Source organism: Pseudomonas lactis (genome assembly GCF_001439845.1).
In the GTDB taxonomy this organism is placed as follows: Bacteria; Pseudomonadota; Gammaproteobacteria; order Pseudomonadales; family Pseudomonadaceae; genus Aquipseudomonas; species Aquipseudomonas lactis.
Map to the genome: position 1 here is coordinate 1 of NZ_JYLO01000013.1, position 115343 is coordinate 115343.

95 protein-coding genes and 1 pseudogene (1 of these 96 running past the window's edge) are annotated in these 115343 nt (G+C 60.4%); 58 read left to right on the forward strand and 38 right to left on the reverse strand.

Annotation, left to right across the window (positions count from 1 at the left end; translation table 11 throughout):
• Both TX24_RS22345 and TX24_RS22350 read left to right on the forward strand, forming a co-directional pair.
• Nucleotides 1-872: DUF3987 domain-containing protein (locus tag TX24_RS22345; RefSeq protein ID WP_169878808.1), on the forward strand; the 872-nt coding region annotated here is incomplete at its 5' end.
• A 319-nt stretch (nucleotides 873-1191) separates the two neighbouring features.
• A complete protein-coding gene (locus tag TX24_RS22350; RefSeq protein ID WP_127882336.1) occupies nucleotides 1192-2292 on the forward strand; it encodes a YagK/YfjJ domain-containing protein in 1101 nt (366 codons plus the stop codon).
• A 13-nt stretch (nucleotides 2293-2305) separates the two neighbouring features.
• Here TX24_RS22350 and TX24_RS22355 read toward each other — a convergent pair whose 3' ends face one another.
• Nucleotides 2306-3322 (reverse strand): hypothetical protein, encoded by a 1017-nt coding sequence (locus TX24_RS22355; protein ID WP_057711142.1) that lies wholly within the window; start codon nucleotides 3320-3322, stop codon nucleotides 2306-2308.
• A gap of 60 nt (nucleotides 3323-3382) precedes the next feature.
• The gene (locus tag TX24_RS22360; RefSeq protein WP_057711143.1) at nucleotides 3383-4714 is read right to left on the reverse strand and encodes a site-specific integrase; all 1332 of its coding nucleotides are present in this window, start codon (nucleotides 4712-4714) and stop codon (nucleotides 3383-3385) included.
• 553 nt (nucleotides 4715-5267) lie between these two features.
• On the opposite strand from TX24_RS22360, the gene TX24_RS22365 reads away from it, so the two are divergent.
• From TX24_RS22365 to TX24_RS31215, 7 genes are all read left to right on the forward strand, one after another.
• A complete protein-coding gene (locus tag TX24_RS22365) occupies nucleotides 5268-11897 on the forward strand; it encodes a DUF3320 domain-containing protein (protein ID WP_057711144.1) in 6630 nt (2209 codons plus the stop codon).
• A 192-nt stretch (nucleotides 11898-12089) separates the two neighbouring features.
• The gene (locus TX24_RS22370) at nucleotides 12090-13094 is read left to right on the forward strand and encodes a hypothetical protein (RefSeq protein WP_057711145.1); all 1005 of its coding nucleotides are present in this window, start codon (nucleotides 12090-12092) and stop codon (nucleotides 13092-13094) included.
• 85 nt (nucleotides 13095-13179) lie between these two features.
• Nucleotides 13180-13458: a hypothetical protein gene (locus TX24_RS22375; protein ID WP_157255561.1), complete on the forward strand. Its 279-nt coding sequence runs from the start codon at nucleotides 13180-13182 to the stop codon at nucleotides 13456-13458.
• Between the two features lie 5 nt (nucleotides 13459-13463).
• A complete protein-coding gene (locus tag TX24_RS32610) occupies nucleotides 13464-13706 on the forward strand; it encodes a phage antirepressor KilAC domain-containing protein (protein WP_240520813.1) in 243 nt (80 codons plus the stop codon).
• 207 nt (nucleotides 13707-13913) lie between these two features.
• Nucleotides 13914-14792 carry a zeta toxin family protein gene (locus tag TX24_RS22385; RefSeq protein ID WP_240520814.1) on the forward strand — a complete coding sequence of 293 codons (879 nt, stop codon included), beginning with the start codon at nucleotides 13914-13916 and terminating at the stop codon, nucleotides 14790-14792.
• 282 nt (nucleotides 14793-15074) lie between these two features.
• Entirely contained in the window at nucleotides 15075-15269 is a 195-nt protein-coding gene (locus tag TX24_RS22390; protein ID WP_057711147.1) for a hypothetical protein, read from the forward strand.
• Nucleotides 15270-15589: 320 nt separating this feature from the next.
• Complete coding sequence (locus TX24_RS31215) at nucleotides 15590-15988, forward strand: VOC family protein (protein WP_082628849.1); 399 nt, start codon at nucleotides 15590-15592, stop codon at nucleotides 15986-15988.
• 70 nt (nucleotides 15989-16058) lie between these two features.
• Here the strand turns inward: TX24_RS31215 and TX24_RS22395 are convergent, their stop codons facing one another.
• Together TX24_RS22395 and TX24_RS22400 are read right to left on the reverse strand one after the other, a co-directional pair.
• A complete protein-coding gene (locus TX24_RS22395) occupies nucleotides 16059-17390 on the reverse strand; it encodes an LLM class flavin-dependent oxidoreductase (protein ID WP_057711148.1) in 1332 nt (443 codons plus the stop codon).
• 1 nt (nucleotide 17391) lies between these two features.
• Nucleotides 17392-19584 carry a TonB-dependent receptor gene (locus TX24_RS22400; RefSeq protein ID WP_057711149.1) on the reverse strand — a complete coding sequence of 731 codons (2193 nt, stop codon included), beginning with the start codon at nucleotides 19582-19584 and terminating at the stop codon, nucleotides 17392-17394.
• Between the two features lie 197 nt (nucleotides 19585-19781).
• On the opposite strand from TX24_RS22400, the gene TX24_RS22405 reads away from it, so the two are divergent.
• The 18 genes from TX24_RS22405 (at nucleotide 19782) to TX24_RS22490 (ending at nucleotide 38928) form a co-directional block, all read left to right on the forward strand.
• Nucleotides 19782-20822, forward strand: a complete 1041-nt coding sequence (locus TX24_RS22405) for a LacI family DNA-binding transcriptional regulator (RefSeq protein ID WP_057711150.1) — start codon at nucleotides 19782-19784, stop codon at nucleotides 20820-20822.
• Nucleotides 20823-21078: 256 nt separating this feature from the next.
• A complete protein-coding gene (gspE, locus tag TX24_RS22410; RefSeq protein ID WP_244175898.1) occupies nucleotides 21079-22746 on the forward strand; it encodes a type II secretion system ATPase GspE in 1668 nt (555 codons plus the stop codon).
• Nucleotides 22743-23939 carry a type II secretion system inner membrane protein GspF gene (gspF, locus tag TX24_RS22415; RefSeq protein ID WP_003192476.1) on the forward strand — a complete coding sequence of 399 codons (1197 nt, stop codon included), beginning with the start codon at nucleotides 22743-22745 and terminating at the stop codon, nucleotides 23937-23939. Before gspE ends, gspF begins: the two co-directional genes overlap by 4 nt.
• A gap of 20 nt (nucleotides 23940-23959) precedes the next feature.
• On the forward strand, nucleotides 23960-24370 hold the full coding sequence (gene gspG / locus TX24_RS22420) for a type II secretion system major pseudopilin GspG (RefSeq protein WP_019821138.1): 411 nt from the start codon (nucleotides 23960-23962) through the stop codon (nucleotides 24368-24370).
• Between the two features lie 7 nt (nucleotides 24371-24377).
• On the forward strand, nucleotides 24378-24803 hold the full coding sequence (locus tag TX24_RS22425; protein ID WP_034134229.1) for a type II secretion system protein: 426 nt from the start codon (nucleotides 24378-24380) through the stop codon (nucleotides 24801-24803).
• Nucleotides 24800-25132: a type II secretion system protein gene (locus TX24_RS22430; RefSeq protein WP_034134230.1), complete on the forward strand. Its 333-nt coding sequence runs from the start codon at nucleotides 24800-24802 to the stop codon at nucleotides 25130-25132. Before TX24_RS22425 ends, TX24_RS22430 begins: the two co-directional genes overlap by 4 nt.
• The gene (locus TX24_RS22435; protein WP_057711151.1) at nucleotides 25129-25737 is read left to right on the forward strand and encodes a prepilin-type N-terminal cleavage/methylation domain-containing protein; all 609 of its coding nucleotides are present in this window, start codon (nucleotides 25129-25131) and stop codon (nucleotides 25735-25737) included. Before TX24_RS22430 ends, TX24_RS22435 begins: the two co-directional genes overlap by 4 nt.
• The gene (locus tag TX24_RS22440; RefSeq protein WP_057711152.1) at nucleotides 25734-26435 is read left to right on the forward strand and encodes a hypothetical protein; all 702 of its coding nucleotides are present in this window, start codon (nucleotides 25734-25736) and stop codon (nucleotides 26433-26435) included. The genes TX24_RS22435 and TX24_RS22440 overlap by 4 nt, the downstream gene beginning before the upstream one ends.
• A complete protein-coding gene (locus TX24_RS22445) occupies nucleotides 26432-27424 on the forward strand; it encodes a PilN domain-containing protein (protein WP_034134233.1) in 993 nt (330 codons plus the stop codon). Before TX24_RS22440 ends, TX24_RS22445 begins: the two co-directional genes overlap by 4 nt.
• Nucleotides 27399-28001, forward strand: coding sequence for a type II secretion system protein GspM (gene gspM, locus TX24_RS22450; RefSeq protein WP_032896326.1), 603 nt, complete (start codon nucleotides 27399-27401; stop codon nucleotides 27999-28001). Before TX24_RS22445 ends, gspM begins: the two co-directional genes overlap by 26 nt.
• Nucleotides 27998-28498, forward strand: a complete 501-nt coding sequence (locus tag TX24_RS22455) for a general secretion pathway protein GspN (protein ID WP_034134234.1) — start codon at nucleotides 27998-28000, stop codon at nucleotides 28496-28498. Before gspM ends, TX24_RS22455 begins: the two co-directional genes overlap by 4 nt.
• A gap of 5 nt (nucleotides 28499-28503) precedes the next feature.
• Nucleotides 28504-30630 carry a type II secretion system secretin GspD gene (gene gspD / locus TX24_RS22460; protein WP_057711153.1) on the forward strand — a complete coding sequence of 709 codons (2127 nt, stop codon included), beginning with the start codon at nucleotides 28504-28506 and terminating at the stop codon, nucleotides 30628-30630.
• 1175 nt (nucleotides 30631-31805) lie between these two features.
• Nucleotides 31806-34199: a TonB-dependent receptor plug domain-containing protein gene (locus TX24_RS22465; protein WP_034134465.1), complete on the forward strand. Its 2394-nt coding sequence runs from the start codon at nucleotides 31806-31808 to the stop codon at nucleotides 34197-34199.
• A 19-nt stretch (nucleotides 34200-34218) separates the two neighbouring features.
• Nucleotides 34219-35190 (forward strand): amino acid ABC transporter permease, encoded by a 972-nt coding sequence (locus TX24_RS22470; protein ID WP_003192460.1) that lies wholly within the window; start codon nucleotides 34219-34221, stop codon nucleotides 35188-35190.
• A complete protein-coding gene (locus tag TX24_RS22475) occupies nucleotides 35183-35956 on the forward strand; it encodes an amino acid ABC transporter ATP-binding protein (protein WP_003192459.1) in 774 nt (257 codons plus the stop codon). Before TX24_RS22470 ends, TX24_RS22475 begins: the two co-directional genes overlap by 8 nt.
• A gap of 18 nt (nucleotides 35957-35974) precedes the next feature.
• Nucleotides 35975-36898, forward strand: coding sequence for an ABC transporter substrate-binding protein (locus tag TX24_RS22480; protein WP_003192458.1), 924 nt, complete (start codon nucleotides 35975-35977; stop codon nucleotides 36896-36898).
• 12 nt (nucleotides 36899-36910) lie between these two features.
• Nucleotides 36911-38494, forward strand: a complete 1584-nt coding sequence (locus tag TX24_RS22485; protein ID WP_057711154.1) for a flavin monoamine oxidase family protein — start codon at nucleotides 36911-36913, stop codon at nucleotides 38492-38494.
• Between the two features lie 11 nt (nucleotides 38495-38505).
• Nucleotides 38506-38928, forward strand: coding sequence for a RidA family protein (locus TX24_RS22490; protein ID WP_034134238.1), 423 nt, complete (start codon nucleotides 38506-38508; stop codon nucleotides 38926-38928).
• Nucleotides 38929-38970: 42 nt separating this feature from the next.
• On the opposite strand, the gene TX24_RS22495 is transcribed toward TX24_RS22490, so the two are convergent.
• From TX24_RS22495 to TX24_RS22540, 10 genes are all read right to left on the reverse strand, one after another.
• Nucleotides 38971-39807, reverse strand: coding sequence for a 5'-nucleotidase, lipoprotein e(P4) family (locus TX24_RS22495; RefSeq protein WP_003192452.1), 837 nt, complete (start codon nucleotides 39805-39807; stop codon nucleotides 38971-38973).
• A gap of 59 nt (nucleotides 39808-39866) precedes the next feature.
• On the reverse strand, nucleotides 39867-42377 hold the full coding sequence (locus tag TX24_RS22500; RefSeq protein ID WP_003192449.1) for a fimbria/pilus outer membrane usher protein: 2511 nt from the start codon (nucleotides 42375-42377) through the stop codon (nucleotides 39867-39869).
• 85 nt (nucleotides 42378-42462) lie between these two features.
• Nucleotides 42463-43203: a fimbrial biogenesis chaperone gene (locus TX24_RS22505; RefSeq protein WP_003192448.1), complete on the reverse strand. Its 741-nt coding sequence runs from the start codon at nucleotides 43201-43203 to the stop codon at nucleotides 42463-42465.
• 75 nt (nucleotides 43204-43278) lie between these two features.
• A complete protein-coding gene (locus tag TX24_RS22510) occupies nucleotides 43279-43881 on the reverse strand; it encodes a fimbrial protein (RefSeq protein WP_057711155.1) in 603 nt (200 codons plus the stop codon).
• A gap of 197 nt (nucleotides 43882-44078) precedes the next feature.
• Nucleotides 44079-44726, reverse strand: coding sequence for a response regulator (locus tag TX24_RS22515; protein ID WP_032880328.1), 648 nt, complete (start codon nucleotides 44724-44726; stop codon nucleotides 44079-44081).
• Nucleotides 44727-44749: 23 nt separating this feature from the next.
• The gene (locus TX24_RS22520) at nucleotides 44750-47923 is read right to left on the reverse strand and encodes a hybrid sensor histidine kinase/response regulator (protein ID WP_057711156.1); all 3174 of its coding nucleotides are present in this window, start codon (nucleotides 47921-47923) and stop codon (nucleotides 44750-44752) included.
• Nucleotides 47924-47993: 70 nt separating this feature from the next.
• Nucleotides 47994-49187 carry a response regulator cyclic di-GMP phosphodiesterase PvrR gene (gene pvrR, locus TX24_RS22525; RefSeq protein WP_003192443.1) on the reverse strand — a complete coding sequence of 398 codons (1194 nt, stop codon included), beginning with the start codon at nucleotides 49185-49187 and terminating at the stop codon, nucleotides 47994-47996.
• A complete protein-coding gene (locus TX24_RS22530; RefSeq protein ID WP_003192441.1) occupies nucleotides 49174-51972 on the reverse strand; it encodes an ATP-binding protein in 2799 nt (932 codons plus the stop codon). The genes pvrR and TX24_RS22530 overlap by 14 nt, the downstream gene beginning before the upstream one ends.
• Before the next feature lie 57 nt (nucleotides 51973-52029).
• A complete protein-coding gene (locus TX24_RS22535) occupies nucleotides 52030-53013 on the reverse strand; it encodes a fimbrial protein (protein ID WP_003192439.1) in 984 nt (327 codons plus the stop codon).
• Between the two features lie 23 nt (nucleotides 53014-53036).
• Complete coding sequence (locus TX24_RS22540) at nucleotides 53037-53723, reverse strand: fimbrial biogenesis chaperone (protein ID WP_244175905.1); 687 nt, start codon at nucleotides 53721-53723, stop codon at nucleotides 53037-53039.
• 204 nt (nucleotides 53724-53927) lie between these two features.
• Here TX24_RS22540 and TX24_RS22545 point away from each other — a divergent pair, with 204 nt between their 5' ends.
• Nucleotides 53928-54449, forward strand: coding sequence for an ANTAR domain-containing protein (locus tag TX24_RS22545; RefSeq protein WP_003192436.1), 522 nt, complete (start codon nucleotides 53928-53930; stop codon nucleotides 54447-54449).
• Between the two features lie 15 nt (nucleotides 54450-54464).
• Here TX24_RS22545 and TX24_RS22550 read toward each other — a convergent pair whose 3' ends face one another.
• Together TX24_RS22550 and TX24_RS22555 are read right to left on the reverse strand one after the other, a co-directional pair.
• Entirely contained in the window at nucleotides 54465-55670 is a 1206-nt protein-coding gene (locus TX24_RS22550; protein WP_057711163.1) for a DUF1835 domain-containing protein, read from the reverse strand.
• Nucleotides 55671-55955: 285 nt separating this feature from the next.
• Nucleotides 55956-57032 carry an aldo/keto reductase gene (locus TX24_RS22555; protein WP_003192433.1) on the reverse strand — a complete coding sequence of 359 codons (1077 nt, stop codon included), beginning with the start codon at nucleotides 57030-57032 and terminating at the stop codon, nucleotides 55956-55958.
• A 216-nt stretch (nucleotides 57033-57248) separates the two neighbouring features.
• Between TX24_RS22555 and TX24_RS22560 the strand changes: the two genes are divergently transcribed.
• The 9 genes from TX24_RS22560 (at nucleotide 57249) to TX24_RS22600 (ending at nucleotide 63885) form a co-directional block, all read left to right on the forward strand.
• Entirely contained in the window at nucleotides 57249-57881 is a 633-nt protein-coding gene (locus TX24_RS22560) for a glutathione S-transferase family protein (RefSeq protein WP_057711165.1), read from the forward strand.
• 16 nt (nucleotides 57882-57897) lie between these two features.
• Nucleotides 57898-58818 carry a LysR family transcriptional regulator gene (locus TX24_RS22565; protein ID WP_057711167.1) on the forward strand — a complete coding sequence of 307 codons (921 nt, stop codon included), beginning with the start codon at nucleotides 57898-57900 and terminating at the stop codon, nucleotides 58816-58818.
• A complete protein-coding gene (locus tag TX24_RS22570) occupies nucleotides 58818-59702 on the forward strand; it encodes a LysR family transcriptional regulator (RefSeq protein WP_057711168.1) in 885 nt (294 codons plus the stop codon). The genes TX24_RS22565 and TX24_RS22570 overlap by 1 nt, the downstream gene beginning before the upstream one ends.
• Nucleotides 59703-59782: 80 nt before the next feature.
• Entirely contained in the window at nucleotides 59783-60715 is a 933-nt protein-coding gene (locus tag TX24_RS22575; protein WP_057711170.1) for a pyridoxamine 5'-phosphate oxidase family protein, read from the forward strand.
• A gap of 279 nt (nucleotides 60716-60994) precedes the next feature.
• Nucleotides 60995-61390 carry a RidA family protein gene (locus tag TX24_RS22580; RefSeq protein WP_003192423.1) on the forward strand — a complete coding sequence of 132 codons (396 nt, stop codon included), beginning with the start codon at nucleotides 60995-60997 and terminating at the stop codon, nucleotides 61388-61390.
• Nucleotides 61391-61563: 173 nt separating this feature from the next.
• Nucleotides 61564-62226 (forward strand): hypothetical protein, encoded by a 663-nt coding sequence (locus TX24_RS22585; RefSeq protein WP_034134248.1) that lies wholly within the window; start codon nucleotides 61564-61566, stop codon nucleotides 62224-62226.
• Nucleotides 62223-62741: a hypothetical protein gene (locus TX24_RS22590; protein WP_003192421.1), complete on the forward strand. Its 519-nt coding sequence runs from the start codon at nucleotides 62223-62225 to the stop codon at nucleotides 62739-62741. The genes TX24_RS22585 and TX24_RS22590 overlap by 4 nt, the downstream gene beginning before the upstream one ends.
• Complete coding sequence (locus TX24_RS22595; RefSeq protein ID WP_003192419.1) at nucleotides 62738-63244, forward strand: hypothetical protein; 507 nt, start codon at nucleotides 62738-62740, stop codon at nucleotides 63242-63244. The genes TX24_RS22590 and TX24_RS22595 overlap by 4 nt, the downstream gene beginning before the upstream one ends.
• Before the next feature lie 41 nt (nucleotides 63245-63285).
• Nucleotides 63286-63885, forward strand: coding sequence for a hypothetical protein (locus TX24_RS22600; RefSeq protein WP_003192417.1), 600 nt, complete (start codon nucleotides 63286-63288; stop codon nucleotides 63883-63885).
• 23 nt (nucleotides 63886-63908) lie between these two features.
• Here TX24_RS22600 and TX24_RS22605 read toward each other — a convergent pair whose 3' ends face one another.
• Nucleotides 63909-65396 (reverse strand): aldehyde dehydrogenase family protein, encoded by a 1488-nt coding sequence (locus TX24_RS22605; protein ID WP_003192416.1) that lies wholly within the window; start codon nucleotides 65394-65396, stop codon nucleotides 63909-63911.
• A 236-nt stretch (nucleotides 65397-65632) separates the two neighbouring features.
• On the opposite strand from TX24_RS22605, the gene TX24_RS22610 reads away from it, so the two are divergent.
• Together TX24_RS22610 and TX24_RS22615 are read left to right on the forward strand one after the other, a co-directional pair.
• Nucleotides 65633-66802: a p-hydroxyphenylacetate 3-hydroxylase oxygenase component gene (locus tag TX24_RS22610; RefSeq protein WP_034134250.1), complete on the forward strand. Its 1170-nt coding sequence runs from the start codon at nucleotides 65633-65635 to the stop codon at nucleotides 66800-66802.
• Nucleotides 66803-66858: 56 nt separating this feature from the next.
• Nucleotides 66859-67332, forward strand: a pseudogene (locus tag TX24_RS22615) (flavin reductase family protein); the annotation flags it as partial.
• 32 nt (nucleotides 67333-67364) lie between these two features.
• Here TX24_RS22615 and TX24_RS22620 read toward each other — a convergent pair.
• The gene (locus TX24_RS22620) at nucleotides 67365-68687 is read right to left on the reverse strand and encodes an alginate export family protein (RefSeq protein WP_057711172.1); all 1323 of its coding nucleotides are present in this window, start codon (nucleotides 68685-68687) and stop codon (nucleotides 67365-67367) included.
• Nucleotides 68688-68902: 215 nt separating this feature from the next.
• Here TX24_RS22620 and TX24_RS22625 point away from each other — a divergent pair, with 215 nt between their 5' ends.
• The 3 genes from TX24_RS22625 to feaR all read left to right on the forward strand — a co-directional run bounded on the left by TX24_RS22625 (nucleotide 68903) and on the right by feaR (nucleotide 71982).
• A complete protein-coding gene (locus TX24_RS22625) occupies nucleotides 68903-70402 on the forward strand; it encodes an APC family permease (RefSeq protein WP_057711173.1) in 1500 nt (499 codons plus the stop codon).
• Nucleotides 70365-70931, forward strand: a complete 567-nt coding sequence (locus tag TX24_RS22630; RefSeq protein WP_032900766.1) for a DUF3156 family protein — start codon at nucleotides 70365-70367, stop codon at nucleotides 70929-70931. Before TX24_RS22625 ends, TX24_RS22630 begins: the two co-directional genes overlap by 38 nt.
• A 115-nt stretch (nucleotides 70932-71046) precedes the next feature.
• Complete coding sequence (gene feaR, locus TX24_RS22635; RefSeq protein WP_003192409.1) at nucleotides 71047-71982, forward strand: transcriptional regulator FeaR; 936 nt, start codon at nucleotides 71047-71049, stop codon at nucleotides 71980-71982.
• 123 nt (nucleotides 71983-72105) lie between these two features.
• Here the strand turns inward: feaR and TX24_RS22640 are convergent, their stop codons facing one another.
• From TX24_RS22640 to TX24_RS22660, 5 genes are all read right to left on the reverse strand, one after another.
• Entirely contained in the window at nucleotides 72106-72861 is a 756-nt protein-coding gene (locus TX24_RS22640; RefSeq protein ID WP_057711175.1) for an SDR family oxidoreductase, read from the reverse strand.
• A complete protein-coding gene (locus TX24_RS22645; protein WP_057711177.1) occupies nucleotides 72851-73654 on the reverse strand; it encodes an SDR family NAD(P)-dependent oxidoreductase in 804 nt (267 codons plus the stop codon). The genes TX24_RS22640 and TX24_RS22645 overlap by 11 nt, the downstream gene beginning before the upstream one ends.
• Nucleotides 73647-74468 carry a molybdenum cofactor biosynthesis F family protein gene (locus TX24_RS22650; protein WP_003192405.1) on the reverse strand — a complete coding sequence of 274 codons (822 nt, stop codon included), beginning with the start codon at nucleotides 74466-74468 and terminating at the stop codon, nucleotides 73647-73649. The genes TX24_RS22645 and TX24_RS22650 overlap by 8 nt, the downstream gene beginning before the upstream one ends.
• 13 nt (nucleotides 74469-74481) lie before the next feature.
• The gene (locus TX24_RS22655; protein WP_003192404.1) at nucleotides 74482-74847 is read right to left on the reverse strand and encodes a cupin domain-containing protein; all 366 of its coding nucleotides are present in this window, start codon (nucleotides 74845-74847) and stop codon (nucleotides 74482-74484) included.
• A 133-nt stretch (nucleotides 74848-74980) separates the two neighbouring features.
• Entirely contained in the window at nucleotides 74981-76279 is a 1299-nt protein-coding gene (locus TX24_RS22660; RefSeq protein WP_003192402.1) for an NAD(P)/FAD-dependent oxidoreductase, read from the reverse strand.
• Nucleotides 76280-76486: 207 nt separating this feature from the next.
• Between TX24_RS22660 and hpaR the strand changes: the two genes are divergently transcribed.
• Nucleotides 76487-76909 carry a homoprotocatechuate degradation operon regulator HpaR gene (gene hpaR, locus TX24_RS22665; protein ID WP_044269224.1) on the forward strand — a complete coding sequence of 141 codons (423 nt, stop codon included), beginning with the start codon at nucleotides 76487-76489 and terminating at the stop codon, nucleotides 76907-76909.
• A 124-nt stretch (nucleotides 76910-77033) separates the two neighbouring features.
• On the opposite strand, the gene hpaI is transcribed toward hpaR, so the two are convergent.
• From hpaI to TX24_RS22705, 8 genes are all read right to left on the reverse strand, one after another.
• On the reverse strand, nucleotides 77034-77834 hold the full coding sequence (gene hpaI / locus TX24_RS22670) for a 4-hydroxy-2-oxoheptanedioate aldolase (protein WP_057711179.1): 801 nt from the start codon (nucleotides 77832-77834) through the stop codon (nucleotides 77034-77036).
• Nucleotides 77835-77850: 16 nt separating this feature from the next.
• Nucleotides 77851-78654 carry a 2-oxo-hept-4-ene-1,7-dioate hydratase gene (gene hpaH, locus TX24_RS22675; RefSeq protein WP_003192397.1) on the reverse strand — a complete coding sequence of 268 codons (804 nt, stop codon included), beginning with the start codon at nucleotides 78652-78654 and terminating at the stop codon, nucleotides 77851-77853.
• 11 nt (nucleotides 78655-78665) lie between these two features.
• Nucleotides 78666-79970, reverse strand: coding sequence for an MFS transporter (locus tag TX24_RS22680; RefSeq protein ID WP_003192395.1), 1305 nt, complete (start codon nucleotides 79968-79970; stop codon nucleotides 78666-78668).
• Between the two features lie 136 nt (nucleotides 79971-80106).
• Nucleotides 80107-80499, reverse strand: a complete 393-nt coding sequence (locus TX24_RS22685; RefSeq protein WP_034134259.1) for a tautomerase family protein — start codon at nucleotides 80497-80499, stop codon at nucleotides 80107-80109.
• Between the two features lie 15 nt (nucleotides 80500-80514).
• Nucleotides 80515-81372, reverse strand: a complete 858-nt coding sequence (gene hpaD / locus TX24_RS22690; RefSeq protein WP_057711181.1) for a 3,4-dihydroxyphenylacetate 2,3-dioxygenase — start codon at nucleotides 81370-81372, stop codon at nucleotides 80515-80517.
• A 154-nt stretch (nucleotides 81373-81526) separates the two neighbouring features.
• On the reverse strand, nucleotides 81527-82987 hold the full coding sequence (hpaE, locus tag TX24_RS22695) for a 5-carboxymethyl-2-hydroxymuconate semialdehyde dehydrogenase (protein WP_034134260.1): 1461 nt from the start codon (nucleotides 82985-82987) through the stop codon (nucleotides 81527-81529).
• 5 nt (nucleotides 82988-82992) lie between these two features.
• Entirely contained in the window at nucleotides 82993-83763 is a 771-nt protein-coding gene (locus tag TX24_RS22700; protein WP_057711183.1) for a fumarylacetoacetate hydrolase family protein, read from the reverse strand.
• Nucleotides 83760-84425 carry a fumarylacetoacetate hydrolase family protein gene (locus TX24_RS22705; protein WP_057711185.1) on the reverse strand — a complete coding sequence of 222 codons (666 nt, stop codon included), beginning with the start codon at nucleotides 84423-84425 and terminating at the stop codon, nucleotides 83760-83762. The genes TX24_RS22700 and TX24_RS22705 overlap by 4 nt, the downstream gene beginning before the upstream one ends.
• A 128-nt stretch (nucleotides 84426-84553) precedes the next feature.
• On the opposite strand from TX24_RS22705, the gene hpaA reads away from it, so the two are divergent.
• The 3 genes from hpaA (at nucleotide 84554) to TX24_RS22720 (ending at nucleotide 87646) form a co-directional block, all read left to right on the forward strand.
• Nucleotides 84554-85414: a 4-hydroxyphenylacetate catabolism regulatory protein HpaA gene (gene hpaA, locus TX24_RS22710; protein WP_034134261.1), complete on the forward strand. Its 861-nt coding sequence runs from the start codon at nucleotides 84554-84556 to the stop codon at nucleotides 85412-85414.
• Nucleotides 85415-85624: 210 nt separating this feature from the next.
• Nucleotides 85625-86755 carry a type III secretion protein gene (locus tag TX24_RS22715; protein ID WP_169878806.1) on the forward strand — a complete coding sequence of 377 codons (1131 nt, stop codon included), beginning with the start codon at nucleotides 85625-85627 and terminating at the stop codon, nucleotides 86753-86755.
• Between the two features lie 36 nt (nucleotides 86756-86791).
• On the forward strand, nucleotides 86792-87646 hold the full coding sequence (locus TX24_RS22720; protein ID WP_244175907.1) for a hypothetical protein: 855 nt from the start codon (nucleotides 86792-86794) through the stop codon (nucleotides 87644-87646).
• Here the strand turns inward: TX24_RS22720 and TX24_RS22725 are convergent.
• Nucleotides 87643-89067 carry an efflux transporter outer membrane subunit gene (locus TX24_RS22725; RefSeq protein WP_003192382.1) on the reverse strand — a complete coding sequence of 475 codons (1425 nt, stop codon included), beginning with the start codon at nucleotides 89065-89067 and terminating at the stop codon, nucleotides 87643-87645. The genes TX24_RS22720 and TX24_RS22725 overlap by 4 nt on opposite strands.
• Nucleotides 89067-89861 (reverse strand): helix-turn-helix transcriptional regulator, encoded by a 795-nt coding sequence (locus TX24_RS22730; RefSeq protein ID WP_047711242.1) that lies wholly within the window; start codon nucleotides 89859-89861, stop codon nucleotides 89067-89069. The genes TX24_RS22725 and TX24_RS22730 overlap by 1 nt, the downstream gene beginning before the upstream one ends.
• A gap of 490 nt (nucleotides 89862-90351) precedes the next feature.
• Between TX24_RS22730 and TX24_RS22735 the strand changes: the two genes are divergently transcribed.
• Entirely contained in the window at nucleotides 90352-96621 is a 6270-nt protein-coding gene (locus TX24_RS22735; RefSeq protein ID WP_057711189.1) for a non-ribosomal peptide synthetase, read from the forward strand.
• A 648-nt stretch (nucleotides 96622-97269) separates the two neighbouring features.
• On the opposite strand, the gene TX24_RS22740 is transcribed toward TX24_RS22735, so the two are convergent.
• From TX24_RS22740 to pmrG, 4 genes are all read right to left on the reverse strand, one after another.
• A complete protein-coding gene (locus tag TX24_RS22740; protein WP_003192377.1) occupies nucleotides 97270-97578 on the reverse strand; it encodes a DUF6124 family protein in 309 nt (102 codons plus the stop codon).
• Nucleotides 97579-97914: 336 nt separating this feature from the next.
• Nucleotides 97915-99432, reverse strand: coding sequence for an ArnT family glycosyltransferase (locus TX24_RS22745; protein ID WP_057711191.1), 1518 nt, complete (start codon nucleotides 99430-99432; stop codon nucleotides 97915-97917).
• 28 nt (nucleotides 99433-99460) lie between these two features.
• Entirely contained in the window at nucleotides 99461-101116 is a 1656-nt protein-coding gene (gene arnT / locus TX24_RS22750; protein WP_057711193.1) for a lipid IV(A) 4-amino-4-deoxy-L-arabinosyltransferase, read from the reverse strand.
• A 181-nt stretch (nucleotides 101117-101297) separates the two neighbouring features.
• A complete protein-coding gene (pmrG, locus tag TX24_RS22755; protein ID WP_003192371.1) occupies nucleotides 101298-101978 on the reverse strand; it encodes a lipopolysaccharide core heptose(II)-phosphate phosphatase PmrG in 681 nt (226 codons plus the stop codon).
• Nucleotides 101979-102253: 275 nt separating this feature from the next.
• Here pmrG and TX24_RS22760 point away from each other — a divergent pair, with 275 nt between their 5' ends.
• From TX24_RS22760 to TX24_RS22790, 7 genes are all read left to right on the forward strand, one after another.
• Nucleotides 102254-102922: an ABC transporter ATP-binding protein gene (locus TX24_RS22760; protein ID WP_003192369.1), complete on the forward strand. Its 669-nt coding sequence runs from the start codon at nucleotides 102254-102256 to the stop codon at nucleotides 102920-102922.
• A 1-nt stretch (nucleotide 102923) separates the two neighbouring features.
• Complete coding sequence (locus TX24_RS22765; protein ID WP_003192367.1) at nucleotides 102924-105386, forward strand: ABC transporter permease; 2463 nt, start codon at nucleotides 102924-102926, stop codon at nucleotides 105384-105386.
• Nucleotides 105376-106440 carry a lipocalin-like domain-containing protein gene (locus TX24_RS22770; protein ID WP_003192365.1) on the forward strand — a complete coding sequence of 355 codons (1065 nt, stop codon included), beginning with the start codon at nucleotides 105376-105378 and terminating at the stop codon, nucleotides 106438-106440. The genes TX24_RS22765 and TX24_RS22770 overlap by 11 nt, the downstream gene beginning before the upstream one ends.
• 140 nt (nucleotides 106441-106580) lie before the next feature.
• Nucleotides 106581-107573 carry a hypothetical protein gene (locus TX24_RS22775; protein WP_057711202.1) on the forward strand — a complete coding sequence of 331 codons (993 nt, stop codon included), beginning with the start codon at nucleotides 106581-106583 and terminating at the stop codon, nucleotides 107571-107573.
• A gap of 2 nt (nucleotides 107574-107575) precedes the next feature.
• Entirely contained in the window at nucleotides 107576-107956 is a 381-nt protein-coding gene (locus tag TX24_RS22780) for a hypothetical protein (protein ID WP_003192362.1), read from the forward strand.
• A 129-nt stretch (nucleotides 107957-108085) separates the two neighbouring features.
• Complete coding sequence (locus TX24_RS22785) at nucleotides 108086-108442, forward strand: hypothetical protein (RefSeq protein ID WP_032901102.1); 357 nt, start codon at nucleotides 108086-108088, stop codon at nucleotides 108440-108442.
• Nucleotides 108443-108591: 149 nt separating this feature from the next.
• Nucleotides 108592-110040 carry a hypothetical protein gene (locus TX24_RS22790; RefSeq protein WP_057711204.1) on the forward strand — a complete coding sequence of 483 codons (1449 nt, stop codon included), beginning with the start codon at nucleotides 108592-108594 and terminating at the stop codon, nucleotides 110038-110040.
• A 5-nt stretch (nucleotides 110041-110045) separates the two neighbouring features.
• Here TX24_RS22790 and TX24_RS22795 read toward each other — a convergent pair whose 3' ends face one another.
• Nucleotides 110046-110747 carry a sterol desaturase family protein gene (locus TX24_RS22795; protein ID WP_034134270.1) on the reverse strand — a complete coding sequence of 234 codons (702 nt, stop codon included), beginning with the start codon at nucleotides 110745-110747 and terminating at the stop codon, nucleotides 110046-110048.
• Nucleotides 110748-111075: 328 nt separating this feature from the next.
• On the opposite strand from TX24_RS22795, the gene TX24_RS22800 reads away from it, so the two are divergent.
• From TX24_RS22800 to TX24_RS22815, 4 genes are all read left to right on the forward strand, one after another.
• On the forward strand, nucleotides 111076-111999 hold the full coding sequence (locus TX24_RS22800; RefSeq protein ID WP_014719049.1) for a substrate-binding domain-containing protein: 924 nt from the start codon (nucleotides 111076-111078) through the stop codon (nucleotides 111997-111999).
• Nucleotides 112000-112062: 63 nt separating this feature from the next.
• Complete coding sequence (locus TX24_RS22805; protein ID WP_057711206.1) at nucleotides 112063-113571, forward strand: sugar ABC transporter ATP-binding protein; 1509 nt, start codon at nucleotides 112063-112065, stop codon at nucleotides 113569-113571.
• A complete protein-coding gene (locus TX24_RS22810; RefSeq protein WP_003192356.1) occupies nucleotides 113537-114529 on the forward strand; it encodes an ABC transporter permease in 993 nt (330 codons plus the stop codon). The genes TX24_RS22805 and TX24_RS22810 overlap by 35 nt, the downstream gene beginning before the upstream one ends.
• 25 nt (nucleotides 114530-114554) lie before the next feature.
• Nucleotides 114555-115343, forward strand: the 5' portion of a protein-coding gene (locus TX24_RS22815; RefSeq protein WP_003192355.1) for an erythritol/L-threitol dehydrogenase. It continues 291 nt past the right edge of the window; 789 of the gene's 1080 nt are visible here — the first part of the coding sequence; its start codon is at nucleotides 114555-114557; its stop codon lies off the right edge, out of view.

Sequence of the window (115343 nt, forward strand, 5' to 3'; positions counted from 1 at the left end):
GTTGTAAGGCGGCAACAACTTGCTCAGCACGGCTTCTTTTCGCTCATGGGAATAACGGGCCACATCGGTGTCCTTTACCGCCTATCTGGGGAAAACTGGAGGGTGACAACTATCCTGCCAGAGGGGGGCTGACAGTCTCTCTTATGGTCCAGGAGAGCGTATTTTCGAAGTACATGGCTCATAAAGGCGGGGTGTCTAGGGGATCTGGTTTGTGGGCGCGCTTTCTAATCTGTCGCCCGGCTTCAACACAGGGGACTAGATATGTAAGCACTCACGTACCGTCCTGGTATCATCAAACACAATTTGCCTCGCGGTTGGAGCACTTTCTTGAGATGGATCTTATTTGTTTCAGAGGAAATAAAAAAGAAAAAGAAGTGATCGGATTCGACTCCGAAGCGGCTCGGCTTTGGGTAGAGATTGCGAATGATATTGAGTCAAGGATGTGTGCAGGTGGAATACTGTATGGGCTAGGTGATCATGGTTCAAAGTTAGTTGAGGTTATTTCTAGGTTGGCTGCATTGCTTCATTGTTTTGAAGGGTTTGAGGGTGATATTTCGATGTCAACCTTGCAGGCGGCAACGGATCTTGCTAAATGGTACTCCAATGATTTTATAAAGTTGTTTGGGGAGAACTCTAAAGAGAACGATGAAGAGCAGGAATTAAATTGCTGGCTTGATAGTTTTCGTAAGGTGGGTAAGCGTTTTGTTAAAAAAAATTATATTTTGCAATGCGGGCCTGGGAAGTTTAGAAAGAAAGCTGCTCTTGAGCATGTTCTTTTGCGACTGGTAAATAACAGTGCTATCCGGATTTTGAATTATCCTGGGGACAAAACTATTTATGTTGATCTCTGTCCTTGGCAGGGTGGTTTGTAGATGATGCTAGTCTCTTTTCGGGGTACTAACTCTTTGGGTTGTTTTTGATATTTGGCGTTAGTTGTTTACGAGTTGTGTTGGTTTGTTTGTCTAGGTTTTATAGGAAGCATGTTCAAGGTGGTTGTTGCTTGATTATGTATTACTATTTAATTAGATTGTTGGGTTTGTAGTTTGGTTTAATTAAATCAGTTGTTTGATGTCTAGCTAATTAGTTAGGTAAGTTGATGGTGCAATAGTTGACGGTTGTGATGTCAACTGATCATTTGTCAGCAGCATGGCCCCCCAAAGCCATGTTGCTGGCTTCTTGAGGAATCAGTGAGTGATAGATGAAGTTGATTGGATCGATAATGGAGGGTCGTTAGATCTAATGGTTGAGGAGGTCGGAGGGCTTCCTGTTTTAAGGGTAGAGGAAAGCTTGGTGTTGGAGTTGCGTTCTATTGAGAAATTAATGTGTGAGCTTGCTGATAGTAAGGGCTTTTTGTTCTCTTCTTATACTCATCAACTTTACGGGGTAAAGGTTAAGGCTGAGAGGCTTGGTCGCTATTTTGTTGACAAACTGAAGAGGGGAAAGGGAATGCTTGAACAGTACTTCCCCTGTCATGTAGTTAATCCTTATGTGGAGGTTTTTTTCAGATGTGTTGATCGAGTCGATGAGCTTCATTCGCTCAGAGTCTGGCGGGATTTACGCAATGGAGCCGCTGAGGCTTTTTTAGTTAGAATGAATGATCTCGTAGAGTTTGTGCGGCTGGAGCTGGCCAGTGATGCTTTTAAAGCCGTTTTGAAACGATTCCGTAAAGCGTCCGTTAAGCGAGTTAACAGCTTGGAAGGTTATATAGACGCTCTTTTCGCCAAGCACTCTAGGATGCTTGTTGTGCGTGTTGATTTGTCTTATCAGTCAGGCTTTGTAAGTGGTCGTGAGGATTTTTATGGCGATGTTATTAAGGTAAAGGTACATTGGGCAAAAATGCAGAAAGATCTACACAAGGGCATTCCAGTTGATGGGTTGTTAGGGTTTGCTTGTAAGCTGGAATATGGACAGCTAAAGGGGTTTCATTTTCATTTGTTGCTTTTTTATAATGGATCAAATCATCGCCAGGACGGGGTTTTGGCTAGAATGGTTGGTGAGTATTGGCGGGACTCAATTACGGCAGGATCAGGGCGCTATTTCAATTGTAATGCAGTAAAGGATAAATATAAATATCTTGGGATAGGTATGATTAGTTTTAATCAGCTGGACAGGGTAAGCGCTTTGAAGAATAGGGTGGCGTCATATCTTACGAAAGTGGACTATTGGGTACGGCTCTCTGCTGATAGTGGCAGGTCATTTTTCAGGGGAAATATGCCAAAGCTGAAAACTATGAAGAGAGGGCGCCCTAGACGTTCATGTCCTGCTCAGGCGGCGCCTAATGGTTCTGTGTAGAAAGCCTTTTTGATTACTTTCTAGGCTTTAAGCTGATAATACTGGCAGCTGCTACGGCAAGCTTTACTGTTAGCCCACACTCATCGCACAAATGGTTTTTAATTGTTTCCTTTTTGGGGTGATATTTTTTGGTGCTTTCTTGGCTTTGTTTCCAGAAAAGCTTTGCCGCCTCGTTTATCATAATCAACGAGATTGAGGCATGGGAAGGATAGTCTTTGATGGTTTCATTGCCTGGCTTTTCAATTGGTGTATACTCATAGAGCCTGTCTGGAAGTATTGCATAAGCCGCCTGATCTAGAAGATCACCGCCTCTGAGGCTGAATCTAGATTTTAGCCAGTCTTTTATTTTTTCGATAAGTTCTTTTTTTTGATCGATTGAGGTGATTTTTTCTTTTTTGATGAATCTATCTGATGCTTCGTTCAGGATTGCAAGATCCTCTGACATCCATTCCATTTTTTGACTGTAGCGGCTCTCCTCCATTCCTTCATTAAGGATTTTTTGAGTGTCTTCTTTTTTAATTAGTATTTCCGCGGCGGTAATTTTTTCTTCTTGTGGCTGGTTGCTTTTTCGGTTAGTCACAAAAAATCCTGCGTCAACCACAAGGGATGGATAGGGTTTTAATTGTGCTTTTAGTTGTTCAATCGCCGAAATTACTGAAAGTCCTTCTTTGATACTGCTGATAAAGGCACAGCTAAAATTATCCTTTAGGATTTCTCCGTAATCTATAATTTCAGCCCACTCAGAGGGGGGTATGGAGAAGAATTTAATGTTGGATTCTACAATTGCGTGGTAATCGTGCTCTTCGCTGAAAGGTGTGCCCCTATGCCGCTTAAATAGGCTTTGTGCTGTTTGTAGCTCATCTGAACCTGCGACGATAGCCGAGCCTGATACGTGAACTGCAACATTTCTAGGGCGGCGGCATAAAAGGGAAATCTGCAGCTTTTCGATTCTGTCTTTGAATTCACTTTCGGAGATGCTGTGCTCCTCAAGAAATTCAGTTACTGATATAACAAACTCTTTGTTTTTCATTTGTAATAGTGTCCTTGTGTAACTTTGCTAGTCTTTTCTCTGGGCGGTTGGAGTGGTTGTCTATATCAGGCCGGATAAATGTTTGCCGAGAACTTCCCAAGCCTCCGCCATTTCTTTAGCATAGCTATGACGCTGATAAATGCGTTTTACCTTATTTTCCTCAGTGTGGTTGAGGCAACGTTCAGCCACTTCAGGAAGCACGCCAATAGCAGTCATAATCGTCGCGCCTGTACGCCGCAGGTCGTGAGGCGTCCACTTTCCGCCTGGTAGCAACAGTGCTTGGGCTTTGGCGCTACGTCGGCTCATGGAGCCTTGTTCCGGAAGGCGCTGGCGATCTCCCAGCTGCTTGGTTACCGTTTTAGGGCATACATGGTCAGTTATGTAGGTGTTCGGGTAGCACCAAGGTGACAGGCTATTAATCTGCTTTACGCGCTTGAAGTGGCTAATGGCAAAGTCTGAAAGGATGATGCTGTGCGGTTTGCCGTTTTTACTATTCTCGGACGGAATCAGCCAAGTGCTTTGCTCTAGATCGATATGCTCCCATCGGGCGCTCAGGAGCTCACCAATTCGACAGCAGGTCGATAGGGCAATCCAGATTGCAGCTTCGGTGGTGACTAGCAGTCCTGCATCAGGGGCTTTCTTAGCAAGCAGCTTGATTTCGTCATCACTCAGTACTCGGTCGCGTTCAGTATCTTTGCCGCCTATCTTAGCTTTGCGGATACTGGCACTGGGATCGTGCTCAATAAGGTCGCGGTCTACGGCAAAGCGGAACATTTGACGCATAAGCGAAAAAACCATCTTGGCCATACGGTTTACACCGCGAGCGAGGAGGGCATCTGTCACCTCGGTGATATGACCCTTTTTCACATCAGCGACAGCCAAGTCGCCCAAGAAGGGCAGAACGTCCTTTTCAAACATCCGACGAGCCTCTGCACCCTTGTCCTTGCGGTTGATGAGATCAACCTTAGCCCAGTGCTCGAATAGGTCGGTAACAGTCTTGCGTGCCGCCTGGCGAGCTTGCTCGGCTTCGGCTTCTGCTTTCTCGGCGGTGAGTCGTGCCAATTCACCATCTCGGGCTGCGATACGGGCAGCTTCCTCGGCATCCAGATGTTCACGTAAGTTGCGAGTTCCACTTTGGTAGAGGCGTGACCACTCTCCAGCTTTAGTTCTTGCTTCCTTGAGGGTAAGTCCATCAGTGCCAGTGGCGTCATATGCACCTATGGGCAGAAACACTCTTCCACCGCTGGTGTCGGTATACCTGAAGTAAAACAGGCGTTCGCCATCTGGGCGAAGACGTGCCATGAATCGGCCGCAGCCGCGAGGAGCATCCTCGATCAGCCAGGTAGGTTTGGCTGGTTTTGCGTTCATCTGTTTGTCGGTGATCGTCGCCACTTTCGCTTCCCCAGAAAGGCCAGGCTCCAGATGGTCACCGTTGGGTCACCGTTTCTCGCTGGCTTTGGTAGAATACTATCGGAAGCGGTTGGACTGTGTAAACTGTATTAGCCTTGTAAATACAGTGCTTTAGGCCTTGTTCCTGGAATTGTTTAGACTGGATTGGATTGTGATTCACCTTTATGGGGTGCTAGGGGTAGAGTGTTCGAATCACTCCGTCCCGACCATATAATTCAAAGGGTTGCGAGATTTTATCTCGCGACCCTTTTTTATTTTCAGGTGTTTTTACCCCCACAAAACGCCCGGCTCTTGATGGACATTTCGATGTGATACCACTATCGGAGTTTGCCCAGTGGACTTCGATCCTTTTTCGATATTGAGCTGCGTCGGTCGTAATATGTGACGTTCGATGATGGGCAGAGAAACCAGTGACGACCAAAGGCACATTACGGCTGTCGCTATAAGAGATATCATCCCGCCATCAGCTCAATAGGGGCTCCCTGGCCGTTCAGTTTCGGCACTCCCTTGAGCATAACGACAAGGATTGTTGCGCATGGACGATATCGTTCAGCCCCTCACACCCCAAGAAGAAGCCCCGCCTAAGGAAGTAAAGGTCCTTGCCACCTTGGTAGCAAAGCTAAATCTTGCAGATTTCCAGAACGCTATCCCTGTGATTCGCGAGCTTCGTATCTCGAACGAAACGAGTAATCGTTTCGTCAATGCCACTCTTACGCTTAGCTCGGCCCCCGAGGTATTTAAGTCTAAGATCTGGCGGATCGACGAGATCGCTGCAGATAGCTTCCGGGTCATACCTGGGCTTGATCTTGTCTTGGACGGCCCGTTGTTGAGTCGCCTGACAGAGTCAGAAATGTCGACCTTTACGTTTGTCCTCGAAGCCGATGACAAGGAGTCGGAGAGCGGTCGCAAGGAAGTTGCTCGGCTTGAACAGGTCGTAGACCTTTTGCCCAGAAACCAGTGGGGCGGATTGCGGCATTTACCAGATATGACTGCGGCTTTTGTTCAGCCGAATGATGCAGCGGTTGAGCGGTTGCTCAAACAGGCAGCCGAGTTGCTTCGTCTTAGCGATAAGCCGTCCGCACTTGACGGATATGAGGGTGGCCCCAAAAGAGCTTGGCAGTTGGCGTCGGCAGTGTGGGGCGCGGTGGCGCGCATGAAGCTCGACTATGCGTTGCCGCCGGCCAGCTTTGAACAATCAGGACAGAAGATTCGTAGCCCCAGTCAGCTTGCTGACTCCGGGTTGGCTACTTGTCTCGACCTGACTCTGCTTTTCTGCGCAGCATTGGAGCAGATTGGTCTTAACCCAGTGATCGTATTCACCCATGGTCATGCTTTTGCTGGTTTGTGGCTTAAGCCAGAAGAGTTTACGACTGCCGTGGTGGATGATGTCACTGCAGTACGTAAGCGGGTGAAGCTTCAGGAGCTCGTGCTGTTTGAGACCACTCTTATTACCCACGCCTCGATACCGCCATTCTCTTATGCGGTAGAGATGGGCACGAAACAGGTAGCCGAAGACGCTGAAAGTGTTTTCGAGATGCTGCTAGATATCCGTCGCGCCCGTTTGCAACGTATAAAACCGCTCGCCAGCTCAGAGGCTCAGATTACACGCGTCGCCGTTGCTGAGTCTGATGAAGCCCCATCGATTCTTGTGGAGGACGGGATCGGCATCTCCGATGACAATATTAAGGCACAGGTTGAGGATCTGTCTAAGCTCGACCCAGCAGATCGCCTCGGCCGATGGCAGCGAAAGCTTCTGGATCTGTCGCTTCGAAATAACTTGCTCAATTTCAAAATGGGTAAGCGAGCGCTGAAGCTTGAATCTCCTGATCCTGGTGCTCTCGAGGACATACTTGCAAGTGGACAGTCTCTAAAGCTGCTTACCAGGCCTGACCTAATGGATGGCGCAGATCCGCGTGAGCGCGCACTCTATGAGCAGCGTGAGCGAGAAGATGTTCGCCGCCGTCATGCTGAAGATGCTCTCAAACGTAGGGACGTATTCGTTGCGCTGACGTCCGCCGAAATGGATGTCCGGTTAACCGAGTTATTTCGAAGCGCTCGTACTGCTTTGCAGGAAGGTGGCTCCAACACGCTTTTCCTGGCCATCGGTTTTCTAAGCTGGACGCGTGAGGATAGGGCCGGGCAGAAGTACAAAGCGCCACTGGTCTTGGTTCCTGTCACTTTGGAGCGTAAGAGTGCGCGTTCTGGATTCACCATGGTGCTGCACGATGATGAGCCTCGTTTTAACCCGACTCTGATCGAGATGCTGCGTCAAGACTTTGAACTGGGCTTGGGTTCACTGGAGCAGGAGCTGCCTCGGGACGACTCCGGTCTGGATATCGCGGCCATTTGGAACAAAGTTGGCCATGCTATCAAGGATATCCCTGGCTGGGAGCTGAACGAGGACGTTGTGCTCTCGATGTTCTCGTTTGCCAAGTATCTTATGTGGAAGGATCTTGCCGAGAATGCAGAGCACCTTAGACAGAGCCCTGTAGTCCAGCACCTTCTGGATACGCCACGTGATTCGTTCATCTCCGATACCCCGTTTCCGGAGGCGGAGTCACTGGACCGTGATTATGGTCCGACTGATGTGTTCTGCCCATTGCCATCTGATTCATCTCAGCTTGCTGCTGTGATGGCAGCAGCAAAGGGAAAAGATTTCGTTCTCATAGGTCCACCGGGTACGGGTAAAAGCCAAACGATTTCCAACATGATCGCCCAGTCCATCGCTCAAGGGCGCCGGGTACTGTTCGTATCTGAGAAAATTGCTGCCCTGGATGTCGTGTACCGCCGCTTGCGTGAAATCGGTCTGGGTGAGTTTTGCCTTGAACTTCACTCCAGTAAGGCTCGAAAAACGGATGTCCTTGCTCAGTTGCAGTCGGCTTGGGAAGCGAAAGGGGAGGTAGATGCTTCCGCTTGGGAGGTGGAAGCGCAGCGGCTGGCTTCCCTGCGTGACAGCCTTAATATTTATGTCGAGCGTCTGCATCGTCGGCACCGAAATGGCTATACGATTTACGATGCTATCGGGGCTGTGACATCGGGTGTTGATGAGGCAGTTGCTGCGCTTTCTTGGTCATCCCCGGACACTCATGATCAGAAGGCCATGCTTGCGCTTCGAGAGCTGGGCGACCGCCTTGAAGTGAACGCCCAGGCTGTGGGTTACAGTCAGCTGGCAGGCAACGCTTTGTCCGGGGTCGGCCAAGCAGAGTGGTCGCCTCATTGGCAGCAACAATTCGTGCAGGCGGCTCGTGACGTGCTTCCTGCTGTGCTTGAAGTCCAGCGAGCTGCCGATCGCTTCGTTGAGCTGTCAGGTCTTCCTGTTACGGAGTACACCCCAACAGCGCTTGAGGGGTTGTCGATTCTTTCTCGAGTACTTCCCGCTGCCGCTGGGCATGATTGGCGGTTCGCACTGCGCCCCGATGCTCGCTCGGTTTCTAAACGCCTGAGTGACGGCTGCACTTGGGTCGACGAACACCGGAACATTAACTCCAGACTCTCATCCTTCTGGTCCTCTCGTATTACTGCTGAAGCTAAACAAGGCATTGATCTGCTGCAGCAACGCCGCGCTACATTCGTTGATCTAGGCTCGGCCTGGCCAGTAAATGTCACTGACGTTCTCGGGCAAGCTGTCACATTGCTGCGTCAGATAGACGACCTCAAGCACCAGCTAACGGCGTCCTACGGGGATGCGATTGAAGTACTTGATACCGAACTCCTACTGCGCGAATGGAAAGAAGCGGAGGAGTCTTTCTGGCCTAAGTCTTGGTTCGGAAAACGCCGCATCGCTGGGCTATTGGCGCCGACGCAGACATCAACAGGTGAAATCGACAATGGCAAGGATCTCGCTACTTGGGAAGAGATTCGGTCGGTGCGTCGAGCAATCGATGAGCTGGAGCCAGGTCATGAGTGTGTTGCTGTTTGGCAAGGTGCCAAATCCGAAGCAACGCATCTCGCGACAGCGATCAAGCTGCAGGAGGCTATGCGGCTTCAGAAAAGTAATTCTGCTTGGATCGATGACGGCTTGCAGTTGGTTGAGCAGGGCCAGCTAGGTGATGAGCTGAAGGAGGAACTCCGCCGGCTGCGTACGCTGACTCGTCTCGATGCTGGGTTAGATGAGCTGGTTGATCTCAGCTTGGCAACTAGCTTTCTCTGGAGCGGTTTAACCACTGATATTGACGTGCTGACTGCAGCGCTACGTTTCCAGGCTGAACGACGTGACATTGAAGAGCGTGGTCGGCTTGTCGACGATCATCCTCATGTAGAGGAAGGGCGTTGTGGCTCGTCGTTTAAAGCTGATTTTGAGCTGCTCAAGAAAAGAGCAGCAATTGAACGAGAGTTGGTGGATCTGGCTGATCTTCGAGAAATCGTTCCTGTCTGGAATGACTTAAAAACGAAGGTTGACGTCGCACTTACGGCGGTAGCCTTCCAAGAGGAGATGGCTACCGCGGTAGCGAAGCTAGCACTCAATCCTGAGCAGGTCGCGGCCTACAAAGCACCGCTTCAAACTTTGCTGGGTGATGGTAACGCATTACTTGAGCCGGAGGCTGCTATAGCCTTTGCCGGCGCTACCCTTCGTGAAAAGCTCGAGCTGCTCCAGGAGCGAGCAACGCACCTGACTGCCGTCGGTCATTTCACCGAAATGGGCGTCATCGAAACTGCCAACCTGGCACTAAGTGATATCAAGAAAAACTGCGAAACTGTCGTTTCGTCTGAATCGCGCCTGAAGGCATGGTGCGCTTGGCGGAAGGTTCGCGATGAGGCCTACGCTGTCGGCCTGGCTCCGATTGTTCAATCTATGGAAACAGGAGCCATCAGCTCTGGAAAAGTCCGTCGTGTATTGGAAGTAAATTATGCCCGCTGGTGGCTGAACACGACGGTCGACAACGAAGAGGTGATCCGGACTTTCGTCAGCGCGGAGCATGAACAGCGCATTCGTGATTTCCGGGCTTTGGATGACAAGTTCACCGAGTTGACCAAGGACTGGCTCCGGGCTCGGCTATGTTCCGACCTACCAAGCCAAGACAGTGTGAGTCGCTCTTCAGAGTGGGGAGTCCTGCGACATGAGATGGGCAAGAAGACCAAGCATATTCCATTGCGGGAGCTGATGAGTCGTGCGCCAGAAGCGCTAACCAAGCTGACTCCATGTTTGCTCATGAGCCCTCTATCCATTGCTCAGTATCTGCCTCCTGCCTCGACGCCATTCGATCTCGTTATCTTCGATGAGGCATCTCAAATACCTGTCTGGGATGCCATCGGCGCAATGGCCCGAGGGAAGCAAGTGGTGATGGTGGGCGACCCCAAACAACTCCCTCCGACTTCGTTCTTTAACCGAGCTGAGTCGACCGCTGAAGACGAGGATGTAGAGGCTGATCTCGAGAGTATTCTGGACGAGTGCATCAGTGCCAATCTGCCAATGCGTAATCTGAACTGGCACTACCGTAGCCGCCACGAAAGTCTGATCGCTTTCTCGAACCAGCGATACTACCAGTCGAAGCTGGTGACTTTCCCATCACCGTTTACGGCCGACAAAGCAGTACGGTTATGCCCAGTCCCGGGTGTATATGACAAGGGGGGGGCGCGAACAAACTTAATTGAAGCCAGATATTTAGTTGCTGATTTGGTTGCCCGCCTACAGTCTCCGGCCTTCCGCGAAAGCGGGCGGACCGTGGGGGTCGTAACCTTTAACGGCGAGCAACAGAAGCTCATCATGGACATGCTGGATGAGGCTTGCCGGAAAGACCCATCACTCGATTCGTATTTCGCTGAGTCCGAGCTGGAGCCTGTGTTCGTCAAGAACCTTGAGAGCGTTCAAGGCGATGAGCGAGACATCATCTATTTCTCGACCACCTACGGAAAAGACGCCGCCGGTGTGCTGTCCATGAACTTCGGTCCGATGAACCGCCCTGGCGGTGAGCGTCGACTGAACGTGGCAATAACCCGTGCTCGCCAGGAGCTTGTGGTGTTTTCGACCTTGCGCCCAGAGCATATTGATCTAGCTCGTACGCAAGCGATCGGGGTTCGAGATCTTAAGCACTTCTTGGAGTTTGCAGAGCGTGGCCCACGGGCTCTCGCAGAGGCTGACTTTGGTAGTGTGGGTAGTTTTGACAGCCCATTCGAAGAGGCAGTTGCAGCGGCCTTGGCTAAAAAGGGATGGCAGATATTTACCCAGATTGGCGTTTCCTCTTTTCGAATAGACCTTGGGGTTGTTCACCCTGACACACCTGGACGGTACCTTGCCGGGATTGAATGCGACGGTGCTACCTATCACCGCAGTGCGACAGCTCGTGATCGTGACAAGCTCCGTGAGTTTGTACTGCGTGGACTTGGCTGGGAGATCGTTAGGATATGGTCGACGGACTGGTGGGTTGATGCAATTGGAACTGCCGAAAAGGTACATCTACGTCTGAACGAACTCCTTGCTGAGTCCCGAGCCAAGCAGGCTGTCATCGATGCCGCTCAAGAGGCAGAGCGGCTGAAAATCGACGCAGCTATGGCGGAGGTCATTGAGGTAGTAAGTCAGGTTGCTGTGGTCGCCACACTGGATAGTGCGGGCGAATCCGATGATCCCTCAGGTGCATTCCCTGATTTCAAGTACGCCAAGGCTGCATCTATCAAGCCAGATGAGGATGTCCTGGCTTTTGCTCGTCCCCTTGAATATTTGATTTATAAAGAATCCGACCCTCGTCAGGCGGTAGGGTTGGTCGATCCAGATCAGTTCTTTGAGGCGAGTTACACGGAAACGTTGGAGCAGATGATTGCTCATGTCGTGGCGAAAGAGGGGCCGGTTCTGGACACGGCGCTTGCAAAGCGCATTGCCCGTGCTCATGGCTGGGTACGAACCGGCTCACGGATACGTGATCGGGTTGACCAAATTGCCCGGGCGCGATTCCGCTCACATGAAGAGGAGCAGACAGGAGTCTTTTTCTGGCCGACTCATATCGAGTCGGATGCCAGTGTAGTCTTTCGTAAGCCCGGCGATGAAGACACCACGAGAGGGCTATCTGAAATCTGCCTGCCAGAACTATGTGCTTTGGTTGACGAGATGGTGCAGCGGGGGCACGAAGGGGAGGCCCTAATATATGCGGTCGCGAAGGAAGCTGGTGTAAGCAAGCTTGCTCATGCGGGACGCCAGCGGATTGAGAGGGCCGTACGTCAAATGGTGGAGTAAACAAGAAACAAGGGGGCCGTGAAGGTCCTCTTACTTCTGGGAAACTGAACGTGCCCTTGCTCTGAGAAGCGTGGAGTACAAATGCATTCTTTATGGGCTAACTGATGTTTCGGTTACGAAATGCGCAGGTGATTCAGGCAACGCCAAGAGTTATGTTAATGTGCCATCATATGGGCGTTATGGAGAGTCGTGATGGGTTGGAAAGGGACTGTACGTTCGCTGCAGGCGTCTGCGCGGCGATCAGAGCGTAACGCTCATCGCCGTCAGCGTGAACTTGAAAAGCGACAGAAAGAGTATGCAAAGATGGAAGCGCTGGAACAAGCAGCGTATGAAGTTGAGGTGTACGAAAATCACGTAGATATCATCCTTTCGATGCACAAGGAGTGTGCCGAGGCTGTGAAATGGAAGCGACTTCTCTCCAATCCTGAACCTAGACAGCCACTCAAGAGCGGTACTCTTGAACAAGAAGCTACGCACGCGGCCGCTACATATCACCCCAATTTCTGGGCTCGGCTCTTCAAGCTAGAGGCTCGTCAGCGTGCAGCCCTGAAAAGCAAGATTGGCGCCGCGCAGGCGGAAGACGAAAGGCGATATCAGGCTCAGCTTGATGAATGGAAAACTGCCCATACCGAGTGGGCAGAGGAGAGGGACATTGCGATCCGTATCCTTGATGGTGACCGTCAGGCCAAGCTAGATGCCATCGAAGCTTTCGAGTCGTTTGCAGAAATATCACACCTCGGCTCAGCTATTCAGATGATTGTTCATGAAGGTGGTGTCCTAGAAGCCAAAGTCGCTATCCATGGCTCCGACGTGATTCCTACCGAAATCAAATCTCTACTCAAAAGCGGCAAGTTGTCGACCAAAGCTATGCCAATTGGTCGGTTCAACGAACTCCATCAGGACTACGTGTGCAGCTGCGCGCTGCGAGTAGGTCGAGAGTTGTTGGCAATCCTGCCGGATGACCTAGTCATCGTCACCGCTCTTGACAATGTGCTCAACAGCTCAACAGGTCATATGGAGGAACAGCCAATTCTGAGTGTTGCATTCTCTAGGCTAACTGTTGACGGACTTAACCTCGAAACCATCGACCCGTCTGATGCGATGAAGAATTTTGTCCATAACATGAGCTTCAAGAAGGGCGCTGGATTCTCGGCTGTTGCCGCCCTTGACGCTCGGCGCTTCGCCGTGACCGTATAACTGAATCATCTGAGAACCCAGAGAATGGCATGGCAAACATGAAACAAATTGGCTTGTACGCTGGCATATGGGAGCGTTGGCATCAGTGGCGGCGCTCGTCCTACCGACCCCGGCGGTTTCGCACAGCTCCAGCGGTAACAACGGTCCGGTCATTTCTGGCAATGGCAATAACGTCAGCTACCAATCCGGTTTTCCCGATCTTGAAACGATAAGGGCCCAGCGTCCCAATATTAGTGATCAACAATACGCTGCAATTAAGCCCGGCATGACATATGAGCAGGTGCTGGATATCGTCAAGATTCCTGGTAAGGAGGCTGCCAGTGGCGGCAACGTGCAGATCTATACGTGGGGGACGGAGGTGTAGAAGCGTTGCGCCTAGCTGCCGATTTGGAAGAGCAGAATGCTGCCCTCTCTATCGAAAACCACAAGCTGGAAGTGAAGGTAGAGCAGGACGCGCCCAAGGTAGTCTTTCACGACATATTTGTGGTGTCGCATAAGAAGTACAACGCCGCCCAGGCTGCGAAGATCATCGGCACTGGCCGTACCAGTCTGTTGCAGTTCACGAGGCTGAAAGGCTGGGTAACCCGTTCGAACGAGCCGTATCAGGAGTAGATCGAGGCCGGCCTGTTGGATGTGAAGCTGGGCATCTTCGAGCATCCAATCGAAGGCACGATATCAACGTGCTCCACGTGATCACTGGGAAGAGACTGACGAAGCTGGAAGCTCTATGGCGGGAGCGAGCCCTGCTGGCTGGTAGCCCGGCCCCGCGCCGTAATGCCGTTCAGTTAAGCGTATAGCCCTCTGTAGGAGCGAGCTTGCTTGCTCCTACAAAAAGCCTTAACTGACCGGCATCACGGCCCAGCTCCGGGCTATTTGTTTTGTCTCAAGGTGGCGTGGTTTAAGGCCGAGCAAAGTGTTAGTTTTTGGAAAACGAGTTTCGAGCCACCAATGACCCCTGAAGAAATAGAGCTGGAAGAGGCTGCTTTTCAGTTTGCCATCGCGCACCGCCGGTCTCTGGCAAAGCAGATTGTCGACACCAAGATTTTTATTCCAGAGCGCGCTCCGCTTACCGTCTTTATGGCGGGCTCCCCTGGTGCTGGAAAAACAGAGATTTCCAAAGCAATGGTGGAGGCTTTGGAGAAAGGGCATCCGGAAGGCGAGGGGCGTCGAGTTCTCCGAATTGATCCGGATGAGTTTCGAGAGCTTATCCCTGGTTATTCTGGTGGGAACTCTTACCTTTTCCAGCGGGCTGTGACCAAGATCCTCGAAAAGGTCTTGGATCGAGCCTTTGAGATGCGCGTTTCGTTCATCCTTGACGGAACGATGTCGAATCTCGATGTCGCAAAGCGTAATATCGATAGGGTTCTGAAAGGTAGTAGGGCTGCCCAGATAATGTACGTCTATCAGCGGGCAGAGCTCGCCTGGGAATTCGTGAAAGCACGGGAAATAACTGAGGGAAGAAATATTCCCATGGAGAAATTTGCTCAGCAATACTTGGCAGTGCGTCGGAATATTGTTGAGTTAAGGAAGTCCTATGGGCGGGGTCTGCACATAGATTTGCTCGTAAAGAACACAGATTGCTCCGAAGAGTTCTATGAGGATGGGGTAACGGTGGAGCAGATTGACGCCCTAATTCCAGAGACCTATGATTACCAGCAGCTCATCGAGCTACTGACTGAGGCAGATCGTCATGCGTAAAACTAACACCGAAGACTCCAGCCTATTGGCCGATTTCTTCAGTAAGGCCTCCTACGAGACCAAACGTGAGGTTTTCCGGGAGGTACTTCACAAGGCAAGTGCTTCCCAGCGTGAGGTGGTTGCGCATGCGGCAAAAATCAAATGCTCACTCTCCGCTGGTGATTCTGTCAGAAATAAAACGTCTGACGCCTAGTATTGAGTAACCAGTAAAAGCCCGGCTTGTCTGCTGGGCTTTTTCGTTTTGCGCATCCGTTGGCGCAAAGTTGAAAAATGAGGTGGGAATTGAAACGCAGCCTGTTTGCCGAGCTGGTGCAAGGTGTGGAGGATATGAGTGAGCACCGCAAGGGAAATATTACTCTTCGTCAGTACGAAATGAGCAAAAGTGCTTGTCAGGCGGGTCAGGATGACGCTGGGTACGCTGAAGAGCTTGTAGTAGTCGAAGTCCAACCCAAATTGCCAGGCTGCGCTGCTGATTAAGTGGTCAGCGGGTCCCTGAAAACCTTGAGCCCGGCCATGTGCCGGGCTTTCTGCATCTGGCTCAAGGCTTTTCAGCGTTGGCCTTTTCAAGCTGGGTAGCTATGCCCTCAAGAAGCACCAAGTCTGACTCCCTAAGTCTTCCTGACGGGTGTACTCACCCTCGATCAATGCCGGCCCGTGCCCGTACGGGTTGACCAGCACGCCAAGCGTGAGCCCTATTTTCTTCTTAAGGTTGAGCGCCGCCTTCTCACCCAATGAGCGGTGCCCACTTGGAAAGGCACGATAGAATCCCCCACATCAAAAACAAAGGAGGGTCGCGGATGTTCAGTCACATCACTGTTGGTACAAACGATCTTGATCAGGCTGCCGCTTTTTACGACGCCGTACTGATCCCTCTGGGACTGTGTCGCCGCACCGTAACTCCTGATGGTGGACCGAAGTCGGCATGCTGGGTCAAGCCAGATAGCGCTCTTCCTCGCTTTTATGTGTACAGCCCTTATGATCGCAACGAAGCCAGTGCAGGCAATGGCAGCATGGTCGCTTTCTCGGCTCCCTCTCCAGATGCGGTAGACGTTGCCTATACCGCCGGGCTTCATGCGGGCGGATCGGATGAGGGAATGCCCGGCTTACGTCCGCAGTATGGTGAAGGTTACTACGGCGCATACTTGCGTGATCCAGATGGCAATAAGGTACATGTTGTTCATCGTGGAGATTTGTAAGTTCGGCACATTCTGGCTTGTACGGGGTGTTTGCGGCAGTGCCTTTCTGGCTGCCGCTTTACCTGGGGCTTCATGATCGCGTCTTCTTGAAACGGCTGACCGGGCTCGCCAAACCAAGGTTTTCGCGCAGTGTGGTGCCGGTGTACTCGCGCCGAAACAAGCCACGCCGCTGTAACTCGGGAACGACCAGGCGGGCAAAATCCTCCAGCCCGCCCGGCAGGTGCGGTACCAGAATATTGAAGCCATCCGCCGCATCTTCTTCGAACCAGCGCTGCAGTTCATCGGCGATCTGAATCGGCGTGCCGATCACGCTGTAATGACCGCGGCCACCGGCAATGCGTCGGCCCAGTTGCGCCAATGTCAGCTGTTCGCGCTGGGCCAGTTCACTCAGCAGTTGCTGGCGGCTGCGTTGACCGCTGTCGGTCAAGGGTAACTCGGGCAGCGGCCCATCGAGGGGGTAGCCGGACAGGTCGAAATTACCCAGCATGCGCCCCAGCAGCGCCACCCCCACCTCGGGTTCGACCAGCGCCTGGAACGCTTCGAATTTGGCCTGGGCCAAGGCTTCGGTTTGCCCCACCACCACAAACACGCCCGGCATGATTTTCAACGAGTCGGCCTCGCGCCCGTACTGGCCCAGGCGACCTTTGAGGTCGCTATAGAAAGCCTGCGCGTCGGCCAATGAGGTCTGCGCGGTAAACACCACTTCGGCGGTCTGGGCGGCCAGTTCACGGCCGGTTTCCGAGGAGCCGGCCTGCACGATCACCGGTTGGCCCTGGGGCGAGCGCGCCACGTTCAGGGGGCCTTTGACTTGGAAGTGTTCGCCCACATGGTCCAGCACATGGCGTTTACTTGGCTCGTAATAGCGCCCGCTGGCCTTGTCGCGCACGAAAGCATCGTCGTCCCAGCTGTCCCACAGCCCCGTCACCACCTGATGAAATTCCCGTGCGCGGCTGTAGCGTTCGGCGTGACCCAGGTGTTCGTCGCGGCCGAAATTCAGCGCCTCGGCGGCGTTATCCGAGGTCACCAGGTTCCAGCCTGCGCGACCACCGGAGAGGTGATCCAGCGAGGCGAATTTGCGCGCCACGTGGTAAGGCTCGTTGTAGCTGGTGGTGGCGGTGGCGATCAGGCCGATATGCTCGGTCACCGCACTGAGGGCCGAGAGCAGGGTGAGCGGTTCGAAATGATCCGAACGCGCCATTTGGCTGGCGACCTCACCGGTGGCGGCGGCGATGCTGTCGGCCACGAACAGTGCGTCGAATTTCGCCGCTTCCGCCACCCGTGCCAAATGCTTGTAGTGGGCGAAATCCAGGCCAGCGTTCGCCGGTACGTCGGGGTGGCGCCAGGCGGCCACGTGGTGCCCGGTAGCCATCAGGAAGGCGCCGAGTTTGAGTTGACGGCCCATGCTAGAAATCCTTGCGCAGTTGCACGCCGAAGTAACGCTCATCGTCACGAGGCACGGCGCGGTAGATGTAGTTGCCGCCGCTGGCCAGCAGCGGTGAGTAGGATTTGTCAGCGAGGTTCTTCGCCAACAGCGCCACGCGCCAGCCATTGGTATAGTCGGCCAGGGCCACGCTGGCGTTCCAGAGGCCGTAGGCGCCTTGTTTGGTGTCGAGGTTCTGGCTGATGTCGTACTGCACTTCGCTCTGCCAGCTGTAGTCAGTGCCCAGTTCGATATCCAGGCCGTTCTCCAGGGGGATGCTGTAGTCGGCGCGCACGTAGCTTTTCCAGTCCGGGCTGAACGGCAGTGGTTTGCCATTGACGTTGCAGGTTGCCGCTGCGCCTGGCGGGCACGCGAACTGATCGATGCGCGCTCGGGTATAGGCCAGGGCGCCGGAGAGCTTGAGTTGCTGAGTGGCTTGCAGGGCGTAATCGAGCTCGACGCCTTCGGTGCTGACGCTGCCGGCGTTGATCAGGCGCGTCACGACTTGGCCGGCGACGGTGTCGAAAAAGTTGGCCTGGTAGTTGTCGTAGTCACTGTGGAACACCGCCAGGTTGGTGGTCAGGCGGTTGTTCCAGGCCGTGGCCTTGATTCCGGCTTCCCAGGTATTGGAGGTTTCTGGCTTGAGCGCGTCGGTGTCGCGCGGCTGCATGTTGAAAAACACGTTGTAGGCCGGGCCTTTGTAGCCACGCGAGTAAGTGAGGTAGCTGGTCACGGTGTCGCTGATGTCGTACTGCACGCCCAGCCGACCGGACCAACCATCCTCGTCTACCGAACCGGAACTCGACGTCGCCGGTTGAATGCCGCTGACGGTAGTGGCAGAGGTGGACACGCGGCGATGGTCGTACTGCAAGTCGTCATGGGTGTAACGCAACCCGGCGATGCCGCGAAAGCGCGAGGTGAAGTTGAGCGTGGTCTCGCCGAACACCGCGTAGCTGTCGCTGGTGGTGCTGTAGCCGGCAATGCCTCTATCGACCCGCGTCGTGGTGGTGAGGGTGCGCTGATAGGTCTCCTCATCCTTGCCATGCATGTAGAACAGGCCGCCGACGTACTCCAGGAACTCGCCTTTGGGCGAGGCCAGGCGCAGCTCCTGGGAGTATTGGTCGAACGCCAGGTCGCCCTTGTCAGCGGTGCCGGGGAACGCGGCGGTGACCGTGCCCAGACGGTCGCCATCCTGATATTGAGTGTTGTCCCAGCCGCGCCAGGCGGTGATTGAGGTGAGGGTGTAGTCACCCAGATTCCAGTCCAACTGCGCCGACAAGCCCTTGTTGGTGTCTTCCACATGGCTGCGGGTATCGGTGTTGATATCGCGGTTGTCACTTGAGGCGCGCACCGGTCTCAAGGCATTGCTGAACGCCGGGCTGAGGGACTTGCTGACCACGCCATTGGGCGCGTCGTCGTGGGATTGCATGTAGTCGGCGATCAGGGTCAGTGTCACGTCATCGTTGGGCGTGAATTCCAGCTTGCCGCGAATGCCCTTGTGGTTGTAACCGTTGACCTCCTGGCCGTTGTGGCGGTTGTCGACGTTACCGTCGTAGCTGCCGAACAAAGTACTGATCGAGCCCTTGAGCACCTCCGGCACCAGGCTGCCACCGATGCCAAAGCGCGTGCGGCTTTCATGGCCGCTGTAGAACGACTGGTCGATAAAACCGTGGGTCTGGGCAGTCGGCGCCTTACTGGTGATATTCAGCACACCGGCCGACGCGTTCTTGCCGAACAGCGTGCCTTGCGGGCCACGCAGCACTTCGATGCGCTCCAAATCCAACAGGTCGAGTGTGGCCTGGCCGGGGCGTGCATAGACCACGCCATCGATCACCGTAGCCACCGTTGGCTCAACGCCCGGCGAGGTTGAAATGGTGCCCACGCCGCGCACGAACAATGAGGTGTCCTTGTTCGAAGCGCCGGTGCGAAAGTTCAGCGACGGTACTTGCTGCGCGATGCTCGCCACCCCGTTGCGATTGTCACGCTCCAGTTGCTCGCCATCGAGCACCGAGACGGCCACCGGCACTTTTTGCAGCGATTCTTCGCGGCGGGTAGCGGTGACTGTCACGGATTGGAGCGTGGGTTCCTGTTCGTCAGCCGCTACAGCGCCGCAGACGGGCAAGGCGCTGAGGCCAGCCAGAAACAACAAATGGGTGTGCCGTGGAAAGTTATGCATGCTGTGCCCGCTCGAAAAAATACCCTGGTCCGCTGCGGTTCTGCGACCTTCAGCGCCTGAAAATGTCTTGGGCATTCGCTCGAGCGAGTAGCAGACAGTGCGCTTTGTTAGCGCTAACATCGGCATTATTGAAGGCGTCGGTTTAGAGCGTCAAATACTAAAAAATTAGTTTTATATTCCTTTTTGAGGTTTTTGCCGTGAACGAACAAAAACCGCGCAAGCGCCGGGGCGCCGGCCGCGTCACCCTCAACACCGTGGCGCGCCAGGCCGGGGTGTCGGCCATTACGGTGTCGCGTTACTTCAACCAACCTGAACAGGTGTCACCCGAGCGCCGTGAACGTATCGCCCAGGTAGTTGCGCAGTTGGGGTATGTGCCGAACCTGGTGGCCGGCGGGTTGGCCTCCGCGCGCGGCAAAATCGTTGCGATGGTGACTCCGAATATCTCGGGGCCGATTTTTGCCAATACGCTGCAGGGCTTCAGCGACACCCTCAGTCGTCACGGCTACCAGCTGTTGCTGGCCTCCAGCTATTTCAGCATCGAGCAGGAGGAAAGTGCGGTGCGCGCTTTTCTCGGTTGGTCGCCGGCAGCGCTGGTGCTGACCAGCCGCTTTCACAGCCCTGGCACCGAGAAGATGATCGCCGAGGCAGATATACCGATCGTCGAAACCTGGGACTACGTGCCGGAACGCGCGCCGTTGCAAGTGGGGTTTTCTCATTATGAAGTGGGCGTCACCGCCGCGCGCTACTTGCATGGCAAAGGCTATCGACGCATCGCCTTCGTACAAAACAGTGCAGTGGGCGACCTCAGCGCATTGGAGCGGCGCGATGGATTTACCGCGACCCTCTCCGAGTTGGGTGTGCACCCGTGGGTCTTTGTGCCGGACGCCGACCGTGCGCCCTTCGAAGCCGGCAAGCAAGCCATGGAAGCGCTGATGGGGCAGGCGATCACGCCCGATGCGATTTTCTTCGCCAATGACAACCTCGCCGCGGGCGGTTTGCTGGCCGGTCAACGCGCCGGGCTGAGCATCCCCCAGGACTGCGCCGTATTGGGTTTTGGCGATTACCCGTTTGCCCACATGTTGTTGCCCAGCCTCAGCACCCTCCAGCCACCCGCGTTGGAGATCGGTGTGCTCGCCGCCACACGCGTCCTGCAAAGTCTGGGTGTATTAGCAACCGATGAGGAAGTTGAGCGCTTGAATCTTTTGCACTGTCAGTTAATTGAACGAGAGAGCACCTGAACAACTTAATTATGGCTAAGTGCAACTAGTGGCTATTGGCGTGTCAACGCTCTAAATCACTGCATTTGGCAATGTTTTGTATTTAATTACCCCCTCGTCCGGAACTAGGGCTATAACTTCCAGTCGATACACCCGGCTAACGCCTGCCTGGGCTATGGCGAACTAATGGCATTGTTCGGTAGTTCTAAATAGCCATACTTTTCGCAACGTTAGATATTCCTCAATGATGTCGTCAGCGCCCATCGATGCTTGCAAAATGCAGATCCCGCATACCGACCAGGTGTGCGCGTGGCTGATGCAGCACGCCGGGCTCAAAACCGCTGATCTGGAACGCGCACAGCGTTTATCCGCCGAGCCTGGCGACCTGCTCGGTTTACTCACGCGCTTGGGCTTGGTGTCTGAAATCGAACTGGCTCGCGCCTGGGCTGATTTGCTGGATGCGCCACTGCTGTTGGCCGACGCCGCGCCGCCGTTGCTCGACCCGCTTCCCGTGCTCACCGAGCGCTTCATGCGTCATTACCAAGTAGTGCCGATGAGTTGGCATCAGGGCGGGTTGTGCGTAATGGCGGCCAACCCCGCGCAGTTATATCCGTTCCAGGCCCTGGCGTATGCCTGTGAGGTGCCGGTCTGGCTGGCCATCGGTTCGCGTACTGAAGTCGACACGCTGATCGAGCGCTATTACGGCCAGGGCCGTTCCGCCATGGGCAGCCTGATCGAAAACCTCGATGAGCAGGGCGGCGCCCTTGAAGACATCGAACACCTCAAGGACATGGCCTCCGAAGCGCCAGTGATTCGCCTGGTCAACCTGATCCTGCAGCGCGCGGTGGAACAGCGCGCCTCGGATATCCATATCGAACCCTTCGAAAACCAACTCAAGGTGCGCTACCGCATCGACGGTGTGTTACACGACGCCGAAGCGCCGCCGGCCAGTTCGTCGGCGGCGGTGATCTCGCGGGTGAAGATCATGGCGCGCCTGGACATTGCCGAACGGCGCCTGCCTCAGGACGGGCGCATCATGCTGCGCATTCAGGGCAAGGCGTTGGACCTGCGGGTGTCCACGGTGCCCACCAGCTTTGGCGAGTCGGTGGTGATGCGCCTGTTGGACCGGCAAACCGTGCAGTTCGACTTCCCCAGCCTGGGCTTTGATGGCCCACGCCTGGCGGCCTTTTTGGACCTGTTGGCGCGGCCCCACGGCATCCTGTTGGTCACCGGGCCTACGGGCTCGGGCAAAACCACCACGCTCTATACCGCGTTGTCGCAGCTCAACACGGCTGAACGCAAGATCATCACCGTGGAAGACCCGGTGGAATACCAGCTTGAAGGCATCAACCAGATCCAGGTCAAGCCGGCCATCGGCCTGGACTTTGCCGGAGCGCTGCGCGCCATCGTGCGCCAGGACCCGGACGTGATCATGATCGGTGAAATCCGCGACCTGGAAACCTGCCGTATCGCCGTGCAGTCCTCCCTCACGGGTCACTTGGTGCTCTCAACCCTGCACACCAACAGCGCCGCGGCGAGCATCACGCGCTTGCTGGACATGGGCGTGGAAAGCTACCTGATTGCCTCCACGGTCAGCGGTATCCTCGCCCAGCGCCTGGTGCGGCGCCTGGACCCGGCCACGCGAGTAGCCTTCCAGGCCCCAGCGGAATTGATCAAGGAGCATGGCCTGGATCGCCTGACCGAGCAGCGTCCGATCCTGCTTTACCGCGGTGACTATCACGGCCGCAGCGCCCTCACTGAATTGTTGGTGATGAACGATGAGTTGCGTGGCTTGCTGATGGGCCACGCCGACGCCGCCAGCCTCGAGCACGCCGCCCGCCGCGCCGGTTTGCGCACCTTGTATGAAGACGGTTTGCGCCAGGCCCTGGCCGGTGTCACGTCCCTGGAAGAAGTGCTGCGCGTCACCCGTGGTGACGACGCGTGAGCCTGTTCAAGTTCCGTGCGTTGGACAGCCAGGGCGTGGCCCAAAGCGGCACGCTGCAAGCTATTGACCAGGCCGCTGCCGTCGCCGTCTTGCATCAGCGAGGCTGGTTGCTGCTGCACATCGAAACGGCCAGCGGCCCCTTGTTGCGCCAGGCACGCGGGCAGTTGAAGGGCGCAGCGCTGGTGAGTTTTACCCAGCAATTGGCCACGCTACTGGGTGCCGGCCAGCCCCTCGAACGCGCTTTAAACCTGTTGCTCAAGCAAGCCCGCCATCCCCAGGTGCGGGCCTTGATCGAGCGCATTCGCGATCAGGTCAAGGCCGGCAAACCGCTGTCGGCGGCGCTGGAGGAGGAGGGCGGTACGTTTTCCCCGCTGTACCTGAGCATGGTGCGCGCCGGTGAAGCCGGCGGGGCGCTGGAAGGCACCCTGCGCCAGCTCAGCGACTACCTGGAGCGCAGCCAGTTGCTGCGCGGCGAGGTGATCAATGCGCTGATCTACCCGGCCTTCCTGGTGGTGGGCGTACTGGGTTCCCTGGCGCTGTTGCTGGCCTATGTGGTGCCGCAATTCGTGCCGATTTTCCAGGACCTGGGTGTACCGATTCCACTGATCACCCAGGTGATCCTGGCGCTTGGCGAGTTCCTCGGCGCCTATGGCCTAGTGGTGCTGGCCGGGTTGTCGATCAGTGGATGGGTCCTGGCAGCGCGCCTGCGCGACCCCCTGCGCCGTGAGCGTTACGACCGTCACCTGCTGGGCATCCGCGTGATCGGCCCGCTGTTGCAACGGGTGCAAGCCGCCCGCCTGGCCCGCACCCTCGGCACGTTGCTCAGCAATGGCGTGGCGCTGCTGCCCGCGCTGGTGATCGCCCGGCAGGTTTGCAGCAACCGTGCGCTCCAGGCGCAAGTGGCGCTGGCGGCGCAACGGGTCAAGGGCGGCGGCACCCTGGCCGATGCGTTCGGTCGCCAGCCGCTGTTACCGGAACTGGCGCTGCACATGATCGAAGTCGGCGAACAGGCCGGCGAACTGGACAGCATGCTGCTCAAGGTTGCCGACATTTTCGACGTCGAGGCCAAGCGCGCCATCGAACGCTTGCTCGCGGCAATGGTGCCGACCCTGACCGTGGTCATGGCGGTGCTGGTGGCGGTGATCATGCTCGCGATCATGCTGCCGCTGATGAGCCTCACCAGCCATATATGAACTTTCAAGGAGCAGAACCGATGAAAACCCGACACCGCCAAGGCGGCTTCACCCTTTTGGAAATGCTGGCGGTGATTGTGCTGCTGGGCATTGTCGCGACCATTGTGGTGCGCCAGGTCGGTGGCAATGTGGACAAGGGCAAGTACGGCGCGGGCAAGGCGCAACTGGCCAGTTTGAGCATGAAGATCGACAGCTACGCCCTGGACGTGGGTGCGCCGCCCAACAACCTGCAACAGCTGCTCGACAAGCCCGCCAGTGCGTCCAACTGGGCCGGCCCCTACGCCAAACCGTCGGAGTTGAAAGACCCGTTCGGCCATGGGTTTGGCTATCGCTTCCCCGGTGAGCACGGCGCCTTCGACCTGATCTTCTACGGCCAGGACGGCCAACCCGGCGGCGAGGGCTACAGTGCCGACCTGGGCAATTGGGAATAACCCGCCCGTGGCCCAGCGAGGCTTTACCCTGCTGGAGATGCTGGTGGTCATTCTATTGATCGGCATTGCGGCGGGGTTGTTGGGGCTAGGTGTACGGCAAGGGTTGCAGGTGGCCAAGGAGCGGCGGGTGGTCGCGCAGATGGTCGAGGCCCTGCGCGCCACGCGGGCGAGCGCGATCGTCAGCGGCCAGACGGCGCACACTCAATTCGACCTCCAGGGCCGCACGTTCCAGGCGCCAGGGCGTGCGTCACAGCAGTGGCCGGCGCAGGTGCAGGTGACCTTGCACAGTGCCGAGCAGGCCGGGGCCGCCGTGGTGTTCTATCCCGACGGCAGTTCCACCGGCGGTAACCTGCTGCTGGCCAACGGCAGCCGGCGTTGGCGCATCGACATCGGCTGGCTCACCGGCAGTGTGCAGTCCAAGGCGCTGCCATGAAGCACCAGGCCGGTTTCACCTTGCTGGAAATGCTCGCCGCCCTGACGTTGATGGCGGTGTGCAGCAGCGTGCTGCTGGTTGCCTTCGGCCAGAGCGCGCGTTCGTTGTCCCAAGTGGCCCACAGCGACCGCCTCACCCATGCCGCGCTCACGCTGCTGGACCAGGAAGCCGCCGGCCCGCTGATTGAAGGAACCCGCCAAGGCCAACTCGATGGCATCCATTGGCAACTGACCAGCACCCGCCAACAGCCGCACCTGTTTCGTCTTGATCTGAACGTGCGTGAAGGCGCCCATCAGGCGCACTTCAGCACCTTGAAGGCGCGCCTGTGAAGCGCCGTGAGCAGGGCTTCACATTGCTGGAAGTGCTCGTGGTGCTCAGCTTGCTGTCGGTGTTGTTACTGCTGGTGAGCGCAGCGTTGCTGGGGGCCAATCGGGCGGTGGCCAAGGCTCAGGCCTACACCGCCAGCCTGGATGAAATGCGCGCCGCCCAACAGTTTTTGCGCACCTCGATCAGCGAGGCGCTGCCGTTAAAACTCACTGACGACGACAGCCAGGCCGAGGGTTTCTTGATCGGCACGCCGGAGCGGCTGCAGTTTGTGGCGACCTTGCCCGCTGTATTGGGCGGGGGTATCCAGCGCTTTACCCTGCAACGGGTCGGGCAGGACCTACAGGTGGCTTTTTCACAGAGGGCATCGCAGGCCAACACGCAACGCGATGAGCCGCAGGTGCTTTTGCATAACGTCCAGGCCCTGCAGTTCAGTTATCGCGGTATATCGCCACTGGGCCAGCCCACCGACTGGTTGAGCCCGTGGCCCTGGCCCCGACGCCTGCCCACAGCGGTGCGCATCGACGCCGCCGTCAACGGGCCGGTGCCGTGGGTCACCCAGGTGGTTGCGCTGCGCCTGAACCTGTCCAGCGCGAGCAGCGAAGAATGAAGCGCCAACGCGGTGCGGCCCTGCTGCTGGTGCTGTGGGTGCTGGCCCTGCTCAGCGTATTGCTGGGGGGCCTGGCCGGGTGGGTGCAACTGCAAAGTCGCCAGGCGCTATGGCTGCGCCAGCACACCCAGACACTGTTGGCCGCCCAGGCCGGTATCGTTCAGGTCATGGCGCAAGGGCAGTGGGTGGCGGACGGGCGTTCTATTGCGCTGACCTTCGACGACGCCCGCTTGCAGGTCAGTGTGCGCAGTGAGCGCGGCAAGCTGTACCTGGTCAACGCCGCTCTCCAAGACGTCACGCACCTGGCCCTGGCCTGCGGCGCTACAGCGGCCCAGGCCCAGCAGTTGGCCAAAGCCCTTGAGACTCGCCGCCGTCAGGGCCTGGCGCCGTTTCGGGTGCTGGAGGAGGTGCGTCAACTCCCCGGTATGACCCAGGCGCTCTACAGCCAATTGCTGCCGCAAATCACTTTGTGGAGCGACCTCGACCGGCCCGCTCCTGCATTCGCCAGCCCCCTGATGCGCAAGGCGTTGAACCTGCCACGCCAGGACGCCGAGGGCGTCGACCCCGGCCAGGTCGTGGAAATCGACAGCCGCGCCGAGCGCCCCGGCGGCTATCAGGCACGCCTGCGACTCACCCTTTTATTGAGCCCTGCGGAGGACAGCGCACAGCCCTACCGGGTGGTGCGGTGGCAAGAATGATTCAACTCGAACCGATTGCCCGCTATTGGCGCGCCAGCCTGCTGCAACAAGGCTGGCGCTTGTGGCTCACGGAGTTACGCGGCTGTGTGCCGAAGTGGCTGGCGTTCCAGGAGCCGCCTGAGCAGGTTCACCACTGGCCGCTGACGGCGCCGGTGGTGCCAGGCAATGCGCGCCAGGTGCTGATGCTTGCCCCCGACGCCGTGTTGCAGCAAAGCGTGCAACTGCCTCTGGCCGCTGCACGCAACCTCATGGAAGTGGTTGGCTATGAACTGGACCGCTACACCCCGTTTGACGCCGAGCAGCTCTACTTCGTCGCCCGTCAGGAGCGGCGCACACCCAGCCACCTGGAGGTGAGGGTGGTGGCGATCCTGCGCGAGCGCCTGGACCAGATTCTCACCGACTGCGCCGCCCTCGGCCTGTACCCGCACCGCGTGGATGTGGCGGGCTTAGGCATTGATCTGCTGCCGGCGCCGTTGCGCCCGCGTTCGCGTCCTGCCGGCAAGCAATTGCAGCGCAGCCTGCCGTGGTTGTGCGGCGCGTTGCTGATCGCGGCGATGCTGTTGTGGCTCAACGACCGCCAGCGGGTACTCGACACCATGCGCGCCACTGTCCAACAGCAAAAAGCTGAGGTCGCCCAGGTGCACGCCCTGCGCCAGCAACTGCTCAATACCCGTGGTGCGGCACAGTACCTGTCCCAGCGCAAACGGGCGCAACCACCCCTGGCTGCGCTGCTAAATGACTTGACCAGTTGCCTGCCCGCCGATACCTGGCTCGACCAATTGGACGTCAAGGACGGCGAAGTGAGTTTTTCCGGCCAGAGCGCCAAGGCCAGTGGCCTGATCAGCCGCATCAAAGGCTGCCAGCGCTTGGACAACGCACAATTCGAAGGGGTGATCCAACCCGACGCACGCACCGGCAAAGACCAGTTTGCCTTGCGTGCCCACTTACGCCAGGAGGCCGCCGATGCGCCGACCCCTCACACCCCGTGAACGCCGCGGCGCCGCCTTGTTGACCCTGGCGTTGGTGCTCGGCGCGGCCTATTGGCTGTTGATCGACAGCTGGTTCGCCGGGCCGCTGCGGGCCATGGGTGAGCAGGCCGAACAGTTGCGTGAACAGCAGCAGCGCTATGCCAGCGTCATACGCCAGGGCGATGCCTTGCGCGAACAGCTGGCGCAGGCACAGCAAGACCCGGCCAGCAGCGCCAGCCTGTTGCCGGGCGACGACCCGGACGTGGTCGCCGCCGACCTGATGCAGCGTCTGGCCGACCTGATCAACAGCCACGCCAACCTCGGCGGCGGCTGCAACCTGACCCAGCGCAAGCCGATCACGCCTGAACAGGACGACAGCGAGCCCTATCGTCAGGTCAAGGTCAGCCTCACGCTCAATTGCGCCATCGAACCGCTGACCGCGATCCTGCATGGGCTGGAATATCAGCCGCCTTTTCTGTTCGTCGATGAGCTGCATATTCGTCGCGACAAACAGGCGCCGGCCAATGGCGGGGCAGGCAAGCTGGCGGTGCAACTGCTGGTGCGCGGCTACCTGCAACCGGCGCGGGTGGCACCATGATCGGCCCATTGCGTCCTCTGGAATGGGGCTGGCTCGGCGTGGCCGCGCTTTTGGGGCTGTTGATGGCGATGATCCTCAGCAGCATCGGCGATGCCCCCCGGTGGTTACCCGATGCACCGGTGCATGCGCCGCCCTCGTTCCAGGTGCAGGCCGCTCCCACGCCGGCGTTGCAAGACCTTGCCAGCACCTGGCAAGCGCCACTGTTCAGCCCGGATCGCCGCCCGGACCGGGAGGTGGGTAAAACCCAGGTGGCGAGCCTGGCCAACCTGACCCTCAGCGGCATCATGATCACCGGCAACCTGCAAATGGCCATGCTCAAGCAAGCCGGTGGCCCAACGCTCACGGTGCGCTTGGGCCAAGCGTTGCCCAACGGTTGGCGCCTGGAACACCTGACCCCGCAATACGCCCGTTTTGCCCTGGGCGGGCGCACCCAAACCCTGAGCCTCTACGGTAAGCGGCTACCCCTGATCTCACATCCCCGCGAGTCTCTCCCTTGATCGATATGCGCACTTCGCTGTTTTGCCTGGCTACCGCCGTCTCCCTGGGCGGCTGTGGCTCTTTGCCCGACACCCCCGACCCGGACGACGACCTGCTGCACGAGGCCCTGCAGGGCACCGGCGCACAACGCCCGCCGCTTCAGACGCCTGTGGCTCAAAGCCCTCCACCTGCCACCCAGGCCCCGCCACAGCGCCAGTTGATTCGCGGCAATCAAGCGTTTGTGCGCCAGCCCAAGGCGCCTGTAAACGTGCCGGAGCAGGGCGGCGACATCGTGTTCAACTTCGCCGGCCAGCCCATCGAGGCCGTGATCAACAGCGTGATGGGCGACTTGCTGCACGAGAACTACAGCATCGCCGAGGGCGTGAAGGGCACTGTCAGCTTCTCCACCTCCAAACCCGTGGACAAACAGCAAGCGCTGTCGATTCTCGAAACCCTGCTGTCCTGGACCGACAACGCCATGATCAAACAGGGCAACCGCTATGTGATCCTGCCGGCCAACCAAGCAGTGGCGGGCAAGCTGGTGCCGCAGATGCGCGTGGCGCAACCGGCCAGCGGCCTCTCGGCACGTCTGTTTTCACTGCGCTATATCTCGGCCACCGAGATGCAGAAACTGCTCAAGCCCTTCGCCCGTGAAAACGCTTTTTTGTTGGTGGACCCGGCGCGCAATGTGCTGAGCCTGGCCGGCACGCCTGAAGAACTGGCCAACTACCAGGACACGATCGACACCTTCGATGTGGACTGGCTCAAGGGTATGTCGGTGGCGGTGTTTGGCCTGCAACGCGCCTCGGTAGCCGAGCTGATGCCCGAGCTGCAAGCCATGTTCGGCACGGACAGTGGCACACCCCTGGCCGGCATGCTGCGGTTCTTGCCGGTGGAGCGCACCAACTCGGTGGTGGCGATTTCTTCCCAGCCCCAGTACCTCAGCGAAGTGGGCGACTGGATCCGCACCATCGACGAGGGCGGCGGCAACGAGCCGCAGATGTATGTGTACGACGTGCGCAATATGAAGGCCGCCGACCTCGCAAAGTACCTGCGGCAAATCTACGGCAATGGCGCGATCAAGGATGACGCCCCGGCGAAGGTAGCGCCGGGGTTGCGTACCACCACCTTGTCCTCGTCCACCAGCGCCGGTTTGCAGGCCAACGCCCCGGTGCCAGCAGCCGAAGAACCTGAATCCGAGCCTGCCGAAAGCACCCAGGCGCCGCCCACCAGCGACCTCGAAGCGGGCACGCGCATCACCGCGCAAAAGAGCAGCAACCAACTGCTGGTACGCACCCGCCCGGCGCAGTGGAAAGAGATCGAAGCGGCGATCAAACGCCTCGACAACCCACCGCTGCAAGTGCAGATCGAGACCCGCATCCTGGAGGTCAAGCTCACCGGCGAACTGGACCTGGGCGTTCAGTGGTACCTGGGCCGCCTGGCCGGCAATTCCACCAGCACCACGGTGGCCAACGCCTCCGGCAGCCAAGGCGCCTTGGGCGGTGGCGGGGCAGGACTGGGGGCGGCGGACTCGTTGTTCTACTCCTTCGTCAGCTCTAACCTGCAAGTGGCCTTGCACGCCCTGGAAACCAAAGGCCGCACCCAGGTGCTGTCGGCGCCATCGCTGGTGGTGATGAACAACCAGCCGGCGCAGATCCAGGTGGGGGACAACATTCCCATCAGCCAGACCACCGTTAATACCGGAGACGCCGACACCACCTTGAGCAGTGTCGAATATGTGCAGACGGGGGTGATTCTGGATGTGGTACCGCGCATCAATCCGGGTGGGCTGGTGTACATGGATATCCAGCAACAGGTCAGTGATGCCCAGAACCCGACAGGTAACAGTGAGACGCCGGTGAACCCGCGCATCTCCACACGCTCGGTGTCCACCCAGGTAGCGGTGCAGAGTGGCCAGACGGTGTTGCTGGGCGGGTTGATCAAGCAGGACAACGCTGAGAGTGTCAGCGCCGTGCCTTACCTGGGGAAGATTCCGGGGTTGCGCTGGTTGTTTGGCAATACCGGCAGGTCCAAGGACCGCACGGAGCTGATTGTGCTGATTACGCCGAGGGTGATTACCAGCAGCAGTCAGGCGCGGCAGGTGACGGATGATTATCGCCAGCAGATGCAGCTGTTGCGACCGGCTCAATGAGCCTGGCTGCACCGAGTACCGATGTGGGAGGGGGGCTCGCTCTCGATGGTGGCCTGACACCCCGCGATCAAAAATGTGGGAGCTGGCTTGCCTGCGATGACGGCCTGCCAGCCGACGCCTATCTACCTGACACTCCGCAATCAAACTGTGGGAGCTGGCTTGCCTGCGATGACGGCCTGCCAGCCGACGCCTATCTACCTGACACTCCGCAATCAAACTGTGGGAGCTGGCTTGCCTGCGATGACGGCCTGCCAGCCGGCACCTATCAACCTGACACCCCGGAATCAAAAATGTGGGAGCTGGCTTGCCTGCGATGACGGCCTGCCAGCCGACGCCTATCTACCTGACACTCCGCAATCAAACTGTGGGCTTGCTCGCGAAGGCGGCCTAACAGGCGACGCAGTTATACCGGGTACATATCCATTCCTGCGGTAACGGCTACTTAGGGTTCCGCCCTGACGGCGGCTCACTTTGCAAAAGCGGCAAAGTAAGCAAAACGCTCTTGCCCCACCACTCGGCACCTCGCCTAGGCTCGGTGTGCCCGAACACAGTCTTGAATCCGTGTGCCGCCGCCACGCGCCATCCATGGCGCGGGGCGGCAAACCCGGCGTCCTGCCGGGTTACCCACGAATTCAAGCCTGCGTTCGGCCAGCGTGGTTTAACGGGGCGCCTGAGATCAAGATCACAAGCAGATCAAGATCAAGAGCGGCTCGCTTCGCATCGTAGTTACCGTTGCGATGGGGGCGTGTCGGTAAATGCATTTTGGCTGGCTCACTATCATCGGGAGCACGCCCCTCCCACATTTTGAGCGTTCTGCACGCTTAGATTAAAAATCATTTTTATGAATAATTATTTTTACAAATAATGAAAGTAGAGAATATTAGCTTATGCCCAAATAGCATTATATTTTTAAAATCCATTCCGTTATGTTTGATCCCAACAGCCTACCCCTGACCTCGGATGGTACCCAGCGTGATTCAGATTCTGCGCGCCTGACCGGGTAATCCTCCCGCCGCCGCAGAGTCGTTGGACGGGAGCTCAACGTATGTTGCCACTTCAACCCCCTCGCTTGTCCCACACCTAGCCCAAGCCGCATCGCCCCTTTGATTACCGGCCACACCGCGCCAGGCGCGTGTCTGCCCGACTTTGCGATTTGGAAAAAGCTGGGAATGGATATGAAGCACATTCTGCAACCTACTGCTGCCCTGACCCTGTCGCTGTTCGCCGCAGCTTCGCAGGCCCAGGATGACAGCACTTTGTCTACGGTCGTTGTGACCGGCAACCGTGGCGCCGAGCAGCGCACGGTTACTAGCAGCCCGGTGCCGATTGACGTGGTCAGCGCCCAGCAATTGCAAAACACCGGCAAGCCCGGGTTGATGGAGGCGTTGAGCGCGGTGATTCCGTCGCTGACCCTGCCGGAAAAAACCGGTTGGGACGCCAGCGGCATTGCCCGGGCACCGAACCTGCGGGGCTTGAGCGCCGCCGAAGTGTTGGTGCTGGTCAACGGCAAGCGCCGCCACACCAGCGCTACCCTGAATATCAACGGCATCAACACCGGCGCGGCGCCGGCTGATCTGGACCTGATCCCCATCAGCGCCATCGACCATGTCGAAGTGCTGCGCGATGGGGCGGCTGCCCAATACGGGTCTGACGCCATCGCAGGGGTGATCAACGTGATCCTCAAGGCCGACACCCGCGGTACCTCGGTGACCAACGCCGGCCTTGGCTACGACGGCAAGAAACAGACCGTGCAGCAAAGCCTCAACAAGGGCTTCGAAATCGGCAATGGCGGCATCGTGCAACTGGCCCTGGATGCGCGCAGCCAGAACGATGACAACAAGGCCAGCGCCAACGGCTACACCTATGAGCAAGCCTATGGCCTGGCGGGCAAGTCCACCTATGGCGGCTACGGCACGCCCAAGACCAACCTGCTGACCCTGGGCTATAACGCCGAGTTGCCGATCGACGACAGCCTCAGCCTCTACTCCTTTACCACCTACTCGCGACGCAAGGCCGAGCAGGGGCAGAACTTCCGCTTGCCGACCATCACCAACACCATCACCACCGGGCCCAATGGTTACCCGGCCGGGTACACTCCGACCTGGTACATCGACGAGGACGACTTCCAGGCGGCGTTCGGTGGCAAGGGCACTGTGGGCGAGTGGGACTGGGACTTGTCTACCACCTACGGGCGCAACGAAGCGGAGCAGGGCACCACCCACAACCAGAACCCTTCCCTGGGCCAAGCCACGCCGAACAGCTTCACCTCCGGCACCTGGATTTCCACCGAGCTGACCACCAACTTGGACTTCAAGCGTGGCTTCGACATCGGTCTGCAAAAGCCCTTGGACCTGTCCTACGGCTTCGAGCATCGGCGCGACACCTACGAGGTGCAAGCCGGCGATTACGCGTCCTATGCCAATGGCGGTTACTGCGTGGCGCCGGGTAACTGCGCATCGTCCGGGGCGCAGGTCACCAATGGTATTTCACCGGACGAAGAAAGCAGCGCCTCGCGCAACAGCCTGGCCGGTTATGTGGACGTGGGTTTCAACCCCTTGCCTAACTGGTACGTCGGCACGGCGGTGCGTTATGAGCATTACAACGAGGGCGTGGGCGCTACCCGCAGCGGCAAGCTGACCACCCGCTACGACTTCACCCCGCAGTTCGCGGTGCGCGCCACGGTGAGCAATGGCTTTCGTGCGCCGTCCCTGGCCAACAGCCTGTTCAGTGCGCGCTCCACCACCTATGGCGTCGTCGATGGGGTGTATCAGTCGATCAACTATGGCGTGCTCCCCGTGGGTTCGGCGGCGGCCCAGGCACTAGGCGCGCAGGAGCTCAAGCCCGAGCGTTCTACCAACTTCAGCCTCGGTTTCACGCTCACACCCACCGACCGCCTGAGCTTCACCGCCGATGCCTACGTGATCAACCTGCGTGACCGCATCACCCTAACCGGCACCTTACTGGGCCCTGAGGTCACCCAGGTATTGCAGAACAACGGTATCAACTCCACCTCTGGCGGCCAGTACTTTATCAACGGAGCCGACACTCGCACCAAAGGCCTGGACCTGGTCAGCAGCTATAACCAGGACCTGGGCGCGTTCGGCGCGCTGAAGTGGACCGCCGCGTTCAACTGGAACCAGACCAAAATCCTCAACTACAAGGAATCTACCGACATCCTCGGTACCTCCTACGACCTGATGGACCGCCAGGCGCGCAACCTGATCACCGGCGTGCAACCCAACACCAAGCTGATCCTGGGCGGTGACTGGCGCATCGAGCGCTTCAATCTCAACCTGGCCCTGACCCGCTACGGCTCGTACAAGGAAGTGAACTCATCGGCCAATCGTGATCTGGACCGGGTCTACAACGCCCGCTGGATCACCGACCTCGACCTTGGCTACAGCCTCACCAAAGACCTGAACATCGCCATCGGCGCCAAGAACCTGTTCGACCTCTATCCCAAGAAACAAGGGGTGCCGAGCAGCACCATGGTTGCCAGCTACGGCACCTATTCGCCCTACGGTTTTACCGGCGGGTATTACTACACCCGGCTGACTTACGCCTTCTGAGGCCTGCGAGGAAAAGAACATGCCCATTGTTGCCAAACCCTACGACCTGCTGGATGAAGTCAGCGCCCAACCGCTGCGCCAGCGCCGTGCGGCCACGCCCATCAAGGCGTTGCGCGTGGTGCCGGCCCGACACCCCTGGCGCTGGGCCGGGTCGATTTTCGCCGCGCTGGTGTTGCTCGCCATCGTGCACTCCCTGGCCAGCAACCCGCGTTGGGAATGGGGGGTGTTCGGCCAGTGGTTCTTCTCGCCCTCGGTGCTGCGCGGCTTGGGCCAGACGTTGCTGCTGACGCTGCTGAGCACAGTGTTCAGCATCCTGCTGGGCACCGCGCTGGCCCTGGCGCGGCTGTCGGGTTCGCCGTTGCTGGCGGCGTTGGCCTGGGGCTATATCTGGTTCTTCCGCTCGATGCCGGCCCTGCTGGTGCTGATCATCCTCTACAACTTTGCCTACCTGTACGACCACATCGTGCTAGGCGTGCCGTTCACCGACCTGGTGTTCGCCGAGTGGTCGACCGTGGATGTGCTCAGCCAATTTACCGTGGCCGTCCTGGGCTTGAGCCTGATGCAGGCGGCCTACGCGGCGGAGATCATTCGCGGTGGGCTGATCGGTGTAGATGCCGGCCAGCATGAAGCGGCGGCGGCCTTGGGGTTGCCGGCCTCTCGACGCATCTTCCGGATCATTTTGCCCCAGGCGCTGCGCTCGATCTTGCCGTCGGGGTTCAACGAAATCATCGGCCTGGTCAAGGGCACCTCGATTGTCTACGTGCTGGCCTTGCCCGAGCTGTTCTACACCGTGCAGGTCATCTACAACCGCACCCAGGCGGTGATCCCGTTGCTCATCGTCGCCACGGTCTGGTACCTGATCATCACCACCGCGCTCACCAGCGCCCAGTACTACGTCGAGCGCCACTTCGCCCGGGGCACCGCGCGGGTGCTGCCACCCACGCCGCTGCAGCGCGTGCGCCGCTGGTTCAAGGAGAAGGCCCATGCCTGAAGCACGCGCCGGGCGCATTCAAATCCAGGGCGTGGGCAAGCGCTTTGGCAACCAGCAGGTACTCGATCACATCGACCTGAGCATTGACCCTGGCAAGGTCACGGTGATCCTCGGGCCGTCCGGCTCGGGCAAGTCCACCTTGCTGCGCACCATCAACCACTTGGAGAAGATCGACAGCGGGCATATCACCATCGACGGTGAATACGTCGGTTATCGGCGCAAAGGCGACCTGCTGTTTGAACTCACCGAACGCGAGATCCTCAAGCGCCGCATCGACGTGGGCTTCGTGTTCCAGAACTTCAACCTGTTTCCCCACCTCACCGCCTGGGAAAACATCGCCGAAGCGCCCCTGGCGCACAAGCGCTGGAGCCGGGTGCAGGCCCGTGACAAGGCCGATGAATTACTCGCCAAGGTCGGCCTGGCGGATAAGGCCGACGCCTACCCGCGCCAGCTCTCCGGCGGCCAACAGCAACGCGTCGCCATCGCCCGGGCCTTGGCGCTCGACCCCAAAGTGCTGCTGTTCGACGAGCCCACCTCAGCCCTCGACCCGGAACTGGTGGGCGAGGTGCTGGACGTGATCAAGGGCTTGACTCAACTGGGCGTGACCCTGGTGATCGTCACCCATGAGATCGGCTTTGCCCGCGAAGTGGCCGACCACGTGGTGTTCCTCTGCGACGGTCAACTGATCGAAGAAGGCCCGCCTGAACAGATTTTTCGCCAACCCCGACATCCCCGCACCCAGGCCTTTCTCGGCAAAGTGCTTTAGTTCAAGGAGTGACTGCCCATGTTTATCACTACTGCCCGTGTCGCCCTGTTGGCAATTGCCGGGGCCACGGCCCACAGCGCATTCGCCGTGCAACCGGTGGACCTCAGCCCCGACCGCCCGCGCATCCATGCGCCACGCAATGACGCGGCCATCGCGCAGATCCCGCCAGGCTTCAAGTTCGCCCAGCCGGGCAAGTTCACCGTGGCCGTCTCCGGCGTAGCCGGGCCACCGCTGGCACTGCTGGCCAGTGACGACAAGACCACCATCGGCAGCGAGGCCGACACCGCCCAATTGGTGGCCGACAGCCTTGGCCTGCAACTCAACGTGGTGCAAACCAGTTGGGAAGACTGGCCCCTGGGCGTCAGCTCGGGCAAATACGACGCGGTGATCAGCAACGTCACCGTGACCGAGGCGCGCAAAAAGCGCTTCGACTTCGCCACTTACCGCCAGGATGTGCTCGGGTTTTACGTCAAGAGCACCAGCAAGATCAACGAGATCAAGCAGGCGGCGGACATTGCCGGGCTGAAGATCATTGTCGGCTCCGGCACCAACCAGGAAAAAGTCCTGCTGGCCTGGAACGAGGCCAATGAGAAAGCCGGCCTCAAACCTGCGTTGTTGCAGTACTTCGACGACCAGGCCGCCGCACAACTGGCGGTGCAGTCGGGGCGCAGTGACGCACTGTTCGGGCCGAACTCGGTGTACGCCTATTCGGCGGCGATCACCGGCGGCATCAAGCGCGTCGGCACCGTCAACGGTGGCTGGCCGTTGCAGGCGGATATCGCGGTGACCACGCGCAAGGACAACGGCCTGGTCAAACCGATTCACACTGCCCTGCAAGGTGCGATTGCCGGGGGGCAATATGCGCAGGTGCTGCAACGTTGGGGCCTGGATGTGGAACGGGTCGACCAGTCGCTGATCAACCCGCCTGGGCTGGCGGATTAAGGAGGCACAGACATGGGACTGACACGACGTGAAGCGCTGTCGAGTATCGCAGCGGTGGGCGGTGAGAAAGCGGTCAAGGATGCACTGGCAGTGTTGGGCCTGGGCCCATCGTCACACCGTCGACCGCAACCACTGAAACTCAAGGACGGCCTGGGGCAGGGCACCCGTGTACTGGTGCTGGGCGCCGGGATTGCTGGGTTGGTCACTGCGCTGGAGTTGACGCGCGCGGGCTTCAGCGTGCAGGTGCTGGAGGCCCGCGAGCGCGTGGGTGGCCGCACCTGGACTCTGCGTAACGGCGACCGCGTGGACTATAAGGACGGTCGCTCGCAGACGGTGGGGTTTGACCCTGGCCAGTATTTCAACGCCGGGCCGGCGCGCATTCCCAGCCAGCACCGCACGATCCTCGACTATTGCAGTGAACTGGGCGTGCCGTTGGAAGTGCTGGTCAACAGCAGCCATGGCGCCCAGGTGCGACCGGACCTGAGCCAGGCAGCGTTTAGCGTCGGCCAGGCGCTCAACGATACCCGCGGGCATCTGTCGGGGTTGCTGGCCAAGGCGGTGCAACGCGACGCTCTCGATGATGTATTAAGTGGCGAAGAGCGCACACGTCTGCTCGGTTTTTTGCAGGTGTACGGTGACCTGTCCCAAGAGCTGGCTTTTGAAGGCACCCTACGCTCCGGGCACCTTGAATCTGCCGCCCACCCTGGCGCCTTGCCCGCCCGCCATATACCGCTGGGGTTGGACCGCTTGCTGCACCCGGAACTCTGGGGCGCTCTGTTACACACCGAATTCCCGGAATTCTCGGCCACCATGTTCCAGCCGGTGGGCGGCATGGACCGCATCACCGAGGCCTTCTACCGACGCGTGCAGGAGCAGGTGCAACTGGGCGCCCAGGTGCGGCAGATCCGCCAGTTGGAGGACGGCGTGGCGGTGACCTACCACGACCAGCACAGTGGCCGTGAACAGGTGGTGCGTGCCGACTTTTTAATCTCCACCTTGCCGCTGCCCCTGCTGGCCAAGCTCGATACGGACTTCAGCGCACCGGTCAAGGCGGCCCTGCTCAGCACTCGCAGCGACCAGGCGACCAAGGTGGCCTGGCAATCGCCGCGCTTTTGGGAGACCGACTACCGCACCTATGGCGGCCTGTCGTGGATCGAACACCCGGCGCGCCTGCTGTGGTACCCCAGCAACGACCTCAACACCCGCGAAGGCGTGCTGGTGGCCGGTTACGTGACGGGCGAGGGCGCCGACGTGTTTGGCGCCCAACCGCTCGATCAGCAGTACGCCGCCTCCCGACACGCCGTGGAGCTGTTGCATCCAGGTTATGCCAGGCATTTGCGCAGTCCACTGGCGGTGTCCTGGGAGCAGATCCCCTACAGCGAAGGCCCGTGGTTGCAACGCGAACATTTCCCAGCCCAGGCCCACGCCTTGCTTGAACAGCTCCATGGCCGCGTGTATTTCGCCGGCGACGGCCTGGTGCAAAGCGGCGTGGGCATCTGGCAGGAATCGGCAGCCAACTCGGCGCGCCATGTGGTCGCGCAACTGGCCGAGCGCATCACCCAACAACACCAACTCGCGGCGTTGGCCGCATCCTGAGGAGCCACACCATGAGCGACAGCATCCAACGCACCAGCGTCGGCGAATTCCCCATCTCGCAAACCGTCACCGTGCCGGCCTCAGCCAGCCTGGTATTTGTCAGCGGCACGCTGCCGGACCCCGCCGACCCGAGGGTGCCTGGGGTGTATGGCGACACCGAGGTGCAGAGCGTTTCAGTGTTCAACAAACTGCGCCAGATCCTGCGCCAACACGACCTGGACTTGGGCGACATCGTGCAGTTACGGGTGTTTCTGGTCGGCGCCGAAGAGACCGGTGGCAAGCTGGATTTTGCCGGGTTGCAGCGCGGCTATACCCAGTTCTTTGGCACACCCGAACAGCCGAACAAACCGGCGCGCACCGCATTGCAAGTAGTGGCGTTGCCGTTGCCGGGGGCGTTGGTGGAGGTGGAGGCAATTGCGGCCAGGGCGGTGTAAGTACGCTCCGCGTGGGAACGATCATCATGGCAGAGCTTCACCCTATTGCTGCAACAGCAATGCCCGCTGCTTGAGCCTGCGTTTCTGCGCAAACGGCAAGCTCTCATCATCCCCATACGGCGCGCTATACCAGTTGCCGTAGCTCGGGTTGGGCAGCAGGAACCAACGCTGGCCTAGCCAATTCACATAGGGTTCGACGGCCTTGCGTTGTGCATCCAGGGTGTTGTGTTCGGCTTGCACGAAATCTCCCAGCGAGTCACCGGCCATCAACAACACGCGGGCTTGGCTGGCGACCCACTGGCGACGGCAATTCTTGCCATAGCCTGCGCTTTCGCAGTGGCCGGTAGGCGTGCTGGCCGCCAGGATCTGTGCGTCGCTCTCTATCGGAAAGCCGCGCAAACGCAGGTTTTCAGCGGTGGCCGCGACCTGGCTGTGTTCACGGTTGGTGAGGTAATACACCTTGATCCCTTTTTGCCTGGCCGCTTGCAGGAACGCCACGGAACCCGGCAGCGCCTGAGCCTTGGCCTGCTCGACCCAGGTATTCCAGCGATCGTAGGAATAGACCTGATTGTTGATGATGTCGCGAGCGTTGAGCGGCACGTTGTCCAACAGGGTCTCGTCGATATCCACGATCACCGCCGGCGGCAGACCGGTCAGCTTGCGCGCAGGCAAAGGCAGTGCGTCCCAGTTGGGGTCGGCCAGCGCTATATCGAGTTGGCGGGTAGCGTTGGCGAAGAGCTGGCGGTAGATCAGCTCGTGTTCGATGGACGTCTGGGTCCAGAGCACTGCATCGAGTTGGTCGTTGGCCGGGGGTGTTTGCTGGCAGCCTGCCAGGGCGGTGGTCAACAGGCAGGCACTGGCAAGGAATAGGTTACGCATGGGCAAATCTCGCAGAGGGTAGGCGCGTGGCCAGCACAGTAGCGCAATCACCCGCACAATCAAGGCGTACACACCAGTGCCTGGCGCTCGTAGTTCAGCGCCTTGTTCTGCGGTGGCAATGTATAGGCGGCACGACAATGCTGCTCACCCCACTTGATGATCAGCGTGCCCTGATCCTCTTCCACCAGCGCCAGGGCATTACCATTGGGATCTGCAATCGCCAACTGCTTGCCATTGGCGTCTTCCAGTGAGGCACCAAACGACAGCGGTTGATGCTGTGCATCAAACAACTCAAACAACACCCGCCGTCCGGTAGTGCCACTGTAATGCGCCACCACGATGGCGCCGCGGCGCGGCACCAGTTGCTGGGTGGCGTTGGTGATTTCCACGTCGCCACCCAGATCGCGAGTGTCCAGGCTGATCCAGTTGACCCGGTAGGGTTGCGCAGTGGGCACCACCGCATAGCCGTTGTAACCGGTTTCCACCCCGCTGTAGCTGCTGATCTTGGCCCCAGAGACGCCTGGTATTTCGGCCAGGGCGAAGGTCTCGCTGACCGTCTGCCCCAGGTTGACGCCACCCGCATGAGCCACCACGGAGCCTGCGAGGTTGAAGTTTTGTGAGTTGTAGCCCTGGCCCTGGCTGTAACCGAGGCTGACGTCTGCCACGGCGGTGCGACTGTTGATGTTCACCGAGCCTGAGTCGCCGCTGGTGTCACTGTGGCCGGCCTGCACCGAATAGAAAGTGTCGCTGGTGTCGGCCACGTAGCCATTGATGCCCGCTTGGGTGGTGGTGTCACCGCGTTGGTGGCTGGTGGTGACAAACGCCCGTGGCGCGCGGGCCTGACTGCCCAGCGGGAAAGACACCGACAGGTTCACCTGCGTGTCGCTGCTCGGCTCGCCCCAGGTAACGATCTGCTTGGTGCGCGTCACGCCAAGGTTGTAGCTCAGATCGCCCCAATTGCCGGTGTAGCCCGCGGAAAAGCTCTGGGAACCGCCGCGATTCCAGTAGCGTTGGTCGCTGGCGTTCACATACAGGCTGCCAAATTCGCTGTTGCGCCCGAGGCTCTGGTTGATGGTCAGGTCGGTGCGGGTTTTCGAGTGACCGGTGCGTACGCGCAGGTCTTCGCTGCTGTCTTCCACATGGTCGGTGAGGGTGCGATAGCCCTCGGTAGAGTAACGGTAGGCGGCCAGGGTGAAGTTGGTATCGGTGCCGGCAAAGGTCTTGGCGTACAAGGCGCGCACGCTGCTGCCCTGGGACGTACGCCCCTGAGCCTTGCTGGACGAGTGGGTGGTATCCAGGGAGAACGCACCGAAGGCAGTGTTCCTGCCGGCGCCGATCGACAGCGCGCTGTAGTCCTCACTGGCTTGCACACCGACAATCCCACTGAGGTTGCTGGTCAAGCCATAGGCCAGCGTACCGCTGAGAAAGCGCGGGGAGGCCAGGCCATCGGCATTGCTTTTGAACGTGCCCGCCGAGACGCTGTATTTCACCTGGCCTTCGCGCACCATGATCGGCAGGCTGGAGAACGCCTGCATCGTCACCCGCCGCGTACCGTCGGCTTCGATCACGGTGATTTGCAGGTCACCGTTGGAGCCGCTGGGGTAGATATCGTTGATCTCGAATGGCCCCGGCGCGACGTTGGCGGTATAGAGGATGTAGTCGTTCTGGCGGATTTCCACCGTCGCGTTGGTCTGCGCCACTCCACGGATTACGGGTGCATAGCCGCGCTCGCTGTCGGCGCGCATGCCATCATCCGAGGCGAGCTTGACCCCGCGATAGCGCACGCTGTCGAACAGGTCGGTGTCGGAGAAAATCTCACCGGCGCTGAACTGGCCCTTGATCGCGGTGACGTCATGCTGCAAGTAAGTGCGGTTGCTGGTAAAGGTGTTCGAGCGATCGGTGCCGCCGCTCAGGTTCGACTCGTTGCGCAGGCGCCAGGCCCCCAGGTTGATGCCGTTGCGCAGGCCCAGGTTATTGGCGATGCGGGTCTTGTAGTCGCCGGCGGTGCGGCTGCTGTTGAGCTGGTAGTTGATGAAGGCGGCGGACACACCGTCGTCCCACAACTGTGGGTCGACATACCCGCGCAGGCCGCGCTGCATCGCTACCTGCGGAATACTCGCGAGCAGGCGCAGACGGCTGCTGTCGTAGCGCACGCTGGCGTCTTCGATCATGTCGGCAAGGGCGTAGCAGTCCTGCGGCTGCTGCGGGTCAAGTTTGCCCTCGGCCTGCAATCGGTGCAGGTCGATACCCAGTTGCTTGAGCAGGTCGAGGGTCAGGCAGGCTTCGACGCGGCCGTTTTTAGGGTTGCGCTTGAAGTCGATATCACGCCGGCCCACCAGCACTTCGTTGCTGTACAAATCGACGCGGTAATTGCCCGGCAGCACGCTGTTGGCCGAGAGCAATTGCTGCAGGTCCACCGGCGACTGCGAGCCTTGCAGGAAGGTGGTGTTGAAGGTTTGCGCAGCGTCATCGGCCATGGCCAGGCTGGGCAAGCTGGCAGTAATCGCCAGCGACAGCGTCTTCAACTTCAGTACGCCACGTGCGGGCCTGTTGCTGGAAAGAAAAGACATGCGAAGACCTATGACATCCCTGATTGACGGACAGCCGGGCACGCAAACACGCACGCGAAGTGAGCCTGTGGGTTAGCGAAAGTGCTTAGGGGTTGAGGCGCGATTCAGTCGCATGCGCCGGTAGCGCAGTGCCGCTGGTCAGCGGCGCGCTGTAGTGATTCTGCGCGCCGTAGTCATTGATGCTGGAAAACGACAACTGCACCGGCCCACTGGCAACTGGAGCACTGAGCGCAAACTGTTTTTGCTCGCCGGGCGCAATCATGGTGGAGTCGCTGGCCAAGACCGCCTGCACTTTGATGTCGGCCATGGACACGTGGTACAACGTCGGGTTTTTCACCTGCAACAGGGTTTGGCTGCCGTGTTTGGCCAGCGTCCATTCAAGCTGCGCAGGGGCTTGCAGCGCGCTGCCGGTAAGACCGGCAGGGCGGTAGAAAATCTTGATGCGTTGGCGGATGGCCAACTGCAAGGTGTTCTCGGCCTCGCTGGCCTTGGGGATTTCCTGCACATTGAGCCACACCACCGACTCGCGGTCCGTGGGCATGCCGGTGCCTTCATACAGAATGCGCAGCAGTTGTTGTTCCTTGGCGAATACCCGTGCCAGTGGCGGGGTGACGGCAAACGGCGCGCGGCTGGCGCTTGCGTCGTTCATGTCGACCCAGGATTGAATCAATACATCCTGGTTACCATTACGCACGGTAATGTTGGCTTCCTTGTGGTCACCGTCAAACACGATACGGGTGGCATTCAATGAAATGCTGGCGGCGGCCTGGGTAGCCATGAGCAAGCCCAGCAGCCCCAGACATGCGGCGATAGAACGAGGCGGCATGACGGTTATCCGGTGTAATCAGAAGACAATGGCGAGGCCGCAAGGCCTCGCGCGTTCGGTGCCCGGGGCGCCGAATTATTCGTATTGCAGGATGAACGGCAGGGTGGCGTCACCGCGACCGGCGGTCGACGAACCCGCCGCTGCGGTAGTGACGTAGGCGGCCGCGAAGCTCAGGGTGGCGTCGCCGCCTTCAGTGCCAGCACCGTGCATGGTGCTTTCAATACGTGCGGTGCTTGGCGAGCTGAGGTCAATCAGACCGCCCTTGCTGTCGAGCAGGGCAATACCGACGTTTTGTGCAGTGGCCGAACCCGGGTTCAGGGCCAGTACTTTTTTGCCGGTGACCAGGCCCGAACCGCCGTTGTTGGCGTCAAAGATCATGGCGACCTTGGTGCCCTGGTTGCAGTTGACGTTCAGGTTGAAGTCTTTGGCGGTCACACGACCTGCGGTTGGGTTTTCCGCGGTGCCCATGTCCTTGATCGAAACGTTGCCCATGTCCACCGAAATGGTGCGGTCGGAGTTGGCGCCGTCCACCGAGCACGCGTCGTTGTTGATCACGCCGGTGAAGGTGATTTTGCCGCTGCCGCCCAGGGTTGGCGTAGGAGCAGGATCCACGGCAAATGCACTGCCGGAAGCGGCGATAATGGCCGAGGCGATCACAGCCAGGGAAAAATTCTTCATGATGATGTCCGTAAGTGTTAGTTGAAAAGTTTGCTGTTGTTGAACTGCGAGCAAAGAGTAGGCGACGAGGCGGCGGGAGCGAATAAGACGATTCTTATAAGCGCTGGGGTGGGCAGGTTATTTGTGCTGTTGCAGCGGTGAAAGGCTTGAAAATAAAGGGCAAAGCCATTGTCCAGGAATGGCTTGCAAGTTATGCGTTAGTTGAAGATGTTACGTTCCAGGCAATAAGCAAGTAGGTCCTGGTCGCTGCTGACTTCAAGTTTGCGCATGGCCGATATCTTTTGTGCGCTGATGGTCTTTGAACTTCGGTTCTGGCGGCGCGCAATGTCACTCACGCTCATGCCGGAAATAAACAGGCGCAGGATCTCGAACTCTTTGGGCGACAAACTGGTAAAGCGCTCGTCAATTGCCGTGAGGGTCTCTATTACCGAGGTCTTTGGCGGCTCCAGGCTGCGATAGTCGCTGTCCTGGGCGATCGCCTTGAGTGCCAGTTGAATCTCGGTATGCAACTGGCTTTTCTGGATGATGCCGACCACGCCCAGCTCTTGCAGGCGGGTGAGGATCAGGTGGTTGGAGATCATGGTCAGGATCAGGATCTGTACCTGCGGGAAGTGTCGTTTCAGGTACTCCACCAGCTTCAGGCCATCGCCATAAGGCGAGTCGCCTGGCATGTTGTAGTCAGTAATCACGATGTCAGCGCCTTGATGCTGCAACAGCTCGATCAGGCCGGCCGAACACACGGCCTCGCCGACGACTTGAAAACGCATGTCACGCTCTACCAGTTCGCGAACGCCAAGCAACACGATCGGGTGATCGTCCGCGATTACCACGTTGAATTTTTTCATAAAGGGCCGTCCGTAGTGCCAGTTCAAGTGAGTGAAGAGTGCCCGGGCTGGAGAGTCTCCAGAACGGCCGACAGACGCTGCATCACAGTCTTCACCTTGAGCTCAAGCGTTGTGTCGAGGCTGCCGCGGTTAAGTGCGCTTTCCAGTTCGATGCAGGCCTGGGCCAGGCTGAGCCCCTGCACTGCGCCCAGGGCCCCAGCGATCGAGTGCAGCAATTGGCCGAGGCCGCGGGCATCACGCTGGACCAGTGCCACGCCGATGCGCTGCACATCCTGCTTCACGCTGCTGATGAACAGCGGGCGCATCTTGTCCGACAGTTGCACGCGGTCGTCGAATACCTGGGCGTCAGGCTCAACCGGCGAGTTGATCTTGCACAGTTTGATCAACTGGTCGCGCAGGGTCTGCAGGCTCAAGGGCTTGACGATCCAGGCGTTCATGCCCACTGCCAGGCAACGTACGCCTTCCTCGCGCATTGCATTGGCGGTCACGCCGACAATCGGCAACTGTGGATCATGCTCACGCAAGGTCCTGGCCAGTTCATAGCCATTCATCAACGGCATATTCACGTCGGTCAGCACCAGGTCGAAGGCCTCCGGTTGCCATAACTGCAACGCCTGTTCACCGTTGGCAGCCAGGCTCACCGAGCAACCGAGCGCCTCCAGTTGCTCCTTGATGATCGCCTGGTTGACCGGGTTGTCCTCGGCCACCAGGATGCGCAGCTCCAGCCGCCCGGCGCTTTGTGGCCGGGTCGCCGTGGGTTGCTCGTGCCTGCCGTGCTGCGCCAGTGATACGGTGGCGGCGATGGTGCGTATGTCGTGCATATCCACCACCCAGCCTTGCGCCGTGTGCAACGGCGGGCTGTGCGCACCGGGCAGGCAGAGCACACGTTGGCCGGCCCATGGCTTGGGGGGCTCGCCAGGTAACAGATCTACCAGTACCGCGTGGTGACTGTCTTTGTCCTGGGGGGGCGCGGCCCGGGCGGCGGTGATGCCCAAGCGGTTGAGCCAGTCACTCATTGCCTGCGCCAGTTCGCGTACCGGTGCCTGCACGTACACCGGCGTTGGGCTGGGTTCGATCAGCGGCAGGTTGGTCAGTGCGCCACAACACAGTGGCAAGCGCATTTTCAGGGTAAAGCTGCTGCCCAGTCCGGGCTCGCTGACCACGCGGATTTCGCCGTCCATCATCTGCGCCAGCCAACGGCAGATCGGCAGGCCCAGCCCGGTGCCGCCTTCGCTGGCGGTGTCCGGTGCCTGGTAGAACAGATCGAAGAGCTTGGCCTGCTGCGCCTCGGCAATGCCCACGCCGGAATCGGTGACTTGCCATTCCAGGTCGACATTATTGGCGTCGCTGCCCACCACCCTGGCACGAATCACCACGCACCCAAAGTCGGTGAACTTGATGGCGTTGCTCACCAGGTTATTGAGGACCTGGCGGATGCGCATCGGGTCGCCCATCAGGCAGTTCGGCAACTGCGGGTCGATGCAACTGTAAAGCTGCAACCCCTTGCGCCGGGCGAAGGCGGCGTAGGTGTGCAAGGTATCTTCGAGCATGTCCAGCGGACAGAAATCCACGGCTTCTATCGCCATTTGCCCGGACTCGATCTTCGAGACATCCAACACATCACTGATCAGTTGGAACAGTGTGGCGGACGAACGCTGGATGGTGTGCAGGTAGGTTTTCTGGTGCGGGTCGAGGTCGGTCAGGCCGAGCAATTCGAGGGTGCCGAGCACGCCATACAGCGGCGTGCGGATCTCATGGCTCATGGTTGCCAGGAACAGCGTCTTGGCCTCGCTGGCCGCATCGGCGGCATGACGTGCCTCTTCCAGGGCCTGGGCGTCTTCGATGTGCCGGGTGATATCGTTGAATGCATACAGGCGTACGTCTTGAGCCTGATAACGGGTCGACACAAAGCCGATCTGCAGGTGCCGGCCCTCGATCTCCAAGTGCGTCTCACCGCTCTCGGCGCCATCGTGCTTACCGGCCATGGCCTGCACCAGGCGTGAGGTGCCCGGCCATTGCTGGGCGCGCTGGTTTTCGATCAATACCTTGCCATCGCTGCGTCGCACCACGCATAACCCAGTAGGTGCGGTGTCGATGATCACGCGGCTGAACGCCACGCTTTCGGCGATGCGTTCGTGGGCCAGTTGTGCTGGGGTGATCACCTGGCGTCGATACCATCGGCTGCCAGCCCAACCCAGTGTAATCAGGCTGAACAGCAGCAACGCCATGGTGCTCAACGGCCACAATGCGGAGTGAAAGAAGTGCGAGTAGTTCAGGCCATAGACCGCGCTCCAGGGCTGGTCGCCGGCCTCGGTGACCTTGAATTCAAAGCCGTCGGCCGTGAAATGCACACCATCGCTGAGCTGCGCCTGGGTGGTTGGCCCAATCAACCGGTTGCCGTCAGGGCCAATCAGGGTAAAGCGATCAAACGCCGAGTGATTCAGCGCGCGCTGTACATCGTCGACCTGCGACACGTCGAGCAGGGTGCCGATCACAGCCTGGCCCTGGGCGTCGAGTGGCAGGCCGATGTAGGCCAGTAAATGCTCGGGTTCGGGGCCGGCCTGCCAATACACCCGATTCTGCTCCAGTGGCTGCGGCGCCTGTGCAAGGATTTGCTGCACGGCGTTGACCCGGGCCACCGGGTTGTCGGTATCCTCGGGGTTTTCCCGGTGCTGATAGCCCACGGACGGAATGGTGATGGCGTAGTCGGCCTGGCGATTGAGCACAAAGGTTTGCGGCGCCTCGTACGGCGACGAGGACCAGAAGGCGCTGTAGTAGCTGGTCAAGTGCGCACCCAGGGCAAAAATCGGCGGCCTGGCGGCGGTGCTGATCTGCTGTTCATCGAACTTGACGCTGAATGGCACCGAAAACGAATACTTCTGGCCTTCGTACAGTGTGCGGCGGTTGTCGACCATGCGGCTTTTAAGGCTGACCTGCACGTGGGTGGCGCGCAGCAGTTCGGCCTGGATGCCGGGGTGTGTCAGGCTCTTGAGGTAGGTTTGCTGTTCTGCGAGGTTTTCCATCAGCCGCGCAAAGTGAAAGCGCATTGCGCTGTAGCGCACTTCGACGCCTCGGTGCAGAGACCAGTAATTGGTCAGCATCAGCAGCAACGCGATTCCCATCAACACCATCAAGCCTTTGTTCAGACGCAATGAGCTGCGGGTAAAGGCTTCGAGAATCGCGTTATTGTGCTTCATCAGGGGTTTCCGCAGGCGCAGGATAAATCGGCACTGGATGGAGCTTACTCCTTATGATCGTGGCCGCCAGCTAGTGAGATGTCGCGGGGCCATCATTGTTCAGTAGTTGCTGAAATTGGTCCGAAGACACTGCGTGAGAGATCAGGAAACCCTGCACCTGATTGCAGTCGATTTTGCGCAGCAGCGCCAATTGCTGCGGGGTCTCCACGCCCTCGGCAACCACCGTCAGACCCAACTTGCGGCCCAGCGCGATAATGCTCGCCAATGCCTGGGCGATGCCTTCGTTGTCGTGGCTGCCCTGCACCAGTGCCTGGTCGATCTTCAGTTCGGTAAAGGGCGTGGACACCAGATTGAGGTAGGAGCTGTAGCCCTTGCCGAAATCATCCTGGGACAAACCGAACCCCTTGATCCGCAATCGGCAGGCGCCGGCGTAGAAATTGCTGATGTCCTGCGGCACCGAACATTCCATCAACTCGAAGCAGATCATTCCCGGGATACCATCGTGGTGCAGCACGAACTCCAGCAAACGGTCGGCCAGGTCATGGCTGTTGAGCAAGTGGGTCGGCAGGTTGATCGACACCGGAATTTCATAGCCGCGCTGGCGCCAGTGTTCCTGGGCGTGGATCGCTTGCTTGAGCACCAGCCACAACAGCCGCTCCTCCAGTTCGAACGCCTTGATTGCCGGCAGGAACGCGGCAGGCAGCATCACGCCTTGTTCGGGGTGCATCCAGCGCACCAGGGCTTCGGCGGCGACGATACGGCCGTTGGCCAGGGATTTTTTCGGCTGGAACCAGGCCTGGAACTGGCCGCTGCTCATGGCCTGCACCAGCGTGTGACGGTCGATGTCCATGTGCTCGGGCAGTTCGGGGGTAGGCGTGCGCACCCTGTTCCTGAGTTGGTTGACCAGGGTGCGTAAGGCTTCGGCGTTCACGGGCTTGGAAATCAGGCCAAGCACTTCCACATCGAGGTTTTTCGCCACCAGGCTGGCCGCCATCAGCATGCGCCTCGACGCCGCACTCATGATTGCCAGCGCCGGCTTGCAGCGCAGGCTGGCCAGGCACTGGATAAACTGCACGCCGTCCATGCCGGGCATCAGCAGGTCGGTCAGTACCAGGTCGAAGTCCCGCTGGCGCAGGCGCTCCAGCGCTTCTTTGCCATCCTCGGCGGTTTCGAGCAGGAAGTCTCCCAACTCGCTGAGCAAGTTCTGCAGGTAGATATGCTGCAGGGGATGGTCCTCGACAATCAAAATACTAAGGGGCTTCATGGGTGATCCGTGCATAAGGCGCCAGGGAGTTGAATAGAGCCCGCAACGCAAAGGGTTTGACCAGGCAATGGTTCATGCCGGCGGCCAGGCACAGGTCGGCCTCGCCGCGCATGGCGTTGGCGGTGGCCCCAATAATCGGCAACGTGCAGCCCTGGCGCCGCAGTTCACGCGCCAGTTCATAGCCGTTGATATGGGGCATGTTCACATCCGTCAACACCACGTCGAAGTTGCCGGCGGTGTGGAGCTGCAACGCTTGCTGACCGTCGGCCGCCAGCTCCACGGTGCAGCCGAGTTCTTCCAGTTGATCACGCAAAATCAGCTGGTTGATGATGTTGTCCTCGGCCACCAGCAGGTGCAGGTTGAGTTTGTTCAGATCCCGCCGGTGCGTTTGCTCATCGGCACGGGCCACCCATAGCCCTTGCGCCTGGCTCACGGCCTGATGAATAGCCCCCAGGTGGTTGAGGTTGACGTGCCAGGCGCCGGCGTCGGCTTCTACGCCGGGGCAGGCGTTGCTGCTCACGTGAATCACCGGCCCGGGCCACTCGGGCACCAGCAACGGGTCGACGCTGCCGGGGTGCACTTGCAACAGCAGATGCGTGTCCGCCAGCGTCGGCAAGCCGGCCTGGGCCCTTGCGCCCCAGCGGCGCAACCAGCCGGCGATCGCGTTTGCCAGCTCCGGGATCGGCGAGGCCACGTAAATGGTCTCAGCCAGCAACGGTGTCATCGGTGGAACAGATGCTTCTTCCAACGGTAGGATCAGGCTGAAACTGCTGCCCAGGCCGAGTTCGCTGACCATGCGGATATTGCCGTTCATCAACTCCGTCAGGCGCTGGCAGATAGGCAGGCCCAGGCCGGTGCCGGCGACCACATTGGTATTGCCTTCACTCTGGTAAAACGGCTCGAAGATCATCGCCTGGTCTTCCTGGGCGATACCTTTGCCGGTGTCCGAGACTTGCCACAACAGACTGGAGCGTTCCCCGTCGCGGCCCAGCACTTTGACCCGCATTACCACGCGCCCATAGTCGGTAAATTTCACCGCGTTATTGAGCAGGTTATTGAGAATCTGGCGGATGCGCGTTACGTCGCCGATCAGGCGTTCCGGCAGCTTGGGATCGAAGCAGGCATACAGCTGCAGGCCCTTGGCGTGGGCGGCTGCGGCGTAGCCCTGGATGATTTCATGCACAAGGTCCAGCGGCGAGAACTCGCCCATCTCCAGTGCCAACTGCCCGGCCTCGATCTTCGATACGTCCAGCACATCGCAGATCAGTTGCAGCAAGGTCGACGATGAGCCTTCGATCGCCTGCAGGTAGTCCTTTTGTTGTGCATCCAGTTGCGTGCGCGCCAGCAGTTCCAGGGTGCCGAGCACGCCATACAGCGGTGTACGGATTTCATGGCTCATGGTCGCCAGGAACAGGGTTTTTGCCGCGTTGGCTGCGTCCGCCGATTGCCGCGCCTCTTCCAGCGCCGCCTCGACCTGCTTGCGCGCACTGATGTCACTGAAGGCGCAAAACAGCACGTCTTCGCCTTTGTAGCGGGTCGGTGCACTGCTCAGGTACAGGTGACGGCCGTCGATGGTTTCAAAGTAGTCACTGCGCTCGGAAGGTCCGTTGGCAAAGGCTTGCTCGATCCAGCCGGCGCGCAGCGCCTCGCGCTCCGGCCCGTTACCCAGCCATTGCTGGGCCAGGGTGTTTTCCAGTACCACCCGGCCGTCGGTGCGGCGCAGCACGCAAAGGGCCACTGGCGCGGTCTGGATCACATCGCGGCCGAAGGCTTCGCTTTCGATCAACGCCTGGATGCGATGGATCGACGGAATGATGAAACGCTGATCGACGCGGCGCATCACCAGCCAGATCAGTGTCAGGCTGAACAGGCAGAACAGCAGCGAACCGAGCAGCTGTTTCCACAGGCCGGTGACCACCGCACGCAGGTCGATGGAGTACATCAACTGCCATTCAGAGGACTTCAGGTGTTTGCGAATCACCAGGTGGTCGGGCAGCCAGCCGCTGCCGACAAAACCGAAAAAACTGTCTTCGCCGGGCCTCAGGTGTTGCTGGCTCAACTGTGTATCGGTGCTGTTGGTGAACACCAGCATGCCCTGGGAATTGAGCATCATGAACTCACCGGCGCTCTGGTCGCTGAGTGTCGATGAGACTTCACGGCTATCCATCTCCAGGCCGAGCCAGCCGGAGTCGCGATCACGCTCGTCCAGGCGGATGAAGATATACAGGTGCGAGTGCTGTTCAGTCCTGTCGCTCAGCCAAAGTTCGTTAAGCGTGGCCGGGTCGGTGTGCTGCAGAGCCTTGAGGCGGTTGAGCATACATTTGGAAATCGGCAATACCTGCGCGGTGGCGTCGTAAAGGCGCATCACTTGCGGGTTGGGGCCGGCGTTGACATAGAGTAGGTTCAGCTGTGTGGCCTTGAGGTAGTCGCGCATGCGTGCGGTCAGCCAGATGCTCCACTGGTTGCCCGATGTGTCGCCCAATTCCAGGTGTTGTTCTTCGGCCGAGGACGGATAGACCCTGGACTGCTTGCGCACTGCCGACAGGCTCAGGCTTTCGAGCAGGGCTTGGCGGTTGGTGAAAAAGGTATGGGCTTCGGCAATGGCGCTGCTCATGTAGCCGCGGCGCTGGGAGATGTCGTTGTTGAAGGTCGACAGCAAAAAGGTATAGACCCCGCTGAGGATGCCTACCAGCAGCACGCTCGCAAAAATACGAAGCAGCCTTCTGGCTGCTTCGGGTCGGGAGAGGACGGGGTTGATCTGGAGCAGATAACTTTTCAATCGCATCGGCAGACTTTACGTCTCGGCCTCTGCCGGTGGCATAAGACGATCCTTAAAAATCACCTACTTGTAGTACATATCCACCACTACGGCAGCGTCGAACGCTCCGGGAATCGGTAGGGTGCGCCACTTGAGGTCGGCGCGGAATTCATCGTGGCTCTGGCCCAGGCCCATCAGCTCCTGCAGCGTGAACCAGTTATTGAAGGGCAGTTGCTGCTGGCTCTCGGCGCGAGACAGCGAGATGCCGACTGAGCTGTTGTTGTCCGGCACCAGCAGGCCATTGTTCACACTGCCGCCGCCCGGCGTGGTGGCGAAGCGTGCGCTGACGGTATAGGGCGTGTCGCAGCCCTTGCGCAGGTTCAGGCTGAAGTTCGCGCTGCTGGCGACTTCACCGATCGAGGCCTTGCGCGAAGGTGTGGGGAAGTTGACCACGCTGGGGCTGATGGTCAGTTCGGGAGTGCAAGGCACGAAGCGGATATCGTTCATGCCAGTGACCACATAATTGAAGTTGCTGTTGGGTCGTGAGTTGAGCCCGCGCACGCCGTCCAGTTGGAACACGCGGTAAGAGGTCAGGGTGCTGGCCTGGCCGCTCGGTGGCGTGGGGTCGTACTTCTCGATGAACACGCTGAAATTGAGGGTGAAGCGCGCCTTGTCCCAGCCCACGCAGTTGGACAAATTGCAGCCTCGGTCGGAGAAGAAACCGGTACCGACCTTACCGGTGCTTTGGGTAATCGGTTGGTTGTTATAGCGAATGCCCACGCGGATCCCGGTGCCGATACTCACGCTGGCCGGGTTGACATAGAAATACACTTCCTCACGGCCGTGGAGGTAGTCGTCCTTGCAGATGACATTGGTCGAGCGCGGGCCGGATTCCCAAATGATGGTGCCGTTGGGTGCGTCGGCGGCGACTGCCAGCGCCGTGCCCAGCGCTTCCTGGGTGATGATCGAGTTGGTGCCGTCCTCGCGGCAGGCCAGTGCGTGGCTGGTGGCGGGCAGGACCGCGCAGGCCCATATCAGTAGGGGTAAACAGCGTTTGGTCAGTGACATTGGTATAAATACCCCGTGATTTATCAGTTGAGAGCCGTGTTATGACGGGCTTGCAAACCGATATCGGTGATTTCGGTGAAATGGAGAGTGGCGCCCTTGGGCACAGCGTCGAGCGCGGTCAGGGTTTTGCGTTCATGGGGCTTGAGCAGCAGGTAATCGCTGAGCGTCTGGCTGTCGATTCGCAGGTTGACCAGCGACAGGTGGAAGGCGCTGGGGTTGTTGACCGTCACCGTGCGCCCGTCGCTGCTCCATACCAATTGCTGCACCGCCTCGGCCGAGCCGCCCTGGAGTGCGGGGGGCCGATAGAACAGCTTGAGCCGCTGGCGGATCGCGAACTGCACGCTGTTGGGGTCTTCAGGCTTGAGCGGGATCTCCATGATATTGAGCCAGAACAGCGATTCCCGATCGCTGGGCAAGCCCTCACCGGCATACAGGATGCGCAGCTTGTGATGCTCCCCGGCGCCCAGTTGTACCAATGGCTCGGTGGCGGCAAAGGGCACGGTGCGGTCGGCTGATTCGTCCTCGCCGGTGATCCAGGTTTGCACCACCACCACTTCCCGCGAGGCCTGGTTGACCACGCTGATACCGGCGGCCTTGTCCTGGCCGAAATAGATCAGGCGGGTGCCTTCGATCTTCAGCGCCGCATCGGCAGGCGGGGGCGCAAGCACCAGCAACCCGCAGGCCAGCAGCACCATTCTGAGTAGAAACATGAACACGGTAATTCCATGGTCGGGTAAGGGAACGCAGCCCATGGTAGGTAGCGAGTGGCGCGAAGGCTTTGAGGCGATTCTTAAAAGTACGGTGTGCCCCGGATTGCCGTTTCAGAATCGCCTTAAAGTCAGGGTTCACCCCTGACGGTTACTTTGCTCAGCGTTGAATGATCGACGCGGATGCCCAACTGTCAGGTTTACCCTATGTCCAATAAAGCGTTACGCCTTCTGATTGCCGATGCAGAGCTTTTGCAACGGATCAAGATCGAGAAAATGCTCAACCAGCTGGGCTATCACCGCATCGCCCCGTTGAGTTCGTTCGACGAGTTGCAGGCACTGACACGCTCAGGCGTTGTGGCGTTTGACCTGCTGATCATCAACACTGCGCTGGTGCACTCGCGGCAGGTCAACCTGCTCAAGTACTGCCATGACAACCCGTTGATCCGCCACACGCTGATCTATGACGGGCAATGTGCGCAGCGCTCGGTAGTGTCGGTCTCGGTCAGCCAGACCCTGCACCTGTCGTTGTCACAGTCGCCAGACTTCACCTCTCTGCGTCGCTGCATGGAAATTGTCGATCCGGCACACAGTTCTCCGACCGCTGAGTGGCCCATGCTGCGCGCCGTGGACGGCCGAGCGCCCCAGCCTTCGATGAGCCCGCGGGCGGTCTACCAGGGCGACCCGACTGTGGTGGCATGTGCCGTGGGGTTGTTTCCCAAGCGCTGATCGTATCGCGCAGCATCAGTCACGCCAGACGGGCAGATCATCAAGGCCCAGTGCCCAATGAGGTTGCCGTGGCCGCAGGCACACACCACCGACCCAGCGCTCATGGCTGGCGTGCTCCAGCCAGCAGGCATTGCCGTCCAGTACCTGATGCGCCAGTGGCGTCAACGCCAATACGCGGCGCGGCCACTCCACGTCCGTTTCGGCCTCGATCAGCAGCGGCGCCGTCCCATCAATCAATGGGCGCAGCAGCGCGTGAAACATCCTATCGCCCAGGAAAGGCAGTGGCTCGCGCTTGGCCATCAACTCGGCAAACACCCGACCGAAAGGCACAGGCCCGGCCTCAGCGATATACCTCAGGGACAAACGTTCAGTCAGTGACAAACCGTCCTCGATACCCGGCAACTCCTGTAGCTGGCGCCGTAACGCCGGTGCCAGAAAAGGCAGGGCAGGGTGATTGCCATGGGCCAGTTCCGCGAGGTTGAGCGGTGAGCTGTCGCAGTAAGCCGACCAGACCCGTTTGGCCAACTGCACTGCGTCGTCGTCGATCAAGCGCCGCTGCGGCCAGAGCCAGGCCAGCACATCGGGGGCCAATTGGCCTATGCCGATAAATCGCTCGACTCCGGGAATTCGGTCTGCCTCAATCAGCTCCAGCTTGCGCGGCGCCTGCTCAAGGCCAGCCAGGGCGCGGACCAGGAACAATTGATCGTAGGCGTCCGCCTCGCACCACAGCACACTGGGATCGGCGTTGTTCAAGGCTTGTAGTTGGTTGTATTCATCGTTGATGCGATGCGCAACTTCAGTGGAGTCAATGGCAAAGGCCTGACTGATAAAGGTACTGCGCATCGCTCGGAACGCTTCGCTGGGCAGTTCACGCACTGGCCCCATGCACAGCGGGTCAGTGAGCATCCGGAACTGTCCCTTGAACCCGGCCAGTTGCAGGCTGTGGGCAATATCGTTGCCACAGCGCCAGTGGGTGGTGCGGGATTCATCGCTGGCATCGAAACCAGGGTGGCGGGCGGCAAAGTCGAGGGCGTCGACGTGGGCCTTGAGCTTGGGCCAACTGGCGAAGCCCAGCTGTTTGGCTACCTGCCATTGAGCCTGGGACAAGGTTGCGCTGGGGTCTAGGCTTTTCAGCTGCGACAACAGTTCCTTGGCGCGCTTGCGCTGCTGCTCAAGGTTGAGGCGGCCATTGGTAGTGGAGGCTAAAGGGCGTTGCGACATACGAGCTCCTTGCACAAACCTTTTCCGCTTCAAGGTTGGGAGTCGTAGAAATGGGTGGAGCTGGGATGTCTTGGGCGCAGCCCTTTCCGCGGAAGGTGGCGTAGAGAGCGCCAGGCGGAAATATAGGCAGCATTGCCATCGGGTGGCAACCCCAAAAATGTAGGAGCGAGCTTGCTCGCGAAAAACGTCAACGATAACGCGTGCTTCCTGAATAAACGCGGTGCCTGTGGTTTTTTCGCGAGCAAGCTCGCTCCTACAGAAAAGCCTGCTCCAAGGGGGGGGGGGTTATTTGTCCTGGCGGGCATCTAGGGTTTTTTGATGCTCGGCCAGGAACGGTTGCTCTGCGGGGTCAAAACGATCAATCCCGGCGGTGAAGCGGTGCCAGTAGGGGTACAACGGCTGACGGCGAGTGACAGCTTCGATGCGCGCCGACTGCGCTTCGGTGAGTTTCAGTTCAGTGGCCGCCAGGTTGTCGCGCAGGTGTGCTTCGGTACGGGCGCCGACAATCAGCGAGGTGATCCCCGGGCGATCCTTGAGCCAGGCCAGGCAGGTGCGGGCGACCGAGACGCCGTGTTCATCACCGACGGCGGCGAGGGTCTCGATAATGTCCAGCGCACGTTCCTGATCGTGGACATAGGGTTCCGGCCAACCGCTGCCCTGGCGGGTATTGGCCGGCGGCTTGTGCCCGCGTCGGGTTGTGCCGGTCAGCAGGCCTTCGCCCATCGGCCCCCACACCAGCGTGCCGATCTGCTGGTCCAGGGCCAACGGCAGCAACTCGTACTCGGCCTCTCGGGATTCCGGGGTGTAGTAGATCTGTTGGGTAATTGGCTTGAGCATGCCGTGCAGTTCAGCCTTGCCCAGGGTTTTCATCATTTGCCAGGCGGTGAAGTTGCTGGTGCCGAAGTAGCGGATCTTGCCCGAACCCACCAACAGGCGCAGGGCTTCCAGGGTCTCTTCGATCGGCGTCATACCGTCCCAGTTGTGCAGTTGGTACAAGTCGATGTGGTCGGTGCCCAGGCGCTTGAGGCTGGCTTCGCACGCGCGGATCAAGTGGTAGCGCGATGAGCCGGAGTTGTTGGGGTTGTCGTCCACCGGGCTGCGGCCCTTGGTGGCCAGCAGAATGTCGTTGCGCTTGCCGCCCAGCGCCTTGCCCACCACTTCTTCGGCCAGGCCGTGGGAATAGAGATCGGCGGTGTCGACCATGTTCACCCCGGCGTCGAACGCCATATCGAACATGCGCTTGGCCAGGGGCACGTCCACCGCACCGCATTTTTCAAATTCTGCGCGACCGCCAAAGGGCACGGTGCCCAGGATGATTTCCGATACCAGCAGGCCGGAATGACCCAGTTGTCGGTACTGCATGTTGCCTCCTACTTAACGTTGCACGTGAAGGTGTGAACGATGGGGAGGGCGATAGTTTGAATTTTTTTATGAAACGCTCGCGCCCGGCTTGGCTGCCACGCCAACGATGTATTGTTTCGCTGGATGAAATGCTGGATTGTGAATCCTGGTCATTCCGCCAGACAGGGCAGCGGTAGAGCATCCCTGGCGTCGATACCCACTCATTTGGAGCCTGTCATGACCCAGCCTGCGATCAAACTCTATGGTTTCCCCCTGTCCGGCCACTCCCATCGGGTTGAGCTGATGTTGTCCCTGCTGGGGCTGGCGAGTGAATTTGTCCTGGTGGACCTCAAGCAAGGTGCGCATAAAACGCCTGAGTTTCTCACCACCCTGAACAGCTTCGGCCAGGTGCCAGTGATTGATGACGGCGGCACGGTCTTGGCCGACTCCAATGCCATCCTGCTTTACCTCGCCAGCACTTATGGCAACGGCCAATGGCTGCCCAGTGACCTTGTCGGGCAAGCGCGGGTGCAGCGTTGGCTTTCGGCCGCCGCCGGCCCACTCCATGCCGGGCCTGCCACGGCGCGCTTGGCCACGGTGTTTGGGGCCGAGGTGGACACTGTCAGCGCAATCAACCGTGCCCATGCCTTGCTGCGCGTGATGGAGCAGCAACTGAGCCAGAGCCGTTTCCTCGCCAGGGAGCAGCCCAGCATTGCCGATATCGCCTTCTACACCTACGTGGCCCACGCGCCGGAAGGCAATGTGTCCCTGGCCGACTACCCTAAGGTACGCGCCTGGCTGGCCAGCATCGAAGCACTGCCGGGTTTCGTTGGCATGCCGCGTACGGCGGTGGGGCTGCAATCGCAATAACAACCGAGGGGCGCCGATGGACCGATTTCATGAAATGCAGGTGTTCCTGGCCGTGGCCGAGGAGGAGGGCTTCGCGGCTGCCGCGCGCCGTCTGAACACGTCGCCGCCCAGCGTGACCCGGGCGATTGCCGCCATGGAACAACGGATCGGCACCCAGTTGCTGGCGCGCACCACGCGCAGCCTGCACTTGACCGAAGCCGGCCAACGTTACCTGGACGATTGCCGACGCATCCTTGCCGAGCTGGACGAAGCCGAGGAAGCGGCGGCGGGCAGTTACTCCATCCCGGGCGGCCAGTTGACGGTGACCGCACCGGTACTGTTTGGCGAGCTGTATGTGGCGCCGGTAATGGGGGAATACCTGGACCGTTTTCCCTTGGTGAGTATCAACGCCTTACTGGTCGACAGAGTGGTCAATATGACCGACGAAGGTGTGGATGTAGCGGTGCGTATCGGCCACCTGCAGCCATCCTTGCAGCAAGCGATCAAGGTCGGCGAAGTACGCCGGGTGGTGTGCGCATCGCCGGCTTATCTTGACCAACACGGGCGGCCCCAGCGGCCCGAGCAGTTGCGTGAGGCCAAGCTCGTCACCTCATCGTCCAGCCAACGGGTCAGTGAGTGGACATTCATTGACGCCGGCCAGCCGCTGAAGGTACCGATTGAGCCGCGCCTGGTGGTCACCGCCAACAATGCCGCGATTAACCTGGCCCGTCTGGGCTGGGGCATGACGCGGGTGCTGTCTTATCAAGTCGCGGCAGCGGTCGCGGCGGGTGAGCTGGAGCTGGTGCTGGAGGATTTCGAACCGGCGCCGCTGCCGATCCACGTGGTGTTCCAGCAGAACGGCCGCGTACCGGCCAAGGTCAATACGTTTGTGGATTTCCTCAGCCATCGCCTCGGGCAGGACCCGGCCCTGAACGCGGCGACGAAGCAGCGCGCCTGATGGAGCGTTTTCGCGATATGCAGCTGTTTGCCGCGCTGGCCGGGCAACCCAGCCTGGCGTCGGCGGCACGCCATGCGCAGGTCTCCGGCCCGACCCTGGTACGTGCGGTTGCGCGCCTGGAGGCACGCCTACGTGTGGTGTTGCTGCATCGCAGCACCCGCGGCGTCAGCCTGAGCGACGCAGGCCAGGCTTACCTTGCCGACTGCGTGCGCCTGCTGGCCGCGGTGGACGCGGCCGAGGCTTCGGCCAACGGTTTGCATGTGCAGGCCCAGGGCGACCTGCGGATATTCCTGCCGCTGCTGTTCAGCCGCTATGTCATGGCGCCGCTGTTGGCCGGCTATGCGGATCGCTACCCGGCGGTGCGTGTCATCGCGCATTACCACGACTATTACCCTAACCTGCATGTAGAGGGGCTGGACGTGGCGGTGCTGGTCGGCGAATTGCCCAGCTCGTCACTCATTGCAAGGCAAGTCGGGCAGGTGGGCACTGTCCTTTGCGCCAGCCCCGCTTACCTGGCGACCTGGGGCGAACCCCGGCATCCGGCTGAACTCAAGCAGCACCATCTGATTGCCAGCACCGACCCGGTGCACTGGGATTTCCCGCATTACACCCTCAAGGCTCGCGCCCGGCTGAGTTGCGCCACTGTCCAAGGGGCGATCAATGCGGCGGTGCAGGGGGCGGGCGTGATTCGAGCCTTGAGTTACCCGCTGCACGAACACCTGGTGAGCGGCCAGTTGCAGCGCCTGTTGCCTACCTTCGAGTTGCCGCCGCAGCCGGTGCATGTGGTCTACCGCGAAGGCCGCCATGCGTCGATGCGCGTGCGCAGCTTTGTCGACTACTGCGTCACGGCGTTGCGTGAGCATCCGGCGTTTCAGCTGGCGTAATAGTGGATTGCCCTGGGTGGGCATTCTCTCTATTACGGCATGGGCGCAGCATCTTCAGTCTCTAACCGGAGGTGAGCGCCATGCACTCGATTGAACCAACCCCTTGGCATGTCGGCGAACGACACATGCAGGACAGTGCCGGCGTTTCTGAACGCATGGCCATGATCGGGCCCAAAGTCATTCGTGATCATTTGCCTGAGCAGCACCGCGATTTTTACCCGCTACTGCCGTATGTGATCGCGGGTGTGGTGGACGAACAGGGCATCCCCTGGGCGACGATGCTGGAAGGCGCACCCGGGTTTGCGCATTCACCGGACCCACACACGCTGCAGGTCGACAGCCTGCCCACCAAAAGTGATCCCGCCTGGGCTGGGATAACGAATGGCGCGGCGATCGGCCTGCTGGGCATCGACCTCAACACCCGCCGCCGCAACCGCATGAATGGCCGCATTGGAACGCTTGAGCATGAGGGCTTCGCGGTCGAGGTGGTACACACCTTCGGCAACTGCCCCAAGTACATCCAACTGCGCCCCGTCGCCGGCATTGCGCGAAAACCTGGCAACCTGGCAGAGCGCAGCAACCGCCTGGACGACGCGGCTCAAGCACTGATCCGCCACGCCGACACCTTCTTCGTCGCCAGCTACGTCGACCTGCACGGCGAACGCTCGGTGGACGTCTCCCACCGAGGCGGCAATACGGGATTTGTGCGGGTGCAAGGCAACGTACTGACCATCCCGGATTTTGCCGGCAACCTGTTCTTCAACACCCTCGGCAACCTGCACGCCAACCCGGTGGCGGGGTTGTTGTTTGTGGATTTTGAGACCGGCGACGTGCTGCAAGTGGCCGGGCGTACTTCGTTGATCCTGGGTGGGCCGCAAGTGGCTGAGTTCGAAGGCGCGCAGCGCTTGTGGACGGTGACGGTGGAACATGTGGTCCGCCGCCCGGCAGCGTTGGCCTTGCGCTGGCAATTCGCGGAATTTTCGCCACACAGCCTGGCGATGGGCACCTGGTAGCCAGGCACGATAATGCCCTGTAGGAGCGAGCTTGCTCGCGAAAAACGTCAACGATAACGCGCGCTTCCTGAGTAAGCGCGGCGCCTGTGGGGTTTTCGCGAGCAAGCTCGCTCCTACAGGGGGGATGTGATTGCCTGGTGGGTTTGCGCGTTTTCATCAGGCCGCCGGGCACTCAAGGTTCAGCGCTTCACCCACGAACATGTTGCTGGATGTTGAACCATCATCCTTAGCGATTCCTTTGGGTTAGCCTTGTTTTCCTACTGACAACGAGGATTGGTCATGCAACGAAAGGTCATTAATCCCACGACGGTATTCAACTCCCTGCAATACGGTTTCAGCCAGGCCATGGAAGTGCCAGAGGGCCGGCGAATCATGCTGTCGGGGCAGGTGGGCGTGGATGCTCAAGAGCACACGGTCGGCCCCGGCATCGCCGAACAGACCGCCGCAGCGTTGGACAATATCGAAAAGGTGCTGGCCGAGGTCGGTGGCGACCTGTCTCATGTGATCATGCTGCGGCTGTATATCGTCGAGTCTGCCCGTGAGCAGCAAGCGTCGATCGCCCATGCGCTACTTGAGCGCTTCCCGCACAACCCGCCACCGTCTTCGTGGATTATCGTCAGCGGGTTGTCGTTGCCGCAGTGGTTGATTGAGATTGAGGCGGAGGCGGTGATATGAGTGGCTTTCACCGAGCGCTGACACATGCTGCTGATCATCTGTAGTCAAACCGCGATTCCCCCCGTACCATTCGCCCCCCCTCGCAGTGACGCGAGGCGCAGCGCCAGGAAGGCTCATCCCATATTTTTCCTGACGCCTGCCGTTTATTTTTTTGCCTGCGTTCAGGATTCGATATGTCTCGCTTCTCTCGGCCTTTGGCCTTGTTCTTGATTACGGCAGCCCTGGCAGGTTGCGGTACTCAGTCTGCGTCGCTGGTTAGCCAGCCGTTGCAACCTGGCCCCCAGGACCCGGTCGCTTATGTAGTCGGATCAATCGGCCCGCAGAGCCTTAGCGCATCTCCTGCGCCTAATCAGCGTTTACTGTTTCGCAAGCGCGGTTCCGAGTTTGGCGCCGCAGCGATCTGGGTGGGCGTCGGTCGGCAAACACCTCAGGATGTGAAGGATGCGGCCGGTGCCGCCAGTGTATTCGTGTTGGCGCTCAAGCCTGGGGATTATGAGTTCTATGATTTTCAGTTTTTCTCCAGCAGTTATTCACCCACTCTGGGGACGACCTACACCTCGGTGCAGGCGCGAGAGAAATTCAACCTGCCACTGCGCCTGAAGGCCGGCAACGCCTATTACCTCGGTGAATTTCGCTCGTTATGCCTTGGCGCTTCGCTGTGTGCCTTCCGCTGGCGCGACCAGCAAGGACGCGATGAGCCGCTAGCGCGGCACTCTGTTGCGGGCCTGCCGGCTCTGGAGTTGTTGCCGCTGGATTATCGCAGCGCCGCCCCTTATATCATCGCGCCGCTGCCATCCGGGGCGGGTCAGAACATCCTTCACGAGACACGCCCATGAACCGTTTTATTACGTTCAGCGCCCTGGCGCTGCTGACCGGGTGTGCAACCACCCATACGCTTCCTGAGCGTGCATTGCCCGATGGCAAGGAATACCTCAAGCCGATCCACGTCATGATCGATGACCCGCTTAATGCAGCACAAATTCGTAACCAATTGCGTGAGACTGGGGTGTTTCGCAGTGTCGAAAGCGGCCGGGGCAACGCGGACGATTACTCGGTGTGGGTGCGCTACAACGTTCAGCGTGATATGCCGCCTTTCCCGGTGGTACTGCTGAGCGCGGCAACTCTGTTTCTGCTGCCCCTGTCCGTGAGCATTGACACCACCACCGAGTTCTCCCTGCAGCACAATGGGAAGCAGCTCAAGCAGTACAGCTACCGCAACGTCACCCACAAATATTCCTGGCTGCTGGATGGCCCTGGCGGGATGGAGCTACAGAGCGGTCACCGTGTTGCACGGGCTTTTGCCGAAGATGTACAGCGCGACGGGCTGCTGCCCGAGGAGCACGCACAATGATCAGGACTACGTTACTGGCCGCCGTGCTGTTGCTCGGTGGTTGCGGTACCGCCCTCAAACCGTTGGATTACAAGGCAGAGCGTGCCTACGTGCCGATGAGTGTCACGATGCCGTCGCCCGTGTCGAGGTTTGAACAGCAGACGCAACGCGAAGTTATCCAGTTGTTGCGTGACACAGGTGCCTTCAGTTTTATGGATGGCGGTTTCAGCAAGACGGGCTACAGCTTGTTGGTCGATCAACGCGGCGGTAAAGGGGCCGGTGCGCTCCCGGCGATACTTGGCGCGTTGACGCTGTTGACCGTGCCAGTGCCCTACACCTACGAGCGCCAGTTGCACGGCTCGCTGTTCAAGGACGGGCAACTGCTCAAAACCTATGCTTACAAGCGTGGTGGTTGGACAGCTACGACCTGGTACATCCCCATGACCGAGCCCCGCAGCGAAAGCGAGATGTTGAGCGAGTTGATGCGGGATCTGGAGCACGATCACTTGATTCCTTATCAGTGACAGCTGGTTATTTTAATTAGTGTTGATAGAGAGGTTCACGGATGAATTACGAATTGTTGTTTGGCTTGGATGTGCAACTGGGCTTTTTGGTGATGGCCTTTGTGTTGGTGATGGCGGTGATTGGCTTCATTCTCGACAAAGACACCACGCCGCAAGTTGTCGTGGCGACCGGCGTTGCGCTGATTTCGATTGCCGCGTGTGCCGTGGTCTCTATCGACGCATTCAATGGGCTGGCGCAGTCACTGCACGAAAAAGGCAAAATCAGCGGTGCTCTGTTTGATCAGGTGAAACACCGCTCCAACCTGTTCCTCTTTGTTTTCCCGTTTGTAACCGCCGCCATCGGCACGAACCTGATTTCCGACGTGTTGACCAAGAAATTGCATTATGAAAAATCCTTGGGCCCTGTGAATTTGTTGCAAGGGTGCTTGGAACTTATGAAAATCCTTTTCGGTTTGGTTATTTTTCCGTTTGTTGCAATTGGCTTGGCGCCCTTCGTGTTGGTCGATACGTGGAAGCGCCATGTCACCCGTTATATGGAAGGGGTTGGCGCAGTGAATCGTCATCTGCAACTCAAGATGCTGAAGGCCGACATCATTTCCAGGAACCTGTTTCGTGGCCCACCCGCCAAACCTGCGCCCTGATTCCGTTCGTCGGCACTCAGCCCTTAATACCGAACCATCACCGACTTAAGCTCGGTGTAATCCTCAATGAACGCACTGCCAAACTCCCGCCCTAATCCCGAAGACCGGCTGCCACCAAACGGCACTGCCGGGTCGAGCAAGGTGTGCATGTTTACCCACACGGTGCCGGCCTTGACGGCCGGGATCATGCGCAGGGCCTTGCCCAGGTCATTGGTCCACAGGCTGGCGCTCAACCCGTAGGGCCCGTGGTTCATCATGGCCAGCAATTCGTCTTCGCTGTCGTAGGGCAGGAAGGTGGCGATGGGGCCGAAGGTTTCTTCGTTGAGCAGGGTGTCGTGCAGGTGGTTGGCAAGGATGACGGTGGGTTCGACGTAGCAGCCGGGGCGGTCGATGAGGTGGCCGCCGTGGATGATCGTGTTGTTTTCGGCGCGGGCCTGGTTGAAGTAGCCGAGCAGTTTGTGTTGGTGTTGCTGGTGGGTCACCGGGCCGAAGTCGGTGTGTTCGTCCAGGGGCGAGCCGATGGTCAGGCGGCTGAGGCGTGCCTTGAGCTTTTCCAGCACGGCATCGATCTGCGAGCGGTGCACGAAGAAACGCTCGGCCGCTGCGCAGATTTGCCCTGAGTGCAAGAAGCCCGCTTCGATGATGCCATCCACCGCTTTGTCTACATCCATGTCGCGCAGGAAGCCGGCGGCGTTCTTGCCACCCAGTTCCAGGGTCGCGCGGGTGAGGCCTGCGCCCATGGCACTGCGGCCCACCGCAATACCGGTGGGCACTGAGCCGGTGAACGACACCTTGTGCGTGCCGGGGTGTTCCACCAGCCCCTTGCCGACATGGCCGCCGCCGGTCAACACGTTGAGCACGCCCGCCGGCAACCCGGCGTCGATGGCCAGTTCGGCGATGCGCAGCAGGGTCAGCGGCGTGAATTCGCTGGGCTTGATGATGATGCTGCAGCCGGTCACCAGCGCAGAAGCCAGCTTCCAGATGGCGATCATGGTCGAGAAATTCCACGGCACAATGCCTACCACCACGCCCACCGGTTCGCGCAAGGTGAAGGCGGTGTAGCGCTCGCCATTGAACGAAGGCAGCGACGGCGTGAGGGTCTTGCCGCTGAGCTTGGTGGCCCAACCTGCGTAGTAACGCAGGAAGTGCGCGGCCTGGTCGACCTCAAAGGCGCGGGAAATCTGGATGATCTTGCCCGACTGGCAGGTTTCGATCTGCGCCAGTTCTTCGCGGTGGTGTTCCAGCAGGTCGGCCAGTTTCAGCAGTACGTTGCCACGAATGGCCGGTGCGGTCTGTGACCACAACTGGAAACCCCGGTTGGCGCAAGCCACCGCGGCGTCGATATCCGCCAGGTCTGCGTCGGCCACGTCGGCGATCACCTGGCCGGTGGCGGGGTTGGTCACGCTCAGGCGTGCATCGGCGTGGCTGCGCACACTGGCGCCGTCGATGAATAGCCCATGACGGCGGCGCAAAAAGGCTTCGACGTGAGGCAGCAGCGGGATATCGCTCATGGCAGGTTCCTGGCAGTTCACAAAAGAAAACTCGAGGTTAACCAACGGGGAGGTACGCGGTTTGACTGTGCCTGCCAGGTTTTATGCCTGTGCCTGCCGTGCCTGTGAAAAGTACAACCTTGCCTGCCGAACGTGCATGTTGTGCCGGCGCAAGCCGGTCGATACTGGCCCTGCATCCCGCGCCGTTCCAGGATTCGGAGCGTCTGCCGGACTTCCAATAATAAGCAGGGCCGTCCATGAAAAAGCCAAACCCGCTCCTCGAAGACCTCAAGCCTCTTCTGCCTGCCATTGCCGCGAACGCCAGCCGTGCCGAACAACTGCGACAAGTGCCGGATGAGAATATCGCGCTGCTCAAGAGCATCGGGCTGCACCGCGCCTTCCAGCCCAAGGTGTTCGGTGGCCTGGAACTGTCGCTGCCCGAATTCGCCGATTGTATCGCCTTGCTCGCCGGCAGTTGTGCCAGCACCGCCTGGGCCATGAGTTTGTTGTGCACCCACAGCCATCAACTGGCGCTGTTCTCGGCGCAGTTGCAGGAGGAAATCTGGGGCGCCAACCCGGATGCCACGGCCAGCAGCAGTATTGCGCCGTTCGGCCGGGTGACCGAGGGCGAGGGCGGCGTGTACTTCAGTGGCGAGATGGGCTGGAGCAGCGGCTGTGACCATGGCGAATGGGCGATTGTCGGCTGCCGTCGCCAGAATGCCGAAGGCACCCAGGACTACTGCTTTGCCGTGCTACCGCGCAGTGACTATCAGATCCGCGATGACTGGTTTGCAGCCGGCATGAAAGGCAGCGGCACCAAGACCCTGATCATCGACAACGCCTGGGTGCCCGAGCACCGGATCCAGAAGGCCAAGGACATGATGGAAGGCAAGTCCGCAGGCTTTGGTTTGTACCCTGACAGCCAGATTTTCTACGCGCCGTATCGGCCGTATTTCGCCAGTGGCTTCTCCACCGTCAGCCTCGGCGTGGCCGAGCGCATGCTGGAGGTATTCCGCGAAAAAACCAAAAACCGCGTACGTGCCTACACCGGCGCTGCCGTCGGCGCAGCGACCCCGGCGCTGATGCGCCTGGCCGAGTCCACCCACCAGGTGGCCGCCGCTCGGGCGTTTTTGGAGAAGACCTGGCAAGACCACGCCGAACACAGCGCCGCCCACCGCTACCCAGCGCGAGAAACCCTGGCGTTCTGGCGCACCAACCAGGCCTATGCCACGAAGATGTGCATCGAAGCGGTAGACCGGCTGTTCGCCGCCGCAGGTGGCAATGCCTGGTTTGAACACAACGAAATGCAGCGCCTATTCCGCGATGCCCATATGACCGGCGCCCATGCCTACACCGACTATGACGTGTGCGCGCAGATCCTTGGCCGTGAGCTGATGGGCCTGGAACCCGACCCGAGCATGGTGTAGCCGCGTTTTCCCTACAACAATCAGGGCGGCCCATCGAGGCCACCCGGGAGTCTTGCATGTCTGACGTATTCGACCCACGAGCCTTTCGTCGCGCCTTGGGCAATTTTGCCACTGGCGTGACCGTGGTCACCGCCGCCACCGCCTCCGGGCGCAAGGTCGGCGTGACCGCCAACAGTTTCAACTCGGTGTCCCTCGACCCGCCGCTGGTGCTGTGGAGCATCGACAAACGCTCCAACAGCCATGCGGTGTTCGAGGAGGCCAGCCACTTTGCGGTGAATGTGTTGGCGGCGGACCAGGTGCATCTATCCAACAATTTCGCGCGCCCCCGTGAAGACCGCTTCGCCCTGATCGAATACGAGCCGGGGGAGGGTGGCTCGCCGGTGTTCGCCGATTGCTCGGCGCGTTTTCACTGTGAGAAATACCAGCAGGTGGACGGCGGCGACCATTGGATCATGATCGGCAAGGTGGTGGCCTTTGATGATTTTGGCCGTGCGCCGCTGCTCTATCATCAGGGCGCCTATGCTGAGGTCCGGGCGCTGCCTCCGTGCGCGCCCGAGGCGGTTTAGAACGGCACGGCGACCACCAGTTGGCTGTAGACATTGGTGCCGTTGCCGCCGACCTGATTGCCGCCGTTTTCGGCTGATTTATTCGGTTTGTACAGGCCGAGCAGCGGCGTGATGATCAGGTGCTCGTTGACGGCCCATTCGGCATACAGGTCCAGTTCGCGGCCATCGAGGTTCAATTGGCCGCGGGTACTGACGGTGTTGTAGTCGAAGAACAGCGCCCCAAGCGTGACGTTCTCCAGTGGCTTGACCTTGAGCGCCACGTGCTGCACGGCGGTGTTGCTGTTGAAGGGGCCGGAATAGTTGCCCGCTACTTCGCCCTGCACCCAGGTGCCGTAGCCACGGTTGAAGCCTGAGAACATGGCGTCCCAGTTCTTCGAATAACGGGCGTAGCGGTAGGTCAGATCCGGCGACCACGGCAGGTTGGCGAAGGTGTAGCCGGCTTCGACGTAACCGGCATTTTCCTGGCCGTCGCGACGGCTTTGGCGCGCCAGTTCGAAGGCGAAGTGCGCGTTGTCGATACCGGCATTGCCGGCGCCGCGCAGGCTGTAGAGGTTCATGCCTTTGCGCTGGCGCTGCAGGTCGGTGGCGAAGCGCTCATCCACGTCGATGCCGTGAATGTAGGTCAGCCCCAGGGTGCCCGGCGCGGCACTGTATTCCAGGGTGCCGGCGGCCATTTCGGTAAGGGCCTGGGCGCGGTTGTCGGACTTGATCCACATCAGGCTGCCGTGCACACCGTCCTTGCCGCCCAGGCGAATCACCGCCGTCTTATCGAAGGCATGGCGCGCGGCGATGTAGTAGGCGCCGCCGCGATTGAACTCGCCGTCGCCCACGCCATTGCCCAGGTTGGGGCCATCGTCGTTAAGGATAAAACCGTCGCCGAGCATGATGATCTGGCGACCGAACGACAGGTCCAGGCCATCCTTGCCCAGCGCTGGCAACAACTCGCCAGACCGCCAGCCGGCGAAGGCCTCGTCAAACTTGGTGGTGCGCTCGGTGCCGTTGGTGAGCCCTGCCGCATCGCCATCGCCCCAGGTACCCGAACTCACCAGGTTGGCCGTGCCATACACGCCGCCCAGGTTGCCCAGGCTCTGTTCGACGCTCAGGCCGTACTTGATGAACGCCTCGCGCCAGGTGGAGCCGCCGCTGCGGCCATCGTAGTTCTTCGGGCTGTTGAACATACCGTACACGGCGAGGAAGTTGCCGGTGACCTGGGTGTCGGCGTCGGCATACAACTCGATGGCCTGCGCCTGGCCCACCAGCAGTGCCACGCCCAGGCCGACCGCCTGGCGCAGGCGGCGGTTTTTCAGTGTGTGCTCCATTGTTATTGCCCCCATCTTGGTTAAGAGTGAGGGCGCATTAGGGCGAGCGGTATGAGGCCAAGTCTTTTCCCTGCGTGCCAGGCAATTGACTCTGGCCGCCAGGCCACACGCCCTGGCAGGCAGCAACAAAACCGGCGGCAGACAGGGGCAAGACGATCAACGGGAGTGGGGCGCAGAGTGCCGACACATTAAAAAACCGCTTCGAGGACCCCTCCATGTCGATCAACGACCGACTCACCGCACACCTCAACCGGGGCACGGTAGGTTTTCCCACTGCGTTGGCCAGCACTATCGGCCTGATCATGGCCAGCCCGGTGATCCTCACCGCCACCATGGGCTTTGGCATCGGTGGCAGTGCGTTTGCCCTGGCGATGCTGATTGCCGTGGTGATGATGCTGGCCCAGGCCACCACCTTCGCCGAGGCCGCCTCGATACTGCCCACCACCGGTTCGGTGTACGACTACATCAACTGCGGCATGGGTAGGTTCTTTGCGATCACCGGGACCTTGTCGGCCTACCTGATCGTGCATGTGTTCGCCGGCACCGCCGAAACCATCCTCGCAGGGGTCATGGCCCTGGTGAACTTCGAACACCTCAATACCCTGGCAGAGTCGGCCGGCGGCTCGTGGTTGCTGGGCGTCGGTTTCGTGCTGGTGTTCGGTGTGCTGAATGCCTTTGGCGTCAGCGCATTTGGCCGCGCGGAGATCATCCTGACCTTCGGCATGTGGACCACCCTGATGGTGTTCGGCGTACTGGGGCTGATCGCCGCGCCGGCGGTGCAGTTGGATGGCTGGTTCGGTGAGTCGCTGGTGGGCACCGACCTGGTCACCGTGCTGTCGCTGGTGGGCATGGCGATGTTCATGTTCGTGGGCTGCGAGTTCGTCACCCCGCTGGCGCCGGACCTGCGCCAATCGGCCAAGGTGATGCCACGGGCGATGATGCTCGGGCTGATGGGCGTGGCCACCTGCATGTTCATCTATGGCGCGGCGATGAAACGCCAGGTGGAGAACGTGGTGCTCGATGTGGCGTCCGGCGTTCACCTGTTGGACACACCCATGGCCATCCCCCGGTTCGCCGAACAGGTGATGGGGCAGATCGGTCCGTTGTGGCTGGGCATCGGCTTTCTGTTCGCTGGCGCTGCGACCATCAATACCCTGATGGCCGGCGTGCCGCGCATCCTCTACGGTATGGCGGTGGATGGCGCCTTGCCCAAGGTGTTCACCTACCTGCACCCGCGTTTCAAGACGCCGCTATTGTGCATCTTGGTGGCCATGTTGATTCCATGCCTGCACGCGCTGTACCTGGGCGGCAACACCGACAACATCATGCACCTGGTGCTGGCGGCGGTGTGCGCGTGGAGTTTCGCTTACCTGTTGGTGACCTTGTCAGTGGTGATCCTGCGCATTCGGCGTCCGGACTTGCCTCGGGCCTATCGCTCGCCGTGGTTTCCGCTGCCGCAGATCGTCTCCAGCATCGGCATCCTGTTGGGCATGTGGTTTATCACCCCGCCCGGCATGAACCCGGCGGACATCTACGTGCCGTTTGGCGTGATGCTCGGCGTGACGGCCACCTACGCGCTGTTCTGGACCCTGGTGGTGCAGAAGGTCAACCCCTTCAAGCCCGCCTGCGTAGAGGAGGTGTTGGCCAAGGAATTCAGCCATGAACCGGGGGTTGCCCATGACGGTTATAACGACTTTGCGGCAAAAACTGTTTGAGCTGTTTCGTGCCGACCGCGCACCCAGCGGGTATCGACCGGGGGTGACCCTGGCTCATCTGCGGCGTGATCTGGGCCTGGCCACCCTTGAAGTGGACGGTGTGGCCTTTGAGATTGTCGAGCGCACCGAGTCGCAGTTGTTGATGCACCTGGTGCTGACCGAATGTGTCCTGCGCGTTCCTGCTGCAGCGGGTGGCGCTGGCAGCTTCGAGGTGCACCATGGCGGCGCGATCCGGCGCAGCGGCATTCATGTGCGGCGCCGCGCCGGCAACCAGGCACTGGGCCGTGAATTGCAGGCGCGTTTACAGGCGGACAGCGTGTTGTTCCAGGCGTTGATGCCGCTGGATTTCAAGCGCCTGCGCATCGAGCTGCACGACCAGCAATGGTGCGTGCGCCTGGAGCATATGGGTGGCAGCGAGGTGGTCAACCGCATGCCGGCGTTCCGGCGCTACATTGCGTTGAGCGCCGAGCAACGCGTGCATCTCTTGGCAACCCTGGCCGGGTTGCGGCGGGTACTGTCGGGTCTCTGATTGGCACCATTAGTGCTTCTGCAACGGGCAAACAGGTTTGTTGTTGCGTGCATATAGATAACATGTTAACTATTGCACCAGAACAACAAGAATAACGCCACTGCGGAGACACCCCATGAGCATCCCACAGCATGCACCCGACGGGCTCGACAGCTGGAACCGCGAACTGCGCGCCGCGTGCGGCCACTTCGATACCGAGCTGGCTTTCAACCGTTCGCTGTTTATCGGCGAGATCCACAACCTGTCGCGTGGCCTGGCCATCCTGCGCACCAATGCCGGGCTGATCAAGCGCCCGATGCACCACGCCGACCATGACAACGACCAGGAATGTTTCCTGGTCAGCCAGCGCAGCGGCTATTCGCAAATCACCCAGAACGACCAGACCGTACAACTGGCCCCCGGCGAAATGCTGTTGATGGACTCGGTGGGTGCCATCGAAATTACCCCCTTCGGCCTGATCGAACACGCCTCGCTGTCCTTGCCGCGCACTGCGGTGTGCAAGCACCTGGGTGGCCAGGCACGGGCCTTCGGCAAGATCTCCTCGACCAAAGCCTGTGGGCGCATGCTGCATGTGCTGATGGACCAATTGTGCAAGGACGATACCGACGAAGACGCCACGCAAGTGGAAGCGCTGCAAGCGGCGTTCGTCTCGCTGTTGGGTTCGGCGTTGGAGCAGGGCGATGAGTGCCGCGAAGGCGTGGCCTCGTTACAGGGCAATAACCTACGCAGCTATGTGCAAAAGGTCATTGATGAGTCGCTGAGCCAGCCAGGCCTGAGCCCGATCGGCCTGGCCAACCGCCTGAATATCTCGGTGCGGCACCTGTACCGTTTGTTTGAAGAACAGGACGACAGCGTCTGCCGCTATATCCAGCGCGCACGGCTCAAGCGCAGTGCGGATGACTTGACCAACCCGTTCCTGCGCAGTGAGTCGATCACCTCGATTGCCTACAAGTGGGGTTTTACCGACTCGGCGCACTTCAGCCGCTCGTTCAAGAAGCAGTTTGAGGTATCGCCCAAGGATTTTCGTTCCAGCCGGTTGCAGGCGGTGTAAGCGTGATCGTTCCCACGCTCCGCGTGGGAACGCCGCCCAGGACGCTCCGCGTCCCGCCCCAGAAGTCGTGACGCGGAGCGTCACAGGATGCATTCCCACGCAGAGCGTGGGAACGATCGGGTTTCAGATTTCGGGCAGCGTCGCGCCACCGTCCACCACCAGCGTCTGCCCGGTGATATAGCCCGCCAGGTCAGAGGCCAGAAACACCATCGCCCCGGCAATATCCGCCGCCGCGCCCAGGCGCCCCAGCGGCACACGGCTGGCGATGCTGTCATTCACGGCCGCATCGCCCAGGTTATCCATCGCCGGGGTAGCAATCATGCCGGGCTCCACGCCGTTGACCCGCACATTCAACTGCGCCAGCTCCAGCGCCGCATTGCGGATAAACCCATTCACCCCGGCCTTGGACGCCGCATAGTGGCTCAGGCCCGGATAACCGACCCGGTTGCCGGTGACCGAAGACGTCACCAGCACGCAGCCCCGGCCTTGCTCGCGAAACCTCGGCAACGCCGCCTGGGTCAGCCAGAACAGCGCCGACAGGTTCACCGCCAGGGTGCGCTCCAGAATCGCTGGGGTGATGTCGGCAAAGGCGGTCAGCGGAAAGTACCCGGCGTTGTGCACCAGCACATCCAGTTGCGCCAAGCCTTGGACGCAAGCAAACACCGCTTCGGTATCCGCCAGGTCAACGCCAACGGCGTCAACCTGATGCCCTTGCGTGCGTAACCCGGCAGCCAGGGCTTCAGCCTGTTCAAGCAGACGGTCAGCAATCACCACCCGCGCACCGCGTTGGGCAAAGGCCTGGACGATGCCCAGGCCAATGCCTTGGGCACCGCCGGTGACCAGCACGACTTGGCCGCTGAAATCCAGGTCATGGGGCATGGGCAGGCTCCAGGCGCGTGAACGCCAGCGTCGGCACGTCGACGATGCTGGACCCACCGTCCGCCACCAACGTGGCGCCGGTAATGATCGAGGCGTCGTCGCTGGCCAGGAAGCGGCACACCTTGGCGATCTCGTCGGCACGGGCGGCGCGCCGCAGCGGTACATCGGCACACACGCGCGCATAGGCCTGCTGCAAGGTCTCGCCGTACGCCTCCATCAACGGCTGCATCTCCGCGTCGGCCATCGGCGTGTGCACCCAGCCTGGGCACACCGCGTTCACCCGCACGCCATGGGGCCCATAGTCACGGGCCAGCGAGCGGTTGAGCCCGAGCAGCGCATGCTTGGCGGTGGTGTAGCCACACACCTCGGGGCCTGCTGCCAATGAGGCGATGGAGCCAATCAGCACCATGTTCCCGGCGCTTTCCTGCAGCAGCGGCAGGCAGGCGCGAGCGCTGTAGAACGCACTGTCGAGGTTGCTGCGCAGCGCGCCTTCCCAGGTGGCCGGGCTGGTCTGGGTCGCGCTGCCCAGGCCGTGGCCACCGGCACAGGCCAGCAGCACATCGAGGCGCCCGCAGTGGGTGCGGATTTGTTGGATGAAACCGTCCCAGGTGTCCGGGCAGGCGGCATCGCCCACCAGGATCAGCCCGCCGGTGTCCTGCGCCACCTGTTCCAGCGGCTCACGACGCCGACCGATCAGCACCAGATGCGCGCCTTCCTGTGCGTACAAGCGTGCGCAGGCGGCGCCGATGCCGGTGCCGGCTCCGGTGATCACCACCGTGCGCGGCTCAGTCACGGGGGTACTCCGTGTGGTTGAGCACCTGGCAATAGGAACTGATCGGGAAGTTCGACAGCGCGTCGAAGGACGCCCCGGCATAGCCGAAGATCTTGCCGTCGCTGCGGTGCTGTTGCAGGTCGATCAATACCAGGCCGAGGGTCGGCACGATCTTCTCCTGCCAGACGAACAGGTACAGCTGTTCGGCGATCTTGTAGTAATGGCAGCGGTCAGTGTCGCACAGGCCTTTCTCCACGCCCTCAAGGCATTGCCAGGCGTAGAACCGCGGGTTGAGGTAGATGTGTTCGTAGACCTCGCTGGGGCTGTAGCGATAGTGGTTGCGCAGGCCGACCAACTCGTCGGTGGGGGCGTGCAGGCAGTGGCCATCCTGCCACGGCCGGTCGAGGCTGCCGTGGAGGAAGTCAACCTGTACCGAGGTCAGCGGTTTGCCGGCCAGGGCGCGGTGGTACAGGCCTTCGTGGGTCTCTGCCGGTTCTGGCATACGGCCAATCACGGCGGTAAAGGAGGCATTTGGCGTGTCCAGCACCAGGCTGATCGACCAGCTTTGCCCGGCCTCATGCTTGATAAAGTCCACCAGGTACAGGCCCGGACGAATCGAGCTGGCGCGGTAGGCAGCGCTGCCGCTGGAGTGGCCATCGGCGGCGTGCCAGGCCAGGCGCTCCTGTTCGAAGCGGTGTTCGATCTGCCAGCCATTGGCAAAGTGCAGAGTGAAGGTCTGGCCGGCCAGGTCGGCCAGATTCGGCAGAATGAACGCCTCGGGTGCAAACCCCTCAGCCAGGGCGCCTACGGTGATCCAGTCAGATGAATTCGACATGGCAACCCCTCCCTTACACGACGGCGAAGTAGTGTTTGACGAAACTCTCGCTGATCACTTCCCACAGCACGGGCGTGCCCTTGGTCACGAACCAGCTGTCACCGGCCTTGTAGCGGGTGGATTGGCCGGTGGACTCGTCGGTCAGCACCACTTCGCCGGTGACTATCGTGGCCTGTTCGGCGAACGGGTAGACCATGCGGAACTTGCCCTGGGTGGTGCCGAAGTACGCACTGCTGACCGCATCGGTGGGCGCGCCGAAAGTCATCTTGCCGAAGGCGCGTACTTCGCCTTCGAGGATTTGCGAGCCGAGGTCGGCCACGGTGCCCCAGGCGTCGAGTTCCGACAGCTGGACGTTGTGTTTGAGGGTGGTAAGTGTCATGGCAGATGCTCCGATAAGTACGAGATTTTTGTAGGAGCGAGCTTGCTCGCGAAGAACGTCTGGGCACCGCGATTTACCTGAAGGCCCGCGTTATCGTTGACGTTCTTCGCGGGCAAGCCCGCTCCTACAGGGGTTAGCGGCGACCGTTCCAGTAGCCGGATAATTGGTGCCAGGATTTGCCCGCCGTCAGCAGCAGGGGGCGAATCGCGTCCTTGCCGAGGATGGTGGGGCGGGAGATCGAGCTGACCAGGTCATAGCGCGCCGAGCCCTCGCTCATGCCTTCGGCCAGCACCTTGCAGATGATGTGGCTGGGGGTGACGCCAAAGCCGGAATAGCCCTGCACGAAAAACGCATTGCTGCGCCCCGGCAAAGTGCCCACCTGCGGGAACAGGTTCGGGCTGCACGCCATCGGGCCGCCCCAGGCCAGGTCGATTTTCACGTCCTTGAGGTAGGGAAAAATCTTCAGCATCAGGTGGCGGTTCCAGGCTTTCAGATCGCCGGGAATGTGCTCCACCAAAGGCGTGGCGGCGCCGAACAGCAGGCGGTTTTCGTTGGTCACGCGGTAGTAGTCGATCACCGGGCGGATATCGCTGTAGGCCCCACGGATCGGGCTGATGCGCTGGATCAACTCCTCGGACAACGGCTCGGTCATCATCTGGAACGCGTAGGTGTTGATGGTCGAGCGGTGCAGTTCCGGCTCCAGCTTGTTGAGGAAGCTGTCACAGGCCCACAGCAACTTGCTGGCGCGTACCGAACCGCGACCGGTGCGCACGGTGATGCGCTCGCCGTAGCTGACTTCCAGGGCCGGGCTGTTCTCGAAGATCTTCACACCATGGCTGACCAGCGCGGTGGCTTCGCCCAGCAGCAGGTTCAGTGAATGCACATGCCCGCCACCCATGTGCAGCAGGGCGCTGGTGTAGGCGGTGGAGCCGATGATCTGCTGCACGTCAGAGCCGCCAAGAAAGCGGATTTCGTGCTGGCTGTTGATCGACTTGAAGTCTTTCTCCCAGGCGCGCAGGGTTTTTTCCTGGCGGGCGTTGAAGCCCATGTAGCCGTAGCCGTGGCAAAAGTCTGCGTCGATGTTGTACTTGGCGATGCGGTTCTTGATGATGTCGGCGCCCAGGTCGCTGATCTCGAACACTTGGCGCAGGCCGTCTTCGCCCACGTCCTTCTTGATCTTCTCCAGGTCATGGCCGATGCCTGCCATGATCTGCCCACCGTTGCGGCCCGTGCCGCCAAAGCCCAGGTAGCGCGCTTCGAGCACGACAATGTTGGTGATGCCTTTTTCCGCCAGCTCAAGGGCCGTGTTAATTCCGGAAAAGCCGCCGCCGATGACCACGACGTCCGCGTCGATATCCTGTTCCAGGGTGGGGAAGCTGAGGTTGTATTTCTTGGTGGCGGTGTAGTACGTGGGGGTTTCGATGTTGATCATGGCGCAGCCTGAAAAAGTGAAGGAAGGCGCTAAAGCGGATGCCTCCATTAGGGCCCTTGGCGGGCTGGAAGTCTTGATCCTGCGTGCCCGGGTTTTTGATTCAGCGCGCCACGGGCGAGGGCACCTATAAGTTATAGCGCGCTCGCCGGCCGGGAATGTTAGAGTTTCGTTAAACTATTAACTAAATACTTCGTGACCCTGAGCCCTATGTCCACACCTCGACAATCCCTGACCCTGGCCTTGCTGCAAGCGCGCGAGGCCGCGATGAGTTTTTTCCGTCCTTCCCTGAATGAACACGGCCTGACCGAACAGCAATGGCGCATCATCCGCATCCTTGAACAGCACGGTGAGTTGGAGATCTATCAACTGGCTGAACTGGCCTGCATCCTCAAGCCGAGCATGACCGGCGTGCTGGTGCGCATGGAAGCGGCCGGCATGGTGCACCGGCGCAAGGCCGAACAGGACCAGCGCCGGGTGCTGATTACCCTGGCGGACAAGGGCAAGGCGAGTTTCGAGTCCATGAGCCAGTGCATGGAGGCCAACTATCAGCGTTTGCAGGATCAGTTGGGCGCAGAGAAATTCCAGACCTTGTTGGGGTTGCTGGATGACTTGAAGAACATCAAGCGCTGACTCAATTGCTGAACCACCACCGATCAACTTTGGGAGCTGGCTTGCCTGCGATAGCGCCGGGTCAGCTGGCTTATTTGTCGTTGATGCACCGCTATCGCAGGCAAGCCAGCTCCCACATTGAGTCTCAGTAGACGCCACCGGTATTGGCAGCCACAGGTATGTCTTTGAACTTCCCGGCCAGGCTTTGCAGCCCCCGCATCAACACCGTGGTATCCACTCCTACCGCCACGAACGTCGCCCCCAACTCGATATAGCGTCGTGCGAGATTTTCATCCGCACTGAGAATCCCTCCCGCCTTACCCGCCTTGACGATACGCACGATGGCGTCCTCAATCGCCGCTTGTACCTCGGGATGCCCCGGATTGCCACGGTGGCCCATGGACGCGCTCAAGTCTGCCGGGCCGATAAACACACCGTCCACGCCTTCGACGGCAGCAATGGCGTCCAGATTGGCCAGGCCCTCGGCATTCTCAATCTGCACCAGCAGGCACATCTGCGCATCAGCCTGGTCGAGGTAATCGGCGATGCTGTTCCAGCGCGAGGCGCGGGCCAGGGCGCTGCCGACCCCGCGAATACCCTGGGGCGGGTAGCGCAGGGCCCGCACCAGTTCCCGGGCCTGGGCGGCGTTTTCGACCATGGGCACCAGCAGCGTCTGCGCGCCGATATCCAGCAGTTGCTTGATCAGGGCCGTGTCGCCGATCACCGGGCGAATCAACGCCTGGCTGGGGTAGGGCGCAATGGCCTGTAACTGCGCGAGCATGTCCCCCAGTTGGTTGGGCGCATGTTCGCCGTCGATCAACAGCCAGTCGAAACCGGCGTTGGCGGCCAGCTCCGCGCAGTAGGCGTTGGCAAGGCCGAGCCACAGGCCAATCTGTACCTCGCGGTTGTGCAGGCGTTGCTTGAAGCGGTTGACAGGCATGTCCATGACAGTCCTCCTGGGTTCAGACGAAGCGGCAGGCAATCGAGCCGAGCAGGTCGTAGTCGACGTGGAAGGTATCGCCAGGGCGGGCTGCCACGGGGCGGGTAAACGAGCCGCCGAGAATCACCTGGCCGGGCAGCAGGGTGACGTCATAGGGCGCCAGCTTGTTAGCCAGCCACGCCACGCCCTTGGCCGGGTGGTTGAGCACCGCCGCCGACACCCCGGACTCTTCGATCACGCCATTGCGATACAACACCGCCGGCACCTTGCGCAGGTCGATCTCGGTGGGGCGCACGGCGCGGCCGCCGAGTACCACACCGGCGTTGGCGGCGTTGTCGGAGATGGTGTCGAACACCTTGCGGGTGGCGTTGGTGTGGGGGTCGACTTGCTGGATGCGGGCGTCGATGATTTCCAGCGCCGGGATCACCCATTCGGTGGCGTCGAGCACATCGAACACCGTGCAGTTGGGCCCTTTGAGCGGTTTGCCGAGGATGAAGGCCAGTTCCACTTCCACCCGTGGCACGATGAAACGCTCGAAGGGGATGTCGCTGCCTTCGTCGAAAAACATGTCGTCGAGCAGGGCGCCGTAATCGGGTTCGGTGATATTCGACGACACCTGCATGGCCCGTGAGGTCAGGCCGATCTTGTGGCCCTTGAGCGTGCGCCCGGCCTTGATCTTTTGCGCGACCCATTCACGCTGAATGGCGTAGGCGTCCTCGATCGTCATGCCGGGGTAGTCGAGGGAAAACTGGCGCACCTGTTCGCGGCTGCGTTCGGCGCGGTCAAGGTTTGCGGCGGCCGCGAGGATTTGCTGGGAGTCGAGCATGGCAACGGTCTCTAGTGTGGGTTGACGATGGCGGCCTGGGTGCGCAGCACCAGCAAGCCACCGAGGGCGATAAACAGGGCGAGTACGTACAGGGCCAGGCTGGCGCTCTGGGTGGCGTCGCGCATCCAGCCGATCAGGTACGGCGCGAGGAACGCCGCGATACTGCCGAACGAGCTGATCATGGCGATGCCCGCCGCCTGGGTGGTGTGGGAAAGAAACGCCGGTGGCAGTTGCCAGAACATCGGCAGCGCGGCGCTTGCGCCCATCCCGGCAACCACCAGCCCGCTCATCACCAGCAACGCATTGCCGGGCGCCAGGCCCGCCACGGCGATACCGAGCGCGGCCATCAGCAGGGGCACACACAGGTGCCAGCGGCGCTCGCGGTGGCGGTCGGACGAGCGCCCGCAGCCGAGCATGAAGAAGCAGCCGGCCAGGTACGGCACGGCGCTGAGCAAGCCGACCTGGCTGTCACGGCCGATGCCGGCGCCGTGGATCAGGGTGGGCATCCAGAACGCCAGGGTGTTGACCGCCAGCATCACCGCAAAGTACACAGCCACCAGCAGCCACACCTGCGGGTCTCGCAGGATGCCGCCGAACGAGGTGATGGTCTTGCGCTGTTCCTCGTTGCTCAATTGGGTGCGCAGTTGCTGTTTTTGCTCGGCAGTCAGCCAGTGCACCGACTCGAAACTGTCCGGCAACCACTTGAGCACCACCAGTCCCAGCAGCACCACGGGCGCGCCTTCGATCAGGAACATCCACTGCCAGCCGCGCAGGCTGCCGACATCATGGAAGTTCTCCAGGATCGCCCCGGAAATCGGCCCGCCCAACACCCCGGCCATGGGCACCGCAATGGCAAACAAGGCGGTGACCTGGGCGCGACGGCGTGCCGGGTACCAGCGGTTGAGAAACACCAGAATCCCGGGGAAAAACCCGGCCTCGGCCACCCCCAGTAGAAAGCGCAGCACGTAGAACCCGCGCGCGCTCTCCACCCACAGCATGCCGGTGGAGAGCAGGCCCCACACCACCATCAGGCAGGCGATCCAGCGCCGTGGCCCGACGCGGTCCAGGGCAATGTTGCTGGGCACGCCGAACAACGCGTAGGCGATGAAGAACAGCCCGGCGCCGAAGCCGTACACGGTGTCGCTGAAGTGCAGGTCGCTGCTCATCTGCATCTTGGCAAAGCCGATGTTGATGCGGTCCAGATGGGCGAACAGGTAACACACCAGCAACAAGGGCATCAGGCGCCAAGTCACCAAACGATGGGTGCGGTCGTGCTCGGCAAGCTGCAGGCTTGCAGTGGAATGGGCTGTGCTCATGGTGGTGTTCTTTTTGTTGTTGTAGGAGCGAGCTTGCTCGCGAAAAACGTCAACGAAAACGCAGCGCTGTTGGGTCCGCGGTGCCTGTGGGCTTTTCGCGAGCAAGCTCGCTCCTACAGGGGGGGGCGGGGCCGTTTCAGCTTGCCGGGTTGTTCAGGAACGCGTGCACATTGTTCTGCTTGAAGTTGAGCTGCGGGTGCAGCTCGATCATCTCGAACGACAGCGCGAGCAAGCGCTGCGCCTGCAGCTCGGCGAAGTGCTCGGTAATCACCGCGAACACTGCTTGGGCGACGGCCTCGCGGGTTGCCAGGTCGCGGCCGTGGCCGACCTTGAGGGTCATGTGCACAAAGGCATAGTCGTGCTTGCCGTCGGCCATGCGCCAGGTGTCCAGGCGTACGCCGCGACTGCGAATGCCGCCCAGCGGAAACACACCGCTGTCGCCCAGCACGCGGTGGATTTTTTCAAACAGACCGGGCAAGTCGGCCTGCTGTTCGAGGTTGTCGGTGTACTCAGCGATAAAGTGCGGCATGGGGCTCTCCCAGGGTTAAAGCGGGAAAAACGCGTTGATCTGGCCGGTGCCCGAACTGCCGAACGGCGGCGTGATGATCTCAGCCGGCTTGGCATAGTCCGGCCCACCCAGCAGGCCCAGGAGCATGGCGGTGTCGTGCATCTTGCCTTCGCCAAAACAGTGTTCGGCGTAGTCGGGCAGCATGGCGCAGAACTCTTTGAAGCGACCTTGCTTCCACATTTCCACGACATGCAGGTCCACCTGCTTGTCGAATTCGCGGGTCCAGTTGTGGATATTCGCCTCAGCCTCGCGGTCGTCCGAGAACCGATGGGACAGCGAGCCGGAAGCGAGCACCAGCACCTTGCGGTCGCTCTTTTCAATCGCCCGGCGCACGGCGGCGCCGAAGGCAAAACTGTCTTCCAGGCGATGCCAGGCGCACCAGGCAGCGATGGAAATCACCTTGAATTTCTCTGCGTCGGGCACCCCCATGTGCATGTAGCGCATGGGCACCAGGGTGCCGTATTCCAGCTCCAGGCTCGGGATGTTATGGGCCATGCTGCGCACGCCGGCCAGGTTGGCTTCGGCGGCGATCAGCTCCCCCAGTTCGGGGCAGCCGGGGTAGGCGTAGTCCATGTTCTTGATGAAGTGCGGCAGCTCGTTGCTGGTGTAAGTGCCCTGGAACTGTTCACCGCAATTGACGTGATAACCACTGTTGACCAACCAGTGCACGTCGAACACCACTGCCGTGTCGGCGCCCAGTTCTCGGGCTCGCCGGCCGATTTCCTTGTGCCCGGCAATCGCCGCTTCGCGACAGCCGTGATGCTTGCCGGGCAGTTCCGACAGGTACATCGACGGTACGTGGCAGATCTTCGCTGCCAGAACCACTTCGCCCATGATGACTCTCCTGAATAATTATTCTTGTATGGCCTGTGAGGTCCCTGTGGGAGCTGGCTTGCCTGCGATGGCATCGACTCGGTACGGCTAAAGGACCGCGGTGTCTGCATCGCGGGCAAGCCCGGCTCCCACAGGAGGCTTGTTTGAGCCTGGGCTACACGCCCCAGCGCGGAATGTGATGACTACCCATGGAAATACACACGTTCTTGATCTCGGCAAACACTTCAAAGCTGTACTGCCCACCTTCACGCCCGGTGCCCGAGCCTTTGACCCCGCCGAACGGCTGGCGCAAATCCCGTACATTCTGGCTATTGATAAATACCATGCCCGCTTCGATACCGCGCGCCAGGCGGTGGGCCTTGCCGATGTCCTGGGTCCAGATGTAGGAGGCCAGCCCGTACTCGGTGTCGTTGGCCAGTTGCAGCGCCTCAGCTTCATCCTTGAACGGAATCAGGCACACCACCGGGCCGAAGATTTCTTCCTGGGCGATGCGCATCCGGTTGTTCACGTCGGCAAACACCGTCGGCTGGATAAACTGGCCGCGGCTCAGGTGCGCCGGCAAGTTCGCCGGACGTTCCAGGCCGCCAGCCAGCAGCGTGGCGCCTTCCTCCAGACCGATCTTGATATAGCCGGTGACCTTGTCGTAATGGGCCTGGGTGATCATCGAGCCGACCTGAGTCTTGGGGTCCTGGGGGTCGCCGACGATCAGGCGCTTGGCCCGCGCCGCGAACTCGGCGACAAATTGTGGGTAGACGCTTTCCTGGATAAAGATCCGGCTGCCAGCGGTGCAACGCTCGCCGTTGAGGGAGAAGATCGTGAAGAGTGCTGCGTCGAGGGCGCGTTCCAGATCGGCGTCTTCAAAAATCAGCACCGGCGACTTGCCGCCCAGTTCCATGGAGTACTTTTTCAGGCCGGCGGTCTGCATGATTTTCTTGCCGGTGGCGGTGCCCCCGGTAAAGGAAATCGCCCGCACGTCCGGGTGGCGCACCAGGGCATCGCCCGCGGTGGCGCCGTAGCCCTGGATCACATTGAGCACGCCGTTGGGGATCCCGGCTTCCACCGCCAGGCGCCCCAGTTCATTGGCGGTCAGCGGCGACAGTTCCGACATCTTCAGCACCGCCGTATTGCCCAGCGCCAGGCACGGCGCGGTCTTCCAGGTGGCGGTCATGAACGGCACGTTCCAGGGCGACACCAGCCCGCACACGCCCACTGGCTGGTACAGGGTGTAGTTGAGCATCTGGTCGTCCACCGGGTAGGTGTGGCCGTCCATGCGCGTGCAGACTTCCGCGAAGAAATCAAAATTGTGCGAGGCACGCGGAATCAACACGTTCTTGGTCTGGTGGATCGGCAGGCCGGTGTCCAGGGTTTCCAGCTCGGCCAGGTGGGGCACGTTCTGTTCGATCAACTCGCCCAGTTTGCGCATCAAGCGTGCGCGCTCCTTGGCTGGTGTATTGGCCCACTTGGGAAACGCGGCCTTGGCCGCCGCCACGGCCTGCGCAACTTCTTCGGCACCGCCGCTGGCCACTTCGCCGATGGCCTCGCCGGTGGCCGGGTTGTAGTTGATAAAGGTGTCTTTGCTTTCGACCTCACGGCCGTTGATCCAGTGTTTGATCATGGTGCTCAAGCCTCTTTGCGCGCGGAGAAAAACTCCGTTTCACTGACAATACGGTTAACCAGGCGGCCCACGCCTTCGACTTCCACCACCACTTCATCGCCCGGCACCACATCGGCCAGGCCCTCGGGCGTGCCGGTGGCGATCATGTCGCCCGGTTGCAGGGTCATGAAGCTGGACAGGTATTCGATGAGGTAGGGGATATCGAAAATCATGTCTTTCGTGCTGCCTTCCTGGCGCAGTTCGCCGTTGATCCAGGTGCGCAGCTTCAGGTTGCCTGGGTCGGGCACATCGGCCACGTCGACGATCCATGGGCCGACCGGGGTGGTGGCGTCACGGTTTTTCACGCGCAGGTTGGGACGGTAGTAATTCTCGAGGTAGTCGCGGATCGCATAGTCGTTGCACACCGTGTAACCGGCCAGGTAGTCCAGGGCGTCGGCGCGTTTGACGTTGCGCGCGGTCTTGCCGATCACCGCCACCAGCTCGCACTCGTAGTGCATGTAGGCGACGTTGTCCGGGCGCCAGGTAACTTGGCGGTGGCCGGTGTAGGTGCCCACCGATTTGATAAAGGCCAGCGGCTCGGTCGGCGGCGTAAAGGCCAGTTCGGCGGCGTGGTCGGCGTAGTTCAAACCCAGGGCGAACATGTTGCCGGTGGCGGGTGGCAGCCATTGCACCTGGTCTTCGGTGAGCAGGCGGCCATCGTCCAGGCGCGCGCTGCAATCGGCCTCCACCAGCACATTGTGGACGGTACCTTCAAATTGGATACGTGCGCGTTTCATGCCGATGCCTCTGCTGCAATGGTGTTGCTCAGGCGGCCAATGCCGGTGATGTCGACCTCGACCTGATCGCCTGGCTGTACATCCACGCGGCCTTGCGGGGTGCCGGTGATCAGCACGTCGCCGGGATGCAGGGTCATGAACTCGCTGATCTCGGCGATCAATTGCGGGATGTCCCGTACCCAATCGGCGGTGGAGCTTTCTTGGCGCAGCTCACCATTGACGAACAGCTTGAGGCTCAGTTGGTTGGGGTTGGCGACTTGATCCCGCGCAACCAGCTGCGGGCCCAGGGCGCAAAAACCATCGCGGCATTTGGCTTTGACGGCGGGGCGGTAGTAGCTGTCTTCCGGCAGGCTGAATTCATTCACCACCACATACCCGGCCACATGGGCCATGGCGTTCTCCAGGCTGACACGGCTGGCGCGCTGGCCGATCACCACGCCCAGCGCCGGGCCCGGTTGCAGGCGCTCGCCCGCAGGCTGCAGCACTACGCCGCGATGGGCATTGCGGGTGTTGGGCGTCTTGATAAACAGCACCGGCTTGGTTGGCGGCTTCTGGTAGGGCGCCTGTTGGAAGGCGGCGAGATGCTGGTCCAGCAGGCCCTGGTAGTTCAGCGCAACGCCGAACAGGGTGCCGCTGGCAACATCATGCAGGGTACGGCTCATGCGTTTCTCCTGGCGGTGACGACGGCTGCATAGGCAGTTCGTTAAGTTGTTAACGTTATAATTAATATGTTAACTACCGTCAAGCGTGGCACACTGCACTGGCCTCACAACAACAAGAAGAGAGCCCCGTGAAGCCGATCCCCAACATCAACATCGGGCAGGTCTACGACCAGCGCTACAGCGACGCCGAGGTGCATTACGACAAGCTCGGCAACCTGGCGGGTTTTTTCGGGCGCAATATGGCGGTGCATCGCCATGACCGGTTTTTCCAGGTGCATTACGTCAAGAGTGGCGCGGTGCGGGTGTATCTGGATGACCGCCAGTACGTTGAATCGGGGCCGATGTTTTTTCTCACGCCGCCCACGGTGGCCCACGCTTTTGTCACCGAAGCGGATGCCGATGGGCATGTATTGACGGTGCGCCAGCAGCTGGTGTGGAGTTTGATCGACGCCGATCCCAGCCTTGCCTCCGGTGCAGCCTGTGTCGCCTTGAATGGCGACGCCGAGGGGCTGGAGCAACTCTTCGAGGCGCTGTGCAGTGAAATCAACACCGAACGGGCAGGGCGCGCCGCCGCCCTCGACAGCCTCACAAGGCTGATCATGATCCGCCTGCTGCGCCTGTGCGCCCACGCCCAGCCGGCACGCCCGACCGCCCATGAAGACCTGCGCATCTTCCATCGTTTCAACGAGCTGATCGAAGCCCACTACCTGGAACATTGGCCGTTGGCGCGTTATGCCGAAAGTATTGGCGTGACCCAGGCGCGGCTCAATGAAGTGTGCCGGCGCATTGCCGACCTGCCCTCCAAGCGCCTGATCCTGGAGCGGCTGATGCAGGAGGCCAAGCGCCTGCTGTTGTTTACCGGCAGTTCGGCAAATGAAATCTGCTACCAGCTGGGGTTCAAGGACCCGGCGTATTTCAGCCGGTTTTTCTTGCGGTATGCGCAGATGACGCCGGGGGAGTATCGGATACGGCAGGCGGGGATGCGCTGATAAGGGGTCGGACAAAAAACGCAACGTTGAGGAATTGGCTGATAGTGGTCCGTTAAGCGAGAAGGATGTTGTTACCTGTCGAGCCGGAACCTTTCCCCCCGCCTGGCCACGCAAGAGTACTTGTTCAGTGCCGGGTTCGGCAGTGGCAGTGGGCAAGTAGTGCCAGACCGTTCGCGATTATCCCCCTTCGATCAAATGAGACGCCCTACCATGCTCACGCACACTCAGCCTGCTTATTCGCCCGCGCACTCAAGGTTTACATCGCCTGGTAAAACCCTTGATCAGGCAGTGACAGATCAACCCAATCACTTTGGTAAATTACCGGCACATTCTCCGATTGGCCCAAGTGTCAACTCAAACCGGGACGCAGAGCTGGGGGAGCTGTTGAAGCTGTTGGGTACATTAGTGGTGTCACTTAAAACCTGGATGAGCAGGGAGCATGAGGCGCCGAAACCACAGCCACCCGTTACGGCTTACCCAACCCCACTTGTGAGTTCACCGCACAGGCCGCTGGTTAATACCGTGCCTGCACCGGACAGCGTTCCCACCATCAGGGGTGAGTGGAAAGAACAATTGGCACCGTTCATGAACCGGTCGAACCTGGCCAGTACCCGTAACGCGTTTGATACCGAACTTATTGAGATGTTCTCAGATAAAAACTATGAGCCAATCACTGCGTTTATGTCTGAAAAACCCAAAGGTCAAAAGCCTGACGATCTGCACAATGGGTTGCGTGCCACGTATGAGAACTTTCCTTATCTGGGTGCTCTGGGCCGAGAGGAGCACGTGGCCGCGATCAAGGTTGCCATGGCCACGTTCGGGCAAAGCCCAGCCGGGATTTTCAAGCACGTCGCCAAACATGGTGACCACTATGACGTGACGATGCGAGACGGCTTCAAGCTGACAATAACCGTTGAAGAACTTGAACTGGCGGCCAAGGCGGCAAAGTTCAGTGGCGGCGATGAAGGCATGGTCAAGGATGCGCAATTTCTGTTTGCTGTGATGAGCAAGCGTCAATACCTGGAGCTTGAGCGCGACAGCGCAACGGACCCCTTCATGAGCCTGTACGGCAAAGACAGTGCGTACCACGCCCATCGCACTTATCCCGGTGTGCTGTCGGGGGCCGGAGGCGGCATCGACGGTGATACGGCGCTGTCCTATCTGGGGCTTAAAGAACATCTGCAGGTCATCGATGCCAGTGCATTGGGCACGCAGGTCGGCGTGCCGTTGGACAAGGGCGCACGAAACAAGAACGGTGTAATTATTGAGGGCGTGATGGAGGGGCAGTTATATAACACGCCGGTTTCACCGTCATTGAAGGTGGTCACGCTTCGCGGGTGATTTAAAGTATTTAGTGAATAATAGGGGTTATTCAACATGTTAGTGTCTTCTGTTAACACTGCTGCTTTTGGTCATGCCAGGGCAAGCGACGCCGTCACTTCGCCACGTGTTTTGCCCTTCGCCAACGCCTCTGCCCCAACTGGAACTTCTGAACAACTCAGTCGCCTGGTCGGCGAATTGGAGCGCTTGTTGACGCTGTTATCTGCGCGGTTAAAACCTGAAGTCGATTCAACACCTTTGCCTGCGCCGGTCCCCGATAAACGCAACGGCAAACGTGACGAATTCTTGAAAGGTACGCCTGCGAACACGGGCATCAAGCCCGGTGATATTTTCAAAGACTTTTACCAATTGGCCGAAGGTAATTGCGTGACGATATCCGCGATTAAAGCCGCGATGATGAGGTTCGGCCATAACCCTTACGGTATTTACAAAACCATTGAGGCCACCGATAGCGGCTATCGCATTGTCATGCGCGATGGGTTCAAACTGCACATCACCGATGACGAACTGAAGCAGGCCAAGGCCGGCGCCCACTTCGGCACCGACAGGCCCAACGATGTTCTGGTCAATGCGCAGTTTTTATACGCTGTCAGTGCCAAGCGAGCCTACCTTGAAAATAATGATGGGGAGGCCAATAAGAGCTTTGCCGCCGCCATGCGCAGCCTCAATGATGGTGAGTATCCGGGGCAAGCGTTGCGTCGCCTGGGCTTGAAAGACTTCGTTGCGCCCGCAACCCTCCAGGACTTCCTCAACGGCGCCATCGGCACGGTCAACAGCGGGTTCCATTCGATGGCCGCTGTGGGCGGCTTCGTGGACAGTTATGGGCACAAACAGCCACTGGATAGGCGCGCCCCAAATCGTCATGCCGAGTCTGGACTCAAGTTGCTCTAACGCGCGGCCGCCAGGTTCGGCCATTGCGTCCACGCGCCACCCAGCGCCGTATACAGGTTCACCTCGGCGACCAACTGCGCCAGCCGGTCCACAATCAGCGCCTGTTGTGCGCTGAACAGTGAACGCTGCGCATCGAGGAACGTCAGGTTGCTGTCCACGCCGCTGCGGTAACGGTGCTGGGCCAGGTTGTAATAGGTCTGGTTGGCCTCGACGAAATCCCGTTGCGCCGCCAGTTGGTCGTTGAAGGTCTGGCGTGCGGCGAGGCCGTCGGCTACTTCCTGGAAGGCAGCCTGGATGGATTTTTCGTACTGGGCCACGGTGATGTCTTTTTGCAGCTTGGCGTAATCCAGGCTGGCACGCAGGCTGCCGGCGTTGAAGATCGGCAGGTTGATCTGCGGTTGGAATGTCCAACTGCCCGAGCCACCCTTGAACAGCCCCGACAGCTCTGTGCTGGTGCTGCCCGCGTTTGCCGTGAGGGTCACTGAAGGAAAGAACGCAGCACGGGCCGCACCGATATTGGCGTTGGCCGCCTGCAGCTGGTATTCGGCCTGGAGGATATCCGGGCGGCGTTGCAGCAGGTCCGAGGGCAAACCGGCGGGCACGCGGGCGACCAGGTCATCGGCCAGCGGGCGCGCGGGCAAGTGTTCATCCACTGGGCCACCCACCAGCAACATGAGGTTGTTGAGGTCCTGGGCCACTTGGCGCTCATAGCGGGCCACGCTGGCGCGAGTACTTTCCACCGCTGTGCGCGCTTGCACCACGTCCAGCGCCGAGGCTTTGCCTGCGCTTTTACTGCGGCGGGTCAATTGCCAGCTGTGGTCGTTGGCCGCCAGGGTTTGCTCGGCCAGGGCCAGCAGTTCTTGGTCGGCCCGCCAGGTCAGGTAGGCATTGGCGACGTTGGCCACCAGGCTCAATTGCGCGCTGCGCCGCGCTTGTTCGCTGCCCAGGTAAGTGAGCAGCGCCTGTTCGCTGAGGCTGCGCACGCGGCCGAACAAATCCAGCTCATAGGCGCTCAGCCCCAAGGTGGCGGAATAATTGGAGGTAATCGCTGACTTGCCGGTGCCGGTCACGCTCCCTGGCAACTTCTGGCGCTTGCCGGCGCCGGTGGCGGAGATCGCTGGGAACAAATCCGCGCGCTGGATACGGTACTGCGCCTGGAACGCCTGCACATTCAGGGCTGCCACCCGCAGGTCGCGGTTGTTGACCAGCGCATCATTAATCAACTGTTGCAGCGCCGGGTCGTGGAACAGTTGCTGCCAGTCCGGGTTCTGCGCCATGTTGCCGGCCTGCGCCAGGCGGTAGACACCGCCTTGGGGGTACTGCGCAGGCGTCGGCGCCGCTGGCTGCTGGTACTCGGGGATCAGCGAGCAACCGCCGAGCATCCAGGCCATGCCGAGGGTGCACAGCGTCTGTTTATTCATCAGGCGCCCACCATCCATTTGGCCAGGCCATGTCGGCCGCTCACGCCCAGCTTGGCGGCGGCGCGCTTGAGGTAGGTCTCGATCGAGCTGTTTTTGACGCTGAGTTTCTGTGCGATTTGCGGCACGGTGCCGCCGGTCAGCAGGCCCAGGCACACTTCCTGTTCCCGCGCCGAAAGGGTGATGTCGCTCAAAGACAAGCGCTTGTAGAACTCACGCTGCAACTGCGATTGTTCCAGCAGGGTATGGGCCGGCTCAGTCTCGGCGTGTGGCGCCTGGCGCAGGCACTGGGCGTGCCGCTCCATCAACGGCAACAGCGTGTCCGACAGGCACTTGAGAAACGACAGCTCAGCCAGGGAAAACCCCTGCTGGGTCGGCGGGCGGTAGAACGAAATCACACAGCGTCGATTGCCTTGGCGTGATACCAGGTTGCACTGGTGCGAGGTGCCGCGCGGGTGCGCGCTGTTGGCCTTGGCGTTCATCTGGATCAGCAGCGGATCTTGCATGTGCAGCATCTGCCGCAACAACGGGTGGTCGTTCAGCGCATGCAGGGTCTGGGGCACAGACAAATCCTTCTTCACCCCGGCGCTGCCCAGTAGCTTGATGTCCAGCACGCGGTCGCGCAGTTCATCCAGGGTCCACTCGCTGAGGTCCACCAGATGAATCGGTACCCACTTGCCCACCAGCTGCAGCATGGTGGCGGCGAAATGTTCGTCGCCGCTGTTTGAAATCAACTCGCCCATTTCGGCATAAAAAAGCGGGCCGCATGTGTCGCCAATACTTGAGGTCAGACTCATAGCCATCTCATCCTTGATGTCGAAAACCGTCAACGGTTGCCCAGGGCCTGCGCAGGGCGCTCCGTACTGCTTGAACGTAACTCGGCGTTCGAGATGTTATTTAGCCATAGGGATTTGTCCTACGTATGTAGCGGAAACGAGGGACACAAGCTGCCATAAAAATTGCGCCATTAAACCGACGTTTCTCTTGAATTAAGCCGGCTACGTACAGGCGTAAGTTATTTTTAGCCTTGGTTAACTTATTGATGTAAATAATGAATTTATAAAATAAAGAGGTTGCTAAGAGACTCGGGATGGATCCGATGTAGCCAATCTCCTACAACGCTTTAATCGTTTCAGCCATGAACCTTCCACCAAGGCCTATCCATCCATTTGAATGTCCGGGTTTCGGGTGTCAGACACCCCCCGGCGCCCATGCTCAAATCCGGCCACATCGGTGTAATGGGCCACCTCTGCGCGGCCAGTGCCTGACCCCCATGAGAAGGATCTTATGCAGCATTCCTCCAGCCTGCCGGCCCGCTTCCCCCTCACTGGCCCCCAACAAGACATTTGGCTCGACCAACTGCGCGTGGGCGACTCGCCGCTGTACAACATTGGCGGCTACCTGGATTTTGCCGGCACCGTCGAGCCCGAACGCATGCGCCGTGCCGTCGCACTGCTGGTGGCCCGTCACGATGCGCTACGCACTCAACTGCATACCGACGCCAATGGCCTGCCTGGGCAAACATTCGCCCCTGAGTTGAGGGTGGAGATGGCGCTGCATGATTTCTCCGCGCTGCCCGACCCATCGGCGGCAACCCAAGCCTTGATGCAGGCGCAAATGGCCCGGCCCTACGCCCTGAGCGGCGAACCACTGTGCCGGTTTTTCCTGGTCAAACTTGACCATGATCACTACCGCCTCGGCACCCAGGCTCATCACCTGATCCTCGACGGCTGGGGCTTCGGCCAGATGCTGCAATCCCTCGCGCAGCTCTACAGCGCCCTGGAGCAGGGGCGCGACACTGAGCTGCTGGCGCCGTCCTACATCGACTTTATCGACACCGACCAGCGCTACCTGCAATCGGCCCGCTACGCCCGCGACCGCGACTATTGGCTGGGCAAATACCAAGTGCTGCCCGAACCACTGCTCACCCCCAGGCACAACGCCAAGACGTCGAGCAACACCTGGGTGCAAGGCTTCCCGGTGCCGTTGCAGAGCCGCATGGAGCAGGTTGCCAACCACTACCAGGCGTCGGCCTTTCATGTGTTGCTGGCGGCGATGTATGTGTATTTCACCCGCACCAGCCAACGCCAGGAATGGGCGGTGGGGCTGCCGATTCTCAACCGCTCCAACGCGCGTTTTCGCGCCACTGTGGGCCTGTTCACCCAGGTCAGCGCGGTACGTTTTGCGTTCAGCGAGGGCGTGTCTTTCGGTGCCCTGGTGCGTGGCATCCGTGATCAGCTCAAGCAGGACTTTCGTCATCAGCGCTTCCCGTTGAGTGAGATGAACCGCGAGCTGGGCCTGCGCCGAACGGATCGCGGGCAACTCTTTGACGTGTCGGTATCGTTCGAGCAGGACGACCACGATCTGCGCTTCGGTCAGGTCCAGGCCCGCGCGATCAAGGTTTCCAATCAGCATGAAGCGCTACCGCTCGCCATTCACCTGCGCAGCCATCGTTACCAGGACAATGCCTGGCTGCATTGCGTCTACAACGAGGCGTATTTCCAGGCGGGCGACGTGCAGGCATTGGCCCAGCGCTTCATCGGGCTGCTGGAACAGGGGCTGGAAGATACTGCGCTGCCCATCGCTGAGTTTTCCATGCTGTTGCCCCAGGAGCAGGCCCGATTGCAGCACTGGAACGCCACCGCGCAGCCCAACGCCACGCCGCAAACCCTGCATCAGCGCATTGAAGCCCAGGCCGCACGTACGCCCCACGCTATTGCGGCGGTGTATCAGGACCGCGCACTGAGCTACACCCAACTCAACCGCCAGGCCAATACGCTGGCCCACCAATTAGTGGCGCTCGGCGTACAGCCCGATGACCGCGTTGCGATCCTGGCCCGACGTGGCCTTGACACCCTGGCGGGGCTGTTGGCGATCCTCAAATCCGGCGCCTGCTACGTGCCGCTGGACCCGGCCCATCCCGCCGAACGCCTGGAGTACCTGCTGCACGACAGCGCGCCCGTGGCCATCCTGACCCAGCACGATTTACGCCAGCGTCTGCCCGTCTCGACGGTACCGGTGATCGCGCTGGAGCCTGGCAATGCGTCCATCGACAGCAACCCTCAGGTTGCGGTCACGCCGTCGAACCTGGCCTATGTGATTTACACCTCGGGTTCCACCGGCTTGCCCAAGGGCGTGATGGTTGAACACCACAGCGTGTCGAACCTGGTGGACTGGCATTGCCAGGCGTTCGACCTGCACGCGGGCAGCCACACCGCCAGCGTCGCAGGCTTCGGTTTTGATGCCATGGCCTGGGAGGTCTGGCCGGCGTTGTGCGTGGGCGCGACCTTGCACCTGCCACCGGCCCAGGAGGGCGCGGAAGATATCGACGCGTTGCTTCACTGGTGGCGCTCGCAACCGTTGCAGGTGTGTTTCCTGCCCACGCCTGTGGCCGAATATGCGTTCAGCCAGGGGCAGGGGCATCCCACCTTGCGCACCTTGCTGATCGGCGGCGACCGCCTGCGCACCTTCACCCAGGCGCAGACGTTTGCGGTGGTGAACAACTATGGTCCCACCGAAGCCACGGTGGTGGCGACCTCGGGGCGTGTCGAGGTGGGCCAGCCGTTGCATATCGGCGCGCCGGTCGCCAATGCCCGGGTCTACCTGCTGGACGCGCAACAACGTCCGGTGCCGATTGGCGTGGCGGGGGAGTTGTATGTCGGCGGCAAGGGTGTGGCGCGGGGGTACCTGAACCGTCCGGAACTCAGTGCCGAACGTTTTCTCGACGACCCTTTCAGCGGTGGTCGGATGTACCGCACCGGCGACCTGGCGCGCTGGCTGCCAGACGGCACTCTCGACTACCTGGGGCGCAACGACGACCAGGTGAAAATCCGTGGCGTGCGCATCGAACTGGGAGAAATCGAATCGGCCCTGGCCAGCCATCCGGCGCTTCAGGATGCAGTGGTGCAGTTTCGCGACGGGCAATTGTGGGCGTGGTTTGTGCCATGTCAGCCTGTGGAAATCGAAGCACTGCGCACCCACCTTCAAGCCACGCTGGCGGACTACATGTTGCCCGCGGCTTACGTGCGCCTCGACGCGTTGCCCCTCACCGCCAACGGCAAGCTCGACCGCCGAGCCTTGCCGTCACCCACCCAGGAAGCCTTTATCACCCGTCGCTTCGAAGCGCCACAGGAGGGCGTGGAAACCACACTGGCGCAGATCTGGTCCGAGTTGCTGCACGTGCAACCAGTGGGTCGCCACGATCATTTCTTCGAGCTGGGCGGGCATTCGCTGTTGGCGGTGCAGCTGGTGCAGCGTATGCGCGAGGCCGGCCTGCGCGCCGACGTGCAGGTGCTGTTCGGCCAGCCCACCGTGGCGGCGCTGGCGGCGGCGTGTGGCGGTCACGAACAGGCGGTGCCGGCCAATCGAATCCCGGCCGGTTGCACCCATATCACCACGGACTTGCTCGCCCTGGCCGAACTCGATCAACCCAGCCTCGACCGCATCGTCGCCGGCATCCCCGGTGGCGCCGCCAATGTGCAGGACCTCTACCCGCTGGCGCCGTTGCAGGAAGGGTTGCTCTACCACCACCTCACCGACGCGCACGACCCGTACCAGCAACAGGCGCTGTTCAGTTTTGCGCACCGCGAGCAACTGGAGGCCTTTGCCAGTGCCTTGCAACAGGTGATCAATCGCCACGATATTTTGCGTACCAGCCTGGTGTGGGATGCCCTTGAACAACCAATGCAGATGGTGTGGCGCCAGGCGCAGTTGCGGGTTGAACCGCTGCGCGAACCGGCGCAACCGCTGGACTTGCGCCAGGCGCCGCTGATGGCCCTGGATTACGCCGAGGAGCCCCAGCACCAGCGCTGGGTCGCCAGGCTGCGCTTTCATCATCTGGTCAACGATGCCACGTCGACCACGCTGCTGGTGGACGAGATTCGCGCCCATTTGCTGGGCCAACAGGCGCAACTGCCGGCGCCCGTGCCTTATCGCAATATGGTGGCGCACGCCCGTTCGACCGTGCGCCAGGCGGCGCATGAAGCGTTCTTTCGAGAGCGTCTGGCGGATGTAGATGAGCCGACCTTGGCGTTCGGCCTGCAGGAGCGCCAGGCCAATCGCGCCGAAACCGAAGAGGCGCAGCGTGCGCTCAGCGACACGCTCAATCTACGCCTGCGCAGCCAGGCCCGAGCCCTTGGGGTGAGTGCTGCGAGCCTGTTCCACCTGGCCTGGGCTCAGGTGCTCAGCCGTGTCGCGGGCCGCGAAGACGTGGTGTTCGGCACCGTGCTGCTCGGCCGTTTGCAAGCCGGCGAGGGGGCCGAGCGGGCCTTGGGCATGTTCATCAACACCTTGCCGCTGCGCCTGCGCCTGGCAGGGCAAAACGTGGCGCAGGCGCTGCACGACACCCACGCGCAACTGAGTGCCTTGCTCGCCCATGAACAGGCGTCGCTGGCATTGGCCCAGCGCTGCAGTGGGGTGACCGGGCTATTCAACAGCCTGCTCAACTACCGTCACACCTCGGCCGACCCCGAGCTGAACCTGGTGCCGGGCATTGCCTTGCTCAGCAGTGAAGACATCCTCAGTTACCCGTTGATGCTCACGGTGGACGACCTGGGCAGTGGCGTGCGGCTCAAGGCCAAGACGCCACGCGCAGTCGGCGCTGAACGGGTCTTGGATTACTTGGACGTCACCCTGAACGGCCTGGCGGACGCACTGGAAAACACGCCGAAAATGCCGTTGCGCGAGGTGCCAGTGTTGCCCGCCAGCGAACTGCGCAGATTGCTGGTGGACTTCAACACGACCGCCACCGACCACCCGCACACGTTGACCGTGCAAGCGCTGTTTGAAGCCCATGCGCGGCGAATCCCCGATGCCATCGCGGTGCAGACGGATGAGCAGGCATTGACCTACCGCGAGCTCAACGAACGCGCCAACCAACTGGCCTTCCACTTGCGCGAGCACGGCGTACAGCCCGACGCGCGGGTGGCATTGTGCGTAGAGCGAGGGTTGGATCTGGTGGTGGGCTTGCTGGGCATTCTCAAGGCCGGCGGCGCCTATGTGCCCCTCGACCCCGGTTACCCACGCGAGCGCCTGGCCTACATGCTTGCCGACAGCCAGCCGGTGGCGCTGCTGGTACAGGCCGCCACCCGCGACGTGGTGGGCGATGTCTCGATCCCGCTGATCGACTTCGACCACTGCGCCTGGAACCATGCACCGATCGACAACCCACAAGTGCCCGGCTTGAGCGTCGCCAACCTCGCCTACGTGATGTACACCTCGGGTTCCACCGGCACACCCAAGGGCGTGATGATCGAGCATCGCGGCCTGGGCAATCTGCTGCAGTGGGGCTCGCACCTGTGCCCGAACGCCGAAGGCGGCGCCTTGTTGCAGCGCGCACCGTTCAGCTTCGACGGTTCAGTGTGGGAGCTGTTCTGGCCGTTGAGCAACGGCATGCGCCTGGTGTTGGCGCGGCCCGATGGGCACCGCGAGCCGGCGTACCTGGCGCAAGTGATTCGCACGCAGCAGATCAGCGTGATCAAGTTCGTGCCCGCCATGTTGCAGCAGTTTCTCGACCTGGATGAATCGGCCCTGTGCACCAGCCTCACCGATGTGCTGTGCGGCGGCGGTGAACTCACCGCCGCCCTGGCCCGGGGCGTACAGGCGCGCTTGCCCAGGGTGCGTTTGCACAACGTGTACGGCCCCACCGAAGCCACGGTGGACAGCAGCGCCTGGACCCTCGAACCCGGCGCGCCGGTGCCCATCCTGCAACTGCCGATTGGCCGCCCCATCAACAACACCCGCCTGTACGTGCTAGACGCCCATGATGCGCCGGTGCCCATGGGCATCAGCGGCCAATTGCACATCGGCGGCGTCGGCGTTGCCCGTGGCTACCTGGGCCTGGAGCAGCTGACTGCCGAACGTTTTATCGACAGCCCCTTCGTGGCTGGCGACCGCCTGTATCGCACCGGCGACCTGGTGCGCTACCTGCCCGACGGCACGCTTGAGTTCCTCGGGCGCAACGACTTCCAAGTCAAACTGCGCGGCGTGCGCCTGGAACTGGGCGAGATCGAAGCATGCCTGGCCACCCACCCGGCGTTGCACGAGGTGGCCGTATTGATTTGCGATGAGCGCCTGGTGGCCTACTTCACCCTGCGCGGCCAGGCGCCGAGCCTGCAAGCCTTGCGTGACCATGCGCTGGAACACCTGCCGGAATACATGGTGCCGGCCGCCTTCGTGCAACTCGACGCACTGCCCCTCAACCCCGCCGGCAAACTCGACCGCAAGGCCCTGCCAGCGCCAGGGCTGGAGGCTGTGCTTAGCCGAGCCTACGAAGCGCCAGTGGGCGAGGTGGAAAGCCTGATGGCCGGGATCTGGGCCGAGGTGTTGAAACTCGAACGGGTAGGGCGCCATGACCACTTTTTTGAACTGGGCGGGCACTCCCTACTGGCAGTGAACCTTGTCGCCCGCCTGCGCAAGGCCGGGCTGGACGTGGACGCCCGCACCCTGTTCAGCCAGCCCACACTGGCGCAACTGGCCGCGAAAACAGCGGCGCAGGCCCCGCGTGTAGAAGCACCACAAACCGCCATTCCCCAACTCAATCGCCGTCGACGGATTTAGCTCAGGCACTGCGATCCAATGTGGGAGCTGGCTTGCCTGCGAAGACGGCCTAACAGTCAACACAGTTGGACCGGGTACATATCCGTTATTTAGGTAACGGCCACCTAGGGTTCCGCCCTGACGGCGGGTCACTTTGGAAAAGCCGGAATGCCGGCCCAGCCCAAAGTAACCAAAGGGCTCTTGCCCCACCACTCGGCACCTCGCTTGGGCTCGGTGTGCCCGTAATCCGCCAGTGATTTGGGGGGCCGCCGCCACGCGCCATCCATGGCGCGGGGCGGCTAAACCGGCATCCCTGCCGGTTTACCCCCCAAATCCCTGTCGAATTCCGGCCAGCGTGGTTTGACGGGGCGCCTAAGATCAAAAGCAGATCAAGATCAAGATCAAGATCAAGATCAAGAGCGGCTCGCTTCGCATCGTGGTTACCGTCCGCTGTTACAGTCCACAAAGTTGTGTAGATACCTATGCTGCGATGGCATCGACTCGGTTCGCCTGAACTACCAAGGTATTTGCATCAATACCACTGTAGGAGCGAGCTTGCTCGCGAAAAACCCCAACGGTAACGCGTGCCTCCTGAATAAACGCCGCGCCTGTGAGTTTTTCGCGAGCAAGCTCGCTCCTACAAAATGGGGCCAAGCCCGCTTTTACATTTTAAGTTGTTGGCTTCAAAGGCTTCACGCACTCAATAGAGCGATCTACCGTGGTCTTGGCAATCTCCAACAAATGCCACACCGCCAGAATCTTCGCCCGCCCTGGGTTATCCAGCAGCTCGCCGCAATCGAGCGCCGTTGCCGAAGCGCTGTCGAGCAGGCTGGCGGTGTAGAGCAAAGCATCTTCAAAACTCAGGTCGTCGTTGACGTTGTGGAAACCCTGGCTGGGCAGGTAATGGTCGATGGCGCGGTTGAACGCGGCACGGTCTTTTGCAGGATCGAGGGGTGAATCGGGTAGGACTTTATTCATGGTGTAGCTCCGCGTTGGATTAGGAGACGACACCCGTCGCGACTAAACGAGGGTGGCGGCTGTACGCAGGTTAGTCGACCGGCCCAACACGAAACATCCGGCGCACCCGAAGGTGCCCTACGCACAGCCACCATAAAACTCATGGAGACCATGCCGTGTTGGAAGATACGAGCGACTAAACCCGATCACTGATGAGCAGTGATGGACCGCAGACTAGCCACCGATTCCAACCGGCACAAGGCGGCGGGGATTGTCTCGGAAACGTCCTGCAATTTAAAGGGACACGGCTTGCTGGCCCTTTACAAACCATGACAAAAGGCCAGCAAGCAGAGTGCCTCAGCGCGTCCCTGGAACAAACGCCACACTCCCACCCTCACGCGCCTTGAACAACCGCTCCCCATTATCCGGTTGCGTCGTCACCACTTGATGATCCACCGCCAGAAACGCTAACGGCGTCGGCTCGTCCTTGGAATACTGCGCGACGATTATCGTACGTTGCGGATCAAACCCCTGACCGCTGGTTTTTTCCAGCCAGGCCATGAACGCGGCGCTGTTGCCCTGGCGCGGGAAGTCCTGGCTTTCGCTGACGTAGTAGAAAGGCTTGCCGTGGTTTTGCAGGTACATGGGCAGCTTGTTGTCGACCTCTACCAGCACCAGTTGCCATTGATTCCAGGGCGCACTTTTCTCAGCCTGGGCTTGCAGATCGGTGGCGAAGCGGGTGACGCCGCCGTTGCCGTTGGTCCAGGGGTAGATCACGCCCAGCACCAGCAAGAGCAGGCCTGCGCTCAAGCCAAAGCCTGTTTGCCAGCGCGGGCAGCTCGAAGGTTTTTTGTGCAGGCGCTCGCTCAGCCACCAGGCGCCGAGCAGTTGGGCAAAGGGCACCAGCGGCAACACGTAGTAGCTGCGGCGGCTGCCGCTGGCGGTGAAGAAGACAAATAAAAGGCCCAGGCCCCACACCAGCCAGCGTACGTTGGGCGGCGCCTTGCGCCAGTTGCGCACGGCCAGCCACAGGCCGAGTAACCAGCAGGGTGCCCAGGGCAGGGTGTAGGCCGGCAGGTAGATCAGGTAAGTGTAGATCGGTCCCATATGGTCGAAGGGGTCGAAGAAGCGCACCACGTTTTCCCGGAACACCAGTTCCAGGCCGCTCTCGCCGTAAGTGGGGGCGCCGTAGCGGTGGGACAGCACAAAGGGAATTGCGTACACGATGCCTGCGATGAGCAGGGCCAGCACCAGGCGCAGGTTGAGGTGGCGTTTGTAGCGGTGTTCGCTGAGCAGGTGTGGCAACAGCACCAGGCCCGGCAGCACCACACCGATCAAGCCCTTGAACAGTGAGGTGGCGGCCAGCAACAGAAAAAACACCGTGTAGCGCCCCAGCCGTGTGTCATCCGGCCCGCGCCAATACCACCACACCGCTGCCAGCACGCCGCACACAGTCAGTACATCGGCGGTGGCCACGCGGGCCCAGAACAGGAAATAGAAGGTGGTGGCGAGCATCCACCCGGCGATCAGCCCGGTGCCTTTGCGAAACAGGCGTTCACCGATCAGGTACACCAGCCAGATGCTCAACCACGCGGCAAGCACCGATGACAGGCGCAGCGACCAGGGGCCGAGGCCGCCCAGCAGGTGGGCAAACCCGGTGATCAGCCAATAGGAGGGCAGGGGTTTGTCGTAATACGGCGTGCCTTTGAGATACGGGTCGAAGTAATCACCGCTTTGCAGCATCTGCAAGGCGATATTCGCCCAGCGCGTTTCCGGCCCCCACAGGTCGCGGCTGCCCAGGCCCAGCAAGAGCAGCAAGGCCGAGGTGCCCAGCAGTAACACCAGGGCGCCGCGTTCGGTTTTCCAAAAACTCATGGGATGTTCCCTGTGGCAGGCGCTGCATTCAAGGGTGTTGGGGGTAAATCGTCAGCACCAGGTCGCCCTTGCGATAACGTTTTCCACCGGGAGGCAATTGCCCTTCTTCGCGGTGTTCGCTGGTGCTCTTGACCTGCATCAGCACGCCGACCGAACCCTGCTGGCGGGCCTCGGCCAACCAGGCCTGGACGCTGTCCGGCGTGACTTTGCGCTGTGCCGCGTCTTGGTAGTTCAAGCCATAGCGCAGCTCGCCCTGGGTGTTATAAAACGCCACATCGGGCCGGCGCAGGCGCCAAGTCAAGGCCGATGCCAGGCCCAGGTCATTGCTCAGCAAAGCACGGACAGGTTGCAGTTCGGCCAGATGCTCCTGCACGAATTGGTCGGGCATTTCGTTATCTTCGATCAGGGCCGGCATGCCCGCCGGTAGCAGGGCCACCAGCAAGCCAATGCCCAGGGCGGGCATCGCCCACAACGTCAACGGGCGCACCGCTTGCAGCAGGTTGGCGAGGATCCAGCCCAACAGCACGATAAACGTCAGCGACGGGTTGAACATCTCTGCGTGGCTATTGCCGTACAGCGGGCGGGTGATTTGCAGGTAAATCAGCGCCACCATGGCCGTCAGGCCAAGGACGAAATTGAGCGCGCCGTTGATGACCAGTGGGCGCGCCTTGCCTTGCTTGATCAGGTCGATCAAGTCGTGGCCCATTAACAAGGCCAGGGGCAACAGGCACGGCATGATGTAGGTCGGCAACTTGCCTTTGCTCAGGCTGAAAAAGCCCAGGGGCAACAGCAGCCACAGGGCGAGAAAGGTAATCGCCGGCTGGCGCTTTTCCTGCCAGGTCTTGAGCAGGGTGCCGGGTAGCAAGGCGGCCCACGGCAGGCACGCCACCACCATGATCGGCAGGAAGAACCAAACTGGCCGCGCATGCTGTGCGTTGTCGGCGGCAAAGCGGCGGATGTGCTCATGCCAGAAAAAGAAATGCCAGTAATCCGGTTCGCGCAAGTGGATGGCCAGGGCCCAGGGCAGGCATACGAGCACGGCGACCAGCACCGCCAACGGCCCGTAGCGCATCAACTCGCCGACGCGCCGCTGCCAGACGAGGTAGGGTACGGCGATCAAGACCGGCAACAGCCAGGCCAGGAAACCCTTGGTCATGAACCCCATGGCGCAGGCCACGCCCAACACTGCCCAGGCACCCAGGCGTTCGCGTTGCGTGCGGCAGTCCAGGGCAAACCACAACGCCACCAGGCTCAGGTTCACCCACAGGGTGAATTGCGGGTCGAGGTTGGCATACCCGGCTTGCCCGGCCACCAGGCCAAAGCTCATGTAGAGCAGGGCGCAGGCAAAGCTCTTGCGCGGGTCGTTCCACACGCGCCGGGCGAGCAGGTAGGCCAGTACCACGCTCAGGCCTGTGCTCAGGACCGAGGCGATGCGCACACCGAACAGGTTTTCACCGAACACCGCCTGGCCAAGGGCGATGAACCAATAGCCGGCCGCGGGCTTCTCGAAATAACGCACGCCCATGAAGTGAGGCGCCACCCAGTTGCCGCTCATCAGCATTTCCTGGCTGACCTGGGCGTAGCGGGTTTCGTCCGGCGTCCATAAACCGTGAAAGCCCAGGGGCAGCAAGATGAACACGGCAACGCCCAGCAATAGCCAGGCCAGAGGGTTTACGCGGGGCATGCGCACATCGCTCCATAACGTTCAAGTACGGGCAATGGCGGTATTAACTTAATAGGGTGAAGCATCGTAAGGGTCACTAAGTAGTTGTAGGAAAACATAACTAACAGGCGCGACTAAACATGCCAGAACAGGGCTGTCGTTTTGCTGAACACGTCGTGGCTTAATATGTAAACAAGTGTAATTAAAGTTGTTTGAGTGCGGCGGTCCACTCTTCGCTGTTCATGGTGCCCATGGCCTTGAAGGTGCCGTTGGGCAGCACCTTGACGAACAGTGCGCTGCCGTACTCGGCGGCGGCTGCGTGGGGGAAGCCCAGGCTGGTCTGGAAGTCGCTCATGCAGGCGCTGTGGGTGATCAGCATCAGGTTGCGTCCCGGCTGTTTGTGGCCGAGGATCTCATCGCCCATGGCGTCGCCGCAGATGGCCAGCGGGCCGGGGGACAGCTCGGTCTTGCCGAACATGAACAGTGACGTCTGGGCGGTTCGCGTGGTGGGGCTGCTGAGCACGTCGGTCAGGGCCATGCCCAGTGAATCAAAGGCTTTGCCCAGTTCGACGGCGCGTTCAGTGCCGTTGATGGTCAGGCCATCAGCGGGGCCGAAGCAGGGGTTGGCCGAGCGGTCGCAACGCTCTTCATGGCGCACCAGCACCACCAGTTCACCCTCTCGCCAGCTGGCGAGCACCCCGGAGGTCAGCAGGCGATTGCCTACGCCCAGGTCCAGGGGCGAGCTGGGCCACATTAAAAAGCCCGCCAACAGCAAGGCGGTAACGCTGATGCCAAGCAAGTGCAGGCGGTATTTTCTCAGGCGTTTTAACCTTGACCTTTTGGGTTGGGGGTTGGCCAGGATCATGTCTGCCACGCGGTTCATCCTCGGCACTGTTTATTGTGTTTATAAAAAGGCTGCACGGCTGGGCAGTTGCCCTTAGTGAGGCAGGAGACTGTCACAGCACTGCTGTCTTTTTGCTGAACACTTGCATGTTAAGAGTGTCACTTTGGTTAACTAAGAAAGTTGTGGGTTACCACGAGTTGGCGGGCACTTTAAAGTGCGGTGGATGGTCGGGCGGTGAAATCCATGTGAAAAATTTGCGTGGGCAGGAGCATCAGCCGTTATTCTCATTGCGGGTCCTTCAGATGAGCGTTCTTATGTTGCAGGTGCAAGGTGTTGTAAAAAACTACGCGACCCCGCAAGGCCCGCTGGCCGTCCTGGCCGGCGTCGACCTGCACCTGGGCGAGCGCAGCAGCCTGGCGCTGATGGGTGAATCGGGCAGCGGCAAAAGCACCTTGCTGCACCTGGTGGCCGGGTTGGACCGAGTGGACGGCGGCAGCATCCGCATCGGCGAGCAGCGCCTCGACCAACTCAACGAAGGGCAACTGGCCCATTGGCGCCGCACGCAAATCGGCCTGGTCTTCCAGCAGTTCAACCTGATCGGCAGCTTGCGCGTGGAAGACAACCTGGCGTTCCAGGCGCGGCTGGCCGGACGTTTCGACCCCCACTGGCAAGCGCAATTGGTGGAGCGCCTGGGGCTGGGCGACTTGCTACGGCGTTACCCGGAGCAACTCTCCGGTGGCCAGCAGCAACGGGTTGCCGTCGGGCGGGCGTTGGCCTCGCGACCGGGTTTGTTGCTGGCTGACGAACCCACCGGCAACCTCGACGAAGCCACCAGCGATGAAGTGCTGCAACTGTTGTTGGACCTGCTGCGTGACAGCCCCACCAGCCTGTTGATGGTCACCCACAGCCCGCGCCTGGCCGCACGGCTTGACCGGCAAGTGATGCTGCACCGTGGCCGTGTCGTGCCGATGGACGCTCGCTGAGATGGCGCTGTTTTACTGGACGCTGCGCGCATTGCTGAGCCACTGGCGGCGCCATCCGGTGCAATTTTTCAGCGTGCTCACCGGCCTGTGGCTGGCCACCGCGCTACTGACCGGCGTGCAGGCCCTCAACAGCCAGGCGCGGGACAGCTACGCACGCGCCAGCCAACTGATCGGTGGCGAACCTCAAGCCAGCCTGGTAGCGCCGGACGCCGCCAGTTTCCCCCAAGCACTGTTTGCCGAGCTGCGCCGCGCCGGCTGGCCGGTCTCCCCGGTGGTGCAGGGCCGGGTTGAGCTTCAAGGCCACGAGCAGCAGCGTCTGCAACTGATGGGCATCGACCCGGTGTCGTTGCCCGGCAGCGGCAGCGTGGCAGGGCAACGCTTGAGCCAGGCGCAGATGCTGGCGTTTTTCGAGCCGCCAGGGCGTACCTGGGTCGCTGCGCAAACGTTAGAGGCGCTGGGGTTGCAGGCGGGCGAGCAGCCGCTGACGTCCACCGGGCAGCGCCTGCCACCGTTGCAAGTACAGGCCGATATGGCGCCCGGCCTGCTGCTGACCGATATCAGTTTTGCCCAACCCCTGCTCAACATGCCTGGGCGCCTGTCGCGCTTACTGGTGGACAACACCTTCGCCGCGCGCCACCCCACGCCACCCGCCGCGTTGCAACTCAAGCAGGGCGAGGACAACAACCTGTCACGTCTCACTGAAAGCTTTCACCTGAACTTGGATGCAGTGGGTTTTTTATCCTTTGTGGTGGGGCTGTTTATCGTGCATGCGGCCATCGGCCTGGCCCTGGAACAGCGCCGTGGCCTGCTGCGAACCTTGCGCGCCTGTGGAGTCAGCGCACGCCTGTTGATCCTGAGCCTGGGCCTCGAATTGGGCGCTTTGGCTGTGTTGAGCGGTGTACTCGGTATCGCCAGCGGCTACCTGCTGGCCAGCCTGCTGCTGCCGGATGTCGCCGCCAGTTTGCGCGGCCTGTACGGCGCCGAAGTCGCCGGCCAATTGAACTTGAGCCCCTGGTGGTGGCTCGCTGGTTTGGGCGTGAGCCTGCTGGGCGCACTGCTCGCCGGGGCCAGCAGCCTGTGGCGCGCGGCGCGTTTGCCGTTACTGGCGCTGGCCAACGCCCAGGCCTGGCATCAAGCCCATGGGCGCTGGTTACGGCGCCAGGGCTGGGTGGCATCCGCCGCCTTGCTGATCGCATTGCTGGCACTGTGGCTGGGCGATAGCCTGGCCGCCGGTTTTGTGCTGATGGCGGCCTTGCTGTTGGGCGCGGCGTTGGCGTTACCGGTGCTGCTAAACGGTTTATTGAAAGCGGTGCTGGGGCGCGGTCGCTCGGTGCTGGGCCAGTGGTTCCTGGCCGATTGCCGCCAGCAACTGCCGGCCTTGAGCCTGGCGTTGATGGCGTTGCTGTTGGCCCTGGCGGCGAATATCGGCGCCGGTTCCATGACCTCGGGCTTTCGCCAGACCTTCACCCATTGGCTGGAGCAGCGCCTCACCGCCGAGCTGTACCTCAACCCGCAAAATCCGCAGCAGGCCGAGCAACTCAATGCATGGTTGAGCCGCCAGCCCCTGGTGCAGGCCGTATTGCCCGCCTGGCAGGTGTCGGTGCAACTGCAAGGCTGGCCCGCGGAGGTGTTCGGCGTGGTCGACAACCCCACTTATCGTCAACACTGGCCGTTGCTGGAAGCGGCGGATGCGCCCTGGGACCGCCTGCTGCAAGACGACAGCCTGATGCTCAGCGAACAACTGGCGCGACGCCTGAAGGTGCAACTGGGCGACACGGTTTCCATCCCCACACCGCAGGGTACCTGGGCGCCGAAGATCGTCGGCATCTACGCCGACTACGGCAACCCCAAGGGCCATCTGCTGGTCAATGCCCAGCACCTGTTGGCGCATTGGCCGACGCTCTCACCGGCACGCTTCAACCTGCGCGTGGCGCCTGCCGATGTGCCGCCGCTGATTCGTGAAGTGCAGCGGGAGTTCGCCCTGGAAGACAGCCGCATCGTCGATCAACAGCAACTCAAGGGCTGGTCCAGCCAGGTCTTCGAACGCACCTTCGCCGCCACCGCGGCGTTGAACAGCCTGACCCTTGGCGTCGCTGGTGTGGCGTTGTTCATCAGTCTGCTGACCCAGAGCCAAAGCCGTCTGGGCCAACTCGCGCCGTTGTGGGCGCTGGGCGTGACGCGCCGACAATTGATGCTGCTCAACCTCGGCCAGACCTGGCTGCTGGCGGTGCTCACGTTGATCCTGGCGTTGCCGCTGGGGCTGTTGCTGGCGTGGTGCCTGGATGCGGTGATCAACGTGCAGGCCTTCGGCTGGCGCCTGCCGCTGCAAGTCTTCCCCGGCCAGCTTGCGCAATTGCTGGGGCTGGCGATGCTCGCCACCTTGCTTGCGTCGGCCTGGCCCCTCTGGCAGCTGTACCGCAGCCGCCCGGCGGATTTGTTGAGGACGTTCGCCCATGAAGACTAAGGCATTGGCGTGCATCGCCTGGTTACTGCTGAGCGGGTGCGACCAGGCGCCCGCACCCGAGGACAGTTTCGCCGGGCTGGGCAGCGATGCGGCGGACTTTGCCCAGGTGGTGCCCGGCAAAGTCTTCAGCTTTCCCGAGGACCACGGGCCCCATGACGGCTTTCGCATCGAATGGTGGTACGTCACTGCCAACCTCAAGGATGCCCAGGGCAATGTCTTCGGCGTGCAATGGACGCTGTTTCGCAATGCGTTGAAGGCCGGCCCTGTTGAACCGGGCTGGCGCGATTCAACCGTGTGGCTCGGCCACGCCGCCGTCACCTCAGCCACCCGCCACTACGCCGCCGAACGCTTGGCCCGGGGTGGCGTCGGCCAGGCTGGGGCTCAGGCAGAGCCGTTCAACGCCTGGATCGACGACTGGACCTTCGCCACCCGCCCTGGTGCTTCCAGCCCCCTGGCCGACATGCAACTCAAGGCCAGTGGCGCACAATTTGCCTACGACCTGCACCTGACCTCCAGCCGCCCGCTGGTGCTGCAAGGCGACCATGGCTACAGCCGCAAATCCGACCAGGGCCAGGCGTCGTACTACTACAGCCAGCCGTTTTTCACCGCCAGCGGCAGCGTCAGCCTCGACGGCCAGACCTACCAGGTCAGCGGCCCAGCCTGGCTCGACCGCGAGTGGAGCAGCCAACCCCTGGCCGCCAGCCAGACCGGCTGGGACTGGTTCTCCCTGCACCTGGACCGCGGCGCGCAACTGATGCTGTTTCGCGTGCGGCAGAAAGACAGCGACGGTTACCTCACCGGCACTTGGATCGACGCCCAAGGCCACACCGAGACCTTGCACAACAGCGATATCCAACTCACACCGCTGACCACCACGGCCATCGACGGGCGCAACATTCCCACACGTTGGTCGCTGAAAATTCCCGGCAAACAGCTGGATATCACCACCGAAGCCGTCAACCCCAAAGCGTGGATGGACCTGGGCATTCCATATTGGGAAGGGCCGGTGCGGTTTGAGGGTGGGGTGGGGTATTTGGAGATGACGGGGTATTAGGGGCGCTTTCTGTAGGTGTTCATCTTTTGCTGTGTAGGCAACTTCCCAAACGTACTTTTTGAGCCCCGCCTGCTTGTGTTCGGGCTGTGGGTGCTTGCTTATATTTCGATGCCATCTCTCTCGGTATCGGAATCCAGGACATGGCGTACGGCTACATCAATCAACAGGCTGCACCTTACCCGTTTTTGAAATCACGTCTATGGCGCGGAGGCTTGTTGCAAGGCCGAGATCATTTCGATGTGCTGAATCGGCACCTGAGCCATGGATTGGTGAGGCCGGGTGAGTTGGTGATTGTTCCAGAGGCGTCCAGCGTCAATTGTTCTATCGAAGAAGCCTGGTTGATGCGCCACGCTGAAGAGATTACTCATCAACTGGACCAGGTTGCGCCCCTCGATAGAGCTGGAAACAAAAACTATGACCTGGCGCAGAGCATTCTGGGGTATGGCTCGATAGGCATCGGCAGTGCGACGTCGGCTTGGAGCCGGCACCTGCAGGCGGTTGCACAGATTTTGATGGAAATCGAGCAACTGCATCGCCAATTGAAGGACGGTGGTTTGGACAAAGAGTCGTTTATACGACAGCGTCAAAGGATGTTTGGCGTTTTGGATATGCAACTGCAAGGGGCTGCACGATTTGGCTCGGGGTTGCGTGGCAATCAACCGCTGAAGGGAGCGCTCGGGATCTCGACCAAAAGCTATCTGCATCAAGGCGAGATTGCGGGGTACACGCAGCGGGTTCGAACGATTACGCAAATGTCGAAATGGTTAAAGCAAGGAACATATCTTGGGTTGGCGTTGGATGTAGGCGTGGCGGGTTTGGAAATCAAGGAGGCGTGTGTGGTGGGAAGGGAGGTGCAGTGTCGGCGGGCGAAGTATGTGGAGACGGGGAGGTTGCTGGGTGGAGTATTTGGGGCTGCTGTTTTGGGCAAGCGTGGCGCAACTATTGCTCGCAGTGCATGCCGGATTGCATTGGGTGTTTCACTGAAAGGCAACGGTGAACTGGCTTGCGGAATTATCGGAGGGGCTATGGGCGGGGCGACGGGAGGCGCTTTTTTTGGTGAGTTTGGTGGGTTTTTGGGGGGAAGAATATTGGAAGTCGACGGCGATCTGATATTCCAACCCGAGGGAACATAACGATGTCCCTTTTTTTTGTATATAGCATTGTGATGTTCGCTTGGGTGTTTGTCGTGTTCGTACTGATAGTGTTTGCTGAATACGCAAAGCTGGATGAACTGGAAAGTTACTTCAGTGAGAACGAGAAGGTTCTTAGGCATAAGCGTTTCAGGGAAGGATATGATCCGATCGATAGATATCATCGCATGAGCCTGATGATCGACATCCTGTCAGGTCCGAAAGCTTTTCTGAAGGCAGGCCTTGTGACCGAAGCCGAGCTGGCGTCTGTCCCCTTGACGCTTAAGCGCTGGGCCTTGTGGCCGTATCGCCTCGCGGATGTTTGTATCATCGAAATCATTGTGTGGGAGGTTTGGCGCAGATGGTGCGATATCCCAATTCCATGAAACTAGGCCTCACTCGCGAAAAACACCTCTTGAATTGGCAATTGGTAGCGGTGCGCGAACCTGGAGGCGGTCATTACGGGGCGTTATAGATCAAGAGTGATTCGATTTTTTCACCAAAAGGGCATGTTAATGTCGTTTTTTCTCGCTTACACCCTGGTGATGGTGGTTGGAGCGTTCGTCATTTTGGGATTAGTGCTCTTTGTCGAACGAACAAAACTCGAGGCGTTGGAAGGTTACTTCATTGAAAACGTGCAGGTGCGTAACTATCAGCAACGCTGGGGACGAAACCAGCGGTTCGTCAGGTTCCATCGCATGTGTCTCATGATTGATATCCTCCGCGCGCCAGAACGCTCCGTGAAAGAAGGTTACATGACCGAGGCAGAGCTAGCCGTCATTCCGCCAGCGCTCAAGCGTTGGGCTGTATGGCCCTATCGGCTCGCGATAATTTGGGCGATCAGTTGGGGCTATTGGTGCACCTGGCTTTAGAGGTACTTTCGCTTCTTGAGCCTGAATTTCAGGCTCACATTTTTAAAAAATACTGTACATACATACAGTCTTGTCCTACAGTCCATCCCAGGTGACCGGATGTCACCGGTTACCTGAGCTTCAATTTTTTAACTATGGATGGATAAAAAATGAAATCGAAAAAAGCCTTCATTCTGGGCGCGGCCATGGCGGCCTCTTGCTTCGTTTCGGCCTTTGCCCTGGCCGAGCAAACCCCGGCAAAACTCAGCGCGCAGGCGGTCAAGCAGGCCGTGGACAAAGCGTTGAAACCTGGCGGTACGCTGGAAAAGGCCAGCGTCTCGGGCGAGCTCAAGCAAAAGCTCAATGCCGCCAAGGCCGGGCAGTCCAACGTCGTCAAAAAAAGCAAGGCGGCCGTCGGTAATGTGGCGATTGACTCCCCGGTTGGCCAGCTGGAAAAACCTGACTCGGCGCACATGAAACAGGCCGCGGTTGCAGCCTTCACGCCGTTGTTTCCCACCCTGGATATCAATACTCTTTACACCCTCACCGGTGTGGAGACCGGCGCGCAAATCGCTTACCACTTCAACCTGCCGAAAAACGCACGAATCCAGGTACAGCTGCTGAACCAGAGTGCCGGCACGGATATGTCGTTGACGCTGTTCCATGACGACGGCCAAGGCAACCTGACGCCGCTGGGCACCTCGGATAACCCCGGCAGTGCCGATGAATACCTCAACGGCGTGTTGCCAGCCGGTGACTACTACTGGTTCATGGTGGCCAATGTCGCGAGCAACTCGCAGTTCAGTTTTGGTGTGGCGGTGGACAGCAATGTGGATGCCTACGAGCCTAACGACACTGAGCAAACCGCGTTCGCGCTGCCGGATGCCTTGAACCAGGTGACCGGTAACCTCGACAGCGTCAATGACGTGGATTACTTCTCCTTCGTCTCGTTGCGTGGCCAAGGTGTGGGCATGTTCCTGGGCGATGACGGTGCGGGTACGCGTAACCAGTGGATCTTCGAACGGTTCGATGGCACCCAGTGGGTGGAAGTCCCGCAGGGCTCTACCTCCACCTATCCCAACCTGACGCCAGGCTACACGGTCAAGGTGCGTGTGCGGGCCAACCCGGCGGTAGCATTGAACCCCCAGGCTCAATACAAGCTGACCCTCGGCTCGGCGCCACGCCTGAACCAGCACAATGTGAACGGCGATAACGTGGTGCGCATCCCCAGCTCGATCTTCCAACTGGCCACCCAGGCGGCCCGCAATCTGAGCTGGAGCACCCAGTGGTCAGACAGCACGGGCGAACCCCTGCGCGGCGTCACCCCTGTACTGCGGGTCGACAAGCATTTTGGCGGCACTTACAACTGGGTCGACTATGAGGCCAAGACCGGCATCACCGGTGCAGCCTCGGGGAATGTCGCCCTGGGCACCTGCTCTGGGGACTACAAAGTGCGGTACCCGGACAGCGGCTCGGGCCAGACCTACAACTGGGAAACCTGGTTCAATGAGGGCGGCTGGCGCATTGAGCTCAGGGAGTTCCCAGGTGTGGGCGTGGGTGGCAATAACGTCCAATACGTCAGCCTCGGCCACATCTGCAGCCAGACCATCGTGCGCTGATTGATCTATGTGTGTGAAGCGGGGGGCAGTCCAGTTGGACTGCCCCTTTTTTTTACCGTGGGTTCCCAATGCAAAGTGCCAAACAAATAGTCCATCAACGGCAGCACGATGTTGAAGTTACGCCCCTGCATCAGCTCACGACGGTGATGCAAGGCATGCAGGCGGTGCATCTGGCGAATCCACGGCAGGCGCGCCACCGGGTGTTCGGCAGGCAGGTGTTCGCAGGCATGAAACACTTCGTAGAGCAGGTAACCGAGGATCATGCAGCCGGCAAACAACCCGGCAACGTTGGGGCTCAGTTGGCTGAGCAGCCACCAGGCGGGAAGGGTGATGGCCAGGCTGTGCAGCACGATCAGCCAAGCCGGAAACAGGATGACGCGCCAGTCGCGGGGGCTGTCGTAGGTCATGTGATCGGGGGTAAAGAAGCTGTGGTGATCGCCGGTGTGGCGTGCGTAGAACAGCCGTGCGAACGCATGTTTGTGGTGGCCCAGATGGCGGTGCACAAGGTAGATGCACAGGTTGAAGAACAGCAGGGTCAGAGGCACGGCCAGCCACTGCAGGGCGGTGATATCGGCAGTGGACGACCAGGCCAGCGTGATGCAGGCGATGCCGTAGCCAAGCACGAATGCGGCATGCAGCCAGGGGTTGTAACGCGGGCTGACGCTTGCGCGGTAACGGTCGCGGAAAGTCTCGGTCGGGTGGGGCATGGCCGGCTGCTCGCTGTGTTTTTATTTGAGGCTGAGCTTAGTTGGCTTAGGCGGATGTGCGAGTTTTTACTGGCAACCCTTGCCCCCTGTAGGAGCGAGCTTGCTCGCGAAAAATGTCAACGATAACGCGGGCTTCTGAATAAACGCGGCGCCTGTGAGTTTTTCGCGAGCAAGCTCGCTCCTACAACAGGAGGGCAAGCCAGCTCCCACATTTTGATCACTGCCGACCAGTGGAGGCTTGCACAGGTCAGATTTACTTGTTAGTTTCTGACAAAATGTTAACGATAACATTTGCTCTAAAAATAAAAACAAAACAGAGACCCATGCCATGAAAATGCTCCCCAAAACCCTGTGTTTACTGGCTGCCAGCATCACCCTGGGCAGCGCGACCCCCGCGTTTGCCGACGCTGCCAAGCCCATCCGCATCGGCGCCTCGTTCCAGGAAATCAACAACCCCTATTTCGTCACCATGAAAAACGCCCTGGAAGAAGCCGGCGCCACCATCGGTGCCAAGCTGATCATCACCGACGCCCGCCACGACGTGTCCAAGCAGGTCAGTGATGTCGAAGACATGCTGCAAAAGGGCATCGACATCCTGTTGATCAACCCCACTGACTCCGTCGGCGTGCAATCGGCCGTCAAGTCGGCCCATGCTGCCGGCGTCGTAGTGGTGGCGGTGGATGCCCAGGCAGATGGCCCGCTGGATTCGTTCGTCGGCTCGAAGAACTTCGACGCCGGTTTCCAGGCCTGTGAATACCTGGCTAAAACCATCGGTGACAAAGGCAATATCGCCATCCTTGACGGCATCGCCGTGGTGCCGATCCTCGAACGTGTACGTGGCTGCAAAGAGGCGGTGGCCAAGCACCCGGATATCAAGATTGTCAGCATCCAGAACGGCAAGCAGGAGCGTGACCAGGCCCTGACTGTCACCGAAAACATGTTGCAGGCCCAGCCCACCCTCAAGGGCATTTTCAGCGTGAATGACAATGGCTCCCTCGGCGCACTCTCGGCTATCGAAGCCAGCGGCATGGACGTGAAGCTGGTCAGCGTCGACGGCGCGCCGGAAGCGATCAAGGCGATCCAGAAACCCGGCAGCCATTTCATCGCCACCTCGGCCCAGTACCCGCGCGACCAGATCCGCCTCGCCCTGGGCATCGCCCTGGCCAAGAAGTGGGGCGCCCAAGTACCGGCCAGCGTGCCGGTGGACATCACCCTGATCGACCAGGCCAAGGCCAAGGACTTCAGCTGGTAAACCCCCCAGGCCCCACGCAATGCGTGGGGCCCAGGTCTTCCTTCTGAGTGCGAGGTCGGCGGTATGAGCAGTCTTCTGAAGCTGGAAAACATCTGTAAGCGTTACCCTGGGGTGCAGGCCCTCAAGGCCATCAACCTGCAAGTGGAGCGTGGCGAAATCCACGCCTTGCTCGGGGAAAATGGCGCGGGCAAATCCACCCTGATGAAGATTCTGGGCGGTGTCGAGCATCAGGACGAAGGGCAGATCCTTATCGACGGGCAGGCTCGAACATTTGCGACCTATCGGGATGCGATTGCCGCCGGGATTGGCATTGTGTTCCAGGAATTCAGCCTGATTCCCTACCTCACGGCGGTAGAAAATATCTTCCTCGGCCATGAGCTGAGCAACCGCTTCGGCCTGTTGCGCAAACGCGAAATGGCCGAGGCCTCTCAGGCGTTGTTCAAGCGCCTGGGGGTCAGCATTGACCTGCACTGCGCGGTCAAGCACCTGAGCGTGGCCGAGCAGCAGTTTGTCGAAATCGCCAAGGCCCTGGCCCTGGACGCACGCCTGCTGGTGCTCGATGAGCCGACCGCGACGCTGACCCCCAGTGAGGCCGAGTTGCTGTTTGACATCATGCGCGAACTCAAGCGCCAGGGCGTGGCGGTGATTTTTATCTCGCACCACCTGGAAGAGATTTTCCAGGTCTGCGACCGTATCAGCGTGCTGCGCGACGGCGGCAATGCAGGCGTCACCGAGGTGGCCGACAGCGACATCGACCGCCTGGTCGAGATGATGGTCGGCCGCCGCCTGGAATGCAGTTTTCCGCCCAAACCCAGCGGCGAACGCGGCCCGTTGCTGCTGGAAGTCAAGGACATCCAACTGGTGCGCAACGGCCCCCACAACCGTTTCAATGTGCACAAAGGCGAGATCCTGGGCTTCGCCGGCCTGGTGGGTTCGGGCCGCACCGAGCTGGCCCTGGGCATGATGGGCGCGTTGCCCACGGTGAGCAAAGACGTGTGGCTGCGCGGGCAAAAAGTCAGCCTCGATGACCCGGCCCAAGCCCTGGCCCACGGCATCGGCCTGCTCCCCGAAAGTCGCAAGAGCGAAGGGCTGATCACCGCCTTCAGCATTCGCGAAAATATCTCGCTGAACAATTTGCCCAAGTATCAGAACGCCTCGGGCCTGATCGACAAGGCCAAGGAATGCGCCAGCGTCGAAGCGCTGATGCGCCAGCTGTCGATCAAGGCACCCAGTGGCGAAAGCCTTGTGGTGAACCTCAGCGGCGGCAACCAGCAAAAAGTCGTGATCGCCCGCTGGATCAACCACCACTGCGACGTACTGGTGTTCGACGAACCCACACGCGGCATCGACGTGGGGGCCAAGGCGCAGATCTACGCGTTGATGCGCAGCCTCACCGAACAGGGCTACGCGATCATCATGATTTCCTCCGAGCTGCCCGAAGTCATCGGCATGTGCGACCGCGTCGCCGTGTTCCACAAGGGCGCCATCGTCAAAGTACTGGAAGCGTCCGCCGTCAATCCTCAAGAGGTCATGCGCCATGCAACAGGGGGCTCAAGTGAATACGTCCATTAACACCGCCGGCACCGGCCGGTTGCGCCTGAACCTGGCGCGGCTGCTGCGCTCGCCCGCGTTTTATCCCTTTGTCGGGCTGGTGGTGGTGACCCTGGTGATGATCCTCGCCAGCGACACCTTCCTCACCGCCAGCAACCTCTCCAACATCGCCCGCCAGGTGTCGATCAACGCCATCATCGCGGTGGGCATGACCTGCGTGATTCTCACCGGCGGTATCGACTTGTCGGTGGGGCCGGTGATGGCGTTGTCCGGCACCTTGACCGCCGGGCTGATGGTCGCCGGGTTGCCGCCGGGCCTGGCGATTGGCGTCGGGCTACTAGTGGGCGTGGCCTTCGGCATCGGCAACGGACTGTTCGTGGCGTACCTGCATATGCCGCCGATCATCGTCACCCTGGCGACCATGGGCATCGCCCGTGGGTTCGGGCTGATGTACACCGACGGCTACCCGATTTCCGGCTTGCCAGAGTGGTTCGCGTTCTTCGGTCGCGCCAGTGTGTTTGGCCTGCAGGTGCCGATCCTGATCATGCTGCTCACTTACCTCGCGGCCTACGTGCTGCTGCAGCACACCCGTATCGGCCGCTACATCTACGCCATCGGTGGCAATGAAGAAGCGGTGCGCTTGTCCGGGGTGCGTGCGGCGCGTTTCAAGCTGCTGGTGTATGGCATCAGCGGCTTCACCGCTGCGATTGCCGGGCTGGTGCTTACCTCGCGCTTGATGAGCGGCCAGCCGAATGCCGGTGTGTCGTTCGAACTCGATGCGATTGCCGCCGTGGTGCTGGGTGGCGCGTCGATTGCCGGCGGCCGCGGAGTGATCATCGGCACTTTGCTCGGCGCCATGCTGCTGGGCGTGTTGAACAACGGTTTGAACATGCTTGGCGTGTCGCCCTACGTGCAGAGCGTAATCAAGGGCGGGATCATTTTGCTGGCGATTTTTATCAGCCGTCAGCGCCATCGTTAATACCTCACTACACAGGACCGAACACATGGACAAGCACACTCACATGCAAGCCGTCGTCTGCCACGGCCCGAAAGACTACCGCCTGGAGCGCATCGGCAAACCCCAGGCGCGTGCCAATGAGCTGGTGATCCGTATCGCCGCCTGCGGCATCTGCGCCAGTGACTGCAAGTGCCACTCGGGCGCGGCGATGTTCTGGGGCGGCGACAACCCCTGGGTCAAGGCGCCGGTAGTACCGGGCCACGAATTTTTCGGCTACGTGGTCGAAGCCGGCGAGGGCGCCGAGGAGCACTTTGAGGTCAAGGTCGGTGACAAGGTCATCGCCGAACAGATCGTGCCGTGTGGCAAGTGCCGCTTCTGCAAATCAGGCAAATACTGGATGTGCGAAGTGCACAACATCTTCGGCTTCCAGCGCGAAGTGGCCGAAGGCGGCATGGCCCAGTACATGCGTATTCCCAAGACCGCCATCGTGCACAAGATCCCCGAATCGGTGTCCCTTGAAGACTCGGCGCTGGTGGAGCCGATGGCCTGCTCGATCCATACCGTCAACCGTGGCGATATCCAGCTCGACGACGTGGTGGTGATTGCCGGTGCGGGCACGCTGGGCCTGTGCATGGTCCAGGTAGCCGCCCTGAAGACCCCGAAAAAACTGGTGGTGATCGACATGGTCGACGAGCGCCTGGAACTGGCGAAAAAGTTCGGCGCCGATGTGGTGATCAACCCCGCCCGTGACAACGCCCGCGAGATCATCAACGGCCTTACGGAGAATTACGGCTGCGACGTCTACATCGAAACCACCGGCGTCCCGGCCGGCGTC

Excerpts from the sequence above, each read along its gene's own strand:
- hpaD (WP_057711181.1), bottom strand. The coding sequence starts at position 81,372 with ATGGGCGAAGTGGTTCTGGCAGCGAAGATCTGCCACGTACCGTCGATG.
- TX24_RS22550 (WP_057711163.1), bottom strand. The coding sequence starts at position 55,670 with ATGTCGCAACGCCCTTTAGCCTCCACTACCAATGGCCGCCTCAACCTT.
- TX24_RS22650 (WP_003192405.1), bottom strand. The coding sequence starts at position 74,468 with ATGTCGAATTCATCTGACTGGATCACCGTAGGCGCCCTGGCTGAGGGG.
- TX24_RS22685 (WP_034134259.1), bottom strand. The coding sequence starts at position 80,499 with ATGCCGCACTTTATCGCTGAGTACACCGACAACCTCGAACAGCAGGCC.
- TX24_RS22570 (WP_057711168.1), top strand. The coding sequence starts at position 58,818 with ATGGAGCGTTTTCGCGATATGCAGCTGTTTGCCGCGCTGGCCGGGCAA.
- TX24_RS22700 (WP_057711183.1), bottom strand. The coding sequence starts at position 83,763 with ATGAAACGCGCACGTATCCAATTTGAAGGTACCGTCCACAATGTGCTG.
- TX24_RS22600 (WP_003192417.1), top strand. The coding sequence starts at position 63,286 with ATGAATTACGAATTGTTGTTTGGCTTGGATGTGCAACTGGGCTTTTTG.
- TX24_RS22610 (WP_034134250.1), top strand. The coding sequence starts at position 65,633 with ATGAAAAAGCCAAACCCGCTCCTCGAAGACCTCAAGCCTCTTCTGCCT.
- TX24_RS22480 (WP_003192458.1), top strand. The coding sequence starts at position 35,975 with ATGTTTATCACTACTGCCCGTGTCGCCCTGTTGGCAATTGCCGGGGCC.
- TX24_RS22595 (WP_003192419.1), top strand. The coding sequence starts at position 62,738 with ATGATCAGGACTACGTTACTGGCCGCCGTGCTGTTGCTCGGTGGTTGC.
- TX24_RS22455 (WP_034134234.1), top strand. The coding sequence starts at position 27,998 with ATGATCGGCCCATTGCGTCCTCTGGAATGGGGCTGGCTCGGCGTGGCC.
- TX24_RS22725 (WP_003192382.1), bottom strand. The coding sequence starts at position 89,067 with ATGAATAAACAGACGCTGTGCACCCTCGGCATGGCCTGGATGCTCGGC.
- TX24_RS22545 (WP_003192436.1), top strand. The coding sequence starts at position 53,928 with ATGTCCAATAAAGCGTTACGCCTTCTGATTGCCGATGCAGAGCTTTTG.
- TX24_RS22745 (WP_057711191.1), bottom strand. The coding sequence starts at position 99,432 with ATGAGTTTTTGGAAAACCGAACGCGGCGCCCTGGTGTTACTGCTGGGC.
- hpaR (WP_044269224.1), top strand. The coding sequence starts at position 76,487 with ATGTCCACACCTCGACAATCCCTGACCCTGGCCTTGCTGCAAGCGCGC.
- TX24_RS22475 (WP_003192459.1), top strand. The coding sequence starts at position 35,183 with ATGCCTGAAGCACGCGCCGGGCGCATTCAAATCCAGGGCGTGGGCAAG.
- TX24_RS22510 (WP_057711155.1), bottom strand. The coding sequence starts at position 43,881 with ATGAAGAATTTTTCCCTGGCTGTGATCGCCTCGGCCATTATCGCCGCT.
- TX24_RS22730 (WP_047711242.1), bottom strand. The coding sequence starts at position 89,861 with ATGAGTCTGACCTCAAGTATTGGCGACACATGCGGCCCGCTTTTTTAT.
- TX24_RS22535 (WP_003192439.1), bottom strand. The coding sequence starts at position 53,013 with ATGTCACTGACCAAACGCTGTTTACCCCTACTGATATGGGCCTGCGCG.
- TX24_RS22395 (WP_057711148.1), bottom strand. The coding sequence starts at position 17,390 with ATGGGCCGTCAACTCAAACTCGGCGCCTTCCTGATGGCTACCGGGCAC.
- TX24_RS22530 (WP_003192441.1), bottom strand. The coding sequence starts at position 51,972 with ATGCGATTGAAAAGTTATCTGCTCCAGATCAACCCCGTCCTCTCCCGA.
- pvrR (WP_003192443.1), bottom strand. The coding sequence starts at position 49,187 with ATGAAGCCCCTTAGTATTTTGATTGTCGAGGACCATCCCCTGCAGCAT.
- arnT (WP_057711193.1), bottom strand. The coding sequence starts at position 101,116 with ATGCCCCGCGTAAACCCTCTGGCCTGGCTATTGCTGGGCGTTGCCGTG.
- feaR (WP_003192409.1), top strand. The coding sequence starts at position 71,047 with ATGAGCATCCCACAGCATGCACCCGACGGGCTCGACAGCTGGAACCGC.
- TX24_RS22585 (WP_034134248.1), top strand. The coding sequence starts at position 61,564 with ATGTCTCGCTTCTCTCGGCCTTTGGCCTTGTTCTTGATTACGGCAGCC.
- TX24_RS22520 (WP_057711156.1), bottom strand. The coding sequence starts at position 47,923 with ATGAAGCACAATAACGCGATTCTCGAAGCCTTTACCCGCAGCTCATTG.
- TX24_RS22470 (WP_003192460.1), top strand. The coding sequence starts at position 34,219 with ATGCCCATTGTTGCCAAACCCTACGACCTGCTGGATGAAGTCAGCGCC.
- TX24_RS22625 (WP_057711173.1), top strand. The coding sequence starts at position 68,903 with ATGTCGATCAACGACCGACTCACCGCACACCTCAACCGGGGCACGGTA.
- TX24_RS22605 (WP_003192416.1), bottom strand. The coding sequence starts at position 65,396 with ATGAGCGATATCCCGCTGCTGCCTCACGTCGAAGCCTTTTTGCGCCGC.
- TX24_RS22805 (WP_057711206.1), top strand. The coding sequence starts at position 112,063 with ATGAGCAGTCTTCTGAAGCTGGAAAACATCTGTAAGCGTTACCCTGGG.
- TX24_RS22680 (WP_003192395.1), bottom strand. The coding sequence starts at position 79,970 with ATGAGCACAGCCCATTCCACTGCAAGCCTGCAGCTTGCCGAGCACGAC.
- TX24_RS22790 (WP_057711204.1), top strand. The coding sequence starts at position 108,592 with ATGAAATCGAAAAAAGCCTTCATTCTGGGCGCGGCCATGGCGGCCTCT.
- TX24_RS22565 (WP_057711167.1), top strand. The coding sequence starts at position 57,898 with ATGGACCGATTTCATGAAATGCAGGTGTTCCTGGCCGTGGCCGAGGAG.
- TX24_RS22400 (WP_057711149.1), bottom strand. The coding sequence starts at position 19,584 with ATGCATAACTTTCCACGGCACACCCATTTGTTGTTTCTGGCTGGCCTC.
- TX24_RS22365 (WP_057711144.1), top strand. The coding sequence starts at position 5,268 with ATGGACGATATCGTTCAGCCCCTCACACCCCAAGAAGAAGCCCCGCCT.
- TX24_RS22495 (WP_003192452.1), bottom strand. The coding sequence starts at position 39,807 with ATGCGTAACCTATTCCTTGCCAGTGCCTGCCTGTTGACCACCGCCCTG.
- TX24_RS22430 (WP_034134230.1), top strand. The coding sequence starts at position 24,800 with ATGAAGCACCAGGCCGGTTTCACCTTGCTGGAAATGCTCGCCGCCCTG.
- TX24_RS22660 (WP_003192402.1), bottom strand. The coding sequence starts at position 76,279 with ATGATCAACATCGAAACCCCCACGTACTACACCGCCACCAAGAAATAC.
- TX24_RS22765 (WP_003192367.1), top strand. The coding sequence starts at position 102,924 with ATGGCGCTGTTTTACTGGACGCTGCGCGCATTGCTGAGCCACTGGCGG.
- TX24_RS22715 (WP_169878806.1), top strand. The coding sequence starts at position 85,625 with ATGCTCACGCACACTCAGCCTGCTTATTCGCCCGCGCACTCAAGGTTT.
- gspM (WP_032896326.1), top strand. The coding sequence starts at position 27,399 with ATGCGCCGACCCCTCACACCCCGTGAACGCCGCGGCGCCGCCTTGTTG.
- gspE (WP_244175898.1), top strand. The coding sequence starts at position 21,079 with ATGCAGATCCCGCATACCGACCAGGTGTGCGCGTGGCTGATGCAGCAC.
- TX24_RS22540 (WP_244175905.1), bottom strand. The coding sequence starts at position 53,723 with ATGTTTCTACTCAGAATGGTGCTGCTGGCCTGCGGGTTGCTGGTGCTT.
- TX24_RS22500 (WP_003192449.1), bottom strand. The coding sequence starts at position 42,377 with ATGTCTTTTCTTTCCAGCAACAGGCCCGCACGTGGCGTACTGAAGTTG.
- TX24_RS22720 (WP_244175907.1), top strand. The coding sequence starts at position 86,792 with ATGTTAGTGTCTTCTGTTAACACTGCTGCTTTTGGTCATGCCAGGGCA.
- TX24_RS22630 (WP_032900766.1), top strand. The coding sequence starts at position 70,365 with ATGACGGTTATAACGACTTTGCGGCAAAAACTGTTTGAGCTGTTTCGT.
- TX24_RS22515 (WP_032880328.1), bottom strand. The coding sequence starts at position 44,726 with ATGAAAAAATTCAACGTGGTAATCGCGGACGATCACCCGATCGTGTTG.
- TX24_RS22575 (WP_057711170.1), top strand. The coding sequence starts at position 59,783 with ATGCACTCGATTGAACCAACCCCTTGGCATGTCGGCGAACGACACATG.
- gspD (WP_057711153.1), top strand. The coding sequence starts at position 28,504 with ATGCGCACTTCGCTGTTTTGCCTGGCTACCGCCGTCTCCCTGGGCGGC.
- TX24_RS22505 (WP_003192448.1), bottom strand. The coding sequence starts at position 43,203 with ATGCCGCCTCGTTCTATCGCCGCATGTCTGGGGCTGCTGGGCTTGCTC.
- TX24_RS22655 (WP_003192404.1), bottom strand. The coding sequence starts at position 74,847 with ATGACACTTACCACCCTCAAACACAACGTCCAGCTGTCGGAACTCGAC.
- TX24_RS22555 (WP_003192433.1), bottom strand. The coding sequence starts at position 57,032 with ATGCAGTACCGACAACTGGGTCATTCCGGCCTGCTGGTATCGGAAATC.
- TX24_RS22620 (WP_057711172.1), bottom strand. The coding sequence starts at position 68,687 with ATGGAGCACACACTGAAAAACCGCCGCCTGCGCCAGGCGGTCGGCCTG.
- TX24_RS22465 (WP_034134465.1), top strand. The coding sequence starts at position 31,806 with ATGAAGCACATTCTGCAACCTACTGCTGCCCTGACCCTGTCGCTGTTC.
- TX24_RS22580 (WP_003192423.1), top strand. The coding sequence starts at position 60,995 with ATGCAACGAAAGGTCATTAATCCCACGACGGTATTCAACTCCCTGCAA.
- hpaE (WP_034134260.1), bottom strand. The coding sequence starts at position 82,987 with ATGATCAAACACTGGATCAACGGCCGTGAGGTCGAAAGCAAAGACACC.
- hpaH (WP_003192397.1), bottom strand. The coding sequence starts at position 78,654 with ATGCTCGACTCCCAGCAAATCCTCGCGGCCGCCGCAAACCTTGACCGC.
- TX24_RS22485 (WP_057711154.1), top strand. The coding sequence starts at position 36,911 with ATGGGACTGACACGACGTGAAGCGCTGTCGAGTATCGCAGCGGTGGGC.
- TX24_RS22440 (WP_057711152.1), top strand. The coding sequence starts at position 25,734 with ATGAAGCGCCAACGCGGTGCGGCCCTGCTGCTGGTGCTGTGGGTGCTG.
- TX24_RS22355 (WP_057711142.1), bottom strand. The coding sequence starts at position 3,322 with ATGAAAAACAAAGAGTTTGTTATATCAGTAACTGAATTTCTTGAGGAG.
- hpaI (WP_057711179.1), bottom strand. The coding sequence starts at position 77,834 with ATGGACATGCCTGTCAACCGCTTCAAGCAACGCCTGCACAACCGCGAG.
- TX24_RS22800 (WP_014719049.1), top strand. The coding sequence starts at position 111,076 with ATGAAAATGCTCCCCAAAACCCTGTGTTTACTGGCTGCCAGCATCACC.
- TX24_RS22370 (WP_057711145.1), top strand. The coding sequence starts at position 12,090 with ATGGGTTGGAAAGGGACTGTACGTTCGCTGCAGGCGTCTGCGCGGCGA.
- TX24_RS22560 (WP_057711165.1), top strand. The coding sequence starts at position 57,249 with ATGACCCAGCCTGCGATCAAACTCTATGGTTTCCCCCTGTCCGGCCAC.
- TX24_RS22775 (WP_057711202.1), top strand. The coding sequence starts at position 106,581 with ATGGCGTACGGCTACATCAATCAACAGGCTGCACCTTACCCGTTTTTG.
- TX24_RS22795 (WP_034134270.1), bottom strand. The coding sequence starts at position 110,747 with ATGCCCCACCCGACCGAGACTTTCCGCGACCGTTACCGCGCAAGCGTC.
- TX24_RS22780 (WP_003192362.1), top strand. The coding sequence starts at position 107,576 with ATGTCCCTTTTTTTTGTATATAGCATTGTGATGTTCGCTTGGGTGTTT.
- TX24_RS22640 (WP_057711175.1), bottom strand. The coding sequence starts at position 72,861 with ATGCCCCATGACCTGGATTTCAGCGGCCAAGTCGTGCTGGTCACCGGC.
- TX24_RS22445 (WP_034134233.1), top strand. The coding sequence starts at position 26,432 with ATGATTCAACTCGAACCGATTGCCCGCTATTGGCGCGCCAGCCTGCTG.
- TX24_RS31215 (WP_082628849.1), top strand. The coding sequence starts at position 15,590 with ATGTTCAGTCACATCACTGTTGGTACAAACGATCTTGATCAGGCTGCC.
- TX24_RS22590 (WP_003192421.1), top strand. The coding sequence starts at position 62,223 with ATGAACCGTTTTATTACGTTCAGCGCCCTGGCGCTGCTGACCGGGTGT.
- TX24_RS22785 (WP_032901102.1), top strand. The coding sequence starts at position 108,086 with ATGTCGTTTTTTCTCGCTTACACCCTGGTGATGGTGGTTGGAGCGTTC.
- pmrG (WP_003192371.1), bottom strand. The coding sequence starts at position 101,978 with ATGAACCGCGTGGCAGACATGATCCTGGCCAACCCCCAACCCAAAAGG.
- TX24_RS22810 (WP_003192356.1), top strand. The coding sequence starts at position 113,537 with ATGCAACAGGGGGCTCAAGTGAATACGTCCATTAACACCGCCGGCACC.
- TX24_RS22705 (WP_057711185.1), bottom strand. The coding sequence starts at position 84,425 with ATGAGCCGTACCCTGCATGATGTTGCCAGCGGCACCCTGTTCGGCGTT.
- TX24_RS22735 (WP_057711189.1), top strand. The coding sequence starts at position 90,352 with ATGCAGCATTCCTCCAGCCTGCCGGCCCGCTTCCCCCTCACTGGCCCC.
- gspG (WP_019821138.1), top strand. The coding sequence starts at position 23,960 with ATGAAAACCCGACACCGCCAAGGCGGCTTCACCCTTTTGGAAATGCTG.
- TX24_RS22760 (WP_003192369.1), top strand. The coding sequence starts at position 102,254 with ATGTTGCAGGTGCAAGGTGTTGTAAAAAACTACGCGACCCCGCAAGGC.
- TX24_RS22740 (WP_003192377.1), bottom strand. The coding sequence starts at position 97,578 with ATGAATAAAGTCCTACCCGATTCACCCCTCGATCCTGCAAAAGACCGT.
- TX24_RS22770 (WP_003192365.1), top strand. The coding sequence starts at position 105,376 with ATGAAGACTAAGGCATTGGCGTGCATCGCCTGGTTACTGCTGAGCGGG.
- TX24_RS22490 (WP_034134238.1), top strand. The coding sequence starts at position 38,506 with ATGAGCGACAGCATCCAACGCACCAGCGTCGGCGAATTCCCCATCTCG.